86 protein-coding genes, 1 tRNA gene, 3 pseudogenes and 1 riboswitch are annotated in these 115,343 nt (G+C 62.3%); of the genes and pseudogenes, 51 read left to right on the forward strand and 39 right to left on the reverse strand.

Going from position 1 to position 115,343, the window contains the following annotated elements; all coding sequences use genetic code 11:
- Positions 1-599: 599 nt before the first annotated feature.
- Positions 600-1,745 carry an acyl-CoA dehydrogenase family protein gene (locus BUS42_RS35345; RefSeq protein WP_074315049.1) on the reverse strand — a complete coding sequence of 382 codons (1,146 nt, stop codon included), beginning with the start codon at positions 1,743-1,745 and terminating at the stop codon, positions 600-602.
- A gap of 182 nt (positions 1,746-1,927) precedes the next feature.
- Positions 1,928-2,113, forward strand: a riboswitch (cobalamin riboswitch).
- A 188-nt stretch (positions 2,114-2,301) separates the two neighbouring features.
- On the opposite strand from BUS42_RS35345, the gene cobN reads away from it, so the two are divergent.
- From cobN to BUS42_RS35380, 7 genes are all read left to right on the forward strand, one after another.
- Positions 2,302-6,093, forward strand: coding sequence for a cobaltochelatase subunit CobN (gene cobN / locus BUS42_RS35350; protein ID WP_083671027.1), 3,792 nt, complete (start codon positions 2,302-2,304; stop codon positions 6,091-6,093).
- Between the two features lie 37 nt (positions 6,094-6,130).
- Positions 6,131-6,343, forward strand: a complete 213-nt coding sequence (locus BUS42_RS35355) for a hypothetical protein (protein WP_074315051.1) — start codon at positions 6,131-6,133, stop codon at positions 6,341-6,343.
- A 172-nt stretch (positions 6,344-6,515) separates the two neighbouring features.
- Positions 6,516-6,911, forward strand: coding sequence for a hypothetical protein (locus BUS42_RS35360; protein ID WP_074315053.1), 396 nt, complete (start codon positions 6,516-6,518; stop codon positions 6,909-6,911).
- Between the two features lie 26 nt (positions 6,912-6,937).
- A complete protein-coding gene (locus BUS42_RS35365; RefSeq protein WP_074315744.1) occupies positions 6,938-7,633 on the forward strand; it encodes a VIT1/CCC1 transporter family protein in 696 nt (231 codons plus the stop codon).
- An 8-nt stretch (positions 7,634-7,641) separates the two neighbouring features.
- Entirely contained in the window at positions 7,642-9,648 is a 2,007-nt protein-coding gene (locus BUS42_RS35370; protein ID WP_074315055.1) for a VWA domain-containing protein, read from the forward strand.
- A 72-nt stretch (positions 9,649-9,720) separates the two neighbouring features.
- Positions 9,721-10,284 carry a cob(I)yrinic acid a,c-diamide adenosyltransferase gene (gene cobO, locus BUS42_RS35375; protein WP_074315057.1) on the forward strand — a complete coding sequence of 188 codons (564 nt, stop codon included), beginning with the start codon at positions 9,721-9,723 and terminating at the stop codon, positions 10,282-10,284.
- A complete protein-coding gene (locus BUS42_RS35380; RefSeq protein ID WP_074315059.1) occupies positions 10,281-10,664 on the forward strand; it encodes a (2Fe-2S) ferredoxin domain-containing protein in 384 nt (127 codons plus the stop codon). Before cobO ends, BUS42_RS35380 begins: the two co-directional genes overlap by 4 nt.
- A gap of 273 nt (positions 10,665-10,937) precedes the next feature.
- Here BUS42_RS35380 and BUS42_RS35385 read toward each other — a convergent pair whose 3' ends face one another.
- On the reverse strand, positions 10,938-11,672 hold the full coding sequence (locus BUS42_RS35385; protein WP_074315061.1) for a polysaccharide biosynthesis/export family protein: 735 nt from the start codon (positions 11,670-11,672) through the stop codon (positions 10,938-10,940).
- A gap of 284 nt (positions 11,673-11,956) precedes the next feature.
- On the opposite strand from BUS42_RS35385, the gene BUS42_RS35390 reads away from it, so the two are divergent.
- Together BUS42_RS35390 and BUS42_RS35395 are read left to right on the forward strand one after the other, a co-directional pair.
- Positions 11,957-13,543, forward strand: coding sequence for an alkaline phosphatase family protein (locus BUS42_RS35390; RefSeq protein ID WP_254053998.1), 1,587 nt, complete (start codon positions 11,957-11,959; stop codon positions 13,541-13,543).
- Between the two features lie 31 nt (positions 13,544-13,574).
- On the forward strand, positions 13,575-13,829 hold the full coding sequence (locus tag BUS42_RS35395) for an ornithine lipid biosynthesis acyl carrier protein (RefSeq protein ID WP_074315065.1): 255 nt from the start codon (positions 13,575-13,577) through the stop codon (positions 13,827-13,829).
- A gap of 141 nt (positions 13,830-13,970) precedes the next feature.
- Here the strand turns inward: BUS42_RS35395 and BUS42_RS35400 are convergent, their stop codons facing one another.
- The 4 genes from BUS42_RS35400 to BUS42_RS35415 form a co-directional block, all read right to left on the reverse strand.
- Positions 13,971-14,891: a M28 family peptidase gene (locus BUS42_RS35400; protein ID WP_083671148.1), complete on the reverse strand. Its 921-nt coding sequence runs from the start codon at positions 14,889-14,891 to the stop codon at positions 13,971-13,973.
- Positions 14,892-15,174: 283 nt separating this feature from the next.
- Entirely contained in the window at positions 15,175-16,761 is a 1,587-nt protein-coding gene (locus BUS42_RS35405) for a lyso-ornithine lipid synthetase OlsH (RefSeq protein WP_074315069.1), read from the reverse strand.
- Between the two features lies 1 nt (position 16,762).
- The gene (olsG, locus tag BUS42_RS35410) at positions 16,763-17,341 is read right to left on the reverse strand and encodes an ornithine lipid N-methyltransferase (RefSeq protein ID WP_074315072.1); all 579 of its coding nucleotides are present in this window, start codon (positions 17,339-17,341) and stop codon (positions 16,763-16,765) included.
- Positions 17,342-17,748: 407 nt separating this feature from the next.
- Positions 17,749-18,624 carry an ornithine lipid biosynthesis O-acyltransferase OlsI gene (locus BUS42_RS35415; RefSeq protein ID WP_074315076.1) on the reverse strand — a complete coding sequence of 292 codons (876 nt, stop codon included), beginning with the start codon at positions 18,622-18,624 and terminating at the stop codon, positions 17,749-17,751.
- 289 nt (positions 18,625-18,913) lie between these two features.
- Here BUS42_RS35415 and BUS42_RS35420 point away from each other — a divergent pair, with 289 nt between their 5' ends.
- The 6 genes from BUS42_RS35420 (at position 18,914) to cobI (ending at position 25,996) form a co-directional block, all read left to right on the forward strand.
- A complete protein-coding gene (locus tag BUS42_RS35420) occupies positions 18,914-19,924 on the forward strand; it encodes a TIGR01777 family oxidoreductase (RefSeq protein ID WP_074315078.1) in 1,011 nt (336 codons plus the stop codon).
- A gap of 493 nt (positions 19,925-20,417) precedes the next feature.
- Positions 20,418-21,608, forward strand: coding sequence for a pyridoxal phosphate-dependent aminotransferase (locus BUS42_RS35425; protein WP_074315080.1), 1,191 nt, complete (start codon positions 20,418-20,420; stop codon positions 21,606-21,608).
- Positions 21,605-23,161, forward strand: coding sequence for a cobyric acid synthase (locus BUS42_RS35430; protein WP_254053999.1), 1,557 nt, complete (start codon positions 21,605-21,607; stop codon positions 23,159-23,161). Before BUS42_RS35425 ends, BUS42_RS35430 begins: the two co-directional genes overlap by 4 nt.
- Before the next feature lies 1 nt (position 23,162).
- Positions 23,163-24,143 (forward strand): adenosylcobinamide-phosphate synthase CbiB, encoded by a 981-nt coding sequence (gene cbiB / locus BUS42_RS35435; RefSeq protein ID WP_074315084.1) that lies wholly within the window; start codon positions 23,163-23,165, stop codon positions 24,141-24,143.
- 103 nt (positions 24,144-24,246) lie between these two features.
- Positions 24,247-25,260: a sirohydrochlorin chelatase gene (locus BUS42_RS35440; RefSeq protein WP_074315087.1), complete on the forward strand. Its 1,014-nt coding sequence runs from the start codon at positions 24,247-24,249 to the stop codon at positions 25,258-25,260.
- A 4-nt stretch (positions 25,261-25,264) separates the two neighbouring features.
- The gene (gene cobI / locus BUS42_RS35445; RefSeq protein ID WP_254054000.1) at positions 25,265-25,996 is read left to right on the forward strand and encodes a precorrin-2 C(20)-methyltransferase; all 732 of its coding nucleotides are present in this window, start codon (positions 25,265-25,267) and stop codon (positions 25,994-25,996) included.
- A 306-nt stretch (positions 25,997-26,302) separates the two neighbouring features.
- Here cobI and BUS42_RS35450 read toward each other — a convergent pair whose 3' ends face one another.
- Positions 26,303-29,470 (reverse strand): choice-of-anchor tandem repeat GloVer-containing protein, encoded by a 3,168-nt coding sequence (locus BUS42_RS35450; RefSeq protein WP_315850752.1) that lies wholly within the window; start codon positions 29,468-29,470, stop codon positions 26,303-26,305.
- A gap of 711 nt (positions 29,471-30,181) precedes the next feature.
- Positions 30,182-33,604, reverse strand: coding sequence for a serine/threonine-protein kinase (locus BUS42_RS35455; protein WP_074315091.1), 3,423 nt, complete (start codon positions 33,602-33,604; stop codon positions 30,182-30,184).
- A gap of 124 nt (positions 33,605-33,728) precedes the next feature.
- Between BUS42_RS35455 and BUS42_RS35460 the strand changes: the two genes are divergently transcribed.
- From BUS42_RS35460 to BUS42_RS35470, 3 genes are all read left to right on the forward strand, one after another.
- On the forward strand, positions 33,729-34,334 hold the full coding sequence (locus BUS42_RS35460; RefSeq protein ID WP_074315093.1) for a sigma-70 family RNA polymerase sigma factor: 606 nt from the start codon (positions 33,729-33,731) through the stop codon (positions 34,332-34,334).
- A gap of 387 nt (positions 34,335-34,721) precedes the next feature.
- Entirely contained in the window at positions 34,722-35,771 is a 1,050-nt protein-coding gene (locus BUS42_RS35465) for a DUF1559 family PulG-like putative transporter (protein ID WP_074315096.1), read from the forward strand.
- A 123-nt stretch (positions 35,772-35,894) separates the two neighbouring features.
- Positions 35,895-36,122, forward strand: a complete 228-nt coding sequence (locus BUS42_RS35470) for a hypothetical protein (RefSeq protein WP_074315098.1) — start codon at positions 35,895-35,897, stop codon at positions 36,120-36,122.
- A gap of 160 nt (positions 36,123-36,282) precedes the next feature.
- On the opposite strand, the gene BUS42_RS45685 is transcribed toward BUS42_RS35470, so the two are convergent.
- A complete protein-coding gene (locus BUS42_RS45685; RefSeq protein WP_256386222.1) occupies positions 36,283-37,002 on the reverse strand; it encodes a M28 family peptidase in 720 nt (239 codons plus the stop codon).
- Between the two features lie 48 nt (positions 37,003-37,050).
- On the reverse strand, positions 37,051-37,863 hold the full coding sequence (locus BUS42_RS45690; RefSeq protein ID WP_254054003.1) for a hypothetical protein: 813 nt from the start codon (positions 37,861-37,863) through the stop codon (positions 37,051-37,053).
- 621 nt (positions 37,864-38,484) lie between these two features.
- Here BUS42_RS45690 and cobJ point away from each other — a divergent pair.
- From cobJ to BUS42_RS35495, 4 genes are read left to right on the forward strand one after another with little or no spacing between them, the layout of a single operon-like run.
- Positions 38,485-39,981, forward strand: a complete 1,497-nt coding sequence (cobJ, locus tag BUS42_RS35480; RefSeq protein WP_074315748.1) for a precorrin-3B C(17)-methyltransferase — start codon at positions 38,485-38,487, stop codon at positions 39,979-39,981.
- A 37-nt stretch (positions 39,982-40,018) separates the two neighbouring features.
- Positions 40,019-41,176, forward strand: coding sequence for a cobalt-precorrin-5B (C(1))-methyltransferase (locus tag BUS42_RS35485; RefSeq protein WP_074315750.1), 1,158 nt, complete (start codon positions 40,019-40,021; stop codon positions 41,174-41,176).
- Positions 41,173-42,417, forward strand: coding sequence for a bifunctional cobalt-precorrin-7 (C(5))-methyltransferase/cobalt-precorrin-6B (C(15))-methyltransferase (locus tag BUS42_RS35490; protein ID WP_074315100.1), 1,245 nt, complete (start codon positions 41,173-41,175; stop codon positions 42,415-42,417). Before BUS42_RS35485 ends, BUS42_RS35490 begins: the two co-directional genes overlap by 4 nt.
- Positions 42,418-42,434: 17 nt before the next feature.
- Complete coding sequence (locus BUS42_RS35495) at positions 42,435-43,109, forward strand: hypothetical protein (RefSeq protein ID WP_074315102.1); 675 nt, start codon at positions 42,435-42,437, stop codon at positions 43,107-43,109.
- 9 nt (positions 43,110-43,118) lie between these two features.
- Here BUS42_RS35495 and BUS42_RS35500 read toward each other — a convergent pair whose 3' ends face one another.
- On the reverse strand, positions 43,119-44,417 hold the full coding sequence (locus BUS42_RS35500) for a serine/threonine-protein kinase (protein ID WP_074315104.1): 1,299 nt from the start codon (positions 44,415-44,417) through the stop codon (positions 43,119-43,121).
- A 433-nt stretch (positions 44,418-44,850) separates the two neighbouring features.
- Between BUS42_RS35500 and BUS42_RS35505 the strand changes: the two genes are divergently transcribed.
- From BUS42_RS35505 to gnd, 3 genes are all read left to right on the forward strand, one after another.
- Positions 44,851-45,750 carry an HAD family hydrolase gene (locus tag BUS42_RS35505; RefSeq protein ID WP_074315106.1) on the forward strand — a complete coding sequence of 300 codons (900 nt, stop codon included), beginning with the start codon at positions 44,851-44,853 and terminating at the stop codon, positions 45,748-45,750.
- 95 nt (positions 45,751-45,845) lie between these two features.
- Positions 45,846-47,141 (forward strand): diphosphate--fructose-6-phosphate 1-phosphotransferase, encoded by a 1,296-nt coding sequence (locus tag BUS42_RS35510; protein WP_074315752.1) that lies wholly within the window; start codon positions 45,846-45,848, stop codon positions 47,139-47,141.
- A gap of 124 nt (positions 47,142-47,265) precedes the next feature.
- Complete coding sequence (gnd, locus tag BUS42_RS35515; RefSeq protein ID WP_074315108.1) at positions 47,266-48,726, forward strand: decarboxylating NADP(+)-dependent phosphogluconate dehydrogenase; 1,461 nt, start codon at positions 47,266-47,268, stop codon at positions 48,724-48,726.
- A gap of 79 nt (positions 48,727-48,805) precedes the next feature.
- Here gnd and BUS42_RS35520 read toward each other — a convergent pair whose 3' ends face one another.
- Positions 48,806-49,933: a M48 family metallopeptidase gene (locus tag BUS42_RS35520; RefSeq protein ID WP_074315110.1), complete on the reverse strand. Its 1,128-nt coding sequence runs from the start codon at positions 49,931-49,933 to the stop codon at positions 48,806-48,808.
- Between the two features lie 188 nt (positions 49,934-50,121).
- Between BUS42_RS35520 and BUS42_RS35525 the strand changes: the two genes are divergently transcribed.
- The 7 genes from BUS42_RS35525 (at position 50,122) to tnpC (ending at position 59,309) form a co-directional block, all read left to right on the forward strand.
- Complete coding sequence (locus BUS42_RS35525; RefSeq protein ID WP_074315113.1) at positions 50,122-51,585, forward strand: serine/threonine protein kinase; 1,464 nt, start codon at positions 50,122-50,124, stop codon at positions 51,583-51,585.
- A gap of 270 nt (positions 51,586-51,855) precedes the next feature.
- Positions 51,856-52,335, forward strand: coding sequence for a hypothetical protein (locus BUS42_RS35530; protein WP_074315115.1), 480 nt, complete (start codon positions 51,856-51,858; stop codon positions 52,333-52,335).
- A gap of 354 nt (positions 52,336-52,689) precedes the next feature.
- Positions 52,690-54,573: a SpoIVB peptidase S55 domain-containing protein gene (locus tag BUS42_RS35535; protein ID WP_074315117.1), complete on the forward strand. Its 1,884-nt coding sequence runs from the start codon at positions 52,690-52,692 to the stop codon at positions 54,571-54,573.
- 138 nt (positions 54,574-54,711) lie between these two features.
- Positions 54,712-56,874, forward strand: a complete 2,163-nt coding sequence (locus BUS42_RS35540; RefSeq protein ID WP_074315119.1) for an SMP-30/gluconolactonase/LRE family protein — start codon at positions 54,712-54,714, stop codon at positions 56,872-56,874.
- Between the two features lie 163 nt (positions 56,875-57,037).
- Positions 57,038-57,111, forward strand: a tRNA-Val gene (locus BUS42_RS35545).
- A gap of 530 nt (positions 57,112-57,641) precedes the next feature.
- Positions 57,642-57,794, forward strand: coding sequence for a hypothetical protein (locus tag BUS42_RS43950; RefSeq protein WP_159452335.1), 153 nt, complete (start codon positions 57,642-57,644; stop codon positions 57,792-57,794).
- 63 nt (positions 57,795-57,857) lie between these two features.
- Positions 57,858-59,309 (forward strand): IS66 family transposase, encoded by a 1,452-nt coding sequence (tnpC, locus tag BUS42_RS35555; RefSeq protein ID WP_074315123.1) that lies wholly within the window; start codon positions 57,858-57,860, stop codon positions 59,307-59,309.
- A gap of 101 nt (positions 59,310-59,410) precedes the next feature.
- Here tnpC and BUS42_RS35560 read toward each other — a convergent pair.
- Positions 59,411-59,737 (reverse strand): annotated as a pseudogene (locus BUS42_RS35560) (P-loop NTPase fold protein); the annotation flags it as partial.
- A 178-nt stretch (positions 59,738-59,915) separates the two neighbouring features.
- Positions 59,916-60,290, reverse strand: a complete 375-nt coding sequence (locus BUS42_RS35565) for a transposase (protein ID WP_074315754.1) — start codon at positions 60,288-60,290, stop codon at positions 59,916-59,918.
- A 269-nt stretch (positions 60,291-60,559) separates the two neighbouring features.
- Between BUS42_RS35565 and BUS42_RS35570 the strand changes: the two genes are divergently transcribed.
- Positions 60,560-62,002 (forward strand): C1 family peptidase, encoded by a 1,443-nt coding sequence (locus BUS42_RS35570; protein ID WP_074315125.1) that lies wholly within the window; start codon positions 60,560-60,562, stop codon positions 62,000-62,002.
- Positions 62,003-62,083: 81 nt separating this feature from the next.
- Positions 62,084-63,187: a C1 family peptidase gene (locus tag BUS42_RS35575; RefSeq protein ID WP_074315127.1), complete on the forward strand. Its 1,104-nt coding sequence runs from the start codon at positions 62,084-62,086 to the stop codon at positions 63,185-63,187.
- Positions 63,188-63,472: 285 nt separating this feature from the next.
- Here the strand turns inward: BUS42_RS35575 and BUS42_RS42255 are convergent.
- The 4 genes and pseudogenes from BUS42_RS42255 to BUS42_RS35600 form a co-directional block, all read right to left on the reverse strand.
- Positions 63,473-64,617: pseudogene (locus BUS42_RS42255) on the reverse strand (IS630 family transposase).
- A gap of 328 nt (positions 64,618-64,945) precedes the next feature.
- Positions 64,946-65,041, reverse strand: a pseudogene (locus BUS42_RS46785) (integrase catalytic subunit); the annotation flags it as partial.
- 15 nt (positions 65,042-65,056) lie between these two features.
- The gene (locus tag BUS42_RS43255) at positions 65,057-65,407 is read right to left on the reverse strand and encodes a hypothetical protein (RefSeq protein ID WP_143206619.1); all 351 of its coding nucleotides are present in this window, start codon (positions 65,405-65,407) and stop codon (positions 65,057-65,059) included.
- 320 nt (positions 65,408-65,727) lie between these two features.
- Complete coding sequence (locus BUS42_RS35600; protein WP_074315132.1) at positions 65,728-66,507, reverse strand: hypothetical protein; 780 nt, start codon at positions 66,505-66,507, stop codon at positions 65,728-65,730.
- 195 nt (positions 66,508-66,702) lie between these two features.
- On the opposite strand from BUS42_RS35600, the gene BUS42_RS45695 reads away from it, so the two are divergent.
- Positions 66,703-67,953, forward strand: coding sequence for a hypothetical protein (locus BUS42_RS45695; RefSeq protein WP_254054004.1), 1,251 nt, complete (start codon positions 66,703-66,705; stop codon positions 67,951-67,953).
- An 848-nt stretch (positions 67,954-68,801) separates the two neighbouring features.
- Here the strand turns inward: BUS42_RS45695 and BUS42_RS35620 are convergent.
- From BUS42_RS35620 to BUS42_RS35630, 3 genes are all read right to left on the reverse strand, one after another.
- Positions 68,802-69,548 (reverse strand): DNA N-6-adenine-methyltransferase, encoded by a 747-nt coding sequence (locus tag BUS42_RS35620; RefSeq protein ID WP_159452336.1) that lies wholly within the window; start codon positions 69,546-69,548, stop codon positions 68,802-68,804.
- 144 nt (positions 69,549-69,692) lie between these two features.
- A complete protein-coding gene (locus BUS42_RS35625) occupies positions 69,693-69,989 on the reverse strand; it encodes a hypothetical protein (protein WP_074315135.1) in 297 nt (98 codons plus the stop codon).
- Positions 69,990-70,283: 294 nt separating this feature from the next.
- Entirely contained in the window at positions 70,284-71,033 is a 750-nt protein-coding gene (locus BUS42_RS35630) for a metallophosphoesterase (protein ID WP_074315137.1), read from the reverse strand.
- A gap of 686 nt (positions 71,034-71,719) precedes the next feature.
- On the opposite strand from BUS42_RS35630, the gene BUS42_RS35640 reads away from it, so the two are divergent.
- The gene (locus BUS42_RS35640) at positions 71,720-73,309 is read left to right on the forward strand and encodes an ISNCY family transposase (RefSeq protein ID WP_074315142.1); all 1,590 of its coding nucleotides are present in this window, start codon (positions 71,720-71,722) and stop codon (positions 73,307-73,309) included.
- A 756-nt stretch (positions 73,310-74,065) separates the two neighbouring features.
- Here the strand turns inward: BUS42_RS35640 and BUS42_RS35645 are convergent.
- From BUS42_RS35645 to BUS42_RS35680, 8 genes are all read right to left on the reverse strand, one after another.
- A complete protein-coding gene (locus tag BUS42_RS35645; RefSeq protein ID WP_074315143.1) occupies positions 74,066-75,100 on the reverse strand; it encodes a helix-turn-helix transcriptional regulator in 1,035 nt (344 codons plus the stop codon).
- A 142-nt stretch (positions 75,101-75,242) separates the two neighbouring features.
- A complete protein-coding gene (locus BUS42_RS35650; RefSeq protein ID WP_143206621.1) occupies positions 75,243-75,698 on the reverse strand; it encodes a hypothetical protein in 456 nt (151 codons plus the stop codon).
- 174 nt (positions 75,699-75,872) lie between these two features.
- Positions 75,873-76,244, reverse strand: a complete 372-nt coding sequence (locus BUS42_RS35655) for a hypothetical protein (RefSeq protein ID WP_143206622.1) — start codon at positions 76,242-76,244, stop codon at positions 75,873-75,875.
- A gap of 152 nt (positions 76,245-76,396) precedes the next feature.
- Positions 76,397-77,257 (reverse strand): PGN_0703 family putative restriction endonuclease, encoded by an 861-nt coding sequence (locus BUS42_RS35660; RefSeq protein ID WP_074315152.1) that lies wholly within the window; start codon positions 77,255-77,257, stop codon positions 76,397-76,399.
- A 118-nt stretch (positions 77,258-77,375) separates the two neighbouring features.
- A complete protein-coding gene (locus BUS42_RS35665) occupies positions 77,376-77,810 on the reverse strand; it encodes a helix-turn-helix transcriptional regulator (RefSeq protein WP_074315154.1) in 435 nt (144 codons plus the stop codon).
- 85 nt (positions 77,811-77,895) lie between these two features.
- Complete coding sequence (locus BUS42_RS35670; RefSeq protein ID WP_074315156.1) at positions 77,896-78,780, reverse strand: hypothetical protein; 885 nt, start codon at positions 78,778-78,780, stop codon at positions 77,896-77,898.
- Complete coding sequence (locus tag BUS42_RS35675) at positions 78,774-79,616, reverse strand: RecB family exonuclease (RefSeq protein ID WP_074315159.1); 843 nt, start codon at positions 79,614-79,616, stop codon at positions 78,774-78,776. The genes BUS42_RS35670 and BUS42_RS35675 overlap by 7 nt, the downstream gene beginning before the upstream one ends.
- 78 nt (positions 79,617-79,694) lie before the next feature.
- On the reverse strand, positions 79,695-80,222 hold the full coding sequence (locus BUS42_RS35680; protein WP_074315162.1) for a hypothetical protein: 528 nt from the start codon (positions 80,220-80,222) through the stop codon (positions 79,695-79,697).
- Positions 80,223-80,477: 255 nt separating this feature from the next.
- Here BUS42_RS35680 and BUS42_RS46790 point away from each other — a divergent pair, with 255 nt between their 5' ends.
- Both BUS42_RS46790 and BUS42_RS35690 read left to right on the forward strand, forming a co-directional pair.
- Positions 80,478-80,831 carry a helix-turn-helix domain-containing protein gene (locus BUS42_RS46790; RefSeq protein ID WP_074315165.1) on the forward strand — a complete coding sequence of 118 codons (354 nt, stop codon included), beginning with the start codon at positions 80,478-80,480 and terminating at the stop codon, positions 80,829-80,831.
- Positions 80,832-80,921: 90 nt separating this feature from the next.
- Positions 80,922-83,381 carry a helicase-related protein gene (locus BUS42_RS35690; RefSeq protein ID WP_159452337.1) on the forward strand — a complete coding sequence of 820 codons (2,460 nt, stop codon included), beginning with the start codon at positions 80,922-80,924 and terminating at the stop codon, positions 83,379-83,381.
- Positions 83,382-83,394: 13 nt separating this feature from the next.
- On the opposite strand, the gene BUS42_RS35695 is transcribed toward BUS42_RS35690, so the two are convergent.
- The gene (locus BUS42_RS35695) at positions 83,395-84,378 is read right to left on the reverse strand and encodes a DUF932 domain-containing protein (protein ID WP_074315171.1); all 984 of its coding nucleotides are present in this window, start codon (positions 84,376-84,378) and stop codon (positions 83,395-83,397) included.
- A gap of 296 nt (positions 84,379-84,674) precedes the next feature.
- On the opposite strand from BUS42_RS35695, the gene BUS42_RS35700 reads away from it, so the two are divergent.
- The 10 genes from BUS42_RS35700 (at position 84,675) to BUS42_RS35750 (ending at position 98,742) form a co-directional block, all read left to right on the forward strand.
- The gene (locus BUS42_RS35700) at positions 84,675-85,538 is read left to right on the forward strand and encodes an agmatine deiminase family protein (protein ID WP_074315173.1); all 864 of its coding nucleotides are present in this window, start codon (positions 84,675-84,677) and stop codon (positions 85,536-85,538) included.
- Positions 85,539-85,850: 312 nt separating this feature from the next.
- Positions 85,851-86,564, forward strand: coding sequence for a 7-cyano-7-deazaguanine synthase QueC (gene queC / locus BUS42_RS35705; RefSeq protein WP_074315176.1), 714 nt, complete (start codon positions 85,851-85,853; stop codon positions 86,562-86,564).
- Positions 86,561-87,199, forward strand: coding sequence for a 7-carboxy-7-deazaguanine synthase (gene queE, locus BUS42_RS35710; protein ID WP_074315178.1), 639 nt, complete (start codon positions 86,561-86,563; stop codon positions 87,197-87,199). Before queC ends, queE begins: the two co-directional genes overlap by 4 nt.
- 47 nt (positions 87,200-87,246) lie before the next feature.
- On the forward strand, positions 87,247-88,041 hold the full coding sequence (gene folE2, locus BUS42_RS35715; protein ID WP_074315759.1) for a GTP cyclohydrolase FolE2: 795 nt from the start codon (positions 87,247-87,249) through the stop codon (positions 88,039-88,041).
- Between the two features lie 429 nt (positions 88,042-88,470).
- The gene (dpdA, locus tag BUS42_RS35725; RefSeq protein ID WP_074315184.1) at positions 88,471-90,534 is read left to right on the forward strand and encodes a tRNA-guanine transglycosylase DpdA; all 2,064 of its coding nucleotides are present in this window, start codon (positions 88,471-88,473) and stop codon (positions 90,532-90,534) included.
- Positions 90,531-91,751, forward strand: coding sequence for a hypothetical protein (locus BUS42_RS35730; RefSeq protein ID WP_074315187.1), 1,221 nt, complete (start codon positions 90,531-90,533; stop codon positions 91,749-91,751). Before dpdA ends, BUS42_RS35730 begins: the two co-directional genes overlap by 4 nt.
- 8 nt (positions 91,752-91,759) lie before the next feature.
- The gene (locus tag BUS42_RS35735; RefSeq protein WP_074315189.1) at positions 91,760-93,553 is read left to right on the forward strand and encodes an ATP-binding protein; all 1,794 of its coding nucleotides are present in this window, start codon (positions 91,760-91,762) and stop codon (positions 93,551-93,553) included.
- A gap of 67 nt (positions 93,554-93,620) precedes the next feature.
- Positions 93,621-95,453 (forward strand): hypothetical protein, encoded by a 1,833-nt coding sequence (locus tag BUS42_RS35740; RefSeq protein WP_074315190.1) that lies wholly within the window; start codon positions 93,621-93,623, stop codon positions 95,451-95,453.
- Between the two features lie 133 nt (positions 95,454-95,586).
- Positions 95,587-97,911: a UvrD-helicase domain-containing protein gene (locus BUS42_RS35745; RefSeq protein WP_083671047.1), complete on the forward strand. Its 2,325-nt coding sequence runs from the start codon at positions 95,587-95,589 to the stop codon at positions 97,909-97,911.
- A gap of 3 nt (positions 97,912-97,914) precedes the next feature.
- Positions 97,915-98,742 carry a PD-(D/E)XK nuclease family protein gene (locus BUS42_RS35750; RefSeq protein ID WP_074315193.1) on the forward strand — a complete coding sequence of 276 codons (828 nt, stop codon included), beginning with the start codon at positions 97,915-97,917 and terminating at the stop codon, positions 98,740-98,742.
- Here BUS42_RS35750 and BUS42_RS35755 read toward each other — a convergent pair.
- The 4 genes from BUS42_RS35755 to BUS42_RS35770 form a co-directional block, all read right to left on the reverse strand.
- Positions 98,739-99,272 (reverse strand): transposase, encoded by a 534-nt coding sequence (locus tag BUS42_RS35755; protein ID WP_074306750.1) that lies wholly within the window; start codon positions 99,270-99,272, stop codon positions 98,739-98,741. The genes BUS42_RS35750 and BUS42_RS35755 overlap by 4 nt on opposite strands.
- 50 nt (positions 99,273-99,322) lie before the next feature.
- Entirely contained in the window at positions 99,323-99,811 is a 489-nt protein-coding gene (locus tag BUS42_RS35760; protein WP_074306751.1) for a helix-turn-helix domain-containing protein, read from the reverse strand.
- A 520-nt stretch (positions 99,812-100,331) separates the two neighbouring features.
- Positions 100,332-101,252 carry a tRNA-guanine transglycosylase gene (locus BUS42_RS35765; RefSeq protein ID WP_074315195.1) on the reverse strand — a complete coding sequence of 307 codons (921 nt, stop codon included), beginning with the start codon at positions 101,250-101,252 and terminating at the stop codon, positions 100,332-100,334.
- Positions 101,228-103,639 carry a DEAD/DEAH box helicase gene (locus BUS42_RS35770; RefSeq protein ID WP_074315197.1) on the reverse strand — a complete coding sequence of 804 codons (2,412 nt, stop codon included), beginning with the start codon at positions 103,637-103,639 and terminating at the stop codon, positions 101,228-101,230. The genes BUS42_RS35765 and BUS42_RS35770 overlap by 25 nt, the downstream gene beginning before the upstream one ends.
- 169 nt (positions 103,640-103,808) lie before the next feature.
- Here BUS42_RS35770 and BUS42_RS35775 point away from each other — a divergent pair, with 169 nt between their 5' ends.
- Together BUS42_RS35775 and BUS42_RS35780 are read left to right on the forward strand one after the other, a co-directional pair.
- On the forward strand, positions 103,809-104,378 hold the full coding sequence (locus tag BUS42_RS35775; RefSeq protein WP_074315200.1) for a hypothetical protein: 570 nt from the start codon (positions 103,809-103,811) through the stop codon (positions 104,376-104,378).
- Complete coding sequence (locus BUS42_RS35780; protein ID WP_074315202.1) at positions 104,375-106,741, forward strand: DEAD/DEAH box helicase; 2,367 nt, start codon at positions 104,375-104,377, stop codon at positions 106,739-106,741. Before BUS42_RS35775 ends, BUS42_RS35780 begins: the two co-directional genes overlap by 4 nt.
- Before the next feature lie 83 nt (positions 106,742-106,824).
- On the opposite strand, the gene BUS42_RS35785 is transcribed toward BUS42_RS35780, so the two are convergent.
- The 5 genes from BUS42_RS35785 to BUS42_RS35810 all read right to left on the reverse strand — a co-directional run bounded on the left by BUS42_RS35785 (position 106,825) and on the right by BUS42_RS35810 (position 111,756).
- Entirely contained in the window at positions 106,825-107,925 is a 1,101-nt protein-coding gene (locus tag BUS42_RS35785) for an ATP-dependent DNA ligase (protein ID WP_083671052.1), read from the reverse strand.
- Positions 107,926-108,023: 98 nt separating this feature from the next.
- Entirely contained in the window at positions 108,024-108,683 is a 660-nt protein-coding gene (locus BUS42_RS43960) for a GP88 family protein (RefSeq protein ID WP_083671055.1), read from the reverse strand.
- Between the two features lie 389 nt (positions 108,684-109,072).
- Positions 109,073-109,642, reverse strand: a complete 570-nt coding sequence (locus tag BUS42_RS35795) for a hypothetical protein (protein ID WP_074315206.1) — start codon at positions 109,640-109,642, stop codon at positions 109,073-109,075.
- A gap of 27 nt (positions 109,643-109,669) precedes the next feature.
- On the reverse strand, positions 109,670-109,921 hold the full coding sequence (locus BUS42_RS35800; RefSeq protein ID WP_074315208.1) for a hypothetical protein: 252 nt from the start codon (positions 109,919-109,921) through the stop codon (positions 109,670-109,672).
- A gap of 563 nt (positions 109,922-110,484) precedes the next feature.
- Entirely contained in the window at positions 110,485-111,756 is a 1,272-nt protein-coding gene (locus tag BUS42_RS35810) for a hypothetical protein (protein ID WP_074315212.1), read from the reverse strand.
- Positions 111,757-112,955: 1,199 nt separating this feature from the next.
- Between BUS42_RS35810 and BUS42_RS43965 the strand changes: the two genes are divergently transcribed.
- A complete protein-coding gene (locus BUS42_RS43965) occupies positions 112,956-113,108 on the forward strand; it encodes a hypothetical protein (RefSeq protein WP_159452339.1) in 153 nt (50 codons plus the stop codon).
- The last annotated feature ends 2,235 nt before the right edge of the window (positions 113,109-115,343 follow it).

Consider the following 115,343-nt stretch of genomic DNA (forward strand, 5'->3'; position numbering starts at 1 on the left):
CTGCAGAGCCGTTGCCGTCGCGAATCCCCCCCCATCCGAACTATCGAAGCATGACGACAGGAATGGTCGGCCCGCAGACGCGTATTTGCCCTTCATCCGCTCGTGGTATGCTCGAAAGCTACGCCAAAAGCAGAATCTCCCGCCCTGCGACGTCGGGGGCGGTGGCTGTTGAAAGCCAGCAGGCGCCGGCGAAAAGGCCAGGGGAAAGAGTAAATCCTGTACCTTGTCGGCCTCTCGCTGATGAAACTGTGCGCATCGCTGGTAGCCAATTGCTCGGCAAGTTACTGCCAACATAACCGCCGTGAGCGCGACGAACGTCATCAACCGGCGGGTGCGAAAGTGATTTACCATCGGATGGCGCAGGTCCTGGAGTGCGAACTTTTCGCCCTTGCTCATTTCGTCGCGGTTGGCTACGACGGCAAGACCTGATTGGCCAGCGTTCCCGGGGCGGGTTGGCAACGCCATGAGGAGGTGACAGCGGGCGTAACTCCTTAGCCAATGATTCCAAATATTCATCCGTGTCTCATTTCGATAACCGAAATGAGACATGATGATTCTCGGAGCGAATACGCTTCTTCAGCCCCCCGTGAACGCTTGGTTTAGCGGATCAGGTACTGGGCGATCACGTTCCGCTGGATCTCATTGGTTCCCGAGTAAATCGTGCTGCCGATGCTATCTCGAAGATCCCGTTCGATCCCGGTTTCCGAGACATACCCGGCTGCACCGAACAACTGGACGGCATCAAGGCTGTTCTTGACATAACAATCGGAGACGTGGAGCTTCGCCATCGCCGACTGGAGCGTGGCGTCCTTCCCCTGCGCCTTGAGCCAGCCGATCCGGTAGACCAAGGGACGGCACGTTTCCAGCCGTAATGCCATGTCGACGATCTTGTTCGCCACCGACTGGTTCTTGCTGATCGGCTTGCCGAACTGCTTCCGGTTCCGGACATGAGCAATACAGCGTTCGAGTTGCCGCTTCATCGTACCCAAGGCGCTCGCGAGGATCGCGCCTCGCTCCCATTCCATCGAGCAGTTGAAGACCTCCGCGCCACGGCCCTCGCGACCGAGCAGGCTCTCCGACGGCAATTCGCAGTCGTCCAACGCGAGCTCGCCCATCGGGACGGTGCGAACGCCGAGTTTGCGGATCTCGCGGACCACGCGGAAGCCGGGCGTCTCGCGGGGGATGATGAAGGCACTGATGCCCATAACTCCCCGCTCCGGGGCGGAGGTGGCGTAGCAGACGAACAGGTCGGCCACCGGCCCACTCGTGACCCAGGTTTTCCGGCCGTTGAGGACCCAGCGATCACCGCGACGCTCGGCACGCGTCTGCATGCTGAAGATGTCGGAGCCCGCGTCAACCTCGCTGGCTCCGTTGGCGCCGACGAGGGTCCCGTCGCAGAGACCGGGCAAGTATTCCCGCTTTTGCGCCTCGGTCCCATAGCGAAGGATCGGGATCGAGTTGGTCCACATCGAGGCGTTGATGGCAAAGATCAGGCCGTTGTCCGCACAACCGTAGCCAAGCCCTTCCATGGCCGCGATGGTTGCCTGCAAATCTTGCCCTTTCCCCCCATACTCAAGAGGAATCGGCAGCCCTTGAATCCCGAAGGTCGCACAGCGTTTCCACCCCTCGCGCCAGAACTCACGGCGTTCATCTCGGTCCAGCAAGTCGTCGACCAGATTTTCCTTGGCGAACGCGATCGCCCGGTCCTGCCAATCCTGCTGCACCACGCTGAGTGAAAAATCCACCCTCTCGCCTCCCTGCGGTTCGCAAAACTCTCGAGTTCCTCTCCGCACTTTACCCCCAGGAATCGCCCAGGTAAACCCGCCCTATCCTTCGATCGGGACGGATGCTGCCCATTGACTTGGAGGGGGACGCCTCGCATGATGTGTCTGTTCTCTTCGCGGACGAGCGATCGTTAGCGAGGACAACCAAGTTCACTGTCCCGGTCTAAGGGAAGCCGGTAAGAATCCGGCGCGGCCCCGCCGCTGTAATTGGGAACGTTGCGTTCCGCTCCATGCGAAGCCACTGCCCGCGCAATCAAAGAGCGGGTGGGAAGGCAGAGCGCAACGATGGCCCATAAGCCAGAAGACCTGACCGGGATCTATCAGACCTCTGACGCCTTCGAGGGTGAGGCAGTCGAGGGATTTCGCGGACGTTCCCCGGTTTCACTGCGCCGTTATTGTTTTGACTTGCGCATTCGAACCCCAAGATCGTCTGTCCCGTCCTTCGGCATCACACCCTCGATGCGTCTTCTGCGGCGGTGGCTCGGCTTGACCCAGGCCCCCGACGCGCCGAAGGTGGGTGATCCCGTTGTTCGTCTTCCTCACGACCGCCGATACCGAGATCCAGGCCCTGGCCGCCGCGGTCCGTCGCCTACCCGATGACTTCTCGGCCGTCCGCGCCCGGAATCCCAACGAACTGCAAGCGGCCGAGGCGCTCGATCGGTTCATCGCCGACGACCTGCCCGCCGCTCGAGCGGTGATCGTCCGCGTGCTCGGAGGACGCCCTTACTTCGCCGAAGGCTTCGAACGGTTGTCCTGCGAGTGCAAAACCCGCGGCATTCCGTTCATCGCGCTGCCGGGCGAAGCGGGGCTCGACCCCGAACTCACGTCGCTCTGCCACGCCCCCCTGCCCTTGGTCACGCAGGTGCTCGAGTACTTCACGCAAGGGGGCTTGCAAAACCTCGTCAACCTGCTGAAGTGCCTCAGCGATAACGTCTTGCTGACCGGACTCGGGTACGAACCCCCTGCCCCGCTGCCGCGCGACGGTCTCTATCTTCCCGACGCACCCGACGGCCTGAGCCTCGAAGCCTGGCGGGAACGGATGCATCGCCCGGATCGGCCGACCGTCGGCATTCTCTTCTATCGCGCGCACTGGATGGCCCAGAACCTCGCGCCGATCGATGCCCTGGTCCACAAAGTCGAAGCTCTCGGCGGCAACCCCCTGCCGATTTTCTGCTACAGTCTGAAGGATGACCCCGACCAGGACGGTGGCGTCCCCAGCGTCTTCCGCGAGTATCTGATCGACGCCCAAGGGCAGACCCAGGTCGATGTCCTGATCAGCACGCTCAGCTTCACCGTGGCCAACCTCAGTGACGGAACCCACACCGAGGCCACGGGCGCGGTCGTCGACCTCCTCGAACGGCTCGACGTGCCGGTCCTGCAAGCGGTGCTCTGCTCGTCGAGCTCGGCCGAGTGGGCGGCGAACTCGGCCGGGATGACTCCCCGCGACATCGCGATGAACGTCGTTCTCCCCGAGTTCGATGGCCGGATCAATACCGTCGCCATCAGCTTCAAGGAAGAGGGACAGTTCGACGAACGGCTCGGAACCACGATCAAGGCGTACGTGCCGAAGGCCGATCGGGTCGACTATGTCGCGCGACTGGCCCTGAACTTCGCCCGGTTGCGCCGGACCGCCAACGCCGAGAAACGGGTCGCGATCCTGTTCGGCAACTACCCGACCAAGAATGCGCGGATCGGCAACGGCGTCGGCCTCGACACCCCCGCCTCGGTGATGAACCTGCTCCGGAACTTGAAAGACGCGGGTTACACCGTCGAAAACTTGCCGGCCGATGGCGACGCGTTGATGCATCAGTTGATCGACGGTTGCACGAATGATGAGGAATTCCTCACCGACGAGCAACTCCGCAACGCGGTCGGACACGTTAGCCTGGCGACCTATGACCGCTGGTTCCGCGAGATCCCGTCGACCTCCCGCCGCGCGATGATCGACCAGTGGGGCGAGCCGCTGGGTGAGGTGGGTCGAATCGACGAACGGCTCGCGATCCCGGGCCTGATCTTCGGCAACGTCTTCGTCGGGATCCAGCCCCCGCGCGGCTTCGGTGCGGACCCGATGGCGATCTACCACAGCCCCGACTTGCCGCCGACCCACCACTACCTCGCCTATTACCGCTGGCTGCGCGACGAGTTCGGCGCCCTCGCGGTGCTCCACATGGGCAAGCACGGCAACCTCGAATGGCTCCCCGGCAAGGCGACGGCCTTGTCCGAAGAATGCTATCCCGAGATCATGCTCAGCACCTTGCCTAACTTTTATCCCTACATCATCAATAATCCGGGCGAGGGAACCCAGGCCAAGCGACGAGCCCACGCGGTCATCATCGACCACCTGGTCCCGCCGATGACCCAGGCCGAAACCTACGACGACCTCGCCCGGCTCGAGCAGTTGCTCGACGAGTACTACCGGATGGCGTCACTCGACCCATCGAAATTGCCGTACATCACGCAGCAGATCTGGACGATCGTCACCAAGAACAATCTCGAGCGCGACCTCAAGGTCGACCGCTGCCCCGAGGCCGAGGAGTTCGACGCCTTCCTTCAAGAGATTGACGGCTACCTCTGCGAGTTGGGCGATGCCCAGATCCGCGACGGGCTGCATATCTTCGGGCAAGCTCCGCAAGGTGAGCAACGCGTCGGGTTGATCGCCGCGATGATGCGTCTCGATAACGGCGAGGTTCCCTCACTGCGAAAAGCCTGGGCGCGATCGTTCGACCTCGACCCCGCCTGGCTCTTTCAAGATCTCGGGACGCCCGTCGATCAAGCAATCGTTAATGCCCTTGATGAGGCGGTGTTTACCGAGAAAGCGCAACGCCCTGTCTGGACTCGCGGCGACATCGTCGATCAAATCGACCAGCAGATTCACCATGGAATCTCCCAAGCCGTCGGCCTGATCGACGCGCCATCGGCGCCCGCCACTCCACTCAACGAACTCGCCGTGTGCGACCGGTTCGTTCGCGACGAAATCCTCCCGCGTCTCGATCGGACGACGGATGAGGTCACGAATACCATCCGTGGTCTCGCGGGCCGCTTCGTCCCGGCCGGGCCAAGCGGCGCCCCCACGCGAGGCATGGCGCGAATCCTCCCGACCGGGCGGAATTTCTACAGCATCGACATCCACACGATCCCGACCGAGACCGCCTGGAAGGTGGGCACGCAGGCCGCCGATCGACTGATCGAGAAGTACAAAGCCGAGAATGACGGTGAGTTTCCCAAGAGCGTCGGCATCGTTGTCTGGGGCACCAGCACGATGCGGACGCACGGCGACGACATCGCCGAAATCCTCCACCTGATGGGCTGTCGCCCGGTCTGGATTCCGGAGAGTCGGCGGCTGAGTGGGATCGAACTCGTGTCGCTGGCCGAGCTCGGCCGCCCTCGGATCGACGTGACCGTGCGGATCTCCGGGTTCTTCCGCGACGCCTTCCCGAACGTCGTCGCCCTGATCGACCGCGCGGTGGAGTTGGTCGCGGCGGCCGACGAGCCCGACGATCGGAACTTCCTCAAACGCCACGTGCGCCGCGAGGAACAGGCGCTCACCGCCAAGGGGGTCACCACCGACCAGGCCGCTCGCCAGGCGAGATACCGGGTCTTCGGCTCAAAGCCGGGGAGCTACGGGGCGGGCCTCCTGAACCTGATCGACGAGCGAAACTGGAAGAACGACGCCGACCTGGCGGAGGTCTACATCAACTGGGGCTCCTACGCTTATACGGCCAAGGAGCACGGCGTCGCCGCCTCGGAGCCGTTCAAGCGGAGGTTGAGCCAGGTCACGGTCGCCGTGCAGAACCAGGACAACCGCGAGCACGACATCTTCGATAGCGACGACTATTTCCAGTTCCACGGCGGGATGATCGCCGCGATTCGCGCCCTGACCGGAGAGAACCCGGCCGCCTACTTCGGCGACACGTCGAACCCCGACAACGTCCGGGTCCGCGACCTGGCCGACGAAGCCCGCCGCGTCTTCCGCTCCCGGGTCGTGAACCCGAAGTGGATCGCGTCGGTGATGCGGCACGGCTATAAGGGGGCGTTCGAGATGGCCGCCACCGTCGACTACCTGTTCGGCTACGAAGCGACGGCCCAAGTCATCGACGACTGGATGTTTGAAGACGTCAGCAAAGCCTACCTGCTCGACCCCAAGGTCCAGGAGTTCCTCCAGGAGAAAAACCCCTGGGCGCTCCGGACGATGGCCGAGCGATTGATCGAGGCCGTCGATCGCGGGTTCTGGGAGACGCCGAACCCGGAAACGGTCGAAGCGCTCAAGGAACTCTATCTTCGCAACGAGAGTGTGCTCGAAAGCCGTTAATCCTGACCACCACCGGATTCCGACAAGGAACATCCCAATGTTTATGTTTGCTCACCACGTTGGCGTCGAACTCCTCGGCCGTGAGTTCTCCCCTCACGGGGTCGTTCAGCACGTCTGCGTCTTCGCCGCCCTCGGCCTGATCCTGGCGACCTCGGCCTACGGCACCGCCGTCCTGGCGACCCGACTGCCGGAGCTCCTGGCAGCACGACGGCGCGAGGCCAAGGCCGTGGTCAACGACCGATTCGCCTGACCGGTTCGAAACGGGCGAATCCGATGGCTTAGGGATGGACGGATGGAGGTGGGCATCGCAACATCATCGACTTCCTGCCACCACCTTGAGCGATGGCAGTCAGAAGCCTACCCTACAATCAGTCGAACACGGAGTCGCACGTTTCGATCGATCGAACTCACGGATAATCCCGATGATCCGAGCCAAGCGTGTTATCGCCTATGTCTGGGCGTCCCCCACCACGCTGGTTGGCCTGACGGCGGGTGCGCTGACGCTCGCGACCGGGGGTCGAGTGCAGCGCCGGCTTGGGACCCTGGAATTTCACGGTGGCTTTTCGCGGTGGTTCGCGGAAAGAAATCGGTTCGCGGCCATGACGCTTGGGCATGTCATCATTGGTCGCGACCCTTGTGCACTTGACTCGTGCCGCGCTCACGAACAGGCCCACGTCCGGCAGGTGGAGCGCTGGGGGATTGCGTTCATCCCGGCCTACTTCCTGGCGAGCGCCTGGGCATGGTCTCGCGGCAAGCACTATTATCTCGATAACTATTTTGAACGCGACGCCCGCCGTGCCTGCGGGGAGTGGTGGTGACGGCCTTTCCCGAGGAACGAGCGACGATGCCCCAGACGCCCCATATTGAACGCCACTTCACGTCCAGCGAGTTCGTTCGCGACGTCGTGATTGGCATGTCCGACGGCCTCACCGTTCCGTTCGCGCTGGCGGCGGGCCTCTCGGGGGCGGTCAACGTGACCTCGATCATCGTCACCGCGGGGCTGGCCGAGGTGGCGGCCGGTTCGATCGCGATGGGGCTCGGAGGCTACCTCGCCGCGCGGAGCGACGCCGAGCACTACGTCGCCGAGAAGAAACGCGAGTGGCACGAGGTCGAGACCGTACCCGAGGTCGAGCTGGCCGAAGTCTCCGAGCTCTTCCGCGAATATGGCCTCTCCCACGAGGCCATCGCCCCGATCCTCAAAGCGTTTGAAGCCAACCCAAAAGGATGGGTTGACTTCATGATGAGGTATGAACTTGGCCTGGAGGAACCCGACCCCAAGCGGGCCTTGAACAGCGCGGCGACGATCGCGGGGGCGTACATCGTCGGGGGCCTGATCCCCCTGGCGCCCTACATGCTATTGAAGAATCCGAGCCAGGCACTGGTTGGCTCGGTGGTCGTGACCCTGACCGCCCTGATGATCTTCGGCTACGTCAAGGGGCGTTTCACCGGGACCAAGCCGGTGCTAAGCGCCGCTCAGACCACCCTGATCGGGGGCTTGGCCGCCTCCGCGGCGTTCCTGATCGCGAAGATGTTCTCCTGAGAGACGGCATGACTGACGCTCTGAAACCCGCAACCGCCACGGTCGGCGACACCGTTTATCCGTTCTCCGCGATCGTCGGGCAAGAGCCGATGAAGCTCGCCCTGATCCTGGCGGCGATCCATCCCGGCCTCGGGGGAGTTCTGATCCGAGGGTCGAAAGGGGCCGCCAAGAGTACCGCGGTCCGCGCCCTGGCGGCCCTGCTCCCCAACATCGAGGTCGTCCCGGACGATCCGTTTCGTCGTGCGCCTGGAGAAGTGATCGCGGAATGGCCGCTTCCCGACGACGCGAAGTTTGTGCCCCGGCCGGTTTCGCTCATCAACCTGCCCGTCGGCGCCACCGACGACCGGGTTGTCGGCAGCCTGAACTTTGAACGCGCGCTGACGACCGGTCGACGCACGTTCGAGCCTGGCCTACTCGCCGCGGCGCATCGAGGCCTACTCTATATTGACGAGGTCAACTTACTCGGCGACCACCTGGTCGACGTGCTGCTCGACGCCGCCGCCATGGGCGTCAACCACGTCGAGCGCGAAGGCCTGGCCTTCCGCCACCCCGCCCGATTCGTCCTGGTCGGCACGATGAATCCCGAGGAAGGAGACCTTCGCCCCCAACTCCTCGATCGGTTTGGGCTGGCCGTCGACGTCGAGCCGATGACCGACCCCAGGCAACGCGCCGAGGTGGTTCGCCGCCGCCTCGCCTTTGAGGCCAACCCCGCCCGGTTTCGCGCGCACTGGGCCGAGGCCGACCAACGCGAGGGCGCCCGGATCGCCGAGGCGCAACGGCTCCTGCCTTCCGTGATCGTCCCCGACGCGATCCTCGAGGCGCTCTGCACCCGTTGCGCCCGCGACGGAGCCGACGGGCTCCGCGCCGACCTGACGATCTACAAGGCGGCCACGGCCCTGGCCGCTCACGACGGTCGGACGACCGTGACGACGGAAGACATCGAGGCCGTGGCCGAGCTCGCCCTCTCGCATCGGCGGACGACTCACGGATCACCCCCGACCGGTTCGCCTCCGCCACCGCCTCCCCCCCCTTCGGGTGAGGAGCCGCCGCGTCCCGAACGGCCCGCCGTTCCCCCACGCAACGAGTATTACGCCAGCCAGGATCGTCGCGACGAGCCGCGGGCCTCGGCCGAGTCGACCCAAGGGGAGGACAACGAGCCGGAGAGCCAGGTCATCCCCGCGGCGAGTCCACCGCTCACGCCCCGGCTATCTCCGCCGCGCGATCGGAGCCGCCGCGCAACCGCGGGGCGCCGGGGAATGCTTTCGGCCCCTGATCGCCAGGGCGTCTTCGTGCGTGCGGCCGTCCCGAAAGGCCGAGCGCACGACCCCGCGATCGCCGCAACGCTTGGCGCCGCGGCTCCTTGGCAGGTCGCTCGCGGACGCGATACCGATCAGCCGCTCATTCTTCACGCGGCCGACCTCCACGACAAGGTTCGGGCCCGCCGGACCCAGCATCTCGTCCTCTTCGTCGTCGACGCCAGCCGCTCGATGGGCGCCCGGCGACGGATGGCCCGCACCAAGGGGGCCGTGCTCTCCCTCCTGATCGACGCCTACCAGAAGCGAGAACGCGTCGGCCTGATCGCGTTCGGCGGTACGTCCGCTACGCTCACTCTGCCGCCGACAAGAAGCGTCCGGGTGGCGGCCCGCTGCCTGAACGAACTTCCTGTTGGCGGCCTTACGCCGTTGGCCCATGGGCTCGTCCTGGCCGAGCGCACGATCGCGGCCGTCCGTCGCCGCGAGCCGGGGATTGCGCCCCTGGTCGTCTTGCTCACCGACGGTCGGGGCAACGTCCCGCTCCAACTCGGGGGAAACCCCGAGGCGGACGCCACCGGGCTCGCACGGCGACTCGCGCAAGGCGGTGTGGCCGGACTGGTGATCGATACCGAGGAGGGCCCCATTCGGTTCGGGCTGGCCTCTCGACTGGCACGGGCCTGGGGCGCTGAGGTCCTTTCCCTCGACGCCCTGGGCGAACGGCGATTCCCCGACGTCGTCCGCAAGGCCCTGTTCGCGGGTTAATCGCCTCACATGATCTCGAATGCCAATCATCCCAAGGTTCGATTCCGAGCGATGGGGTAAGGACAACCAACGATGACCGACGAAACGAAGGAAGCGGAACGACCCGACCCGAAACGGCGCCGGGGCCTGATCATCGTCAACACGGGCGACGGCAAGGGGAAGACCACCGCCGCGCTCGGCCTCGCCTTCCGCGCCTTGGGCAGCGGCTTCAAGGTGTTCATGCTTCAATATATCAAGGGGAAGTGGAAGACCGGCGAGAAGAAGCTGGCTGACAAGCTCGCTCCCGAGATGCAGATCTTGCCGATGGGGGATGGATTCACCTGGGACACCAAGAACCCCGAGCAGGATATCGCCACCACGGCGAAGATCTGGGAGGTCAGCAAGCAGGCGATCAGCTCGGGAGATTACGACATGGTCATCCTTGATGAGATCAACGTCGTCATGAAACTCGGCTATCTCGACCCGGCGGTGGTCGTCGAATTCCTCAAGACGCGAGACCCGCGGCTCCACGTCGTCCTGACCGGGCGAGGCGCACCGCCGGCGATCGTCGAGCTCGCGGACCTCGTTTCCGAAATCGTTCCCATCAAGCACCCGTTCAAAGCAGGGATCAAAGCCCAACAGGGGATTGAATTTTGAATCAGGACCAGGACTCCGCCGCCGCCGCACCCTTGACAACCAAGGTCAAACCCCCGGCGCAAATTCTCTTTTGCAAAGGGTGCTGCTGCGGCAAAACCGAACGCGGCCTCCCGGAAGTTCCCGTCGACCGACTCAAGGCGACCTGGAAAGCCGAGAAGCTCAACAAAGGTGTTCAACTCACCATCTCAGGTTGCCTCGGCCCGTGCGACCTCCCCAACGTTGCCGTCGTCGTCACGCCTCAAGGCACCGAGTGGTATGGCAAACTCGACGGTGACGCCCACTACGACGCGATCATCGATTGGGCGCGAGCCTGCCTCGCCGAGGGTTCGGCCCTGCCGATGCCCAAATCGTTGGACCAGTATCGTTTCGAACGATTCTAAGTCCGCAATAGGAGCGGACGGCCGTCTCGAACTCCGCTCAGAGGCGGATCAGGTAGGTCCTTCCAGGTTCCCTTCCGCCGCGATCAGGTCGCCTACCTTCGCAGCGGTCGGGGCTCCGCCATCGGTGCACTCGTTCGGTGATTTCAGGCTGCTTCCCCTCATTGTTTCAGGCAGGGAAGCCTTTGCCAAGTGAGGGAACCAGTCAGCGCGTCGTCGGACCGATTGGCACTGCGAGCTCCTGGCCTCCAGATTCGAGAGGTCGTAACTCCCTGCTCAGCCGCCGCCGAGCAAGGTGCTGAGCAGCCCTGGGGGCTTGCCGCCCGGGACGACGATGCGATCGCCGGGGAAGACCTGGTAGTTGGTCAAGGTGTCGCCCCGGTCCTTGATCCCGAACCAGTCGATTTTGAGGATCTGGTCGGGCCCGCCCGCCGGGTGGGGCCGGACGAGGTAGGCCTTGTCGGGCATGCTGTTCGATCGGAGGCCCGCGGTCATGATGGCGTCGAGCACCGTGTCGTTCCCCGTGCTCGGGAACTTGCCCTGGGACGTCACCGTCCCCATCACGTAGTAGAACTTGCTGGAGCTGCCGTTGACCAGGCGGACCGAGACCTGGGGCGGTCGACCGGACTTAGTCTTGGTCTGCTGGGTCGCAATGTGAAGGGCGACCTTCTGCTCCACCTGGGGAAGCGTGAGGCCCGCGACATAGACGTCACCCAGGAAGCCGAGATCGATATTGCCGTCAGCCTGCACGGGAACGGTATTGAGCGTCAGGTCGGCAACGGCCGGACGGATGGCGATATCGAGCTCATCGGGGGGCTCGACGACGTAAGCCGGCAACGACACCATGTGCAATTCGCGCGGTTGGTTCGGATCGATACACCCGTATTGGGGAATCCGATTCGCAGCGTGCTTGCTACCGAACCCCTGGCAGCCTGCCAGGAGCAGTAGGAGCCCCCCGAGCAGGAGCATTCGCGATTGGCGTTCAGAGCCCGTTAGCGTCCATGCGGTCATCGGCCGGCACTCTCATTCGGGCGTTCCGTCTCAGTGTATGGCCCGCTCGTCCGGAAACGGCGCGGACCCGACCCCACCGTGAGTCGGCATCATCCCCTGCATCGGCAGCGATCGCCCGCCAACTTGACCCAAACTCGGGATTGACCAAATTGGCGGGAGGCAGTAGCTTTCGACCCACCTGGAGTTCGGCCCTCGCATGGCGGTAGTCCCTGTCCGCCGCGAACGGCTGGCGGCCCCCGATGGAGCGGGAGCGGCAAAACCCGGGGTCACCGAGGCAACCGTCCATGCCGGCTTCCGCGTCTCGGGTCCTGTTCCTCGGCCTTGACGGCGGGACCATGTCCGTCCTAGCCCCCGGATTCGAACGGGGCCTGATGCCCAACCTCGCCTCCCTCTGGCGACGGTCGGCCACGGGCGTACTCCGGTCATCCGAACCCATGGTCACCCCCGTGGCCTGGACTTCGTTTGCCACCGGGTGCACCCCGCCCACTCACGGAATCCACGAATTCTATTACGTGGATCCATCCGACCGCACCATTCGCTCGAATCACGCGGGGCGGGTTCGCGTGCCGACGCTCTGGCAAATCCTGGGCGCGGCCGGTCGCGAGATCGTGAGCCTGAACTTGCCGATGACCTACCCTCCTCCCCAGGTCCCCGGGGTGGTGGTTGCCGGATCGGATGCGCCCGGCCTGACCTGGGCATTCGCCCAGTGTCCCGACTTCGCCGCGGAGATCTTCGAGCAGGTCCCCGACTACACGCACAAGATCGTCTGGAAGAAGCGTCCCCGAACACTTGAGGACCTGCAATCGCAGGCCGAGAAGAATCGGGCGACCTTTCACGCCCAGGCCGAGGCCGCGGAACGGGCCGACGCCCGAACCGACTGGTCGGCGATGATGGTCCACTTCCATAACCTCGATAGCCTCCAGCACCGGCTCTGGCCCTACCTCGACGTGGACGAAACGGGCGTTCGGGAAAAAGGCTGGAACGTGGAGGTCGAGAGTTGCCTCAAGGCCCTCGACGACAGCGCGGGGCGGCTCATGGAGTTGGCCTCGAAACGCGACGCCGCCGTCGTCGCGGTCTCCGACCACGGCTTTGGTCCTTGCAAGGCGCTGGTGAATGTCAATGGGCTGATGCGCCAGGCCGGTCTTCAGCGCGGCCTGTTGTACGGCACTCGATTCAAGTACCGGGCGCAGCGGCTCGGCGACCGGTTTCATCGCTGGATGACCCGACGCGCCCCGGGCGGGGCGGGTCGTCGCTTGCCCCGCTCAATCGAAGGGCAAGTCGGCTGCGACTGGAAACGAACGGCGGTTTACGCCCCGTTCGGCCAGTTGAGCGGATGCCTGTTCGTGAACCGAGCGGTGGTCCCACACGAGGCGGCCGCCGAACGCGTGCGTGCTGAAGTGATCGAGATCTGTCGCGACGCCCGCGACCCCGAGACCGGGGCCGACTTGTTTCGTGACGTGTTCGACGTGGCCGAACGGTACGGGATCGACCCAGCCGCCGAGGGGCTTCCCGACGTGCTCGCGCTCTCAGCCGACGGCTACCAGGCCCAGGCCAAGTGGGGTGTGACGCTCCGCAACGAGCTCCTCAGGCCCGACCCGAACCTCCCCGCCACCCACTATATGGACGGGATCATCGCGATCGACGCCCCGGACATCAAGCCTGGCGTTCACCTCCATGCCAACCTCCACGACATCGCCCCCACGGCGCTGACGATGCTCGGCCTGCGGGTCCCCGAGAGCATGGAAGGGCGCGTCCTCCACGAGGCATTCGAGAACCCGCTGCATGTTCGCTACGGGGCCCGCCCCGTCATCGAGCCCGACCCGCGGTTCGAGGCCCTCCTCGCCGCCGGCTTCGGCGCCGAGTGCGATTGACTTCTCCCCCCGTTTTGCACACGAGGCCCCCATGAACGAAATTCAGGCGAGCATCCACCAGTTCATCCTCAGCGAATTCCTCCCCGGCGAAGACCCAGGCGAATTGACCGAAACGACGCCGCTGATCACCGGTGGAATCCTCGATTCGATCAGCACGTTGAAGCTCGTCAACTTCCTCGAAGAACAATTCAACGTGACCATCGAGGCCCATGAGGCCGGCGTCGAAAACCTCGACTCCGTGGGACAGATCGTCCGATTGATCGAGGAAAAGAAGAGCGCGGCCTGAGTTCGTTCGAACCGCCGCCCGCGAACGACGCCAATCGCCATTTTTCTACCGCGCATGCCCCTTCCCGGCCAACCCGCACCGAGCCCCCTGGCCGGTCCCGCGGCACGATCGGGGCGGGGCTTCGTTCGTTTCGACAACGGTTCAGTTCTTGGCCAGCCAGCCGGTGACAACACGGCCGACCTGCCTCAGGCTGGCGGGCGAACAGTTCTCGGGCCGATCCTGCGCCTTGTGCCAGTACGGATAGTCAAAGTCGATGACGTCGATCGCCGGAATACCGCCGTTGCTCAACGCCACGTGGTCGTCAAGCACAGCGCGGCCGACATTGTTACGAAATGCGGAAACCTTGAGCCGACGCGCAACCTTCCAGACATCCTGAACCAGAGTGGGGGCCTGCTGGAGACTGTACGGCTCCTTCTTGATTTGTAAGTTCTTCCCCCCCACCATGTCGAGCACAATCGCAGACTTGTAGCGATCGGTGTTTGTCCCCTGCTCGATGCCTTCGTGATAGTCACGCACGAACTCCTTCGAGCCGAGGAAATACTCCCCTTTCTCGTTGTAGACGAGCTCCTCGCCGTCAAACAGGACGAGGTCAACCCCCACGGTCGTCGGCAAGTTCTCGAGCTGGTTGGCAAGTTCCATTAACAGGGCCACTCCCGATGCGCCGTCATTAGCGCCAAGGTAGGGGACCTGGCGGAGATTCGGGTCGGTTTCCCGATCGGGAAAGGGGCGGGTGTCATAGTGCGCGGCGATGACCACCCGCTCGGTCCGCTCGGGATGCCATGATCCGACCAGGTTGGCCATCTCGACCTTGGCCCCGCTCAACGGGTCGACACCTGTAAACGGTTGTTCGCGAACGACCGCCCCGTTCCGGGCAAATTGCTGCGTGACGAGTTGTCGCTGAAGCGTGTTGGCCGCCGAACCCGCCGGCCGCGGGCCCAGCTCGGTGATCTGGTTCAGGTAGCCATACGCCCGAGCCCCGTTGATCGGCGCAGGCGTAGGAGCCAGGTTCGGCCGGAGTCTGGCCTGAGAGTCTGACGCCAGCCGTTCTTGCTTCAAATTCATCGAATAATTGCGATTTTTTAATCCACCAAAACCATGGCCTGGGTGTTGAACAGGAATCTTCGTTCGCTCGAGCGGCTTCCCGGAAGTCGAGTTGAGCTCGCCAGGAGTGACTTGGATCATCGCCGACAAGAGTAATCGTGGCTCCAGACACTGAGTTGAGTTCACCAGCGGAAAGGCGATCGGTTGGATTTGACGGCGCCGAGAGCTCATAAAGTCATTCCATTCTCACAAGGCATGAACGAATGAAGCCCTACGTGTCTTCTCTGCCATGAACCGAAATCCATCAGGCCCCACCCGGGGCCAACTCCCGCTCAACCTGTCCCTGCGCGACCAGAAACTCGGCGAGTTGGCTCGTCAGCTTCCCCGAGTTATCCATGCGAGGGACCTTGTGCTGGCCGCCAAGCTTGCCGCGCGACCGCATCCAGGCGTCGATTCCGCCCGGCCGGGTCACGATGAGGGCCGGTAAAGGAAGTCCGACATCCGCGACGCGATGAGCCTGGTAGTCGGCATTGCGCACGGCGAGATCGGAATCAAGGGCGCGGCGGAACGCCGGCAAGTCATGAGGAGAATTAAGGAACTCAAAGATGAAGAGATGATGGCCGATAGCGCCGTGAAAGACAGGCCCAACGTGCCACTCCCGAACCGACGCCCCGGTACTGGCCGAGGCGCTCGCGACCGCGGCCTCGAGCTCTTCGCTGATCAGATGCTCGCCAAAGGCGGAAAGAGTGTACTTGGTCCGGCCGGTGAACGTCAGGAGCGGGGGATCGACCGACTCGAACCGCACCGTGTCACCGATCAGGTGCGACCACATCCCTGCACAGGTCGACACGACGATCGCATAGTTCACGCCGACCTGAACGTTCCCCAGCCAGTGCCGCGTGGGATGCTCGGACTCGAGCTCGTCGACCGGCACGAACTCGTAAAAGATCCCGTGGTCGAACAACAGGCGCAAGTGGCCGGTCGCCGGGTCTCCAAAGGCGATGAACCCCTCGGAGCACGGGTACGTCTCCTGAAGGCGGATCCCGGGACTGCCAAGCACCTTGGCAAACGCCTCGCGGTAAGGGTCGAACTTGACGCCGCCGTGAACGACGACCTCGAGCCCGGGCCAGACCTCGGCGATCGTCGTTTTGCCCGAGAGCTCGAGCAGACGCTGAAACAAGGCGAGCAGCCAGCTCGGAACACCCCCGACGAGCGTGATCGGTTGCGTCACACTTCGCTCAGCCAGCAGGGCGAGCTTGCGGTCCCAGTCCGGCTCCAGCGCTAGCTCCAGCGGCGGGAACGTATAGGGGCGGAGCAACGCGTTGACTTCTTTGGAGGCGATCCCGCTCAGGTCTCCCTGGCGAACGCCCGGCGCGGGTTGCTCGAGGTCGCTCGAACCCCCCAGGAAAAAAAGACGGCCATGGAAGAGGCGTGAATCCGGGACGTGCGTGAGGTGGTACGACACCATCGTCCGGGCCGCCGTCAGGTTCGACGCAAGCATCGCCCGCGAAACGGGGATGTACTTGGTGGCGCCCTGCGTCGTGCCACTGGTCAGGGCGAGGTACGGAATCCGCCCGGGCCAGGTCAGGTTCTCAAAGATCGGATACTGATCCCGAAGATATTGACGCCAGAGGTCCTCGTAACTGCGAAGGGGGACCGCGTTTTGAAAGTTCGCGACCGAGCGGATCGAACCAAACTGATGATCGCGACCGAACCGCGTCGCCTTGGCCTTACGAACCAGACGCATTAGCATCTGTTCTTGCACGAGCGTGGCGTGGGCGCTCTCCAGTTGCTGGACGCGGCGGCGGGCATTCCAGTGGAACGTGCGATTCACCACCGACCGGATCGGAGTGGAGCCGGCGAGGGATACCAACGGGGATAACGGGCTCATCTCAGAAACTTTCCTTCACACCACGGCAAAAATAGGCACCGGCCGGGGGAAGGTTGCGTGGTTCGAACACGAACGTCACCTCGTCGAAGAACCGACGATAGAACCGCTGATAGACCCACGGCATCTCGGTGATCTGGTTGAACGTTCCCGACGGGGCGAGCACCTGCTTGACGACTCGAAAGAGGTCGCGTTGCAGCGGTTTCGGGAATGACGGAACAGGGAGGCCGGAGACCACGAAGTCGACCTGTTCGATCCCTCGTTGCTTGAGAATCTCGGTGAGGTCGCGAACGTCCCCTTCGACCACGTCGAAGTTGGCCCGGTGGGCGAAGCGCTCGCGGAGCAGGCGAGCGAAGTCGGGGTCGCGCTCCAGCACGACGACGCGGCAATCGGGATGGACACGATCGGCAATTACCCTGGTGATCGGACCGGTGCCGGCCCCCAACTCGACGACGACCCGGGCGCTCTCCCAAGGGATGTTACGCACGGTCGTTCGCGAGAGCCAAGGACTACTTGGCGCCAGGCTGGCGATCGCCGTTCCATGCTTGAAGAACTTGCCGAGGAACAGAAAGAAATCTTTCATCGGTGCTCAACGTAAGAGGAACGGGCGACTTACAGCGGTTTGCTGACGCGTTGCGCACGCTGCTGCCGTTTTCAGCCCCAACGGGGTGGCCCAAGGAAGCCCGGGGCAACGCCCCGGGAAATTGACATGTCCGCATTCACAAGCCCTGTAAGGGCGTCCTAATCCGAGCGATAACCAGGTGATCTCGGTCGTGCAGGCGTAACCCTATAAGTCGCCCTATCAGGGCTGATGATCCTCGTGGCCGAGCCCCCAGGGCGTTGCCCTGGGCTTCCTTTGGACGCCCCGTTGGGGCTGAATTTATACAACGGGTTTGCACAAACATTTATCAATTGCATTCGAGTTACCATGATCCGTGCGCCATCCGAGGGTAAACCGCTCCAAGGCATCAGCGGACGATGAAGAGCGAATCAACGGCTCTGGGGGCTGACGGTCGACGTCGGACGCTTCACTTGATAGGGCCAGAACCGGGCCGGGATCAGCGTGGGCGGGATCGTCCCGAGCTGACCGCGAAGGAATCGAAGGACGAGTTGGTTGACTAACCGCGACTTCTCGATCTGCGGAGCGTGGCCGCACTTCGGGATGACCACCTGGCGCACGTTGCGGATCTGGTCGGCCGCGCGGATCGATCCCGGGACGTCGGCGATGACCTGATCGTTTTCGCCCCAGATCAACAGAGTCGGTTGCGATACCATGCTCAAGAGTGGCGCGACCGAATGCCCGACGGTCCCGCGGAGCGTGCGCAGGACCCCCTTCTTCCACTTCCGGTCCTGAAACTTTCGCTCGATCACGGCCACGAGGTCTTCGCTGGCGAAGTGAGAGCGGTGGAAGACCGACTGAACGAGGGTGTCATACTGGCTCCGCCGGACCCCTTCCATCATCGGCAGGTTCTCGTCGCCGTGGAGTCCTGAGGGACAGAGTAAGGCCAATCGGTCGACCTTCTCGGGATAGCGCGTGGCGTAGGTGAGAATGATCTGGCCGCCAAGGCTGGACCCGACCAGGTTGTACGGCGGGCGCTGAACGTATTCATCGAGAAAGTTCGCGAGCCGATCGGTAAGATAGTCGACGGTGACCTCACCGCCCGCATCGATTCTGCGATGCAGCGAGTCGCCGTCGTAAACCAGCAATTCGGGGACCTTGACGTCGAAATGTCTCGACCAGTGGGTCCGGTTGGCGAACCAACTTTCCGACTGCTCGGCCAGTCCATTGACCAGGATGAGAGGGGCGGGCCTCTTGGAGGCGTTCAGTCGAGGGAGGTCGAAGAACTTCCGCACGGTTGGATTCATCGGTCTCCAGGACTCCCGGTTTCCGAAGTGGCTTTTGTTTTTTTTGAGGAGGGAATCGGGCGCCACTTCCTCTGGGGATCTCTGCCCTCGAGAATACCATCCGAATGACGGCGCAGCCAACCGGTTCCTGAGCGTAACCTCAAAATTGGCTGGCATGTAGAACAAGTGAAGAAGGCGTGGCGACCGCTTGACGAGCGCGGGGAAATCGCTACAAGATGTTCCAGCGGCTTGGACTTTTGCGTCAAAATCAACCGGCCTGATCGTTCCACTGAATTCGAGGTGCTTCACGATGCGTGTGTTCATCACGGGGGGAACCGGCCTGATTGGCCGGCACCTGGTTCGGCGGCTGGCCGAGCGTGGCGATCAGCCGGTGATCCTGTCCCGACATGCGGACCAGGTCCGCCGCGACCCGTCGATGCGCGTCCGTGAGATCGTCCAGGGCGACCCCACGACTTCAGGCATCTGGCAGAGCGCGGTCGACGGGTGCGACGCCGTCGTGAACCTCGCCGGTCATAACATCTTCGAGGAGCGCTGGAACGCGCAGGTCAAACGCAAGATCCGCGATAGCCGGGTCTACGGCACCGACAACCTCGTCGCCGCCATCGGGCAAGCGAAGCACGCTCCCAAGGTCCTGGTTCAGTCCTCGGCGATCGGCTACTACGGCACGCCCGCCGAGACCGAACTGACCGAGGAGAGCCCGTCAGGGTCGGACTTCATGGCGGTCGTCTGCCGGGAATGGGAGGAGGCCGCTCACCATGTCGAGGCCTTGGGCACGCGGCTCGCGCTGATCCGGACTGGCGTTGTCCTGGAGCAAGGGGCCGGAGCGCTCGGCGTCATGACGCCGATCTTCAAGTGGTTCCCGTTGGGCGCGGCACCGATCGGCAATGGTGGGAGTCTCGTCAAGCCGGCAACGGGCCGGCAATGGATGAGCTGGATCCACATTGATGACATCGTCGGGATCTTGCTCCTGGCGCTCGACAACCCGCAAGCGTCCGGCCCGATCAACGGCACGGCGCCGAACCCGGTTCGCAACGTCGAATTCTCCCGAGCCCTGGCCAAAACACTCTGGCGGCCTTGCGCTCCATTCGGACCTCCCGACCCGCTCCTGAGAGCGGTGCTCGGCGAGGTGGCCGACGTCATCACCAAGGGGCAAAAGGTGCTCCCGACCCGGGCGCTGGCACTGGGTTATTCCTTCAAGTATCCCACGCTCGAAACCGCGCTGAGGGCCCTGTTCGCCAAACCTCCCGCCGCCCCGAAGCCCGAACGAATCCCGGCCGCAAACACCGGCCACCATCATTGAGCTCCCCGTCGTCGCCTAGCCCGCGCCTCCTCAAAAATAACAACGACCCGATCCAGGGCGAGGAGGCCTCTCGCGACTCGTTCCCACGGTCCCCCGCTATGCCTTACCCACAAGTCGTAAGTCGTTAGCAATCCGGAGGTTACGGAAGGGGGCTGTGGCCCGAGCTGGATGCCACAACTGGAGGACTCTCAAGCACTTGCGCCGATGACCCTCGCTGGACACCGGGCCAGCCCCCCCCACTTGTGGGTAATGCATAGCGGTCCCCTGTGGGAATGCAGTCTGGGACGCTCTGCGTCCTCGGCTTGCGACGGCCAGACGACGCGGAGCGTCGGGGACGGCATTCCCACGGAGGACCGAGGGAACGAGGGTGATTCCTCGCTCTCTGGCGGGTCGTTGAAAAAAAGTGGTCGCGGGCCCCCGCACACTCCACTTAGGGATTGACAACGGCAGCGCCAATGATTCGACACACATTTTTACGAAGAAATCTTGACCTATGAGACCCATTCCTCACGGCGGTAACCCAGCCGAAGCGCGACGCCGTTACGGTCTCGGCGACCGTCCTCTTATCGATTTTTCCACATGCCTGAACCCGTTCGGCCCCTCAGCGGCGGTCCTTGACGCCGCGCAAGCCGGGCTCGAACGGGTCGGTGAATTCCCGGAGCCCGGTTGCCCTCGGCTGACCGAACGGATCGCGGAATTCCATGGTGTGCCCATCGATCACGTGGTTGTGGGGGCGGGCACGAGCGAGTTGATCAGTCTGATCGCTCAATCCCTCCGCGAAGTCCTGGCGCTCCACGCCTATGAGAATGGCGACCCCGCCATGGCCGTCTCCCACATGGTCGAACCGACCTATGGCGAATATCGCCGCGCATCGGCCTTGAACGAGTTGCGAGTCGAGGCTTGGGGGAACCACATCCTGACCTGGAGCCAGGACGTGTTCCCGAACCCGGCGGCCGGCGTCTTCTGGACGGGGCACCCGGACAATCCGACCGGCCGTGCCTGGGAACGGGCCACGCTCCTGCCCTTGATCGACGCCTCCCTCGGTCTCTTGACCGTGGTCGACGAGTCCTATCTGCCCTTCCTCGCCGACGAGCCGGAGCGGACCTTGGTGCAGGCGGTGACCAGCCGAGAGAACCTGCTCGTCCTCCGGTCACTCAGCCCGATCGCCGCCATTCCAGGGCTCCGGATCGGCTACGCCGTCGCCTCGCCCGACATGGTGGTCCGGCTCAAGCAGTATCAGGACCCCTGGACCATCACGCAAGTCGCCGAATCCGCGGCACTCGCGGCGGTCGATGATCTCGACGCACGCCAACGCGTCGTCGACCTCCTCTCCAAGGAGACGCCCCGCCTGACCGATCGACTCTGGAACATCGCGGGCCTACGCCCCGCCTGGCCCGACCGCGAACGCCCGGTCAACGCCCCGTCGATCGCGAACTTTCTCCTGGTCAGTCTCTCGGAGACGGCCTGGACCGCCCCGCAAGTCCATGAAGCCCTGGCGCATCAAGGATTCCTGGTCCGTGAGTGCTCCGACTTTCGCGGCCTTGAGGTGGGCGCCCTGCTCACCGGACCCGACAAGCTGATCGCCACCCAAGGCCACCTTCGAATCGCCGTGCGTACAGCCCCCGAGAACGACCGGCTGATCGCCGCCTTTGCCGACGTCTTGAGTTCGGAGCCTCCCCGTTGACTCGTCCTGACCACCCGCCCCGCGCTGTTAGCTTGATGGTCCTCGGCACCGCGAGCCACGTCGGCAAAAGCCTGCTCACCGCGGCCTTTTGCCGCTTGCTTGCAGAAGCAGGGCATCGCGTGGCCCCGTTCAAGGCCCAGAACATGGCGCTCAACAGCTTCGTCACGCTGGAAGGGGGCGAGATCGGTCGCGCCCAAGTTGCGCAGGCCGAGGCGAGCGGCATCGAGCCTCATGTTGATATGAACCCGATCTTGCTCAAGCCGATGGGGGGCGTCTCGCAAGTCATTGTCGAGGGCCACCCGATCGGCGTGATGTCGGCCCGCGAGTATTACGCCGAGAAAGCAACCCTCTGGCCCCGAGTGACCGCCGCCTACGACCGCCTCGCCGAGCGATATGATCGGGTGGTGCTCGAAGGAGCGGGGAGTCCGGTCGAGATCAACCTCACCGAGCATGACCTCACCAACCTCAAAATGGCGCACCATGCCGACGCCGCGGTCGTCCTCGTGGCCGATATCGAACGCGGGGGCGTCTTCGCGCAAATCATCGGGACCTGGGAATTGCTCGAGCCCCGCGATCGTGCGCGGGTGGTCGGTTTCATTATCAACAAATTCCGAGGCGATGTCACTTTGCTCGATTCCGGCCTGGCGTTCGTCCGGGAACGCACCGGGGTGCCGGTGCTCGGGGTCCTGCCCTATCGGCCCGACCTGCAAATCGACCAGGAAGACTCGCTCGGAATCGACGAGACGACAACCCTCGATGGCGGCGACCTCAGCCCCGGTGACCTCGACGTCGCGGTCGCGCGACTGCCCGGCCTGAGCAACTTCACCGACTTCTGGCCGCTCTCTCGCGTCCCCGGCGTTCGGGTTCGCTACGTCGAGCGAGCTGCCGAATTCGGCCGGCCCGACCTCTTCGTGCTGCCGGGGACGAAGACGACCGTGCGCGACCTCGACTGGCTGCGACGGGTCGGTCTCGCCGACCGGATCATCGCCTCCCGGGCCGAGGAGGACGGGCCGAGGATCCTCGGGATCTGCGGCGGGTTCCAAATGCTCGGCCGATCGATCGAGGATCCGCTCGGCGTCGAGTCCGATCGCGAGCGGGTGGACGGGCTCGGGCTACTCGACACAGCCACCCGGTTCGCGGCGACCAAGGCCCGGCATCTCGTGTCGGGCCAGGTCATAGGGTCGGAACTGCCCGTCCTCGGCTATGAAATTCACATGGGAGAAACCGAACGTAGGGGAACGACAGCACCCTGGCTCGCGCTGACGCGCCGCCACAACCAGGCCACGATCCTCGACGGCGCGATCGATCAGGCGGGACGGGTCTCAGGCACCTATGTTCATGGAGTCTTCGATAGCGGTCCATTCACGGAGCAGTTCGTTAACCAGCTCCGTGCTCGGCGTGGCTTCGCTCCTCTCGCCACGACCGAGTGGCAGTCGCATCGCGACTTCCTCGCCGCGCGGTACGCGAACCTGGCCGAATTCCTCCGCGCGCACCTCGACCTCGCGCCAATCTGGTCCGCCCTCGCGGGGCCTTCGGCCCGGAGCGCCGACTGAGATGCCAAGTCTCTCGCTCGCGGTCTGGTCGCTCCCGCTCGGCGCCTTGCTCGATCTCTTACTCGGCGATCCGAGGGGCTGGCCGCATCCCGTGCGGGCGATCGGCCACTTGATCGCTCAGCTCGAAACCGTGGCACGACGGCTGATCCAACGGACCGGCGGCGGCAGCACCTCCAAAGAGCGACTGGCCGGGATCTGGCTCGCCGTCCTCGTGGTCAGCTTTGTCGGCCTGGTCGCCTGGACGTTCGTCTCTGCCTGCGATTGGCTGGGCTCGGTCCCCTCACTCCTCGGTCGAAGTCTGCTGATCTACTGGGGCCTGGCCGCGCGCAGCCTCGGGGATGAGACCCTGCAAGCGTCTGAGGCACCGGACCTCAAAACGGCCCGACGCGAATTATCGATGATCGTCGGCCGCGACACGGCCGCACTCGACGAGGCCGAGATCGGCCGGGCCTGCGTGGAGACGGTGGCCGAGAACTACGCGGACGCCGTCGTCGCCCCCCTCTTCTGGTTCGTGATCGGCGGTCCGGTTGGCCTCTGGATGTTCAAAGCGATCAGCACTCTTGATAGCATGGTCGGCTACCGCAACGCCCGGTATCGCGACCTCGGCTGGGCCTCCGCACGGCTCGACGACCTGGCGGCCCTGATCCCGTCGCGCCTGGCCTGGCTCTTGATCGGCCTCGCCGCCTGGGTGGCCGGAGAGCGAGCCGGGAACGCGCTTCGCATCGGCTGGCGCGACGGTCGCAAGCACCCGAGTCCGAATGCCGGCTGGGGCGAAGCCGCAATGGCGGGTGCCCTGGGCATCCAGCTCGGGGGACCGGCCACGTACGGAGGCGTACCTGGCTTCAAGCCGCTGCTGGGGGATCCGGACCACCCGATCGACCGCGTTACGGTCCGCCGGTCGGTCCGGGTCATGCGCGTGGCCGCGACGCTGGCGGTCATCTTCGCCTGGGGAGTCCGGAGCGGCCTCTTCGGCACGCCTTGACCCACCGCGCCGGGGCGTGCTAGCTTCGTTGGAAAATTCAGTCGACCAAAACAGGTTGTGACGCATTTGCGAGGTGGTTGCAACCGAGGGACGGATCACGCTCATGTCAGAGGCCTTGCTGATCGCCGCACACGGCAGCCGCGACGAGGCGGGGGTCGAAGAATTCTGGGACTTCGCCGACGCCTGGCGTCAGCTCCGGCCCGACCGGATCCAGGCGGCCGGGTTCCTCGAGTTCGCCCAGCCCACGATCGGCGACGCGATCGACGAACTGATCGACCGCGGAGCAACCCGGATCGTCGTCGCGCCCGCGATGCTCATGGCGGCCGGCCACGTCAAAAACGACGTACCGAGCGAGGTCCAGGAGTCGCGCGTCCGGCACCCGAACGTGACGTTCCAGATGGCCCGCGCCCTCGATATCCACCCCGCGTTGCTGGAACTTTGCCACGTCCGCTATCGCGAGACGATCGCAGGCCTGAGCGCGGTCCCCGCCGAACGGACTCTGCTCCTCCTGGTGGGCCGGGGGACATCCGACCCGGACGCCAATGCCAACATCGCCCGCGTCTCGCGGTTCCTCTGGGAATCGTACGGAGTTGGCTGGGCGAGCGTGGCCTTCTCGGGCGTCACCACCCCCGACGTCGATCAAGCACTGACGGTCTGCCGCCGACTCGGATACGACCGCATTGTGGTTCAACCGTACTTCCTGTTCGACGGTATCCTCCTGAAGCGGATCCGCGACACGGCCGCTCATCACGCCGCCCTCGATTCAGGCGTTGAGATCGTAACCGTCCCCCACCTTCGGCTCCACCCGCTCCTGCTCCAGGCGTTCGAGGACCGTGCCCACGAGGCGATCCACGGCGCGCCTCACATGAACTGCGACCTCTGTAAATATCGCGTTCGGCTGATCGGTCGCGAGACGGAGCTCGGCCTGCCGCAAGTGGGCCATCATCACCACGTCCGGGCCACGCCCGACCTGGCCGACGACTTCGATCACGGCCACGACCATCGCCTCCGTCGGCGGCGGCGGTCCGCCCTGGTGCCGGCGGCGGCCGACACGACCTTCCACCCGTGGGATGAGCGCTTGCTCCAACGGTTGCACCTGATCGCTGAGTCGAGGTGATCGCGTGTCCTTGTCCGTCGTCCCAGCAGCGACTGTTTATATAGTCGGAGTCGGTCCCGGAGATCCCGATCTCCTCACGCTCAGGGCCGTCAAGGTCCTCGAACGCTGCGCGGTGATCTTCCACCCGGGGCCTCGGAACGACTCCGGGTTCGCCCTGGGAGTCGTCGTCCCCCTGCTCCGCTCCGACCAGGTCATCCGAGGCGCCGAGCTCGCGATGCGCCGCGGCCCCGACGACGGCACAGTCGGCTACGAGCGCGTCGCCCAGCGTCTCGCCCACGAGGCCCGACAAGGCCGGCCCGTGGCCTTCCTGACCGAAGGCGACCCGATGCTCTTCGGCTCCGGCTCTTACGTCGCCGCGCAACTTCGATCGATTGCCCCGGACGTACCGGTCGAGATCATCCCAGGGGTGAGCGCCTCGTCAGCCGCCGCCGCGCGGCTGGGCTGGCCCCTGGCTCAAAAGGACGAAATCCTCACAATCTGTCCGGGCACTTACCATTCCGACGAGATCGGTGCGATTCTCGATCGCGGCGGCCCGGTCTGCTGGTTCAAGGCGGCCGCCGTGCTCCCTCGGTTGGTTGAAGAGCTGCGCCGACGCGATGGTCTCAATCGTGCGGCACTCATCGAACGAATCGGCCACCCCGACGAACGCGTCTTCCTTGATATTTCCCAAGCGCTCTTGGTCGATCTGTCCTACTTCTCGCTCGTCCTGGTACGATCACATACTCAAGTTCTTTGACAGTTGCGAAGTCCAGACCTTTCCAACTCTTCACACGACAGCCCAACGACCGACTGGCTTCCTCCGTCGAGCTCCCGCGCCGATCGCACCGGGCTCCTGAAGTCGATTGCAGATCACACTGATTAATCTCAACGACCCGATCCAGGGCTTGTGTGCCGTCAAACTTCGATTGACGGGTCGTTTCTCGCTCCGTTCTCTTGAGGACATCGCTCGTGAAGGATTGCCCCAAGGGAAGGAGCACCGCGATGGACAAGTACCGAGTCACGCGCGAACCGGAGGAGCGAGTCGGCTCGATCGATGCGGTCGTCACCGCAGGCCGGGGTCCTTGTTACCGGCCGCCTGCCACCAGCGGAGCCACAGTTCCTTCTCACCGCCAAACGATTGACCCGTGATCTGCTGCAAATTGCGCGAGATATGAGCCCGGTACAATGCTGGCGTCAGCCGTTCCCCTTTACCCACGTGTTGTTCCTTGAACGGAACGTCAAAGCAATCGATGAGCGCTTTGACTGCGGCGCGGCACTTCGTCGCGCCCAGGGCTCCGATCGCCAAATCGATCACAAACGGATCCGAGTCGGTCTTGACCACCTTTGCGAGAAAGGGAACCGCCCGAGGGTCTGGCCGCTGTCCCAGTCTCAGGATGACATCATAGCGCTGGTCGCGATCGAGATTCGGATCGTCGAGCATTTCCGCGAGGCGGACAACCCCGTCGTTGCCCTCGAGGTACGTTAACGCGATTCGAGCTGCGTAAAGCCGGGCTGCGTCGCGTTCGGGAGTGACTCGCTTTCCCTCTCGGATAACGCCTCCTTTGCCGTCCAAGATCGCGCGAAGTGCCGGCAGCGCCCGGGAATCGCCGATTTCTCCCAGGGCCTCAATACATTCGGGATAATCAATATCTTCCAGCAAGACCGGAACGGCATCCCGCGCCTTCAATTGGCCCAGAGCGTGAACGGCCTGACCATAGAGTTGCGCGTCGAAGTATGCCTGCTTAACACCCTCAATTAAGGCAGGCACTGCGCGTGCATCGCCGATCTGGCCAAGGGCCCTGAGCGTGTACCAGTCGGCTTGCCTCATTCTCACGCGTTCAATGAGTAACGGGACTGCCTCGCGACATTTCGTCCTCCCTAGAGCCCAGACCAGTTCCTCGGTCTCGAACGATGAGATCGTGAGCGACCTTCCTCGGGGAACATCGTTCTTGTCACCGCTCGTGACCCTCCGATTGTCGGAGAGAATCGCCACGCAAAGCTTCATCAACCATTCCGGCGTCTTCCTTTCCGCCCCGCCGGGCCAAGCAAGAGCTTCATCGCCAAAGGCCATTGGAAGGACGTCGTGTAGGCTGACAACAGTCGCATAATCGGTCTTTTGCGCAGCGTCGAGGAGAAACAAGGCAGCCTCTTCGCTCTCCGCGCAGGAGGCAACTCCGGCGAACAAGAGTTTCATTGGCATCGAGCGCTCGGCGCGCATGCGACGCTCGAACTCCGCACGAACACCCGCCGGTTGGTAGAGCGCCAATACGTCGAGCATTGGCCGGTTCGGACCATGCAAGCGTTTGACATCCGATGCGGTTGGCGAGACGTTCATCGGCCACCAAAGGTCGTGGGTGAACGGTGGGAGTTGGTCGGGAAATGGCACTGTGGCTTGAAGTGAGCCGAGTTGGTCGGGCGACAAGTATTCGGCACGCGGCCGCGATTCCACGGTGCCGCGCCAGCGCCCAGCCACACTTCCGTCGGGCTGCCGCAACACCATCTTGATGGACCTGTCTTCTCCGGTGTCCGGTTCATCAACGACGGCCGCGTAGGCGATGCAGTCTTCGCCCGGACGAAGCGTAATCCACGGCCAGTCGACCGGCTGCTGATTGGCAGGTTGTCGTCTTCGAGGCTCGGCTGGCGAGTTCGTCTCGTCATCACGCGGGCCGGGAAAGTAACGCAACTTTTGACGATCCTCCACGGCCCGCCGCCATTCCCGCGCCCCCTCCTGTACGAAGATTTCATAGAGCGCAGCCGTGTTATCGTCGCTGGGATTCGCCGTAGGCACGTCCAGCGGCCGGTCGGACTCGTTCTTGAGGCGCACGAAGATGACGTGATCTCTCGAAACGAATTCAATGCGCGCTGCCAGGCCATTGACTGGCTGGGACCAGTCGAGGAGCTTCTTCGCATCGACTGGCATACGGCCGCGCACGCCCGGCTTGGGCTTCACGGTGTCCCGGATCGAAATCTTCACCTCATCGAGCATGGCTTGCCGGTTCATGCGGGGAGACGGCTTGAAGTATTCACTGATGTCGGTTTTCTCTGAGATTTCGCCATCGCCCCGTATCGAAAATAGGCGGCCCGGTACGCTGGCACCCCCGTTCGTGACCATCCCGAGTAGGGTTGATCCATCGGGACTCAGCGATAATGTCGAGCGGGGAGAAGCCCGTTGACGATCGTTGAATGACGCGAGAACTGTCAACGGGCCGCCTTCAAGCGGGATCCGAAACACCGTACCCTGATCGTCGGCGCCGCCATGTTCGGCCACGCCGCAAATGCCTGAGCGGCATATTGTCGGACTACCGGTCCCGTGTGCGCCATTTTTGCCGTCAAACGATGCGAGGACCGTGATGCGACCACCACTCAGCGGCAGGCGAAAAACCGTCCCTTTGCCGTGAGCGCCGCCGAGCCAGGTCATGCCGTAAAGTTGCGTTCCGTGGAGTGCCAGGCTCCCCATCGGTCCCGTGCCGTCGCTCTCTCTCAACGAGGCGAGAACGGTGATTGGACCACCGGTCACCGAGACCTGGAATACGGTGCCCTGCTTTGCGGAGCCGCCGACGACGGTGGTCCCATACAATGTTGAGCCAATGAGCAGCAGCTCGCCCATTGGCTCCGCGCCGTCATCGCCGTGAAACGATGCGAGGGACGTGATCGCGCCCCCCTGCGCGGGAATGCTGAAAACCGTTCCCAGGTTTTTCAGGCCGCCTCGCCTGGTCGTTCCGTAGAGTGTTGAGCCATCCGGGCTCAGAGTCAACCCGCCCCATGGATTGGCGCCGTTGCCGCCGTCGAAAGAGGCGAGTGTCGTCACGTTCGCGCCACCAACCAGGAAGCGGAAAACCGTCCCTTTGTTGTGCGCACCGCCGACGGACGTCAGCCCGTACAGGTTCGCCCCACCGATTGTCAAATTTCCCCAGGGCTGCGCACCGTTGCTGTCGTCGAAAGAGACAACGATCTTCAGGGCGCCCTCATCCACAGGCATCGCGAAAAGGGCGCCGCGGTTCTTCACGCCCCCGTAGCCGCTTAGCCCGTATAATGTAGAACCGCTGAGCGTGAAGACCCCTTGAGGATTACGGACCCGCTCTTCCTGATCCTTCGCTGGAGCCGGAATCGCAACGTTCTGGCCGCGAATCTCTGGCGCGATGAGCGCGAGCACCCAGACGCCGCAGGCGATGAGTCCGGCCAACCGCGAGGTGCGAATCATGTTGAGAGCTCCCGTAGCCGCCCACACCATGCGCCATGCGAATCGACCTTCGTCGGTGAAACGCAAGAAAGGACCAAGGCGCCAAGACAGCCAGGCAATCGCCTGGACCGAATCGCAGTCTATCACACCGTCGCGCACCTCGTCAGCTTCGACGAGCAGACCTGGGCCTTTATCCGGGTTGGGCTTCTTGCCGCGTCCGAGCAGACCTACAATCCGCGTCTCCAGCGCGCCTGTGAGTCCCGCCCGAAGACGCCAAAGCGGGCTCGCCCGAGCCTTTTGAACCCGCTGACGTCAAGCCCCGCGACTGATTTTTCCGAGCGCCCATCGCGGCGCAGACGGCGATCCCATCGACACAGCCGATGTCCTCAAGAGAACGGAGCGCGGAGTTACCCGTCAATCGAAGTTTGACGGCCCACTTGGAAGCCTCTGGCGACTCGTTCCCACGGTCCCCCGCTATGCCTTACCCACAAGTTGAATCCGTCTAAAGGCTAAGCCAGAAGTAACATCGGGCAGAATTTGCTGATTTTTCCGAATTAAACGATTAATGATTTGACCGATCTGCGGCTGAATTCCTCGGCGTTTTTTGCCGTTCGCTACTGACGACTCCTCCCGGGCGACTCCGAAAGTCTTCGGTTTTAGAGACGCAATGCCTTGTCGGTTAGAAGATTGCGACTTGTGGGTAAGGCATAGCGGTCCCCCGTGGGAACGAGGGGGATTCCTCGCTCTCTGGCGGGTCGTTGATTAATATTGCTTTGCCGATGTCGTATGAATGGCACCTTGGTCATCCATCTCCATTCCGGTCTGCCCCTCCACGGCCAAGCGGACCTGATCGGCGGTTCCTTTCACGGGGGGGAGCGGCACCAGCCAACGCTGGACCATTCCGTCTTTGGTGCCGGTCACCACGCTTCGGCCGTCGGGGTGGAAGATCGCGGAGAGAACGGCATCGGTGTGATGGAGCGGAGGGCCGAGTTGCTGGCCGGATTCGACGTCCCAGAACCGGGCGGTTCCGTCGTGGCTCGCGGTCAGGAGTGACCGGCCGTCGGGGCTGAAGCTGAGGCTGGTCACTTCGTCGGCGTTGCCTCGGATGTCGCGCAGGAGCGTGCCCTTCGCGAGGTCCCAGAGGCCCAGACTGCCGGCCTGGCAGCCGGTCACGATTCTCGGGCCGGCGGGGTCGAAGGCGACGGCGGTCACCGGATAACCATGGTCGGGGCGTCTTTCGGGGACAATCTCCCGGTCCCGAGCGACGTCCCAGAGTCGCGCGGTGCCATCCTGGCACGCCAGCAAGAGGGTCGTTCCATCGGGGCTGAAGACCGCGCGACGGATCGGCGAATCGAGGGACCGGATGAGCGGGCGCGCGGATTGCAGATCGGCCACATCCCAGAGGAGTGTGCTTCGGGGCTGAGCGTCCCAGGTGAGGAGTTGGGTCGAGTCGGGACGATACACCACTCCAGCCAACGGCAAGGGCTGCTCGGCGGTCTGGTGGAGGCGTGCCCCTGTGGCCAGATCCCAGGTCTCGGCGCAACCGCGGACGTGGCGTTCGTTCCCGGTCCACCGCGCCACGGCCAAGGTCTTGCAATCGGGACTGACGGCCGTCGCTTCAACGAAGTCGACGATATCGTAAGTCCGACGCCCATCCACACTGAGGACCTTGCCACCAGGCTCGTAGCGTCGGCTACTCATCAAGGGACCGAGGGGGTTGCCGTTCAGGTCCCACCGCTGTGACCCCGTGGAACTGCTGGTCACGAGTGACTGGCCGTCGGGGCTGAACGCCAATCCGTGCACGGCGCTATCGAGCTGGAGCGGGGCGCCGAGGGATCGGAGGCGGGGGACTTCCCAGAGTCGGATGGTTCCGTCGTCCTGCCCGATCGCCAGGGAGTGGCCATCGGGGTGGAAGGCCAGCCCCGTCAGAGCGCTCGAGAGCTTGTAGGTCGGACCGGTCGGACCGAGCGTGGTGGTGTCCCAGATCCGGAGGAATCCGCCCGCGGTGCCCGTCACCAAGGTGCGGCCATCGGGGGAGTTGACAAGGCTGGTCACACTGCTCCCCTGAGGGGGGAGGTCGGTGAAGTGCTCCGTGACGGTGTCCCAGATCCGGAGGCCGCCGTCTCTCGTCCCGGTCACGACCCTGCGGCCATCGCGGAGAAACGCGATCATATGCACGGGAGACCTGTGCATCAAAGGCTTGCCGATCGGTCGTCCGGTCGCGACATCCCACCGGACGGCGCGGAGGTCTTTGCCCCCGGTCACCAAGGTGCGGCCGTCGGGGCTCAAGGCCAGGGTGTAATAGCCCGCCTCGTCGCCGTGCCAGAGCGGCTCTCCGATGGGCCTGCCCGTCGTCGTGTCCCACCATCTTGCCGCGCCGTCGTCACAGCAGGTGACCAGCTTCCGGCCTTCCGGGTTGAATGCAAGACCCCAGATCGTGTGTCCAGGGGGATGGGAAAAGGTGGGCCCGGTCCGCGTCCGCCGCTCCAGGTCCCAGAAGGATGCGTCTCCATCCTCAGGGGTCACCACCATCCGACCGTCGCGTGGATTCAGGGCGACACGGCTCACCCACTGCGTTTCGCGCAGGCCGGCGGGATCCAGGGGTGGCCCCGATTCTTGGCCGGAGTTCGTGTCCCAGGTTCGTACATGGCGGTCTTTGCCGACCGAAACGAGGGTGCGACCATCGCGACTAAAGGCCAGGTCGAGGATCGGGGCCGAGTTCCGGGCGGTCCAGCGCGGCCGACTGAGCTGGCCGGCCCAGTCGGCCAGGTTGACGCGAGTCGCCCGGTCGAGACCGCGCACCGCGGCCCCCTCGGCCAGTTCCAGACTCCGGGCCATCCACAATAGGCCATGGCCGACCTCACCTCGCTTGCAGAGGTCCAAGCCATGGTTGAGCGCCAGTTCCGTCTGGCCCTCAATCGCCTTGCGACCGAGCCGTACCGCCTCCACTTTGGCGGCCGCCTGCGCGGTGGCTTCATACTCGGCTCGTCGCCACTGCCAGGCAATCAAGACGAAGCTGAGGACGGTGACGGCCAGCGTCGCGGCGGAGAGAAGCGCCACGGCCGGTCGTCGCCGGGCCCACTTCCAGCCTCGATCGACCAGGCCGGTCGGCCGGGCGAGGATCGCCCGGCCGTCCAGGAAGCGCTCGAGGTCCTCGGCCAGTTGAGCGGCACTCGCGTAGCGTCGCCGCGGTTCTTTCTGGAGACACTTCAGGCAGATCGTCTCCAGGTCGCGCGGCACGGCGGGTTGCAGTCTTCGGGGCGAGATCGGTTCACTGGTCAGGACTTGTTCGAGAGTGCCCAGGACTGAAGGCGACTGGAACGGCGGCCGGCCCGTGAGCATCGTGTAGAGGATTCCGCCCAGGCCGTAGACGTCCGAAACCGGGCCGGCGAGTCGACCTTGGCCATCGGCCTGCTCCGGGGCCATGTATTCGGGCGTCCCCACCAACTGGCCACCCAGGGTGGCGAGTCCTGAGCCGGTCACCAGTTTGGCGACCCCGAAGTCGCAAAGCTTGAGCCGGCCGTCGGCGGTCAAGAGCACGTTGGAAGGTTTCAAGTCCCGGTGCACGATTCCCTGGCCGTGTGCGTAATGAACGGCGTGGGCCAGAATCACGAGCCAGCGTGCGGCGAGTTCGGGCGATTGGGGATTGCCGGCGACCCGGTTACCCAGGTTTCCCCCGTCAACGTATTCAAGCGTGAGATAAGGGCAAGGCGTTCCCAGATCGTTCGCCCGCCACTCGCCAAGTTCGAAGATCTGTATAATATTAGGATGTTGGAGTCGAGCGACGGCCTCGGCCTCGGCACGGAAGCGGGCCCGATTCTCCTCACGGGCGAATTCGCCACCGAGGAGCATCTTGAGGGCAACCACACGGCGGAGTTCCAAATGGCGTGCCTGATAGACGATCCCCATCGCTCCTCGACCCAATTCCGAAAGCACCTCGTACGACCCGAGGCGGGTCGGGAGCGTCATCGGCGCTGAGGTTGGGGCGGGCCTGGCATTCAGCTCCGACAGGCCCCGCAACGAGGAAACCACGGCATCGGGCTCGCCGTCGAGTTCCTTCAGGGCGGCCTCACAGCGGCCGCAATGTTCCACATGGTCGGCGATAAACTCGAGGTGCTCCTCCGGGAGTCGACCGAGATTGAACTCTGAAAGACTGGTTCTGGACGGACAAGCCATGGGTGACATCGGTCGGTCGTCTCCCCCTCGGTTGTGCGAAAAGCCGACACCCTATAATCAATAAGTCGTCGAGCGTGAATCGATTTTACCCGACAGCCAGAGTTCGAGCCCCATCCGAATGGGGGAGCTATTCATGCAGGAAACCCGTCCCAACCTCCACGCCACCTCGCTCACTCTCCTTGCGAGTGTCCGCGCGAACGAGGAAGGGGCCTGGGCACGCCTGATCGACCTGTATACTCCCATGATCCGGCACTGGTGCGGCCGCGCTGGTTTGCAAGAGGTCGACGTCGATGACGTGGTGCAAGAGGTCTGTCAAGCCGCGCTGGCGGGGTTCGCCGACTTCCGCCGTGACCGCCCCGGCGACACGTTTCGCGGCTGGCTCCGGGTCATTTCCCGCAACGCACTCGCCCTCCACTACCGGCGTAACGGCCGCCTCCCCAAGGCCAGCGGAGGGAGCGAAGCGTTTACGAGGCTTCAAGGGATTGCCGACCCGCAGGTCGAACTCGACGACAATGACGACCCGCCCGCGGTGACCCGGGAACTGTATCGCCGCGCTCTTGAATTGGTCCGCGGCGAGTTCGAGGAACGAACCTGGCAGATGTTCTGGATGACGGTTGTCGAAGACCGCACCCCGGCTGACGTCGCAGCCCAGTATGGTGTCACGCCGGTCGCCGTCCGCAAAGCCAAGTCGCGCGTTCTCCATCGGCTCCGGACCGAACTCGGCGACCTATCCTGGTAAGAACCCCCAGTTTGGCCCGGTCAAAAAAGTGCTGTCACGCCCGGCGCATTTTCTCAATCAGTCAAAAGAATCAGGCGATACGGGCCATTCCTCCGCTGCTTCCGGCGATTCGCCGGAAGTCCCGCCCAGCAACGCCTCATTCACGGATCGGCCAGGACAGGTCCGCGGTGCTCCCATCGGGGAACCCGCGGGCGATCGATCACTCGGAGTTTGCACTCACCCCGTCACACAGCAAGAAGTGGAACCGGCACGGTGGAAAGCCAACGTGCCCGTGGGAGACCCAGATTCTCAGGGCGCAGTCGCGCCATCGACGACCCGCGCGGAGGCCGTCCTTCCAGACTGGATCATATCATCTTCTAATCCCATTTCCCTCGAGGAGGTCCCAGTATGAGTCGACGCCAAGGCTTCACCCTCATCGAATTGCTGGTCGTCATCGCCATCATCGCCGTGCTCATCGCCTTGTTGCTTCCGGCCGTTCAGGCGGCCCGCGAGGCGGCTCGACGCGCCCAGTGCACCAACAACCTCAAGCAACTGGGGCTGGCAGCGCATAATTATCTCTCGATCAACGAAGCCTTGCCGGCGCAGAACATGCCCGGCCCCGGCGGAAGCGGCGATTGGGGCTTCAACTGGTACTCCGCACTTCTGCCGCAGATTGAACAGCAGGCCATGTTCAATTCGATCAATTTCAGTCGAGGCGCCTGGGACCTGGACAACACCACCGCGGCCTACTCGCAGCTCGCGACCTGGGTCTGCCCTTCGGAGAGCCAGACCCAGAGAATCTACCTCGGCTACTCGATTGCCAACTACGTGGGAAATTACGGCGGTCCGGGGGCACTTGCACCCTACTCGGGCACGATCATTCCGACCATCGATCTCGAGGTCAACAACAACTCGCCATTAGGGCCGGTCAAGATCGCCGGAATCACCGACGGGACATCGAATACGTCGTTGTTCAGCGAACGGCTGGTTGGCCTCCCTGGCTCCCAAACCGTGGGTCTTACCCCCAATTCGGTGAACGGCAAACGGGGAATCTTCACCACGACGGGGCCGGGAGCCGGGGCAAACTCGGGACAAGCGGCGGCGATGGCATTCGTCAACGGATGCAAGTCCATGACAACGACCTCAACCGATCCCAACGGCAACATCATCGGTGAGTACGCCTTCGTCGGCTACCCCATGCACCTCTGCTTCTCGAGTTTCACCCATTACCTCGGGCCCAACTCCGTGACTTGCGAACAGCCCTCCGGCACGGAGCCATCGTGGCTGGGCATCGGTCCGCTCAGCTCGGCCGCCGCGACAAGTAACCACGCCGGTGGAGTCAACGTTGCCATGGCCGACGGCTCGGTTCGGTTCATCAAGGACTCGGTCAACCTCCAAGCTTGGTGGGCGCTCGGAAGCCGCAACCTCGGTGAGGTGATTAGCGCCGACGCGCTCTGAGCCAGAGCCGGCCCGAACAACCTCGACTCACCCCGTTGCACGGCCGGTGCCGCGACGGGGTGTGATCGCAACGCTCTTCCGAGTTCGTAAACGAAAAGAAATTTGCAATTCAGAGGTTGTCCCATGCGACGCGCAACGCTGATGTCCGTCCCTGCCCTGATCGCTCTGGCTCTGGGCGGCTGCTCCAATGGTCTTGAGGAAGGGATGCCGACGAATATCTCGGAAGCTCCCCACCCTCCGGAAACCGTCACGAATCAGATGCGCGACCATGCGAAGAAGATCGGGGCGATCCGGCGAACCCATGGCCCCGTCTCGAACCGTCCCACCTCGAACCGTCCGCCGGGGAGATGAGCAAGGCCCCCGGCTTGCTCCCCCCACTCTCGTCTGGCCATCGCGGCCGATGCCATGGCCAGTCACGGACAGTGATGCTTGAGTCAGCCTGACGACCCGGGTGGTCCGTTCTTCGGGTTCAAGGCGGCCGCCCCCGATCGGTCGAAGGAGCCAGTCCTCCTCATTGTCCCTCGTGTTTTCGCCGCGCGTTTCGATACGTGGCCGTCTTGGGATTCGCCTCGTTCCATTGCGGTTCCGCGGGGTCGTTGGCAAGCATCAGCAAGGCACGGACGGTCAACCGATTGACCTTGGCCATGTTCACGTAGTCGACCTTGTCCCAGTGATCGCCGAGCCCGTGATAGTCGGGATAATCAAAGGCGACGGAGAGGGTATGGGCAGGGACGCCCAGATCGGCCAGGGCTTGGTTGTCGCTCCTGGCGAAGTAGGCGTCGCTGTTTCGCGGATGTTTGTAGACGCGGATTCCCTCGGCCTGGCCCGCCGCCTGGAACACGTCACCGACCGTGGAAAAATCGATGCCGGTCATCGACGCGGTCGCCACCTGCGGCCCTTCGCTACTATCCGTGCGTCCCACCTGCTCCAGATTGACGTCAGCCACCGTCTTCGCGACCGGAACAAGGGGATGGCGCGCATAATAACGCGACCCAAGCAGGCCCTTCTCCTCGCCAAAGAAGGCAACGAAGACCAGGCTCCGGCGCGGCCTCTGCTTGAGTTTCGCCAGGGCTGAGGCGACCTCAATGACCGCGACGGTGCCACTGCCATCGTCGTTCGCGCCATTGTAGATCCGATCGTCGGCGGCCGAAGGTCGAATGCCGATGTGGTCGTAATGGGCCGTCAAAAGGACATAAGAGTCCTTCAATGTGGGGTCCGAGCCCCGTAACAAGCCGGCGACATTGCGGATTTTGACCGGCCTGAGCGTGGACTCGCCCAGTTAGACGGAGAACTCCCACGGAGATGCCCCAACCGGGAGCGAGTCAAAGAGTTCAACAACCTTCGACTCGTGGACTTTGATGATCGGAAAGCCGAGTCGAGCCGCGAGCGCGGCGCGAAGTCCGTTCGTGTGTTCCGGATCGATCAACCGCTGGCCGTCGAGACCGCTGGCACCCTTCAAATCGCGACTGACATTGACCACGAGAGCGGGCTTCAATTCTCGCATTCGCGTGAGAAACTGATTGAACGCAAGCAAGGTCGTCGGTTGCCGATCGGTCACGACACGTTCGGGATCCGGGCATTCCGTGATGACCACTTTTCCTTGAACCTGATCGAGTTTGAGGGCTTCGGTGTCTCGAAAATCGACTTTGAACGAGGATTTGCTGTTCAGGTCGATCGCCTTTAATCCGGACAGACTGACCTGGTCCTTGCCGAGCCTGATTCGGTCATCACCACTCCGGATTTCGAACGCGAAACTTTGGGCATTCGGCTCGGCGAGCCGCCAGTTCGCGGTCTGAAAATAACCGTCATCGCCGACCGGTTCGAGGCCGGCACGTCGGAACTGAGCCGCGATATATTCGGCGGCGAGGTCCAGCCCGCGTGAGGGGGTGTCGCGACCCTCGAGCAAGTCCGAGGCGAGGAATGAGAGATGTCCTTGCAGTGAGTCCGCCGAGATCTGATCGAGCGCCGCGGATTGGTCGGCCGTGGGTTCAAACCGGGCTGGTCCCTGATCCTCGGCTCCATGAACCCAAATTGCAAAAGTGAGGGCAATGCCCATAATCAGATGTTCGATTCGGAGAATCTTGTCGAGCATGTGAGGACAATCTCTGATAGGTAAGGTCGGCTTCCACGACGATGGCAGAGCAACCCTCCAACCAAGCCTATCGCCATCTCGGAGGGCTTCCGCGACGTTCAAGCTACCAATCCGCTCCCCAAGTCGGCAACACCACGGCCGTGTCCTCCGACCCACCTGGCGCCACACGCCCAACAACATATTTAAGCAACCACCCGATCCAGGGCTAGGAAGCCTCTCGCGACTCGTTCCCACGGGGGACCGTGGGAACGAGGGTAATTCCTCGCTCTATGGCGGGTCGTTGGATGTAAATAGTTTTTGCATCTACAATCCCATAGGATATCCCACTGGATTTTCGCGACGATCAAGACTGCGGGCTCTTGGGTGCCATGCGAGCGAAAACCGCGGTCACTCGACTTTACAAAGAACAAGGAGCGATCAGCGGCCCGTTCGCCTTACTGGCGAGCGAAAAAACCTGGTCCCGGCTCGGGCGAACGTCGACATGCTCCAAGCTCTCTTGCAGTGACTGGCCGTAAAGGTGACGATCTTCGTGCGGGGTCTTTGATTATGGCCCTTGCCAACGCACTCGGGAGAGCCGACTCCCATGACTTTCACCGATCGTCGCCCTGGTACGCTGAACCCATGAGCCTTGAAGATCAAACCACTGGTATTCTGTACGTTGTTGGACTCGGGCCGGGTTCCGCCGGACTGCTCACCCCCGATGCCTCGGCCGCGCTGGCGGCCTCAGACGCGATTGTCGGCTATCGTGGCTACCTTGACCTGATCGAGGATCGGCTCGCGGGAAAGACGATCGTGGGACGCGAGCTCGGCGAGGAGGTCGAGAGGGCCCGACTGGCGCTCGAGCTCGCCGAGCAGGGTCGGACCGTCGCCTTGATCTCAACGGGGGACGCGGGAATCTACGGGATGGGGGGCGTGGTCTGCGAGCTGGCCGCTCGAGTCGGCACGACGGCCGAGCTCGTGGTTGTGCCGGGCGTGACCGCCGCCTGCTCGGCCGCGGCCCGGCTGGGCGCTCCGATCGCGCACGACTGGGCGAGCATCAGCCTGAGTGACTTGCTTACCCCCTGGGACGTGATCGTTCGCCGCGTGAATGCCGCCGCGGAGGCCGACTTCGTGGTCGCGCTTTACAATCCGGCCAGCCGGAAACGAACCCACCAGCTCGCCGCCGTGGCGGACCGGCTGCTCGTCCACCGCTCCCCGGAGACCCCCGTCGGCCTGGTCGAGAACGCGTATCGGCCCGGCGAACGGGTCGAGATCGTCACGCTGATGGACCTCGCCCTGGGAAAAGCGAGCGTCAACATGTTCACAACCGTCATCGTCGGCAGCTCGCGCACGTTCGTCTCGAACGGCAAGATGGTCACACCGCGGATCTATGCCGCGAAGGCGCCGATTCAGGGCGAGGTTGCTTCACGCGACGAGGCCATGACGAGTCGAGCGGCGGGCGACCAGATCATGGCCGAGTCGCTGGCGATCATCGATTGCGAGCTCGGTCCCGAGCCGACTGACCCAGCCGAACGCGCCGTCGTCCGACGGATGATCCACGCATCGGCCGACTTCGAGTTCGCGGGCGCCCTGAAATTCAGCCCAGGGGCGATCGACGCGGCTGTCAAGGCGTTTCGGGGCGAAGGGCCCAGCGCAGGCGATCGAGCAGTACCCGCAAGTGTAATCACGGATGTGGAAATGCTCAAATCCGGGGTCCGTCGCGATTTAGCCGAGCCGCTGGGCGTTTCCACGTTCTGCCTCCTGAACCACTCTCAGGCACCGCGAATCGCCGCGGACGATGCCATCACCCGCTCGGCCGCGGGGCTCCGATTGGCCGCCTCCGAAGTCGGCGATCACGTGGTCGTCGCCATCGGGAACGCGCCCACGGCCCTTGAGGAAACGCTCAGGTTGATCCGCGAGACGCCCTGGCGGCCGGCCTGTGTGATCGGGATCCCGGTCGGGTTCGTGGGTGTCGAGGCGTCCAAGCAGCGTCTCATTGAGGAATTCTCGGTCAGCGGCGTGCCGTTTATCACGAGCGGGGGACGCAAGGGGGGGACGGCGGTCACCGCGGCCGTGATCAACGCCTTGCTCGAACTGGCGGGAAGCACGCCTCGCACTCGACCGGTTGCGGGGGGCTGATCGCGACTCCGCTCACTCGGGCCGCAAGCAGATTCACATGATCAAGATCGACCGCCCTCCATTCCAGATTGTTCGCGGCTTCTCGGTCGCCCCCCGGAATCCCCAAGGGACTCGTGAGGGGTATACGACGGGAGCCTCGGCCGCCGCGGCCACGCAAGCCGCTTGCCGATTGCTCGAGCGCGACGAACGCCCGGAGTCCGTCGCTGTTCCGTCCCCGCTCGGATTTGACCTGATCATCCCGATCAACCGGCTCGCGTTCGCCGACGGGACGGCGACCGCCGGGGTGATCAAGGATGGCGGAGACGACCCCGACGTCACTCACGGCGCTGAGGTCATCGTCGCGGTCCGGCGGGTCGAATCGCCCGGGATCCATCTCCGAGGCGGCCCCGGGGTCGGTACGATCACCCAGCCCGGTCTTGAGCTCCCGCCAGGGTCCCCCGCGATCAACCCGGTCCCGCGCCTGATGATCGCCCAAGGGGTAACGATTGCCCTCGGGACCGAGCGGCCGGACCCCGGCGTCGAAGTCACGGTCTCGATCCCAGGCGGTGAGGAACTCGCCAAGAAGACGCTCAATTCCCGGATCGGGATCGTCGGCGGGCTCTCGATCCTCGGCACGACGGGGGTGGTCCGGCCGATGAGCACGGCCAGTTGGCGGGCGTCCGTCCTCCAGTCGATCGACGTGGCCGCCGCCAACAGCCTGAAACACATCGTGCTCACGACGGGCGGGCGGTCCGAGCGGTTCGCCGCAGCCATCTACCCCGCGCTCCCCGAGATGGCCTTCGTCCAGATGGGAATCTTCACCGGCGACGGCCTGCGGAGGGCCGTCGAGCGGGGAGTCCCCAAGGTGACCGTCTGCGGGATGATCGGTAAGCTGGCCAAGCTGGCCACGGGGCAAATGCAGACTCATGTGGCGGGCGGCGGCGTCGACGTCACGTTCCTGGCCGACCTCGCCCGCGACGCCGGGGCTGACGACGCGTTGGTGGCCCAGATCGGTACGGCCAACACCGCGCGCCACGTGGAGGATCTGATCGACGCGGCGGGCTTTACCGAGTTGTACAACCAGATTGCCGCCCGAACGGCCCACACCTGCCAGGCTCACGTCAAAGGTGCCCTTGCGATTGAAGCCGTCATGTTCGACTTCGATGGCGGCATCCTCGGTCGAGCTTCGGTCGACGCGAAGGTAGAACAGGCATGAGTCGCCCCATCCACGTGATCGGCCTCGGCGCAAACGGAATCGAGAGCCTGTCCCCACGCGCCAAGCAGGCGCTCAGCGCGGCGACGTTCCTCGCGGGAGGGAACCGGCATCTCGCCCTGGTCGAGCCCCGAGCGATCATCGAGCGCTTCGCCGTCACGAACAACCTCAATGCGCTGGTCGACCGGCTCCGCGACCGAGGTCCGGACGAACGATGCGTGGTCCTCGCGTCGGGTGACCCGCTCTGCTACGGCATCGGCGTCACCCTCCAGCGAGCGCTCGGGTCCGATCAGCTTGAAGTCGAGCCGGCCCTCTGCAGCCTTCAACTCGCGTTCGCCCGCACGACCCAGTCGTGGCACGACGCGGCGATCGCGAGCATCCACGGCCGACCGACTGCCTCGGTTTTGATCCCACTGCTCGGCGCACCGAAGATCGGCCTGTTCACCCAGGATGGTTCGAGCCCCGCGGCAGTCGCCGAATTCTTCCTGGAACGCGGCCTCGACGACTACCAAGCCTGGGTCTGCGAGGATCTCGGAAGCAGTTCGGAGCGCGTCACCCCCCTGGAGATTCAGGACCTTCCGCACCGTCGGTTCCGCGAATTGAACTTCCTGGTCCTGATCCGCCGCGCGGACAGCGAATCGTCCCCGGGTTCTCCGCCCCTCCGGTCCAGCGTCCCGGCCGACGATCGGTTCGCCCGGCCCGCGAGCGGCCCTGTGCTCTTGACGCATCAGGACGTCCGCTCCGTGGTCCTGAATCGGTTCGAGGATATTCGCCCCGGGCCGATCTGGGACCTGGGTGCCGGGCTTGGAGGCGTTGCGATCGGCCTGGCCAATCAGTTCCCCGCGCGGGACGTGGTCGCAGTGGAGCGATCGCCCACGCAGCTCGCGTATCTCCAGGAGAACCGAAGACGGTTCGCGGCCTGGAACTTGCGGATCATCCACGGGACCGCTCCCGCCGCCCTTGCCGACGAACCGGCGCCCGCCGCCGTCTTCGTCGGGGGTTCGGGGAGTCAGCTCGATCCGATCCTCGACCTCGTCCTCGCACGGCTCGTCCCGGAGGGCCTGTTCGTGGCGAACTTCGTCGGCCTGGAAAACCTGGCGCGAACGTTGGAGCGGCTCCGGCTCGAAGGCTGGTCCCCGACCGTGACCCAACTGCAAGTCAGTCCCGGCCAGGACCTGGCCGGGCTGACGACGTTCGTGCCGCAACGGCCCGTCTGGATTGTCCGAGGCCGACGACCCGCCTGATCAAGGACGGACTTGCAATGGCGGAGCGTTCGGGGCTGAACATCGCAGCGGTTCTCTGGGGAATCGCCTTCGCTGCACTGGCGATGGCGGCACTCACCACCAAGGCCAGCGCCAACGGAGTCATCGGCCTGACCGGTGTGGGACACGCACTCACTGGGCTTGCGCTCGGCATGGCCATGGCCGACAAGGACTCCGTGCGTTCCCTGGCCGGACGGTCCACGACCCTGCTCTATCTCGCGGTCTTCCTGGTGCTCGAGCTGGCTGGGCTCCTTCTGATGCGGGCGATGGGGGAGCGAAACCTGTCGCTCTGGTTCGCGCTCGGCGCGAGCTTCGCGACGTCTGGGATCGCGGTCACCTGGCTGCGTGTCCCCAGCGACAGCGTCCTGGCTTGCCAACTCTTCTTCCACTCCGCGATCATCGCCCCGCTGGTCGCGGCCTTGCCCGCCTTCTTGATCGACCTGACCCGGAATGAAGGACTCGGCGGCGTCCTCTTGGGACTGACGACGATGAGTCTGACAGTCTCGGTCGGCTGCGTCGTCGCGGTCCCGCTCTTGATCGTGGCGCTGATCACGGCCTTGGCGTACAACCTCTCAAGGCCGAGGGCCGACCAGGACCTCCCGTGGGCGGTTCTGACCGCTCACCAGTTGATGTTCGCCATCCTCGTCTTTCGATGGGCCGGCGACGGTCTCTGACCGTTGGGCTCAACGGACGAGAAGCGCAATCCCGAATCCGCAGGCGAATGTTACCGCCAAGGTACCGAGAGCCGCACACAAGGCGGCTCTTGGTTTCTGCTCGGCGAAGCTGGCGAGCGGCTGGAACCAGGTCGGATAGTTCGGCCGGACCGTGATCACGGCGGGCGGCGCGGCCACGGGGGGCGGAGTCACCACCACGGCGGGTGATGCCGGGGCCGGCGCAGGGGCCGGTTCTCGTTCCGGCGGGGGCGCGACTCGCTTGGTCCGGGGGCGAATCAGGGCCAGGAGTGCTTCGGAGGCTTCGGTCGCGGTCTGAAACCGTTCGCTCGGCTTGTACGCCAGCAGCTTATCGACGACTTTCACCAGGCCAGCGGGAAGGTTGGGCTGAACTTCGGTGAGCGGCACCGGCCGGCCGCTGATCCGTTTGCCCAGTCGCTCGATCGGATTTTCGCCGGGATAAGGCAGGCGACCGGTCATCATGTGATACATCGAGCAACCGAGGCTGAAGAGATCGCTCCGCCCATCGACGTCACGACCGCAGGCCTGTTCGGGGGACATGTAGTCGACCGTGCCGACCGCGATCCCGTCGGCCGTCGCGAACGACGACTGATCGTCGGCCTCCATCAAGACGCCGAGCCCGAGGTCGAGGACCTTGATCTTGAGGTCGTCGGTCAGGAGTAGGTTTGACGGCTTGACGTCGCGATGCACGATCCCCTGCTCGTGCGCGTGAGCCAGGCCAAGCGCAGCCTGGGCGGCATAGTTGACCATGTCGGGAGGTGCAATGGGCGCCTTGCGGAACAACTGGGCCAAACTCTGCCCGCGCACATACTCCATCACGATGTAGAGAATCTTGTTCAGTTGGTCGGCGTCGTAGGCGCGCACGACATTCGGGTGGTCGAGCCGCCCCACCAGCTTCATCTCGCGATAGAACCGAGCCACGACGCGCTCGTTCGTAGCGATCTCAGGCGCGATGATCTTGAGCGCCACGACCCGGTCCATCATCAAGTGGTGGGCCTTATACACCCGCCCCATCGATCCCGAACCCAGTCGGTCGAGGATGGCGTAGCGGCCGACGACCATCCCGTGCGACTTGTTGCTCAGGAATCGCTTCGTCTGATACGCGGTGAGTACATTGTCGTGGACGAGCCGTGCCGCGAGCGCTCGAGATTCGTTGGGGTACTCGCCGCTAAGAACCTTGGCCTTGACGTCCTGGAATTGGCGATCGGTCAGCACGCCCGCGGACTGGATCACCGGCAGGAGATTGAGCGGAATGCTCTCCGACGGCTTCGGCTTCTCGAAGGTCGCCATGGCGATTCCACCCGGTTTGCTTGGCCGGCATCCACTGCTTCGTTTCAGCGAGGCGAGGCCCGCAGCTTCGCCAGACATCCGACGATACCACAGGTTTGACGTAACCTCAAAGAAACTATTCGTTGGGACGATTGGCATTCCCGGAACAGCCGCATTCTTGCCACAAGCCACAAATTCCCTAAAATCAACCCAATCCTCCCATTTTTTACGAAAACCAACCCGGTCGAAGGCCGTCCAGACCCGCGATGGTCACGATCGCGCGGGGGAAAAGGTCCGACGAAATCCTTGATCCTTCACAGGTCCTTAGCTTTGGTGGAGCGGCGCCTGGACATCGTCGCTGGCGGCGACTACGATTTCGATCGATGCGCCGAGCCAGGCTCAAGGCCTCCAGGGGACCGGTGCGTCCCCTTCGAACCCACAAAGGAATATCGCAATGACGGCGTCAGCCGACCCGCAGTCGCCCCTTCGAGACTTTCGAAAGACGCAGGAATTCTTCATTGGCATCGACAGCGACGGCTGCGCATTCGACACGATGGAGGTGAAACACAAGGAGTGCTTCATCCCCAACATCATCGAGTTCTTCGGCTTGGCGGCCGTCTCGAAGTACGCGCGTGAGGCTGCGGAGTTCGTCAACCTCTACTCACTCTGGCGGGGAATCAACCGCTTTCCCGCCCTGACCATGGCGCTCGACCTCTTGACCGAGCGTCCCGAAGTGACCCGCCGAGGCTTCCAGGTGCCGAGGCTGGCGGGTGTCCGAAGCTGGATCGAGCGCGAGACCAAGCTGGCCAACCCGACCCTGAAGGCCGAGGTCGCCAAGACCAACGACCCGGACCTCGCCCTTGCCTACGAGTGGAGTGAGGCGGTCAACCGGAAGGTCGGCGACATCGTCCGCGACGTCCCCCCGTTCCCGTTCGTACGGAAGTCGATCGAGGCAATGAGTGGCAAGGCCGATGTGATGGTGGTTTCGGCCACACCGGGCGAGGCGCTGAACCGCGAGTGGGAAGAGCACGGGCTCAAGTCTCACCTCGCGCTGATCGCCGGGCAAGAGATGGGAAGCAAGAAGGAACATCTCGGCATTGCCGCGTCCGACAAGTATGAAAAAACCAAGATCCTTATGATCGGCGATGCACCCGGCGATCGCAAGGCGGCCGAGGCCAACCACGTGCTCTTCTACCCGATCGACCCCGGTCAGGAAGACGAGTCCTGGCAGCGGTTCTACGAGGAGGCCCTGCCTCGGTTCTACGCGGGCACATACGCAGGCGCCTACATGAACGAGCAGATCGCTCGGTTCGAGAAGCTGCTACCCGGAACGCCCCCTTGGAAAAAAGCGTAAGTGGCATCGCCGTTGCGATGATCGCGCTCGCTCGTCAACCCCAAACGTCACTCGGTCTCGATCCAACCCACCGGCCCGTCGAAGGAAATCGTCTCATGGCTGCTCGTAACGTCGTCGTTGCCCAATCCGGGGGACCGACCTGCGTCATCAACAACTCGTTGCGCGGGATCGTCGAGACTTGCCGCCGCGATCCGAAGACCTTCGGCACCGTCTATGCCGGAAATTTCGGCATCGAAGGCGTCCTCAAGGAGGAGTTGATCGACCTGTCCGCCACCTCGGACGAGGAGATCGCCCTCCTGCGGACCTCCCCCGCGGCCGGGGGAATCGGCACCTGCCGGTACAAGCTCAAGAAGGGGCAGGACGAAGATTTCTCCCGCGTGGTCGACGTGCTCAAGGCGCACAACGTCGGCTATTTCTTCTACATCGGCGGTAACGACTCGCAAGACACCGCGCACAAGGTAAGCGAACTGGCGCGCGACCGCGGGCTCGAGCTGGTCGCCACCGGCGTCCCCAAGACGATCGATAACGACCTGGGCGACGCGGAGTTCACCTTACTCGACCACTCCCCCGGCTACGGCTCGGTCGCCCGCTACTACGCCCAGTACGTCCGGCAGGTGAACGAGGAAAACTCCGGCTCGTGCCCGGCCGACCCCGTGATCGTGATCCAGGCGATGGGCCGCAAGATCGGCTACATCCCGGCCGCCGCCCGGCTCGCCGACCCGCATCGCAAGATGCCGCTCCAGATCTACCTGACCGAGTCCGGAGTCTCGCTCGAACAGCTCGGTGAGAACGTCGTCAACCAGCTCAAGTCCGACGGCCGCTGCATCGTGGTCGTGAGCGAAGGCTTCGACGTCGGTGAGTACGGCGTGGCGCGCGACAACTTCGGCCACGTCCAGTACAGCTCGAGCCAGACGACCGTCGCGCAGACCGTGGTCAATTACCTGAACACGCTGAAGTTGCCGGTCCCCGGCAAGGCGCGTGGCCAGGTCCCCGGCACCGACCAGCGGAACGCGATTGCCTACGCGAGCGTGGTCGACCTCGACGAGGCGTACGGGGTCGGCTGCCACGCCGTCGAGATCGCCCGCAAAGAGGGGAACGGCTGGATGGCGACCATCCTCCGCGATCACACGCAAGCCTCTTACAACGTCCGGTTCGACAAGGCGCCGCTGGAGAAGGTCGCCAACTCCGAGCGCTACTTCCCCAAGCACTGGATCGCCTCCAACCGGATCGACGTCACCGATGACTTCCTCGCCTACGCCCGCCCGCTGATCGGCGACGACTGGGTGAGCGTCCCCATGGTCGATGGTCTCGCCCGGTTCGCGCGGATCGAGAAAAAGCTGGCCCCCAAGCAGTTGAGCGAGTACGTGCCGCAGACCTATCGGAAGGCCTGAGCCACGAGCGGCCGGGCCGTTCGGGGTTTCACCCGGCGGCTCGGCCCGGCTACGGTGTCAACACGTCGGTCAATCTAAACAAGTTGATTGTTTTCCAATTTTTTAAGAAGGCCCGAGTTCCCCAATGACGACACCTACCGCCGACATCGGTCTGATTGGCCTTGCCGTGATGGGCGAGAACCTCGTCCTGAACATGGAGAGTCACGGCTTCACGGTCGCCGTCTTCAACCGGACCACCTCGAAGGTGGATGACTTCGTCAACGGCCGAGGCAAGGGCAAGAAGCTCGTCGGCTGTCATTCGGTTGAGGATCTGGTCAAGTCGCTCAAAAGCCCGCGCAAGATTATGATCATGGTCAAGGCCGGGGCGCCTGTGGACCAGGTGATCGATGAGCTCGTGCCGCTGCTCGATCCCGGCGACATCCTGATCGACGGCGGCAACACCCACTACCCCGACTCGACCCGCCGCACCCGTGACCTCAAGGCGAAGGGCTTGCTGTTCATCGGCACCGGCGTTTCGGGCGGCGAAGAAGGCGCGCTCAAAGGGCCGTCGATCATGCCCGGCGGCAACCCCGACGCCTGGCCCCACCTCAAGCCGATCTTCCAGGCGATCGCCGCCAAGGTCGACGACGGCACCCCCTGCTGCGACTGGGTGGGTCCCGAAGGGGCCGGCCACTACGTCAAGATGGTCCACAACGGCATCGAATACGGCGACATGCAGTTGATCTGCGAAGCCTACCAGATGCAGCGGACCCTGCTCGGCATGGGGGCGCCCGCCATGCACGACGTCTTCGCGCGCTGGAACAAGGGGCCGCTCGACAGCTACCTGATCGAGATCACCCGCGACATCCTCGCCTACAACGACCCGGACAGCGGCCAGCCGATGGTCGACCTGATCCTCGACACCGCCGGCCAGAAGGGGACGGGCAAGTGGACCGTCACCTCGGCCCTCGACCTCGGGGTGCCGCTCACCCTGATCGCCGAGGCCGTCTTCGCGCGCTGCCTGTCGGCCCAGAAGGACGAACGCAAGGCCGCCTCGAAGGTCCTGAGCGGTCCCTCGGCCAAGTTCACCGGCGACCCCAAGGCCCTGATCGATGACATCGAGATGGCCCTCTACGGCAGCAAGATCGTCTCGTACGCGCAGGGCTACGCCCTGATGAACGCGATGGCCAAGGAAGAGGGCTGGGAAATCAACAACGGCGGCGTCGCCCTGATGTGGCGCGGTGGCTGCATCATCCGAAGCGCCTTCCTCGGCAAGATCAAAGAGGCATTCGACCGCGACCCGAAGCTCACCAACCTGATGCTCGACCCCTACTTCACGGGCGAGCTTGCGAAGGCTCAGGACGGCTGGCGCCGCGTCTGCGCGGCGGCCATCACCCACGGCGTGCCGATTCCGGCCATGACCTCGGCCCTGTCCTACTTCGACGGCTATCGGACCGAGAACCTGCCCGCCAACTTGCTGCAAGCCCAGCGCGACTTCTTCGGGGCGCACACCTACGAGCGGACCGACAAGCCGCGCGGCCAGTTCTTCCATACCAACTGGACCGGCCGTGGTGGCACGACCTCGTCGTCGACCTACAACGTCTGACGTCAGTTGGAGCCAAACGGACGGCGGGAGGAGAAGCCCCTTTCCGCCGTCCTTGACTGTCGCCCTGAGGCCGCCTCGATCAATGCGGGGCGGCTTCCTGCTTCTCTGGGATTCGGAAATGGCGGAGCGATTCGGCCGCAAGCCGAAGGTCGTCCCGCGGCCGCCAGCTCTGAAGCTGGGCGAGTCGAGCCCGCACGTGATCGCGGCGGTCGAGCGAGAACGGATGGGTGCGGCCGAACGAAAAGAACGGATTGTCCGGCTGGTCGTTCTTCCGGGCGTGCAGCCTTTCAAAGAAGCCGACCAAGCCCTGGGGGTCATATCCCTCTTGGTACAACCAGGTGACCGCCGCGCAGTCCGCCTCGGTCTCATGCTCGGGCCGAAACGGATTGACGAGCAGTCCCAACAGCGCGGCCTGCTGGGTGAAGAAGCGGTCGAACGAGTCGCCCATCGTGGGTGGACGAGCGTAGGTCGTCTCCGCGAGCTTGCTTCGACGCACATAGCCATAGAGGTGGCCGAGGTCGAGGTGGGCCAGCTCATGGGCAACCACCCCGGCCACCGTCGCTTCGTCGGGCTCGTCAAGCAAGGCCGTGGTGAAGACGAGAAATCCTCCGGGGAAGGACTGGCCGTCGGAAATCGGCGCATTCACCAGGGAGACGTCCACCTTGGGATAGCGGTCGCGGTGCTTCATCCGCCTGGCGAGCCGATCCACGAGGGCTCGGAGGTAATCGAGCCGGATCCCGTCCTCGACAACTTGGAAGCCACGCGCTTTCGCCTTGGCGAGATATTCGTCACGAGTCCGGAGGCCTGCCCTCCGCTCCTCGACCACGCTCACCGACACGCCTTCCAGGGCAGGCTCTTCCATCCGGGCGAGCTCTCCGAGAAAATCGTTGAATCCGGTCGCCGGATTTCTCGCGAGGCTCTCGCCCATCCGTTGGAACATCTCGGGCATCGAACGTGCGGGAGGAGGTAACCGCCGGCGCGGACTGGGACAGTCCGGCGGCTCATCCCCACCCCGCCGCCGCACGCGTCGGCCGCCTGACTTCGCCTTGGACGTGCTCCGCCTCGGTGTCGCCTCCGTCTGGTTCCCGCCGACGGTTAGAGTGGGTTCGATGGGAAGATCCGCGGCGGCCTGGAGCCTGCTCCCTGGGAACAACAGAATCAGGAAAAGCAAACCCGCAAAAGTTCGAAGCGCCCTCGGTGGTTCCATGACCGAATTCCTGAGGTCTTCCCGCGAAATTCAAGAATGAGCAGGCCACATTTCCCTCTCAGTAGGGACGCCCGGACGCTTGACTTATTCGACCCGGATCGAACACTCTGAAGGATAATAGGAACGCGAGTCCGACAAGACGACAGGGCGATCCTTACCCAACGGGACGCGTCGGAAACGAGAGAGCTATGAAGACCGGCACGGGCCGCTGCCCAAGTTGCGACGAACCGATCAGTGAGGGAACGCCCGTTCATCGCTGTTCCGTGCGCGAAGACATGACGATCCTCGACGATCAATTTGGAGCCATAAAACCCCAGTCAGACCTGCTCGGCGAGACCGTGGCGTATCAAGGGAGCATGATCCTTCAGATCGAGGACTCGGGGTCCTCACTGCCGGATGACTTTGACGACGGCTTCCCCATGGTGGACGACCTGATCGACCAGACCCTCGGCCAGTACAAGCTGGAGTCGGTGGTCGGACGCGGCTCGATGGGTCGGGTCTACCGCGCCCAGCACCTCGGCCTGGCGCGCTCCTGCGCGATCAAGGTGATGAATCCGGGCTTGGTCGCCAAGCAACCGCAGATCCGCGAGCGATTCTGGGCCGAAGCCCGAGCGGTCGCCAACCTCCTCCACCCTCATGTGGTGACGATCCATAACCTGGGGAGCGACCGGGGCTATCACTTCATCGAGATGGAATATGTGGCCGGCGGACTGAGCCTGAGTGAGTCGCTGGTCCGCGAGGGGCCGTTCGACTCGGTGCGGGCGTCAACCCTGGTCCGCCAGGTCGTCCTCGCCCTCGGCGCCGCACATCAGTCGGGGATGGTCCATCGCGACGTCAAGCCGTCCAACGTCCTGCTGACGGCCGCCGGCGACGCCAAGCTCGCCGACTTCGGCCTGGTGCGGCGGATCAGCGAACTGGAACGCGCGGGCGTCCCGGTGGCCGGGACGCCTACCTACATGGCGCCCGAGCTGTTCGCGGGCATCCCGGCCAGCCACCGCTCCGACATCTACGCGGTGGGGGTGATGTACTATTATCTGATCTCCGCCCGGCTCCCGTTTGCCTCGGACCAGATGGGCGAGTTGATCTCGCTCCATCGCTTCGGGCGGATTCCCGACGTCCGATCGATCATCCCGACGATTTCCGACCACGTGCTGACGATCCTGAACCGCTGTCTCGCCAAACATCCCGACGATCGCTACCAGTCGGCCGAACACCTGGCCGAGGATCTCCAGGCCGCGATCTACAACCTCCGCGAAACCGAGGCGCTCGTTCGGGAGAGCGTCGAAGGGCTCCACTGCTTCATCCAAGGCGGGCGGGACAATTATCGGATCCTGTTTGAACTGCCTAACGACCGGCTCCAGGAAGTCTACCTCGAGGTCACCCAGGACGACCACGGTCAGCGCATCCTTTCGGTCTTCTCCGTCTGCGGACCGGGCGATCCGAAACACTATGAGTTCGCCCTCAAGCTCAACGACAAGTTGACGTACGGTAGCCTCTCCATCCGCAACGTCAACGGCCAGCCGATGTTCGTGATGACCCGTACCTTTGCGCGCGACCTCGTCTGCGCGACCGACGTCCGCGCCGCCCTGCTGGAGATCGCGCGCCGGGCCGACCACGTCGAGATGCAACTGACCAATGCCGACCTTTATTAAGCATCGGCCGTCGGTTCAGTGCTCCGATTTACCAAGCGAACGAGAAGACCCGATCTCAACAACCCTGGCCACAGCCATGGGGACTTCCAAGTTTCCTCATTTTTGAATCACGGGAATCCGTCCGCTGGTCGCCCCGGGTTGGACTCGAACCCGTTTAGGAACGCTTCGCCACAGCCGTTTCCCCCTGCTTCGGCACGATCGGCCGTGGCGTCTTTCAAGGTCGCGGTCTTGGGTGCCTTTGATTGCAAAACACTTCGCGAGACCTCACGTATGCCGCTCGCTCAACGGACCGCGGCCGTTAGCCTGGCCCTTTCAATCGGAATCGTGGCGGTCGCCATTCTCCTCTTGATCTGGCTCTGGTACGAACGCCGAGACCGAGATCCCGACCTCCCGGAGGTCGACGCCAAACACTTCAAACGGCAGGATTTTCGGAGGGCCCTGGTCGCTCTGATTCTCCTGGTCCTGGCCGTTGAGATTTACGTCGGGTCGCCGATGGAACCCAAAGTCGGTGGACGGGCGAACTATGCGTTCCTCCTGATCTGGCTCACCGCCTTCGCACTCATCCTCGGCTTGCTGGTGCTCGCCAGCTTCGACTGGATCGCGACGCGGCTCTACGCGCGAAGACATCTCGAAGAACTCGTCCGAGAACGACTTGAAATCCTCCGCGCCGAGCAACAACAACTCCTCGCCCTCCGGGACGGGAACCGAAACGGCTCGGAGGCTCACCAGGATGACTTGTCCACCCCATAATCGCCCCGGCCTCCCGGCCGGGTTTCGGAGCGTGGTCGAGTTCCCCTGGGTTGACTGTGCGCATCGTGAGGTTTTGGGAAACCTCGGTGAAGGTTGAGTGAAGTCCTGGTTGACGCAAGGTCCGACGAGGGATACGATTCAACACGATGATCCAGGATGGAATCTGCTTCGCCACGGTGTCGTGTCGAAGCCTCTGAAACGCTGCTTGAGGATCGATCGGCGAGATCCGTTCGGACCCTTCACCCTCGACCGACGACCCTGAACTCTGCACACTGGGTTCACCTCTCGCCGACGCGTGTTTCCTGGCTTGGACCATCGCACCGAAAGCTCCATCCCCTCTGGGAGATCCGCTCGATGCGATCTTTGTTTTCAGCGCGTTGGTCGACGGGGCATGGCTTACTCGCTCTGCTGGCGATCCTGGGTGGCGCTCTGGTTTGCCAGGCCGGCGAACCCGACCGCAAAATGTACTGGAACGTCGAAGACATCCGTCCCGGGATGAAGGGGACGGGGCAAACGGTCATGGTCGGCACCAAACTCGAAGAGTTCGGCGCCGAGGTCCTGGGCGTGATGCGCGGGGTGAGCCCCGGCCGCGACATGATTCTCTGCCGTCTGACCGGCCTCAACCTCGAGCACGCCGGCATCATCCAAGGGATGAGCGGCAGCCCCATTTATATCAATGGCAAACTCCTGGGCGCGGTCGCGTTCGCCTGGGAGTTCGGCAAGGACCCAATCGCGGGGGTCACTCCCTTCGAGCAGATGGTCCAATATGTCCGATCCAACGACCGTCGCATCGCGGCCGAGGCGAAAGACGGCGAAATCCACGCCGCACGGTCGATCCCGACGACCCTGATCGACGGCCTGGCCACCGACGCCACCTTCGACGCCTCCCCGACGCCGGTCTCGGGAGGAGCCCTCGGGGGAATGAGGCCGATCGCGACGCCGATCGCCGCGACCGGGTTCAGCCCACGTGCCTTGGCGTTCCTCGGCGATCGATTCCGGCCCCTCGGAATGGCCCCGATGGCCGGCGGTGCCGCCCCCGAACGCGTGATCCGCGAGGAGGGGGATAAACCGCTCGTCCCCGGAGCGCCGCTGAGTATCGCCATGGTGACCGGCGACTTCGACCTCTCCGGGATCGGCACCGTCACCCACGTGGAAGGGAACCGGGTCTACGGCTTCGGCCACCCGATGTTCAGCCTGGGCGCCTGCGAGTTCCCGATGATGACCGGGTACATCCACACGGTCTATCCGCGGGCGAGTGTAAGCATGAAGATGGGATCTCCTCTCAAGGTTGTCGGCGTGCTCGATACCGACGTGAGCACCGGTGTCGCCGGCCACCTCGGTGGTGTTCCCGACATGCTCCCCCTCAGCGTTCGGGTCAAGACCGGGCGCTACTCCGAGCCCCAGGTCTACCACGTCCAGATCGTCCGCGAGCCCAACCTCCTGGCGACCTTGGTGATGACCGTCCTGACCAACGCGATCGACACCGAGGGCAATCTCCCGGAGGAGCTGACCGCGAAGATCAAGGCGACGATCAAGCTCAAAGGGCACGACCCCATCGAGCTCAGCGACACGCTCAGCGGCCCGCGGTTCACCGGGCAAATGGGCGCGGCCAACCTGTTCAGCCCGATCGCCTCGATCGTGAATATCCTGGTGCGAAACCCGATGGCGCCGATCCGCCTGGAGGCGATCGATTGCGACGTCGACATCACCCCAGGCCGAAAGGTGGCGACGATCGAGTCGATCCGGCTCAACTCGGACCGCCTGGAGCCGGGCCAGACCTTGAAGGGGTCGGTGACGATCAAGCCGTTCAAGGGCGATCGGCAAACGGTCGACCTCGAGCTGCCGTTGCCCGCCGACATCCAGGAGGGGAGCTACGAGGCCACGGTCTGCGACATGGGCAACAGCCTGCGACGCCGGCTCCGCAATGAGCCCTCCCTGATGGATCCGCGCGACCTCAGCGCCATCCTCCGGGCGATCCATTTCCAGATCGAACCCCAACGGACCGCCCTCTACCTGCACGTCCCGCTCCAGGACCGCGGCCTCTCCGTCGAAGGACAGTCGCTCCCGAATCTTCCGGGAAGTGCCCGGGCCGTCTTCAACACCAGCCGGCAGAGCCAGGACCCGGCGGTCCGAACCGAGTTAATCCAGGCGGTCAACACCTCGTATGTTGTCGAAGGCATGCAAACGCTCAAATTCACGGTGGTCAAGGACAAGGGTGTCTCGCTCAAATCCGAATAAGCAACCACGAACCGATCGATCTCGCGCCGTCACCGGGACCCCTGCTCCTTTCAACGAAGCTGAAACGCCTCGGGGTGGCCGGACCTCAGCCCGTGCTGGGGTCGCTCCCGCGGTCTGAATGCCCCAAAAGGAATTCCGATGATCTTGAACGCGAAGTTCGAGCGGGCGGCCCTCGTTGCCGCTTGCCTCCTGTTGCTGGCAGCCCTCGGCGGACTCCCACCCGCCCTCGGCAAGCTCGAGACCTGGCGGCAGGAAACGTCCTCGGCCTTCGTCAAGGGTCATCGCGAACGGGTCGTCGTCTCCGAAAACGGCCGGGTCCGGCTTGGCCAATCGCTGACCGACGTGGAAAAAATCGACGCGGCACGCGTCTGGGACCTGGCCCGCAAGCCGGACGGCACCACCTACGCAGCCACCGGCGACGAGGGCAAGGTCTTCCGCCGTGAGCCCAAGGAAAGCGCAGCCTGGACCGTCGCCTACGACGCCGCCGACTCCCAGGCCCTCGCGGTTGACGTCTTGCCCGACGGCCACGTGTTCGTCGGTACCGGCCCGACCGGCCTGATCGTCGACGTGACCGACGCGGACAAACCAGTCACGACGCCTCGGCTCGACCCCGACGTCAAATACATCTGGGACCTGGCCCACGACGCCAAGGGCAACCTCTACGCCGCCACCGGCCCGACCGGCCAGCTCTGGAAGCTCGCGCCCGACGGCAAGCGCACCTTGCTCCTCGACAGCAAGCACCCCCACCTGCTCTGCGTCGCGGTCAGCCCCGACGGCTCGATCTACGCTGGGAGCGACGGCGAGGGCCTGATCTATCGCGTCTCGGCCGAGGGTAAGACCTCGGTCGTCTACGACGCCCCCCAATCCGAAATCCGCTCGCTTCTGATCGCTCCCGATGGAGCGCTCTACGCCGGAACCGCCGCCGAGTCGGGCGGTGGTGGCGGTTCAGGGCGTGGCAACTCGCTCTTCTCCTCGGGCGGAACCGCGGAGGCGACCCGCCCCCCCGGCGCGATCAACACGTCGGTCCCCCCCGAAACACCGAAGGCGGCCCCCGCGCCCTCGCCCGCGACGACCAAGGCGGCTCCCTCATCGACCGGCGGCTCCGCCTCGCCGCGTTCCTCCGCAGGCGACAACGCCGTCTATCGGATCGGGCCCGACGGCGTCCCGCGTGAAGTCTTCCGGGCTCGCGCCCTGGTCTATGCCTTGGCCTGGCATGCGAACCGGTTGCTGGTGGGAACAGGGCCGGAGGGCCAGCTCTACGAGGTCCGCGACCTGGATGAGACCACCCCGATCGCCCACCTCGATCACGGTCAGATCCTCTCGATGCTCTCCGAGCCAGACGGTGGGCTCTTGATTGGCACGGGGGACCCAGGTGCCGTCGTCCGGCTCAATACCGGCTACGTCGCGAGTGGCTCACTCGTCTCCGACGTCCTCGACACCAAGCTCATCAGCCGCTTCGGCGCCTTGACCTGGCGGGCCGATCAGCCCAAGGGAACGGCGATCGCCCTGCAAGTCCGCACCGGCAACGTCGGCGAGCCGGACTCGACCTGGTCGGCCTGGTCGCCCGAGCAGACCGACCCCGACGGGTCGCAAGCCCACTCCCCGTCGGCCCGTTTCGCCCAGTACCGCGCCACGCTCTCCACACGCGACGATTCGGTCACCCCCGAGCTCCGGTCCGTCTTCCTCCGCTATCAGACCGCGAACCTCCCGCCCGAGATCACCAAGGTCGAGGTACCCGACGTGGCCGTCGCCGACGGCACGACCAAGCAGGGCCGCCTGAACCTGAAGTGGAGCGTCACCGACCCGAACAGCGACGACCTCGAATACACGCTCCACATCCGCAAGGACGGCTGGCCCGACTGGATCCGCCTGGGCGACGAGCGCCAGACGACCTCAAGCTACGACTGGGACACCACCGCCGTCCCCGCCGGCCTCTACCGCGTTCGCGTCACCGCCAGCGACCGCCCGTCCAACAACCCGGATGACACCCTGATCCGCGACCGCGTGAGCGACCCGTTCATCGTCGATCACGACAGCCCCACCATCGCCATCGCCACCCAACCGCGAGGCGCCACGATCACCCTGACGGATCAACTGACCCGACTCGTGAAAGCAGCCTACGCCCTCGACGGCGGTGATTGGGTCCCCATCTTCCCCGACGACGGCCTCTTCGACTCCTCCAAAGAAACGATCACCGTCGCCTTCCCCGACCTCAAGCCCGGCAGCCACATCCTCGTCGTCCGCACCACCGACGCCGCAAGCAACGTCGGAACCGGAGATGCCCTGATCGAGGTCCGTTAAACGCAAAGTCATAATAGCCCTGGTTTTCCATGCTTCGTGATAGATGGAATGGCGGCTACCGATTCGCTCCTTGAACGTAGCAGGCTTGAGACTTTCCAAGTCGTCGATTAGGATCTGTGCTCGGTCGTCGCTCAGACGACCGAGCCAGTCATCCTCTCAAGTCGGGCGATTAGCTCAGTTGGTTAGAGCGCCTGCTTTACACGCAGGATGTCGGGGGTTCGAGTCCCTCATCGCCCACTCCTAAGTGTCTGCCAGGACTAGACTTAGGGTAAGCCGGATTTGTGATGATTTTCCTGTGACGATTGCTGTGACGATTCGGTCGGCCGAATGGTCGTTCTTTGAGCTGAATCTGACGCGAGTCACAGGAGTTTTACGGCGTAGTTGACACCCTCAGTGAGTCAATTCTCGCTCAGTCGAAAGTGGGTCCCACCTTCCCCGACAGCAGCCGACTGGGCTCCCTCGGTGTCGGTCGGGGGCATGGCGGTCTCCCTCGGAACATGTGACCTTATTCCTTGCCCTGGTCGTTTTTCTTCTTGAATCCGACCTCGGTTCCGGTCCAGGAAGACCTTCGGGTTTGGCTCCGCTGGTTGGCCTGAATGATCTCGCCAGAGTTGAGTTCCAGGGACGTGAGCCAGCCCCGAAGAACCTGCACGACAAGAGGATGCGGTTCACCATCCTCGTGCAAGGTAAGCCTTCGCCTAACCCGTTTTCTCGTGCCAGGTAGCCTGTAGATCGATGAGGAGGTTTCGAGTACAAGGGTGCTTATCATGGATGGCACGCTTGTCGACCCACCTCCAGTTCTCGAACTGGCTGATTTGTCCGAACTGGTGTGGGAACTTCGTCGCGAAGTCCTCGAACTCCGCCAGGAAGTCGGCGATTTACGACGAGAGAACACCGAACTCCGGCAACAGGCCGGGTAATGGAAAGCGATCCACGCCCGGGCGGCTCAACGGGCCGCGACGTTCAAAGCTGAAGCCGAACAATTGCGTGGCGAGAACCGCACGCTCCAAGACCGACTCTTCGGCCGAAGGAGCGAAAAAGCGTCGAGCCAAGACCGGTCCAATCATCTCGACGGCGAAGACGATCCACCGCGTTCCACGCCGCCCAAGCGAGGGCAGCGGATCGATCGGCCCGGCCCAATTCGGCGGGACTACAGCCACTTGCCCGTCGTCGAGGACGTTCGCGAATTGCCCCTGGAGCAGCGAGTTTGCCCCCGCTGCGGCGCGGCCCTGTCTCCCAGCGACACCGAGGATTCCGAACAGATCGAGATCGAGGTTCGAGCCTATCGCCGACGCATCCGACGACGACGTTATCAGCGGACCTGTAACTGCGCCGATTGCGCGCGAACCGTCACCGCCCCACCCGCCCCTAAGCTGATTCCCAAGGGCTTGTTGGGCGTGTCCGTTTGGGTCGAGATCCTGCTCGACAAATTCGTTGGCCATCGGCCCACGGAGCGGTTGCTTCACCAGTGGCGGTTACTCGGCCTGGACGTGGCGGCGGGAACCGTGGCCGGCGGCCTGGAACGGCTGGAACCGTTGTTTCAGCCGCTCTATCAGGCGCTGCTGACCCGCAACGCCAAGTCCGTCGTCGCTCAGGCCGACGAAACCCGCTGGATGGTCTTTATCGTCCTCGAAGGCAAGACGGGGTATCGCTGGTGGCTGTGGGTGTTCTTGGGCACCGACACCGTGGTCTTCCGTCTCGACCCGAGCCGGAGTCACGAAGTGCCCGAGGGCCACTTCCCGGCCGACTCCCAGGTCGTGTTGATGGTCGACCGCTACTCGGCGTACAAGGCGATGGCCCAGGTGAAGCTGGGCCAGGTAACACTGGCGTTCTGCTGGGCGCACGTCCGCCGCGATTTCGTCGCTGTTGGCAAAGGCTGGCCGGAGCACAAAGAGTGGGCGTTGGGCTGGCTCCACCGGATCCGAGAGTTGTATCGTCACGACCGCTCCCGTCGCAATTCCCCAGCGGACGACCCCGCGTTCACGGTGGCCGATCGGGAACTGCGGCGGACCGTGGCGGCGATGCAGACCCAGACCGATGCGGAGTTGAGTGACCCGAAGCTGCCGACCCCCTGCCGCAAGGTGCTGACCAGCCTTCAGGAACACTGGGAAGGCCTGACCCGTTTTCTGGACGATCCGCGGATCCCGCTGGACAACAACGCCTCGGAACGTCAGGTTCGCGGCGCCGCCTTGGGTCGGAAGAATTATTACGGCTCAGGCGCGATGTGGAGCGGACGACTGGCGGCGATGCTCTTTTCCCTGTCCGCCACCTTGAAGATGGCGGAAATCAACATCCGCACTTGGTTGACTTGGTATTTGGAAAGTTGTGCGGAGAACGGCGGCCAAGTCCCGGCGGATATTGATCCGTTCTTGCCCTGGAAGATGTCCGAGGAAAAACGTCGCGAACTGGCGATTGACCCCAACGACAGTTCCTGAGCCTCGTCAAGGGTGATTATCCCCGAGTATCGAACACACTCGCTACGAGTAAAGGCTCTACTACGCCCATAAGTTTGCATAACGGGTTAGGCGAAGGTTTACTTCTCGACACCCTTCTCCCGTTTCTTCGCCTCCACTTCGAGGGTCGAAGCGATCACCTCCATGAGGGCTGCACGTGCATCGTCGTAGCCCTGATAAAGCCACGCGTTGAATTCCACGAAGATGAACTCGCGGTCCCCATCCTCGCTAGGCCGCTTCTCGAGGGACTCTCGCGTCAGCTTGATCATCGAAGATTTGCCGACGCCCCAGGCCCCAGAGACGCCGATGGAAATCGGCCGGCCATGGGCCTGAACGATGATTTCAGCAACCGTGTCCGCGACGCCGGAGAAGTTCAGGAAGTCACGAGTGGTTTCATTATCAGACCACATGCGTGCGTGACTCCTTGCGGCATCGATAGGGTTGTCGCTAGTTTGGATGTATTTCCTGCACCCAATATACATCCACACTCAGATTTTCCCATCCACTTTCCGAACTTTGGGGAACGGCCTGTCTGACTGTCTCGTAATTCTGAGCTTCTAAATAGCTCCTCACAACAGGGAAAGTATTTCAAGTAGTCTGTTGATAAACCGAGCGGCCCTCGACCTTGAATGGGTTCCGGCTGCTGAGCCAGGCGAAGGTGAGCTCCAACAACTCCTTCATGGACTTGCACTCATGATTGCGGGTGATCTGATCATGCAAGTTCCACCACACACGCTCGATCGGGTTGCAGTCCGGGCTGTACGCCGGCAGGAAGTGGAGGTCGATCCGGTCACGGTGCTCGTACAGGTACACCGCCACCTCGTTGCTGGTGTGGCACTTCGCGTTGTCGCAGATGATGTGAATCTTGCGGTAATGCCTCAGCCGGCCCCGCAGGTCGTCCAGGTGCCTCAGGAACAACGCCGAGTCCCGGCCCTGCTTCGGGGCCCCCTCGGTCAGAAACACTTGCCCGGTCCGCCAGTGGCCCTGCCCCGAAGTTTGCGCCAGACAAAGGGCGTTGTCTAGCGCTATAAATCGGCCAGGGCTAAAGTCTTTCTGAAGGCTCCACACACCATACTGCTGCCCACTTGACGGCTTCACCCGGGACGAGTTAGATGTAGCGATTCCCCGAGTCGGGCGGCATGCTACCTATAGCAAGACCGGGTTCAAACAAAACGCGTAGCAGTGATGTGGATACGAATTATCTTGACGCGCATTCGCGAGTGGAGGCGAAGATGGTCAAGAAGGCGTGGCTCGTCGGCTCAGCGGCGGCCTTGGCGACCCTATCGCTAGCCTGGGCAGCCCCGCAGGGTAACCCGGGCGGAAACCGGACTGCACAACAGTCCGCCTCCGAAAAGGACGACCTGACGTATTACCAGAACCGGGAGGAGTCGGCACCGGCGAAGGTCAAGGCGTCGCTCAAGGACCTCCGGGGGCAGACCGAGAAGGCGCAACTGACCTTCACCGTCGGGTACACCCGGGCGATGGACCGGCCGCTCGACCGGCTGGCCGGCACCCGCGAGGAGGACCCGCAGGCCGAGCAGAAGGCCGCCCAGGACCGCAAGGCGCGGTACAAGGAGTTCTCGGCCGAGACGTTCCGGGCGTGGCGGCCACGCGCGAAGGGGACGGAGCCGAAAGACAAGTCGCGCGAAGAGCTGACATCTCTCCCCCGGCGGTGGGACTGGCGGCAGCAGGGCAAAGTGACCCCGGTCCGGGACCAACGGGGTTGCGGATCAGATTGGGCCTTCAGTACGGTAGGGGCGCTGGAATCCGCCTACCTGATACGCAACGGGCAGACGATCGACGCCTCGGAGCAGCACGTCGTGAACTGCAGCGGCGCCGGGGGTTGCGAAGGCGGCTACACTAGCAAGGCGCTGGAGTACCTCACGGCGACGGGCACGGCCACCGAGGCCGACGTCCCGTACACCGCCGAGGCCAGCCCGTGCAATAAGAGCGCCCCGACCCCGTACAAGCTCCAGGCCTGGAACTGGGTCAGCCCAGCGGATCCTGCCCGGCCCACTGTTGACCAGTTGAAAGACGCCCTGTTCCGATACGGTCCCCTCAACGTCGCTGTAATCTACTCTCCTCTGATGCAAGCCTATACGACCGGCGTTTTCAACGAGCAGCAGACCGGGAGCACCAACCACACGGTGGTGCTGGTCGGCTGGGACGACGACAAGGGCGCATGGATCATGCGGAACTCGTGGGGCCCGGACTGGGGGTCGAAGTGCGACTACGGCCCCGAGCGGGGCTACATGTACATCAAGTACGGAAGCAACCGGATCGGTGCCTGGGCCCAGTGGGTGGTCGCTAAGGCATCAGATAATCTAGGCGGGCATCTCGCCGCACCGGAGGATAACGTGGTCACTCTGACCTCTGAGCAAAATGGCAAATCTGTAAATTTGGAAATCGGCCAGACGCTCACCGTCAGGCTCAAGTCCCAGCTTGGGACCGGATTTAGTTGGCAAGTTGTGAAGAACGATAAAGAGTCGCTCCAGCAGCTCGGGGAGCCGAGGACAATCCAGGGTGATGGCGCCGACGGCGGTTTGGAGCAACAGGAGTTCCGGTTCCGCGGAGTTAAGAAACAGTCTGTAGTTTTGCGACTCGATTATCGGAGGCCATTCGGACCACCGCCAGCCAATCCGAAGTCGGCCGAGTTCACAGTCAAAATCAAGTAGCTCTCGGGTGCAACCGCCCGGTGTGGCGATTATGAATGCGCACCTCACTGACTTTCCCCGAATCCGCACGAGGAGGCAAAGATGGTTAAGAAGGTGTGGCTCGTCGGCTTAGCGGTCGCCTTGGCGACCCTGTCGCTCGCGTGGGCAGCCTCGCCCGACAAGGACGATCCGGGTAAGGACCGGACGGCCGTGCAGACCGCATCCGATCAGGGGGATTTGACCTTCTACCAGGGCCGGGAGGAGTCGGCACCGGCGAAGGTCAAGGCGTCGCTCAAGGACCTCCGGGGGCAGATCGAGAAGGCGCAACTGACCTTCACCGTCGGGTACACCCGGGCGATGGACCGGCCGCTCGACCGGCTGGCCGGCACCCGCGAGGAGGACCCGCAGGCCGAGCAGAAGGCCGCCCAGGACCGCAAGGCGCGGTACAAGGAGTTCTCGGCCGAGACGTTCCGGGCGTGGCGGCCCAGCCAGCGGACCCCGGGGGCGACTGGCGACTTGACGGGCGAGGACCCGACGGCCAACGTTAAGAGAATGGACTGGCGTCAGCGGGGCAAGGTGACCGGCATCCGGGACCAGTCAACTTGCGGGAGCTGTTGGGCGTTCGGGTCCGTGGGGGTGCTGGAGTCGGGCTACCTGATCCGCCACAACCTGGCCGTCGACGCCTCTGAGCAACACGTCGTGAACTGCGTGGGGGGAGGCAACTCCTGCGCCACGGGGGGGGTCGCCAGCAAAGCCCTTGACTTCCTGCGGACGGAAGGAACGGCCACTGAAAACGATGTCAGGTACGCCGCCGAGGATGGCCCGTGTAATACGTCCGTCGCGAAACCGTACAAGCTCGAAGCCTGGGGCTATGTCAACCCGTCCGACATAGCAAACCCGAACACGGCCCAAATGAAGGACGCGCTAGCCCGGTACGGGCCCCTTCGGGTGAGCGTAATTGCCACGCCTCTGATGCAAGCCTATACGACCGGCGTTTTCAACGAGCAGCAGACCGGGAGCACCAACCACACGGTGGTGCTGGTCGGCTGGGACGACGACAAGGGCGCATGGATCATGCGGAACTCGTGGGGCCCGGACTGGGGGTCGAAGTGCGACTACGGCCCCGAGCGGGGCTACATGTACATCAAGTACGGAAGCAACCGGATCGGTGCCTGGGCCCAGTGGGTGGTCGCTAAAGCACAATAACGGAACTTGGATATGCTCGCCGATCCGCTCGACTATCTAGACGAGGGCTGCTTCGATTCGTTCAAGCTCGATCAATAGGCCCTTCGGACGACGGGGACCTCGCCACGGGGAGGGCTCCGTCGTCCGTCGTTTTAAGGGAATCCTTGCCGATCCACTTCGAGCAAATAGAAACTAGTGCCCCGTCCCGTGAAAAACGATGAGTTGCTCTTGCAACCTACTTGTCACGGATTCAAACGTGCACGACGGCTGTCACGCGATTTTTGATAAGTTCGTCGCGGGCGGAAGTCAATGAGGATCGGGGTACTCGAGCACCGGATACAGTTTCTCCAACTTGATCCGGGCATCCTCCGTCGTGAACCGCCAGCGCACTTTCGCCTCCGTCCGGTTGCGATGATCCTCCCACGATCCAACTTCCGAGCGCAAGAACTCCACTTCGTCGATACGCCGGTCGAGGCATTGACCGGCAAGGACACTCAGTTCCGACTCCGCCATGTTCAACCAACTGCCATGCTTGGGAGTGTAGTGAACCTCCAGGCGCTCCCACAATCGTCTCGCTTCCGTGGCAAGAAACGCCTCGTACAGCGCCCCACCCGTGTGGGTATTCAGGTTGTCACAGACCAAGACCAGACGCTCCGCCTGAGGATAGTGCACATCCAAGAGTTGCTTGACGCACCACGCCCATTCGACCTTGCGACGCTGCGGCGTGATCCACACGTGCCGCCAACCACGCAGCGGCTCGAAGAACATGAAGAGGTCCGCCACCCCTTTGCGCTCGTACTCGTAGTCCACGCGGCGAGGCTGGCCCGACGCCGCATCCACTGGGGGCCGTGTCTCTGCGATGAGTTGCTTGCTGGTTTCGTCCATGCAGACGACGGGTCGAAGCGGATCGTACGGACGTTTGTAGACTTGAAGAATATCCTCCATCTTCCAAACGAACTCGGCGTTGGCCTTGGGCGGAATGCACCACATCTTGACCAGCCACGGCTTCAACTCGTATTTTTGAGCGTCCGACGGATGGTCTCATGGGAGACTTTGTTGACATGGCCGAGTTCGACGAGTTGATCCGCCAGGAGACGGAGTGTCCAGCGGCACCGACCCGCCGGCGGGCTTCCACAGGCCAAGGCGATGAGGTGGGCCTCCTGGTCACCGTCAAGCATTCGTGGACGGCGCGGCACGGGTCAACGAACGAGGGCACCCTCAAGACCACCTTCGACGAACGAGCGGCGGACCCGATGGACAGTGATCGCTCCGAGGTCCAGAGCGTCGCTGATTTGCTCGTCGGACCACGCCGGACCAAGGGGACTGCAATCCGCCTTCAAGAGGATGCGTGCCCGGGTCAACTTGCGTGCCGCCCCCCTGCCTTTGGTGGCGAGCGATTCCAACGTGTTGCGTTCCTCAAGAGACAAACGCACGATGAATTTCTTGTTCATGATCGGACTCCGTCCCAGCATCCTGGTGTAACTGCCAGAATTGGACAAAAGTCCGAGGAACTTATCAATACCAGGTTGACAGGGCACTAGTCCTGCTCAGCGCCATAGCCGGGTAAGGGCGAGCCCGTGCCCAAGTGGGCATATGCCTCGCTTTTCTCGCCCGTGACCCCTTCGCCTCGCCATCATCCGAAGCATTCAGCCGAGCGAGCAACTCGCGCGCGGGTTTGTACTTCGAATCTCCCGCCGGGCGAGTTCGCTTGACCTGCCCCGCCTTCGCGACCGGTCGCGATGTTAGTGCCCCAGCCGTCTCGGCCATAGACGCCGGGCTGAGGAGCGGAGCTCCGAAGTCCGGCGTCCACGGCCGGATCGCCTCCGGCGCCGGCGGCCGGTAGCCCAAGCTGCTGTGCGGCCGCACTGTGCTGTACCGCACCCCGTACAATCAGTTACCAAGAATGCTCATTTCGCTTTCTGTCTGAAATGATGTCGTTAAATCGCCTGAAATCGCGATGTTGAGCGACCATTGCTTTATGCCCAAGGTTCTATAATTTGCATCCGCCCTTAACATGTCATCAAGTTTTACATTCCCATGAGTCGACACGGTTACGTTTTGAGGGAAACGACGCTCATGCCCTTCGTTGTCCCGCAAGATCGCGACCACGCTCACGGCAGCTTCACTAGGTCCATCATTGAAGATGTGCAGTTTAAAGTTCCCAGTGATTGCAGTGTCTTCTCCGACACGCACACCATTTGGACAATGTATTGCCGATGTGAAACTAAGTACCTGTACCATCTGCTCCTCCCAGATCTCTCAGAAGTATATGGCCTCACGTAACAGGCCTTGACAATGCCTCTGGCGAAGCCAGGCAAAATGGGTAGCCACCCTGGTTTTGTCAGGGCCTATTAGGTGTTCGAATTCGTCTCGAGGAAGGGCCAGGACTAAATGGTTCATCCGACAAGTGACCGGTCGCCGGGCACGACGGCGATCCCGAGCCGTCGACGCGGTTGATGGCGTCGGAGTCGGCCTCGCGACGCGACCCTCGTTTGCTTCAAGGGGTAACAGCATCGCGCACCGAAGCGCGATGCTGTTGACTCACCAGTATATTTTGTGGATCAGCTGAGTGGAATGATATCTCCGCCGGCAGGTGCCGAGGCGTCACCTGAACCTGCGATGCCCTTGTTTGCTAGCACCCGATACTGAGCTTGACCATTGGACGTGGAGATCGTTCCAGAGAGGGTGTAAATGAGAAGGCTTCCCGAAACAGCATAATCGTTTGCGCTGTTATTGACGTTGAAGTCAATTTCCACCTTGGACATCGTTTTGGCGATCTCGAGCATCTTGTTGACGATTGTGGTAACTTGTTCCTCTGACAAGCCCGACGACCTCATGTTCTCATGTGTTTTTTCATAGGATGCTGAACCTCCCCCAGACCAGAAAGCCCAATAACTGACGTTGGCACTTGCATGCGTCCTTTCGTAGTCTCGAACGTAGGTCTTCACTGAAGCGCTAACCATGCCCTCAATGAGCGTGTTCAAATCCTTGATATTCTGAGACGTCAATGCCGGTGTTTGAATTTTTGCCTTAATATTTCCTGATGTATGCGCAGGAACGGTGTACGCAAGTCCAGTAAACGAACCGTACCCCTGTGCAGCGACGTTGAAGGAGTCCTTGGCGGCCGGAGCCTCCCCCGTGATGTCTTCCATCCCCTGGAATGGTCGCGGAAACTGAATGACGATCCCTTGATTTGAGGTGCGGTCCGGCCGATTCTTCTGGCCAGCGTCACCCTCTTTTTGGGCGTAAGCGGGAGAACCGCCGTACGCGATGGCTCCGGCGGTGGCGAAGGCTGTTGACGCCGTAACCTTCAAGGCCCGCCTGCGGCTCAGATCATCCATCGGTTGCTCCTTAAGAACAAGGTGAATGGGGAATTGTTCGTTTGGCCCAGCCAGACGAGAGATCAGTAGAACGCTGCTGATATAGCTCGTCAATCAAATTTCCTGACCGTCACGGATTTTGGGGGGTGCGGCATCATGCTGACATGACAAGGCAAAACGGCCATGATCCACGGTACACCCGAAAGGAGGTGGATCATGACCGAATTGCTCGCGACACAGGCGTCGCGAGGGCATCGTACCCTCTGCCTGCCCATCACGGAAGAAGCCTATCGACAGATCGTTCGCGTCCCCGCCGCGTTCCGATGCACCCTGGATGACTGCTTCCGGCAATATCCCGAGTTGTTCCCGGCGAACTTCGCTCAAGGCTATCAACTGAAGGATGAGCGTGTGTCGAGCAAGCAGCGGCTTCCGATCCGCCGCATCCTCACCAGGGACGGCATTGCCTACAGTGTTCGGCCCTCGTTCCTGATGCCCTACCTCACGGCACGCACCGACGAGGTCCAAGGGCCGCTGTTCTTGCGTAAGTTCGGCGTCCCCTTCTGGGCGTTGGCCCGCGTCTTTGGCGGCAATCCCATGGCTTGGTATCGGCGGGAGTGCGCCCTCGGTCGCTTGAGCCTCGTGGGAACGACGGTCCGCCAGGCCGAGATCCCGGCCCATCTCCTGGCGGATGAGCATCACCAGACGATTGATGGGGCGAAGACGTACATCGCGACCACCGTCGCCGGCGGATGCTGCCTGGGTGCGGAACCGGCCGAGTCGGCGGGGACCGATGACCTCAAGGCCGCCTACGGCGTCTTCAAGGACGAGGCCCGTGTCCTCGCCCCCAAGTATGCCCCCAAGACTGTCAATACCGATGGCTGGTCGGGGACACAAGCGGACTGGAAGGCGCTGTTCCCGCGGGTGGTCATCCTCCTGTGCTTCTTGCATGCCTGGCTCAAGATCCGTGACCGGGCCAAGCACTTGAAGGAAACCTTCACCGAGGTCTCCCGGCGGGTCTGGGAGGCGTATCACGCGCCCGACCGCCGCTGTTTCGCACAACGACTGCGTTCGCTCCGGCGGTGGGCGATGGGGCATCTGGGGGGCATTGTGCGGGAGGCTGTCCTGAACTTGTGTAGCAAGCGTCCGAGGTACTCGCTGGCGTACCGTCACCCCGGCGGCCACCGCACCAGCAACATGCTCGATCGGCAGATGCGCGGAATGAACCGGTACTTCGATCACGGCCTACACCTGCATGGCTCGCACGAGTCGTGCCGATGGCATTGCCGGGCTTGGGCTCTGTTGTGGAACTTCACGCCCTGGCACCCAGCGACGACGCGGAAGAACCAGGGCTGGCGTTGCCCCGCCGAACGCCTCAACCAACACCGATATTCGGACTGTTGGCTGCAAAATCTGTTGATCTCCGGCTCCATGGGCGGTTACCGCTCACCACACCCCCAAAATCCGTGACGGTCAGCAAATTTCTGCTCAAAATAGACGCTCAGCCGATTAGCCGACGGGCCAATGGGGTTCCCTGCCCTCCCCGAACCGCTTCACCGCGTCTGCCATGCCCGCGACAAGGCGACGTCGAGGGCCGCGCTTCCTGGGTCATCTTCGAATGTTTCTTGCCGGACATCGCAAAGTCTCCTTCGACGATCGAGAGGGGTGGATCAGTCCAGGTGCATCGTCGGAGGCAGGTCCTCAGAAGTTAAAAGCAAAATCGAGAAGTTTTTCGCCTCCCTGTTTTTCGCCTCCCGCATGTTCCGCTGAAAATTGAACATTTGTGGAGCAGGCCGACCCTTCGCATGCGACCGTGGGAATTCTCAGTAAATTTGCAACAAGGACAATTGACAAAAATCTCTTGTGTGGAATCCGAGAATATGAATTTGGAGCCGGTTCGCTCTCCTAGTCCGGCAAACTGCATTCTCGCGGACAGGTAATTGCCCCTGAAACGGACGTACCACGTCACCGACACCCTGCCGCTGACGCCAGGAGTAAATACAGCAACAAACGGAATGAAATTTTGCCCATTTATGCTGAGTGTAGCGATATATTTAATGTTCTCATAAGTGTAATCATGCACATCGATGGTTGTTTTGAATGTTATCGTACAGTTTATACATGACATGTCGTTCATCTGTGCAGCGAATTCGAGCAGCCGTGCGTCTGGTCTCGATGGGGCCTGACCTAGTGTGTCGCCTCCGCTCGCAACACGGCCGAGCATTGCAATGCTCACAAACGTGAGCACAATATGCATTTGTATACGCGTCATTGTATGCGCCTTGCAATGCGACGAGTTGAGGTTGGTTCCCCGTAAACTATAGCCGAATGGCACTGACAGAGCCATAACCTCTTACCGGTCCGGGGCCTGTACAAGATAGGCCCTCCTCGACTTCCCGGCGGGCCTTTGCCACCCAAGCGGCCAGGGCCCGACCATAGGGCGGGTTGACGAAGACGATGCCGTGCCAGGTGACCGACAGCCCGTAGCCCTCGGCCGTCAGGTGGACCCGGGCTTTCACCCGGGTCCGCGACCGCCGCGACGCGCACGGGTCGAGGTCGAACCGGCCGAAAATCGAGTGTAGGGCCTCCAGCAAGGGCGCCGGCGTCTCCCAGGTGTCGTCCGTCGACGAATTCCCGGCGTGGGTGAAGAACGCCCGCGCCTGGCCACGCCGGGCGAGATAGGTCCCGGCCCCGAGAACCGTGAGGACTCGCTCCAGGGTCGAGAGCCGCCCCTCCCCCCGCCGCTCCAGGGCGACGACCGTCGGATGGGACACCTCGACCAGGGCCGCCAGCCCCCGCTGCGAGAGGCCGCGGCGACGGCGGAGCGTCGCCACACGCACGCCGAGCGAATCCCCGGCCGGGAGGTTCCGCCCGGCCAGCTCGAGCCCCAGGGGCTCCAACGCGGTGCGCCACGAGTCGAGGTTGCCCCGTCCGGCCTCCAGGGGCCGGATGGTGGGCAGGGAGAGGCCGGTCAGGCGGGCGAGCTCGGCTTGGGTAGTCCGGGACGCTTTTCGATGGTCGCGGAGGTCGGGCCCGAGCCCGGAATGCCAAGGAAGTTTGAGCAAATCGGCGCCTCCCTCGGGCCGGAATGCCAAGGAAGTTTAATCGCCGCGTCGCGCGATTGGGAGGGTCATGCCCTTGGTTGTCCACGGTCTGGTCCCCTGCCCCACTCTCGTCAGTCACCGGGAAATCCCGAGGAGTTGCCAGCGCTACAGGGAATTATCCCCGGCTATCCGAGGCTGGGCCGCCCTCCACGAGTGGGGGTCGATCTCGCGGTTTATGATCGCATCAAGCCTGCCGATGGCCTCATGAAGATCCTCCTTCTCCAAGCCAGTGTAGACGCCAAGGGTCAGGTTGATGTCGCTGTATCGAGCCAGGGCCACCTTGGACATGACTCCCGAGCGGGCCAGATCGGTGACGAAGGTCTTCCTCAGGGCGTGAAAGTCTGCGAACCGGCCGTTGACCTCATCGGGAATTCCCGCCGCCTTCATGTCATGTTGGACCATGACACCTCCCTCTTTGTAGAGTGACCAATTGCCTGGCCAGAGCAGGGCTGTCCTGGGTTTGCCTTCCAGCCAAGTCCTTAAGGTTAACCTCCTCCTTCCGGGACTTCGACCGGGGATCGAACCAGTCTTGGCAGCTTCGAGAGAACCTTCGGGAGGGAGCTCCGGACCCGGCGACTCGGTTTCGAGTTCATGGGGAGAACGGTGGTTTCGGGGATTGTAGGCTTCGGGCCGCATAGCTGTGCCGTCCCCTATTGTTCCCGACCACGCCGTTACTGGAACTGCTTCCTAGCAACGTTAGATAGGTGCCTCAGCCTCACGACTGGAACCGGTAGCGTTATTCCTCGTGCCGGCCATCGTTCTGCTTGAAGTGACCTCGGTTCCGGTCCGGACAGACTTCCGAATCTCACCTCTCTGGTTGGCCTGGAAGATTTCGCCGGAGTTGACCTCCAGGGCAGTGAGCCAGCCCACACGGGTAGGGTCCGTATCGATCATGACCAGGAAGCCGAGGTCCCGTACTTTGCCGTGGGGTAAGCGAGTATGACCGGCGACGACGGGCTTGCCCGAAACATGGGGGGCCGTCCGATCAGGTTGGATGGCATCCCAACGTAGGCTCTGGTCCGACTGTTTAGACATCGGCTGGTCGGGGATGTAGTTGGCGTGAACGAAGATGAACCCGTCCGTCTCGTGAAATACCCGGCAGTGTTGCTTCAAGAACCGAAAATGCTCAGGATCGATCAGTTTTTGGTCGGGGTATGATCTCCGGGTGGTGACACCTCCGCAGTCCAGCCAGTAGCGAAGGTCGTCATGGCTACGCGCGGCCTTGAAAAGCATCTCCTCGTGATTCCCCATCAAGAGGATGAGTTGGCAGCGGGCGGATAGATCGATCAGTTGCTGGACGGCCCCCCTGGTGTCGGGGCCATAGTCGATAACGTCGCCGAGGACCACGATGGTGTCGTCGGACTGGGGATTGATGGTTCCGATCAAGGTGCTCAGGGCCGTCGAACAGCCGTGGATATCCCCGATTGCGAAGAGACGATTGGGCATGGCGTCTCTGATTCTCCAGGGGGTTGGGCCATCTGATCTTGGACTGGTCGGAGTCTGATTCGTCCCCTGACCAGGGGCGGCAACGGGATCAAGCCTGCGTGACGTCCGTCACGGTGTAGCCCGGATGGGAACCTTGAGCGTTCATCCTGGCCTGAAGACTCGAAGTGGCGGAGATGAAGACGGTGAGAGGAGAGGGGCTGTGATCACCCTTGGGAGCGGAGCCGAACCGAGAGAGCCGGACACGATAATTGCGGGGCCCGTTGAGGCTGCGGTTGTCGTTTTGGCCTGCGGAGTTGTTAAACATCGTCGGTTTCCTCTGGGTTCAGGGGAGAAGCAATGAGAAGTCTAAAACTCCTCACGTTATGACTACCCGCCGCAACACGATCGCACTCGCAGTCGGAAGGGGCGGTGCTTACCGGCAAGTGCGTTCCCGTGTTGAATTCAGCGAGTCGAGAGGATTGTCCCTGAATCAGAAGACACCAGTGGGTCAGCCTGATTGATGCCGTCGAAAGAGGAAATTGCCGCGGTGATGGATCCGAGAAGCTACGGGGTCGGGCTCCAAGAGTTGAGGCTAGACGGGATTGATCAGCGACAATTAAAATTCCCGCCCGCATTGACTCACAGTTTCTGTCACCGAAAATAGCCTGTTGCCTCACCAGAATGTTACCAGCCTCTGGAGGTGCAGGATGGGCACCAAACTTAGCAAGCAGACCAGGCTCGAACTCCTCGAAGCGCTACGGGAACGCTATCGAAATGCATCAAAGATCGAGAAAACCCGGATTCTCGATGAATTCATCGACATCGCCGCCTTTCACCGCAAGCATGCGATCCGCCTCCTCAAGGGAATCGGTCCCCTCATGCCCGATCCACCCCGACTCGGCCGGACGATCTATTCCGAGGCAGTCCGCGAAGCCCTCGTCGTCCTCTGGGAGGCTGCGGATCGGATCTGTGGCAAACGCCTCAAAGCGATCCTCCCCAGTCTGATCTCAGCCATGGAGCGGCACGGCCATCTGACGCTCGACGCGAAGGTCCGTCAACTCCTTCTCGCAGCCAGTCCCGCGACCATCGATCGGTTGCTGGCGCCGATCCGGGGCACGGCAGGCCACCGCAGGAAGCGGAAGCCGACGACGAAATCCGGCCGGGAGATCCCCGTGCGGACGTTCGCGGATTGGAAGGAGCCGGCCCCTGGATTCCTGGAGATCGACTTCGTTGCCCACGGCGGCGACTCGATGCAGGGGACGTTTCTGTGGAGCCTGGTGGCAACCGATGTGTGTTCGGGCTGGACCGAAGCCGTCGCACTGGTGGCTCGGGAGCAGTCTTTGGTCGTCGAGGGACTCGAAGTCATCCGCCGCCACTTGCCGGTATCGGTCCTCGGGATCGACTCGGACAACGACAGCGCTTTTATCAACGAGACACTCCAGGGCTACTGTAAGGAGCAGAAGATCGAGTTCACGCGGTCGCGACCTTACCAGAAGAATGACCAGGCCTGGATCGAGCAGAAGAACGGCACGGTGATCCGACGATTCGTGGGCTACCGCCGGTTCTCCGGCCTGATCGCCGGTCAGTGCCTGGCACGTCTCTACGGAATGGTCCGCTTGTATGTGAATTATTTCCAGCCGTCGTTCAAGCTCCTCTCCAAGACGCGGGACGGGGCCAAGATCAAGAAGCGGTATCACAAGCCGGCGACACCTTGCGAACGCCTCCTGGCTCATGCCTCGGTCTCCGACGCGGCCAGGGAAGCGCTCCGAGCGGAACTCGCCCCGCTCGATCCAGCGGCCCTCCTGCATCAGATCCGGGAGGGGCAAGCCGCTCTTGCCGCGCTCGGTTCGGGTGACCTTAGTCGCGGCCCGGAACGGCAGAGCCTGGAGGAGTTCCTCGCCCAGCTCCCGGAGTTGTGGCGTGAGGGGGAAGTCCGTCCGACTCATCGCAATGAATCCTCATCATCGCACACTTGGCGGACCCGGAAGGACCCGTTCGAGGAGGTCTGGCCGGAGATCCTCTTGTGGCTCCAACACGATCCCGATTCGACGGCTAAGTCCTTGATGGATCGGTTGCAGCGAGTTTACCCCGGCCGGTTCCCAGACGGGCTGCTGCGGACCTTACAACGCCGCGTCCGGGAGTGGCGTCATGTGATGGCAAGATCGCTTGTTCATGGCATCCGGCATGGGAATGGAGCCGATGAGGAGCCGCTCGTCGTCGGTGAGAGTGCGTCGGATTCGACGCGGGAGAATGGCACCAAACCCGTCAAACTGAGAAGGAGCGAACCCGAATCGTGACAAGCCTGATCGGAGTCCAGGAGGGCTATAGTCCACGGGCGAGTCAAATCCATGTTCATTAGAATTTTTGATGAAACCGGGGTTGGGAGAGAAGGTGGTGAACGTTTGGTCCAAGGAACTGGTTTTGCCGCTTTCGTGCCAATCCCGAAGGAAAGACAGGGCGGCATCGTGCCGCCCCTCCTTCGGTCTTGGCCCCTGGGTCGGCGCTCGGGCCGTGTCGCCACGGAGCCCTATCCTCCGCCCAGGCCATCCTCCATCGTAGCGCCGTCTACCCCCTCGAGCAACGACCTCTCGGCGATCAGACGGCAGCCTGAACTCACGCGCGGGTGGCTCTCCTCCTTTCTCACGCCGCATCCAACTTGCGGTCCCGCTCCTCGAAGATCGTTCTGGCAAGTGTCGGACGAAGTCGATGATGGAGTCACGGGTGTCATGGGGAACCCAGGTACTGGCCAGAGCCCACCCCTCCCACCACCAAACAAAAATTGGCATTTATGCATGTTTTGTATTAATTCGGTGATAACTTCGTTCTTGCGTTGGAGCTTGTCGCGGAGTGCGGCGATGCTGGGTCTCAAAGTCTGTCCCGGAAGGTGAATCCAGAGATCAGAGATGGGGACGCGGTCGATCAGATGACGCCTGAGAATGGCGACCTTCTCGACACGTGTATAATCGCTCGAAGTTCTGTCAACGCTGAGTTGAGAATGAAACGGCTCTGGACCACTGGTAGCATACTTGACTGAGGCAACACGGCAGGGAATTTTAATTGTCGCCAATCACGGGATCATTTCCGTTCAGGTCAAGGGCTGTTCGGAGATGCTCGAGTAGCATTCCTCGGAGTTCTGGTGGACGGACGACCCGAGCCCTCCCTGACCATCCCAGAACCCAGTGCACGACCTCGTTCAGGCCGTCGACCTGAAAACCGAGCGTGACGCTGCCGTCCTTGTGTCGGTCTATCTTCTGGGTGTGATGCCAGGTTGTCTCGGTGACCAGGTCGGCGGCCTCTTTGGAGAACCTGACCTCGACCACGTAGCTTTGGTCTCCCCGATAGACACCCCAGGCATCGCCGAAATAGACCTTCAGATTGAAGTTGTCGGGGACCACCGAAGGGGCGTCGAGGGGTCGCAAGGTCTTGAATCGAGGGACCCGGTAGGTTTGTGGCTGGTCGGAACCTTCGGGGCGGGCGATGAGATACCAGGATTGCTTGACCAGGCAGAGTCGGTAGGGGTGGAGCTCAAGTCGCTTCGGTTTGGGCTCATACGGGGTGGCGTAGGAGCCGGTGAGCCGTTGCCTCTTGATGAGGGCCCACTGGATGGTCTTGATCGTCTCGTGGTGGCGGCTGTGGTCGGCAAGCTTGAGGTCGAAAACGGAGGTCACCCTCTCGACCTCGGCGAGCAAGGTGGCCGCTTTCTCTCGTGACGAAACCTGGAGTTTACGGGTGGTTGGTCCGGCCCCACTGGTCACGTCCAGACCCGGTGCGGAAGTGAGCGTGGCAGCCGTGGCCTGGCCGACCAGTTCGTCATCGCTGAGATTCACACTGGGGAAGTGGAAGCCCGGTCGTACCCGAAGACATTGGTCCTCCCGGTCGTGATAATAGGGAACCCCAGCCATCTCCAAGACGGCGAGATCACGGAAGATGGTACGTTCCGAGCACTCCAACTCGAGGGCTATCTCCTTGATCGTGGATCGGCCCCGCCCCTGGATGAGTTCCAGGACTCGTAGGACCCGGGCGAAGCGAGCCGCTTGACGCAGGCGACGGTCAGAATCTGACCGTCGGGGACGGTCGTCTTTAGGCATGAGAGAGTTCCTGAGGCTGAATCTTGTAAAGTTCTCTTCATGTTCAAGCATCGTCGCCAGTGGTCCACAGGATCCTGGCGACGGTCTGGGGCATCGCTTGGGCTTAGTTTTCCTACGATCGCGTCGACGGAAGGGAAGGTTGTTACTGACCCTTCTGCAGCTTGACGACCTCCTCCGTCTTGGTCCTGGCCTTGGACCAGATGAGTTCGACGGAATCGTTTGGGATCGTCTTCCATCCGTCCGATTCTGTGACAGGAAGCTGGTAATGGGTGGCGTAGTCGTCGATCCCGGTGCTTCCTTCGGGGTAGAGGTTCAGGAGAATCCCATGGATTGTTGCGATTTTGAAGTCCGTGAACTGGCCGATTGATCCCACGGAACCAGCGGCCACTTTCATCTTGGATTGCTCCTGGGCCAGGTCGACCATGGCGGGGATTTGGAGCTTCACGTCCCAGATGGCTGCCGCGTCCTTGTAAATCTGCAAAGCCTCGGAGTAGCCCTGGATCACTCGTTGTTCCCGATCAGAATCCACCTTGTCCTTGGCCAAGGAGACCTCCGTGGCGAACTTTCCCAGAAGCTCTCCGAATCGTTGACGGTTCATCCCGACATCCTGAGCAGACTGGAGCTCCGTCGCGGTCCTGTTGACCGGCTCGAAGACCTCGGGCCGGAAGGTGGGTTTAGGGGGCTCCGACGCGGGTTTGTCGGAACAACCGGCCGAGATGACCGCTACGAGCATCAGGGGTATTATTCTAGTTGAGTTCATGGGTATGCCTCTTTAGACAAAGTTGGAGTCAGGACTTGCGGGGGGCGTCGAGGGGGCTGTGGAAGGGGACGTCGTATCCAGATTGAGGGAGATGCCGAGGGCTAGCTGCACGGCCTGGGGATCGTCCCCCATCATCCGTTCGTGCTCGGTGTAACACAGTGTCGGGCTGATGAGCCGAAATCGTTCCTTGACCTGTTCGAGCCAGTCGGAGACCGGTGCATCATCGCCGTGAATGATGAGATAACCCGACTTCGGGTGAGTGATCCGGCCCCGGGAGAGTCCCGTGTGGTGATCTCGGAGTCGAGACCTGAGCACCTTGGGCTCATTGCCCCACGTCGTCGCCAGGAAGTCGAGGACGGTCGGCCAGAACTGTCGATGAGACACCCCGTCCCAGACACCAAGGTCGTGACAAGTCACGAGATCCCAAGTGATGCCGTCGGGTCGGGGTTTGGGAAGCCAGTAGTAAGCCCCGGTGAGTGAGAGGTCCGGGAGGGGCCTTCGCGGACGGGGCTGGGCTGAATCCGAAGGGCGTGAATTCAAAAGTATCGCTCCATAAGATAATCTACGTAGGCTCCGTGGGTGTCCCCGTGCGTGAGGGCCAGGGAATGGATCAGGTCGGGGTAGGCGATGGCACGAAACTTGACCCTGGGGCGGCAAGCATTGGTGGAGAGCTGGAATCGCCTGATCTCGTCCTCGTGGATGGCGGCATCGGGCCCGGGGGCCGGATACCAGAGGTACACCAGCTCGAAGTTCGGAGTTCCATGGAACCCGGCGTTGACACCAAGTATGTGCTTGATGAGCTGGGCGACCTTCAATCGCTGGAAGAGGATTTCGCCCTGGTGGATCTGATTGGCCAATTCCTGGAGAGGCTCGAGACCCTCCCACATCGCCGCGTTCTCGGGAGCCAGGTAGCGGTCTGCGAATGGACCTTGATCCTGGGTGTAGAGTTCCGCAAACTTCGATTCGATCGCAATCGCCTTGGTGACCCCGGGTTCAGCTTGATCTCGGTATCTGATCACCACGTCGAGATGGGGTGGGACAGTCTGAGCTTTGGGTGAGACCGGCCAGTTGATGGGGTAACGTGCTTCAAAGCGGACGTCCTGGACCGTGAAGTTGACGAGGGCCGGACAAATCGCCGAGATGATCGGTGCGTAGTCCTGGTAGAGCCGCCAGTAGTTGAAGACGTTGGCGACCAGGGCCGAGCTGGAATGGACGGCTTTCATGTTCCGGTTGAGTTCGTCTCCGGCCCCGGCCTGATATTCCAGGATGGCCTCTGCCGTGAGAGGCAGAAAGAGATTGTCGTTCAAGGAGGCCGCATAACCGGCTTCATCGATCGTGATGCCGTGGCGACGGGCCCAAGAATATTGACGTTCCGCGATGTACTTGGACGGGTGCATGAGTCTCGTCTTCCTCGTAATTTGAGGGGATTTGACGAGATCATAGGTCTGTCTGATGACACCAGTAGGTCAGCCCTGAACCGGGATGTCCGGAGTTTTTTGGGAATCTTCCTCTCGCTCACCCCGAGCATGGTCCTGACATTCCATCAATGGCCTTGGAGAGACGATCCAGGGCGAGGACCACCCCCTCGGCTTCGGTCAGTAACCGTTGGGCCGCCTCTTTGGCGAGTTCCGCAATGGACCGAGCGTCGTCGCCGGTTGAAGGGGCTTGGACTTCGTCCTTCCGTTTGGGCTGGAGGTGCGGGAAGAGTCCCTTGTAGCCTTCTCGAATCCGGTAGCTCTGGTTGAGGTCGTCGAAGTACCAGGGAACCCCAGCCGCCGACAAGGTTTGCAAGTCCCGGTAAACAGTCCGCTGGGAACATTCGAGTTCCGCGGCAATGCTCTCCGCGGTCCAGGGACCCGGACTCTGGATGAGTTGAAGGACACGAAGGACCCGTGCCAACCGATCGGTTTGGCGAACCCTCCGTTCGGCGTCTGTCCGTTTCTTGGCCATCTGATTGAGTGGTCCCCAAGGTGGCGGAAATCGGAGTTCCGCCAACTTGCAGGGGATGCTAGCCGATGGCTCTGCCAGCCCAGGGTCAGTTGACTGACAGGGTTTTTCGGGAGGGGTCGGGATTCCGGGCTCCGTCGAGCTCAATCGGGACCGATGGCTGGAACCCCGGAAGAGTCACGGTCGTCGCTGATGCAATCGGGTCCGGTCTCGATCTGCTGGGGAGATTGACCTGTTTGAATTCGAGGTAGTCGGTGAGATCCTCGACCACATGACGTTCAGCACGGGTCATCCATCGCGACTGTCGGCGGAGGAGGCTGATGATCTCTCTGTACCCGAGTTGGCCCACGAATGGGTTTCGGGGTAACCCGACCAGCCGGTCAAAGTGGGGGATCGCCGTTTGGAGGTGTCGAGGATCGCGGTAGCGATCCACAAGGGGATGGCCCGTTTGAGGAGAGAGAACCAGGACCACGAAGTCACGGGGGGATTGGGCGAAGAGTTGATCGTCTGAGTCGAGGTAGCCTGCTTGATGCAGACCGACGCGGATATTACGGATCAACTGGTCACTGGGATAGCCGTTCTGACCGTCGTCACCCGAGACGTGGGTGGAGAGAGCCGCACCGTATTTCGCTTCGATGAAGACCGTGGTCGGCGGATTCTCCCAGGTCAGGACGGCATCAACCTGCGTGGAACCCTCGTCCCAGGGGAGAAGCTCCTTCGGATAGCAGGGCTGATTCTGCCAGAGCTGAATCTTGAACCGTCGAAAGACCTGGCGTCGAAACCGAGCTGTCCCGAGGGCCTCATTCAAGAAGTCGGGGAGCCACCAGCGGGCGTTCAAGTAGCTCAGGGCTTGGAAGATGTGCCCAGTGATCACGTCCTCGGACGTAGTTCGAACGATGAGGGGGCATCGGATCTCACCGGCCTTGGCGTGCGAACAGAGATTCCCTGCTTTGCCCTGAAGTTCCGTCAACATCCGACCACCTCCTTGACTCCAGGGTGGATGTTCACTTCTTGGCGTCTGTTTCCCGTCCATTCGCGGCAAGGGCGGTAAAAAGCACAGCCAGAGCAATTGAGAGGTGACTCCACCGGGTAGAAAACTCCGGCTTCGACTCCCGTTTCCACGGCTCCAATCAGATCCCCGAGTCGTTGATAGTCCGTCGAAGTTCGGATGGCCTGGATCTTCTGAACTTTCGGCGACCTGGTCTTCACCAGGACCGTGAATTCGACGGCTGGTTCTTCTCCGGTCATTTCGTAGAGGGCGTTGGCGTAGAACGTGGGCTGAAGGGACGTGGCAACCTCGGATTCCGAGTAGGACCGACCCGAGGTCTTGAGTTCGCCAACCTGAAGCGAGTTGTCGTCCTGACGGGTGATCAGGTCCGCCACGACCAGGATGGGTTTTTCGAGGTAGTCTCCCCGAGAATTTGCGATCGGGGCCAGCATTGGTTTCTCAATGGCCACGATGTTCGTCGGGGGCGGTTCTTTGAGGTAAACCTCCACCAAGGCCACTCCGAGACTGCGAGTGTCCTCCCGGGACTTGTCACCCGAGTGAACGACCTGCCCTCGAGCCTCCTGTTCGTCCCAGGCGGCGAGATAGGCCGCCTGGATTTGCTGAGCTTGAACGGGATCGCCGGATTGGATCGTTCGGTGATAATGGGCCAGGGCTGAGTGGAGGGCCGACCCAAGGACCTGGGCGTCGGACAACGTCTTCCGAGGGAGTTTCTGGACCCGCTCGAAGTGATATTGGAGTGGACATTTGAGATACTGACTAACCGAGGAATAGGACCAGTGAGGCCTCGTCGTCTTGATCATGATTGCCTCCGGAAATGAGAACGGGGCGACGGGTTGGTCGTCCCCGTGCCCCTTGAGATGGAAGGGTCCGACTTCCGATCAATGACGGTTGCGGTCGTTGACGGCCCCATTTCCACTGAGTTGGTCGATGATCCGTCCTGCCTCGGCCTTGGTCAGGTCGTAGGACGAGCAGCGTCGACCGATGGCATCCTCGATGAAGAGTTCGAGCTTGGTGCCGAATAGTTTTTCCCGCTTGGCCAGGGTGGTGAGGTACTGGACCTGCTTGTTACTCGCCGGTTCCCCACGCTGGGGACTTCCGTTGCGGTGGCCGTTGGATGACGGGTTCTCGTCGGAGTCGTTCTGGTGGCGACCGTTGGACTTGCCGTTGTTCCCGTGGTCAGGCTGGGCGTCGGCATCCCGACGGGCGAAGGCGTCGATCTCCCGGGACTCGGAGATCTGGCGATCCAGGGCCTCTTCCGCCAGGTTGTAGAGCTCCTTGATCCGCTCGATCACGGACTCAGGGTCGTCGATAGTGGCATGAATCTCCCCCTCCAGGTTCAGCGTAAATCCTCGGGAGTTGTAGTCTTTGGACATCTTGCGACTGATCCCGACGTTGGCACGGAGCATGGTAGGTCCTCTCTGGGTATCCATCTGAGCCAATCTCGGCGTCCTCCGTACCCACGAGGCGTGCAGCTTACTCCGAGCCGACAGACCGGCGAAGTGGTCAACGCGAACCGGCTTCCCGTGATGGATCTTCAGGGATGCCTCGTTGTATGCCCTACCCGACGAGTGCAAGCTATAAGGCCAAATTCTATATGGACCTTCCAAAAACGTTCTAAGCTACTAAAAGCAAAGTCTGGGCTGATACACCGGGGGACCGTCATGTTCAGGTCGAAGCTGAAGGCGTTGAAGGTCAGCAAGGGTGTCTCGTGGGCTGAAATCTCTCAGAAGACGGGGATATCCCCGGGGACGTTGAGCCGTCTCTCCGCCGACAAGAGCTGGACGACCAACACGAGACACCTCGAGGCCCTCTGCCGGTATTTCCGCTGCAAGCTTGACGACCTACTGGAGTTTCACCCTAGGATCGGGAACGAGCCATCCGTCCATATCGACGATCTCTATCCCTCCGGTCGCAGGAGGACCACCCGCCCCGTTGCCGCCCAAGTTGGGGGGACAAACGAGCGGACCCCACGGTCTACGGCCCCTACTCGCCGACGTCGACGGCCGTCGTCCTGAACGGCACATCCGGTCCCTCCAGTTGGGGTGTGAAGACAGGGAACGTAGGGCCAGATTATGTGGCGACCGTTTTGCGAGGCTCGGGAGTATGTGCGGTCACTGAAGCTCCAGACCTCCGCCGAATATGGCGACTGGAGTGCGGCTGGTCATCGCCCTTCTGATGTCCCGGCCTCTCCAAACAAGATTTACGAGGAGTGGGTCGGCTGGGCCGACTGGCTGGGTACGGGGGGGCCGCGTCCCAAGCGGTTGTCGAAGGCGACGGAACTGCTCCCGTTCGAGGAGGCCCGTGCTTTCGTCCAGGGCCTGAGCCTGTCGAGCCAGCGGGACTATTTCGAGTGGAGCAAGTCGGAGGAGCGGCCACCGAACATCCCATCCAATCCGCGGCAGGCGTACGGGGCCCAATGGACGAATTGGAAGGACTGGCTCGGGCTGCGGTTGGCTACCATCAGGCCATTCGCGGAAGCCCGGGAATTCGCTCGCTCCTTGGAACTCAGGACGCGACGCGACTGGGTCGAGTATTCCCAGCGTCCCGACTTCCCGAGGGACATCCCCGTCTATCCCGAGAGCTATTACACGCAGAAACTCTGGCAGGGATGGAGCGACTGGTTGGGCGTCTATCAGGAGTGGAACCATCTCTCGATCGCGTCGTTCCTCGATTCCTTGAAGCTCGTCGTCGAGGAATTGCAGGAGGTTGATCTGTATCTCATCCTCAGCCGCAACGGGATGTTGAAGCGGCGTTGGGACCTCAGCAACTCCCACCTCCTCCGGGGCCTCATCGGGGTACGCACGGCCGAAGAGGTCGAGAGGCTCAAGGGGAGCGTCGTCACTTCGGAGCGAAGGGGGGATGGGTCGGCCGAACAAGCCGGGGTTGGCCAAGTATCCGACGTCGTGGACGAATCAGACCTCGAGCTGGGGCGGAGAGCCCGGCTGGGCACTTTGAAGAACTTGGAGCAGCTCAGGTCTTTGGACCGGATCGCCGAGTTGCGGATCACGGACGACGCCGAGATCATCGAGTTCCTGATCGAGAATCGGGTGGCGGCTTTGTGGCAGGCCTTCTTCGACGAGACTCCCGGCTTCACGGTCGAAGGGCTCCTCGGGGCGAAGTACGGCGATTATGCCGGTCGGGCCCGGGACCGCTTCCTGGAGGAGTATCGTTCCGTCATCAGCTTACCCCTGCCCCCCGAGTACGCCTTCACAGTTCGGGGAGAGTGGACCGAACCCAACCTGATGCAGCGGTTAACAGCGTTGAGGCTCCTCCGTCTGCGACGGCTCGGCAATTGGTCCGGGGTGGGTGCCGGTAAGACCAATGCCGCCATCTTCGCCTCCGGCGTGATGAACGCCGGGCTGACCGTCGTGCTGGCAGCGAACGCCACGTTGGAGGGGTGGAAGACCGCCATCCTCGGGATGTTCCCAGACGCCCGAGTCCACGTGAAGGACCCCCTCTCATTTAGTCCGATGCCCGAGGGTCGCAACTTCCTGGTCCTGAACTACGAGTCGTTTCAGCAGGATTGGACCGAGAAGTTCGTCCCCAAATTGACTGATGGGCATCGGATCGATTTCCTCATTCTCGACGAGGTTCAGCTCGCCCGGCAGAGGATGGAGAGCCGGGAATCGTATCGGCGAGAAATGGTCGAGGAACTGGTCGTGAGGGCCACTACCCGGAACCCGGAAATCCGCGTCCTCGGGATGTCCGCCACTCCAGTCGTGAACAACCTGTACGAGGCGAAGAGGATGCTAGAATTGGTCCTCGGCCAGGATTTGAAGGACCTGCCGGTGTCGTCGAGTCTCGCGAATGCCATCAACGTCCACATGCTTCTGAAGCGGGTCGGGCTCCGCCACCGGCCCAATTATGAAATTCAGACGGAGATCCAGACACCGTTCCTCGATGGTATGCACCTCCTCGACGAACTCCAACGGGTGGCAGCTGGGAACATCCTGGCCTTGGAGCAAGCGATCCTCGGCCCGAAACTTGCCTTCCTCTCGGATGTCGTGCGTCCCGGTACGATGATCTACACCCACTACGTGTCGAAGATCATTGACCGAATCGCCGAGGTCGTGGAGGGGAAGGGCCTGACCGTCGGCCGCTACACCGGCGACGACAAGACGGGATTGAGCGACTTCAAAGAACGCAAGGTCGACGTGCTGATCGGGTCGGCACCGATTGGTACAGGAGTCGATGGTCTCCAACATGTTTGCGACCGTCTTGTCTTTATGTCACTCCCCTGGACTCATGCCGAATACGAGCAGATCATCGGCCGTATCAAGCGGAAGGGGTCGGTCTTCGACAAGATCGAGGTCCTGATCCCGATGGTCGCCCTGCGGGAGGACCACGCCGGGATCTGGTCGTGGGACGACTTGAGGAAACGCTGCATCGAATACAAGCGTACCTTGGCGGATGCCGCCCTCGATGGGACGATCCCGCTCGACAAGATCATGTCAAAGGAGGAGATGCATCGCCGTTCTATTGCGGCTCTCCACGAATGGATTGATCGAGTGAAGGGCCGCCCTCCATCCCCGGCGGAGCCCGCGAATCCGGTAGCCTCCGCCTGAGGAGGTGACAGGCTTAGTTGGTGGAGGCCATCTCGACGGCCAGCCCGAAGGCCCTCTCCTTGAGCCGGGCTCCGGTGCCGAACCAGGAGCTATCGAGGCGATTGGCGGCCCGGTCGAACTCCGACTTGGCACGGGTGGGGCGGTGATGGTCGACGTACTCGGTCAGTGCGTTGAACATGGCCCACGAGGTCAGCTTGATCTCGGGGATGTCCTGGCCCTTGCCGTTCTCGAACAGCCGGAACAACTCGTCCCGGACGTTCTGGGACCGGGCGGGATTGCCGTCCTCGGGGTCGGGGTAGAGGGCCTTGAAGTATCCCGAGACCTGGGCGTAGGAAGGGTAGTGACGGGACATGAGGTCAAACTGGTTTTCCAGGTCGTCGAAGTAGCGGGCGGCGATGCCCAGGACTTCCCTTGCCTGCCTGATCTTGGAGGTCAGGTTGCCCTGATGGCGTATGGCAACCCCCTCCCCCCGCCCTTCGCGGTCCGCCATCGCCAATGTGTTGGAGCAGACGCAGCGAATGGAGGTGAAGAAGACCCGGAGGGCGGAGGAGCCGTCGTGGCTGTTGCTGAGGAGGAGGTACTTCTCGGAGACGTCGTCGGAAAACCGGATCCGCATCTGTCCGGGGAGTTTGGCCAATAGCCAGACCTTCTCACCCTTCCGGAGGGCTCCGGCGGTGTGATACCTCAAGGAACCGTCGGCCACGATGGTGTCGAGGAACGCAAAGGCTTCGCGGTTCTGGACTGGGACGTAGGTGTTTCCCACGACCCCGAGGATGTCGTCGGTGTCGGTACGCACGACCGCCCTGCGGCTGGTGACGTGGATGCCGTCGGTGGTGGTCAGGTTGGCGAGCGTGACGTCGTAGTCAAGACTGGCGGCCTGGATTGCTTCCCGTGCGGTGGCGGGGGCGTCGAGACGACAACCCAACCCATGCCACGGGACCTCGCCGACGTAGAACATCGCGGTGCGGCCGTTGACGGTGCAGAGCTCATGACCCATAGCTGTCACTTCCTCTTGAGAGAATCGTGCCCCGAGGCGTGGGCCGGATCGTTCGTGCCTCAAGAGGACTACCCGAGCGACGAGAAGAGCACGCGGGTAACGCCAATGGGACTTCTCATGGGGAGCGAGATGGATCCGAACGTCGAGAGCTCGGATTCATTTCCGGACCCGGTCAAAGTTGTCTCGATGTTGAGCTTTTGAGATGAGGTGAATCCCGATGCGCTGATCCCACTCTGGACTCCGTTCAGGTTGTCGGGGTGGTTGGCATGGTGGGTCCGGAAGGTTTGGAGGGGCTGATGATCGCGGATAACGAAGCCAATGTCGTCTATGTCGCCGACACTCTGGAGTGGAGATTCCCCTCTGTCTTTGAAGGGTTGAGAACCATTCTAGAAAAGCACGGCATCCCATTCCGGACCATCCGGGGGACTCGTGACGTCTGGTGCCGTGATTACTTGCCGATTCAAGTAACCGAGGACCGCTTCGTCCAGTTCCGGTACTCCCCCGACTATCTGACTGGGAAATACAAACACCTTAGGGCCGACGGCGAGATCGGTCCGACGTTGCCGTTCATCAGAAACTGCGTCCGATCCGAGATCGTGCTGGATGGGGGGAATGTCGTCGGGCGGGGAGATCGGGCCATCGTGACGGACAAGGTTCTCTGCGAGAATCCTGGGCGACCGCGAAGCCAGCTCTTCCATGAATTAAAGGACGCCTTGAATCTGAGGGAGTTGATCGTCATCCCTCAGGAACCTCTTGACCCGATCGGCCACTCGGACGGGATGGTCCGATGGCTGGACGACCGAAGGGTCGTTGTGAACGACTACAGGGACATCGGCGAGCGGTTTCGGTCCAGGATGCTTCGATCCCTCGAACGCTTTCGACTCGAACCCATCGAGATTCCTTACTGCCCCCAAAACGGCGGACGGGGGGGAATCTCGTCGGCCGTAGGCAACTGGGCGAACTTCCTCCACGTAGGTGGGCTGATCATCCTGCCCATCTTCGGATTGGAGGATGACCAGACCGTCTTACAGAAGCTCCGGGAGCGATGCCCTCAAAATGCGATTGAGGGGGTAGTTTGTCGGGATTTGGCGGAGGAGGGAGGAGTCGTCAATTGCGTGACCTGGCAGGTGAACCGGGCTCCGGCGGGGCACGTGGGATAGGGTTCGCCCCGTCCATGACAGAACAGGAACCCCTGTCCTCGGACTTTTTTTTGATCGGCCGTCGCTGAAGGGCGGGCGATTGTTCAGCCTCACCCGCCTCTGTACAATTGAGGCCTATGGACAAAAGAACCGTAAATGTTCTGGACCTCGTCAACTCGGTGCTGAAAGGATCGTGATGCGTGTCCCGAAAACGCTTACCCAAGGCCCAAGCGATTGTCGATGAGATTCTTATTACCTGATTGCCGGCCGTCGACTTGTGAGACTTGAAGGCCGTCGGATCGCCGCGGAGACCCGGATAAGAGAGGAACATCCATGGGCCACAAAAGACCGGCCGTTGTCCTCCTCAGCGGCGGACTGGACTCGACGACGACATTGGCTCTCGCCCATCGGGACGGTTTCGACCTCTTCGCCCTGAGCTTCCGTTACGGGCAGCGTCATCTTGCCGAGCTCGAGGCTGCCCGTCGGGTGGCTGAGAGGCTCGGCGTCGTGAAACACATCATCGCGGACATCGACCTGCGTCAGTTCGGAGGCTCCGCCCTGACCTCGGATCTCGACGTTCCCAAGGGACGGACACCAAACGAGATGGGTGCTGGGATACCCGTCACGTATGTCCCGGCCAGGAACACGGTCTTCCTTTCCTTCGCCTTGGCCTGGGCCGAGGTCCTGGGATCGACCGACATCTTCATCGGGGTTAACGCTCTTGATTACAGCGGTTATCCCGACTGCCGTCCGGAATTCATCGCGGCTTTCGAGTCAATGGCGAACCTAGCCACGAAAATGGGCGTCGAGGGATCGCGGCCTCTCACCATCCACACCCCCCTGATCGCCCTGACCAAGGCCGAGATCATCAGGACGGGGATCGAGTTGGGTGTGGACTATGCGATGACGGTGACTTGTTACGATCCCTCTCCCGGCGGCGAAGCCTGTGGAGCCTGTGACGCGTGCCTCTTGCGTCGAAAGGGATTCGAGGAGAACGGTCTGAGCGACCCGGCTCGTTACGTTTCGGAAACCGCGGTGGTCCCATGAGCTACGCAGTCAAGTCCATCTTCTACACGCTCCAAGGTGAGGGGGCGAACACCGGCCGACCGGCTGTCTTCTGCCGGTTTGCGGGGTGCAACCTCTGGTCAGGACGTGAGGAAGACCGGCTCACCGCGAAGTGCTCGTTCTGCGACACCGATTTCGTGGGGACGGACGGACCTGGGGGTGGGCGGTTCCACTCGGCCGGGGAGCTGGCACAGGCGGTCCTGGGTTACTGGCCTAGCCCGCCGGCCGTTGGGCGGCCATTCGTCGTCTGCACGGGCGGTGAACCGCTCTTGCAACTAGACGAAGCCCTCGTCGTGGCCCTGCACGACCACGGTTTCGAGATCGCCGTCGAGACCAACGGCACCGTCCGACCGCCCCGCGGACTGGACTGGATCACGGTCAGCCCGAAAGCCGGGTCGGACTTGGTCATTCAGGCCGGTCAAGAGTTGAAGCTGGTTTTCCCTCAGGCAGGGCTACGGCCGGAGCCCTTCGAGGGGCTGGATTTCCGCCACTTCTTCCTCCAGCCCATGGATGGGACGGAGGCCGAGGTTAACACCCGGCTCGCCGTGCGGTACTGCCTTGAGCACCCGTGTTGGAGGTTGAGCCTCCAGACCCACAAGATGCTGGGGATCCCCTGATGCTTGACCTGACGGGTGGTGTGAATGACACGCGGGGAACGGAGCCGCTGGTCGACGTCCAGAACCACGCCGACGATCGATGCGTCCCCATCGACCAGGTCGGGGTGAGCAATCTGCGTTACCCGATCGTGGTGCTTGACCGTGCCAACCAGAAGCAACCGACCGTGGCGAGCCTGTCGATGTCGGTCAACCTGCCCCACCACTTCAAGGGGACGCACATGAGCCGCTTCGTCGAGGTGCTGAACGAGCACCGCGGTGAGGTGACCATGTTCACGCTTCCCGCGATCCTTGACGGGCTGAGGTCGCGGCTTCAAGCCGAGAGTGCCCGCATCGAGGTCCGGTTCCCTTACTTCCTGGAACGCGTGGCCCCGGTTAGTGGGGCTCGAGCCCTGATGGGTTACGATTGCTCATTCATCGGCGAAGCGAGCGAGGCTGGGGAGGACTTTGTGCTGGGCGTACGGATACCCGTGACCAGCCTCTGCCCGTGCAGCAAGGCGATCAGCGATTACGGGGCCCACAACCAGCGGGGGCACGTGACGATCGAGGTGCGTGGGGGACAAAACGGTGGGACGGGTCCCGAACTCATCTGGATCGAGGAACTGGTCGAGGTAGCGGAGCGGTCCGCGTCAGCCCCGGTGTTCGCCCTGCTGAAGCGGGAGGACGAGCGGTTCGTGACGATGCAGGCCTACGACAACCCGGCGTTCGTCGAGGACATCGTGCGGAATGCGGCCCTCATCCTCCGCGTGGATGAACGAATCACCTGGTTCCGGGTCCACGCGGAGAATCAGGAAAGCATCCATAACCACGATGCGTTCGCCCAGGTCGAGTGGGCCCGAATCTGACCGGAATACCCGGGTCTATCGACGGGCAGCGGGAATTGTTCGAAGGAATTCGTCCATCACGCGGCTTCGCATGGGTAGCAACTCGGAGTTTTTCCAGCATTAATGATGCGAGAACTAGATGCTCCTTGCGACTTCCCGGCCCGATATCGCCTGGATTGAGCTATCGAGATGACTACGATCAGAGAATCCATGGAGGCCATCGGTTTCGGGATGCCTGCGGTTGTTGCACTCTCCCCTGACCTGAGGCGTGCTTATCAGCACTTCGCCGAATGGAAGCTGGATACTCATTGCGGGTCCGAGTGCCAGAAGCTGTTAGACCTGGCAACCCCTCTGCTGGAAGCCGCTGACCCGGCGGCCCGTCCTGAACTTTGGCGAGGAATCGTTTCCGCCATGGCGATCATTTGCGTAGGCTAGGTTTCGAGGAACTGCATGACGCGGATTCTAGTGGTCACTTCCTGCACGGGCGAGAAGCTCGTCGAGACCAATGGTGCTCTGACCCTCGATGACTTCCAACAAGGCGGGGACCATCTTGCTCAACGTGAACGGAGCCTTTGCGAGTTCATGACCCCGGCTGAGACCCTGTACACCGGCCAGCAGCATGTCCGGCTCATGCGAGGAGTTCGGGCCTTTCGAGACAACTCCCGAGAAGTAAGTCGGAAGGATAACCTAGAACTTTGGGTCATCTCGGCCGGTTACGGCTTGATCCCTGGCGATCGCAAAATTGCCCCGTATGAATGCACGTTCCAGGGGATGAGAACCAAGGCCCTTCGGTCGTGGGCAGATCAGCTCGGGGTGCCGGCGGCTATCCGAAAGCTCCTCGCACGGCCCTTCGACCTGGCCTTGATCAACCTGGGAGATGCCTATCTCGAGGCATGCCACTTGGGCCCGGACGTGACGCTCGGAGGGCCAACCATCTTGTTCTGCGGGACGACGGCGGCCAAACGCTTGCCCCGCCTGGATCAACTTCGCGTCGTGACGCTCTCCAACCCGCAAGCCAAGCGGTTCTCGTGCGGCTTGGTGGGGCTGAAGGGGGAGGTCTCGGGACGGATCCTTGAGCGGATGGCCCAGGAACCCGAGGCCATGCTGCGGCAATCCGTCGACCCAATGATCGACGTCCTCGACATTCTGGATGGTTCGGCGTCCCCTGTGAAGGCCACAAGGGCGAAGGCTAGGGTCAATCCGGTCGTCGATCGGGTGATCACAATCCCCGTTCCGTGGCGGCAGAAGCCACACCGTGATCGGCTCCGCTACTTCATCCCCGAGTGGGACGACCTGGTTGATCCCGAGTACGATTTCGAAACCGATACCCATTCGGGAGGCTCTGGCGACTGGTCGAATCAGGTCTACGCACACCAGATGTATCCCGAGCCCAACTATGACGGGATCCTCGTCTCCAAGGTCGTCGCGGAGAAGAGTAAGAAGAAGAAAGAGCGGATCAACGCCCTCGGCGTCCATCGGTTTCTCAGAGTCCCGCCCGATTTCCCGGTCATGGGGGACTGCGGGGCTTTCGGGTACATCCAGCAGGAACATCCGCCTTACTCGACCGAGGAGATTCTCGATTACTATACCCGCCTTGGCTTCGATTATGGGGTCTCCGTCGACCACCTCATCGTGACTGCGACGACAGCTCAGAAGCAGCATCGTTACGAGTTGACGATCCATAACGCTGAGGAGTTTCTCAAGGAGCACCGGAAACGACGATTGCCGTGGGAGCCGATCGGTGCCGTTCAGGGCTGGGACGCCAAGAGCTATACCGAAGCAGCCCGCAAGGTCGTCAAGATGGGGTATAATTACATCGCACTAGGCGGTTTGGTCAGGACATCCACATCCGACATCCTGACGATCCTCGAAGACGTCCATCACGTCGTGCCGGATGGCGTACAGGTCCACCTCTTCGGGCTCGCCCGGCTAAACGCAATATCCAATTTTGCCAGGCTGGGCGTGAATTCGGTCGATAGTGCCTCCTACCTCCGCCAGGCATGGATGCGGATCGGCCAGAGCTATCTTTCAGAGCACGGTGCATATGCCGCTCTGAGGATACCCGAGGCTGGCAAAAGCTTCCGTGCAAAGCAAATGACGGGTCACGCCGAGCTCAGTGAAACCCGCATCCAGAGCCTCGAGCAATCCGCGATTGGGAGCGTCCGAGCCCTTGCCCGGGAGAAATGCTCGGTCGAGACCTGCCTGGATCATCTGCTCGAATACGATCGCTTCGTCACGAGCGACCGGGTCAATATGACAGATTTGTATCGCCGAACGCTCACGGACCGCCCCTGGGAACGGTGCCCCTGCAACATCTGTCGCCGATGGGGCGTCGAGGTTATCATCTTCCGGGGCAACAACCGCAACCGACGGCGGGGCTTCCACAACACCTACGTGTTTTACGATCTGCTTCAGAAAGCCCTGCGAGGGGACTCGGTTGATCTCCAAGACACGACGGCGGAAGAGGCGGAGGAACTTCCTCTCTTTGCGTCGATCCCGGGGCAAGCAATTTGAGATTCGACCTTCACCTTCGAGCCGGCATCAAGCAACAGATCGACGACCTCGCGGAAGAGATGTGTCGGTGGGAGGAAACACCCCGCATCGCCGAGGCCGAGGGCCGGAAGATCCGGAATGCCGTAAGTTCGTTTTCGCACTGTACGCAGGTAGGCGACCTCAGGATCGGCGGCGTCGACGGCTCGGGCGACTATCCGTCGGTCGTCTACGCCGACTCGTTCATCTACGTCACGGTTGCACACGGTACGATTTACGAGTCCGAATTAACTTGTGGATTGCGAGAGTGCTCTCCTGGCTTCGACCCTGTCATTGACTTCACCTGGCTCCCGGGAGCGGAACTTGCTTGGAGATCAGCCCTGGACACTGCGTTCGAACGGCTCGCAGGTCGTTCGATTGACGATGTCCTTCAGGACTCGGATTATAGAAAGCTCAAGTCGGATGCGACCGGGCGGGCCCAGCCGGTCAAGGTTCTGAAGGAGGCTTTGGTCCGGCCTCATGCGTCCGACGCCGGCAACATCGGCATCCAGCTCCGATCGCTGGGCGAGCTGGGGGCGGCCTTGCGGTTGATCAAGTGCCCGCACCGGCTCGACTACGTCTTGATGGATGGGACGCTCTCGCTACCCTTCGTGACGCGGACCGATCTTAGCCTCTTCCAGGAGCATCTCAAGCGGCTATGCTGCGTCGAGGCCCGCAGCCGTGGTGTGGGCTTCTTCGCCCTGAGCAAGTCGCACGGGCTCCCCTCGATGGAGCTGATCGAAGAATTGGCCAGGGAGCACCAGGGGCTAGATCGCGGGAAACCCGCCGAGCACTGGTTCCTCCGGATTCCCACAATTGAACTCGACGGTTGGGAATCGCAACTCGTTGAAGGTCGCAGGATTCCGCCTCAGGGGGCGATTTCTTATCTGGTCCGGTTCCATCGAACGACGCCAGTACTCCGCCTCGACATGGATCGCGATTACTGGATTCGATGCGTGCGTGGAGAAGTGGGTGAGCAGACCCTTGCAAACGAGCAAAGGATCTTCGAGAATCTCGACTATTCCGGCCACGATCAGCGGTGTTTCGGGTATCCCTACCCTATCAAGGCCGGACATGATCGGGCCTCTTTGACTAAAGCAGAGCGTGTCGCTCTCCGCAAGCAGATCATCGACGCGGCGGTCCGGGCTGGGATGAAGCGGTCCCTGTTCCGCGACGCTTCTCAGGCGACGGGACACGAATAGGCGGTCCGATGGCAACCCTGGATGAGCTCATCGGATGTCTGGGCGTGCCGTTCGGCGTCTTGGCCGAGAGTAACACGAATCAATTGACTGTCATCGCCCGCGACACGGACGTTGCCGTGGGCGACCTGTTCCTCCTTCCGTGCCGCCGCGGCCCTGACCGAATTTACATCTTCCGGACCAACCAGTATGCGAACGTGCTCAATCGCACGATCGAGCTGGACGACGTGGCCCGGAACAAGTTGACGATGCCGGACTCGTACCTATCGGAGGATCTCGCCGACGAGAAGCTGATCGAGCTCGTCGGAATGGTGATGGGCTACGCGGAGTGGAACCCGGGGGAGGACGACTGGGATTTTCACCGTCCCCGCCGGCTTCCCCAGCACCTCTCGGACGTCTACCTGGTCGATCACGCGAACCCGCAGATCGGTCAGGTCATCCGAACGCTACTCCGCAGCCAGCTCGGCGAGTCCGGGATCTACGTAGGCGACCTCCTCGCGGGCGAGCGACCCCTGGCTGGCGTGCCGGTCTACTTGCCCCCGTTCGCCTTTTCCCACCACCTCGGCATCTTCGGTCGGACCGGCAGCGGCAAGAGCAACCTCATGATGGTCCTGCTCCGCTCGGTGCTGGAGCATAACCGAGGGGTGGCCTTCGGCACCACCCCCGGCCCTCGCGTCTCGATACTCGCCATCGACCCGCACGACGAGTTCCGCACCTGGCATGCGGCGATCGGCGGTGCCGATGGGATCCGAGGGATCGTCGAAGGGTATGGTCAGGGCGAGAGGTCCGAGCTAATCGAGCCGTTCTATTACCTGACAGCGAGGGATGCTGGCGGGGCCCTCGAACGGCGAGTGCGGCTCTCGCGGGCCGACCTGGTCCCCGACGACCTGGCCAGCGTGATGGAGTTCAGCGAGCAGCAGGTTGCCTTTGCGAACCAGCACTACGCGACCTTCGGCGAACAGTGGGTGGGCCGGCTGCTGCTAGGCGACCACGGAGAGGCCGCCGGGGGGCATGGTGGGGAGGTGGGGGCGGCCTTCCTGCCGGGCACGGTGTCCGCCGTCCAGCGGAGGCTCGCTTTCCTCCGTCATGGGCACACGCGGGTCTTCACCCGGTTCGACCCGGAAGCCGGCCTGCCCTACCTCTCCGACTTGCCAGACATTGTCTGTGCCCTGGAGCGGGGCCGCGTGATCGTCGTCGACACGACTCTGATGTCGGAGATGGAACAGTTCCTGATGACGACGGTCGTCGCCAGGGTCGTGTTTGGGCTCCGGAGAGCAATCCGATCGGCTGAGACGGTCGAAGACCTGCGGCGAGAGATTCGGCACGCCTTCGACAACGATCCGGAAGAAGGCCATCTGGGCCAGCAGAGCTTGGCCGACCGGCTGGTCGAGCAACTGGACGGAGGCGATCTGCCGTACTTGGATGGGGCGACCGTCAGGTCTTCGGAGCACCTCCCGTTCATTAACGTGGTGATCGAGGAGGCCCCCAGCGTCCTGAACCCAGATCGGCTCAGATTTGGAAGCATCTTCCGTGACATCAGCCGGCAGGGCCGGAAGTTCGGTATCGGGCTGACGGTCGTGAGCCAGCAGGTCAGCGTGATCGACCATGGGGTTCTGACGCAGCTCAACACGGAGCTTACCATGTCTCTCGGCAACGACCTCGAACGCCGGGAGGCCACACGCAATGCTTCTTCCGACCTGTCCGGGTTCGAGCGAGAGTTGCAGGTGATAGGCAAAGGCCAGGTCGTAGTTACCGGATCGTACCGGGACATGCCGCTTCCGATCCAGATTCCCAGATTCGAGTGAACGGGGTCATGACGGCAACAGAAATGAACGTGTTTCGGGATTTCTGAAACCACGAAATGGTGCATCAATGGCTGGCGAAGCTCAAGGCAAGTTCTACGAGGCACTTACGTACGTTCTGATTGCTGATTCGAAGATTCTCGGCGGGTCTCAATTGTATTGGGACAAGCCAGTTGCCGGACTGTCAAAGCGGCCTGATTTGGTCATCGGGGCCTCTCTGGATCATATCGATGCAGTTATCATGGTGACGCATAGCGGCTCAGCCAAAGAGTCAGAGAAGAAATATTGGAGGAATGCATGTGAATATGTTGAATCAAAGTTGTTTCTTGGAGGCAATCCATTTGTTCTTAACCTGGTTTACAATGCGGCAATGAAGCCCAACATTAAGGTGGTTTCGAAGTACTCGTTCGACGCGTCTATTATCGTCGAGGACGAAGCATTTGGCCCAACGCTTCTGACTTGGGCGGGGACTGCAATGGATAGCATTCCTCATGATGGCGACACCATTCAGTACGTTAGGGATCGCTTGCAATGCGATCTTGGTGCAAATCCCAAGCTGGCTACTGCGGTATCCGATCTTCGGCAGATGCTTATCGATGCGTTGCGAAACGCGAAGTCACTGAAGGCTCCGCTGATTAGTACAAGAACGCGAAAGGCCTTATCCGCAGATAAGGAGGCCCGCAAGACCGCATTGCGACGAGGCATCGCGAAAGCGATTTTGGTCGGAGATATCGACGCGATTTGGCAGCCTGCCAATACACAGAGCACATTTGCTGCACCGGATTACTGCAAAACGTTAAATTTTCACAAACCCTCGATCCTTGGAGACGTCGTTTGCGATCAGGACCTCATGTGGCTTCGGGAGAATCTGAGCCGAGAGTCCGTAAAGGAGATTATAAGCAATTGCCCAATCAAACAGATGCAGGTCTGGGTCGAACCTCTCAAAAACTTGGCGATCCTCGACCAATCGCAAGCATATGCTGCACAGCACTGGGATGAGTTGACAACTCCCGAGGGTCTCTATCATCATTTGGTAAAAACAAGTTCACGTGAATACATCAAATCTCATTTCGAGAACCGTTTCATTCCCCCAGGGTGGCTCTTCGACTATCTGCGAGAATTGTACAAGTCACATAAGAAGAGAAAGACGGCTTGGGGGTGGGCCGCCTTGGTGAAGGATTTGAAATTGGTCGATAAAGACTCCGCCTACCGCAGCTTTGTCTCTGAAGTTACTGGCATTCCAATTGAGGAGCTGAGCAATGATTGGAGTGGATTTCGCACCGTCACTTACGCATTGCCAGAGTGGATCATGGGGGATTCCAGGGCCAATTTTAAACTGAGGCCGACAGATCTGCCTCGGCTAGCTTACACATTCGCACCCAGGCTGGCCTCGGTACCCAAAGCGGCCCTGGAGGAACTTAAGCAGAGGATTCTGGGCTTCTACATCGCAAACTACCTGGAGGCAAAGCTGATTCAATACAGGAACTTCGATCCATTACGCATTCTGATCGAGCTCGAGTTGTCTAAAGCCGGCCTGCCGTACGAGTTCGTTGAGCGGTTCCCTTCAGCATTTGTTGAGAAGGCCACGGCAGCAGGTGAACGGTTTAACGTTCGAACCGGAGCAACTTCTGTATTGCGTTGCAACGACATGCTGATTTGTTGGAGGAGCGTGACCGGTCTCGGCAGAGACCACAAACAGAAAGAGTTGATCGCGAGAGCATTCGCTATCGGGCACACGTGGGGTGACGGTGGGTTCCGAGCGAGATCGAAGGTCAAGCGGTTGATTCTTGTCTTGGATGGTGATGTCGATGAACCAGACATTAAGGCTCTCTCTCGAGGGGGATGGGATGAAATCTTCTACCCCAACGAGCTGGACTCCCTCCCAATATCGATCAACATGTGATGCAATCAAATGAGCCGCAATTTAATTATTATAACGTTTTAAACGTATAATTACATTTGGTGTGGTCGGCTAAGTCTGGGGTTGAACTAAAGAAGCGGCGGAGTTTGTAGGAACTACCGTCCGGGGGCGACTCATGATCTCGTCGGCGTTGTTTCTGCAAGCCCTCAAGAACGGTACGGGTCGTACCCCGAACGCCGGCCAGAAGCAGGCCGTCGAGGCCCCCGGCGGAGCCGCCCTCTTCGTAGTCGCCGGGCCCGGAACCGGCAAGACCGCCACACTGACAATGCGGATGCTCAAGTTGATCTTCGTGGACGGGGTCGCCCCGCGAGGGATCCTTGCGACCACGTTCACCCGGAAGGCCGCCCAGGAGATCCGATCGAGATTGCTGACCTGGGGGTATGCGGTCCAGGAGGAACTCGTCTCGAACGGCAAACTCAGCAAGATGGACCGGCTTTGGCTCGAGCGGGTCGACATCAACCAGGTGCGGACGGGCACGATCGACGGCGTCTGCGAGGAGCTTCTTCGCGATTTCCGCGATCCCGGCACCGACCCGCCGATCCTCGCTGACAAATTCGTCTCGGACACACTGCTCCTACGCCAAGGCCTCTTCCAGTCGGACCGCTACAAGGACGACGACCTCGACACCTTCCTCTGCAATGTCCGAGGGACGGGCCGCTTCGGCTGGAACATCGGGGCCAAGAACAGCCTCGTCCGCACGATCTGGGACCGACGCCACCACGATCAGATGGACTGGGTGAAGTTCGCGGGTTCCGGAACCAGCCAGGAAGAGAAGCAAGCGATCACGCTGCTGGACTCCGCCCTGACCGATTACGCCAAGGAACTCGGCGATCGACTCATGGTCGACTTCGCCCAGCTGGAGCAGACCGTGCTCGCTCGCCTGGCGGCGGGCGGCCTCACGGAGTTCGCCGAGGAGTTGAAGGTCGTCCTCGTGGACGAATACCAGGACACCAACCTGCTCCAGGAGCGACTGTATTTCCAACTGGCCCAGCGTTGCGGCGGTGCCCTGACCGTGGTGGGGGATGACGATCAGAGCCTCTACCGGTTCCGCGGTGCGACGGTGGACCTCTTCAGCAACTTCGAGAAGCGGTTCACCTCGACGCTCGGTACGAAGCCGACGAAAATCTTCCTCAACGAGAATTACCGTTCCTCATCGGTCATCATCGATTTTGTGAACGATTACGCGAGCCTCGATGCCGGCTACCAGGGCGTTCGAGTGGCCGGGAAGCCCCGACTCGTGAACCCGAAACCGCGTGACGCCGAGATGCCCGTGCTCGGGATGTTCCGGAATTCTATTGAGGACCTCGCGGGCGATCTCGCACGTTTCATCCACGCTGTTACTCGCGGAGACGGCTTCGAGGTGAGAGGGCAATGGATCAGGGTTGATCGGGAGGCCTCGGGCGACGTCGGGGACTGTGCCCTCCTCTGCAGTTCCCCCCAGGAATACGGCAGCGGGACCCCCCTCAAGGAGAGGCTGCCGCTCCTCCTGAGGCGGGAGCTGGGGCAGCTGAACCCGCCCATCCCCGTGTTCAACCCGCGGGGGCAAGACCTCGCCGTGATTCCTTCAGTCGAGCGGCTCGGGGGGTTGTTGCTCGAGTGCCTCGATCCGGGAGGCCCAATCCAGTCTGTGATGCGAGGCCTCTCGAACGAGATCCAGGCGACTTTCAACACGTGGCGAGCCAGGACGCTCGCCTGGCTTGACGGGGACAGTAAGCTAGAGCCGCTCCGTGATTACGCGGTGAACTGGGCCAGCCGAGACGCGGATCGCCCTGGATATGCTTGGCCCAAGAGCACGCCCTGCATCGAGCTGCTCTACGCCCTCATCCACTGGATGCCCGAGCTTCACGACGACCCCGAAGGGCAGGTCTACTTGGAGGTCTTCACGAGGCAGCTCGGGGCGGCGGAACAGGTCAGCGGATTCAAGGCTCGAGTCGTCACCGATCCCGATAAGCCGGATCTAACGCGGACTTCCGTCGGTCATCTACTCCTGTACTTCCTCGCCCCGATCGCCTCCGGTGCGGCCGGGGTCGACGAGGAGTTGATCGAGAGCTTCCCTCGTGACCGGCTGAACATGCTGTCGATCCACCAGAGCAAGGGACTCGAGTTCCCGTTAGTCATCGTGGACGTCGGTTCCGACTTCAAGGGTAGATACCCCGCCCAGGCTTTCAAGCGGTTCCCCCGGAATCCCGGCCCGCCGCACAATCTCGAGGACTTGCTGCGGCCTCACAGCCCCCTGGCGACCCTGAGGCGGAGCGGTCTCGATCGTGCCTTCGACGACCTCTATCGCCAGTATTTTGTGGCATTCAGCCGACCACAGGACGTGTTGCTCCTGGTCGGCCTGAACGCCACGCGACCCGGTGGTAACGTCGAGAATGTTGCCACCGGACGGGATAGGACCGGCGTGAATCGCTGGTCGCCCCCGCCGTTTCTGGAGATCTGATCGATGCCGCTCTCCGTCCGCCCGCCGATCAACACGCTCCCCTCGTACAGCCTGACCGGCGACCTACTCGGCTTCCTCCGATGCGGCCTCCAGTACCGCTACTCCCGGGTGGGCAATCTCCCCCCCTCACACCCCGTGCAGCTCTGGTTCGGCCAGTTCATCCACGCCGTGCTCGAAGAGTCATATCGCCAGGTCAAGGAGGCCAAGTGCGAGATGCCGCCCTGGCCGCAAGACAAGCTCGACGGGATCATGGACCGGATCGACCGGCGGTTGGCTGCACGGAACATCCGCTGCTGGGATGACGCGTCGGAACACCTGGGGCGGCGGCGGGCTACGGCCGCCGTGAACGAGCTGGGTCCGCTCCTCTTCCCGCTGATCAACCAGGCGGAGGTCCGCGTCCGGGGGGCGAGGAAGCTGCCGGCCGGGCTGGAGGGAGTTGTCGCCAGGGACATCGAGCGTTACGAGATGCTCGGCGTCATCGACGTCGTGACCCAGGTCGAACTCTTCAACCCCAAGTTCCGGGGCAACAAGCTCCTGGAGCTGGTCGTCGAGGAGCTCCCCAGCACGCCGCCTCAGGAATTCGAGGTGATCGTCGACTATAAGGGTATGAAGCGGCCCGATCAGTCGGAGGCAGGGGCCGGACTCTGGGAGATCTACGAGTGGCAGATCCACACCTATGCCCACTTGCGGTCGCTGCTCACGACGAAGCCGATCATCGCCGGAGTGCTGGTGTATCTGAATGAATTGGTGCCAACGAAGACCGACTTCTTCGCCCTACGAAGAGCTCTTAAGCGTACTGTCACACAAACCCTGTTGGAATCCGTCACCTAATTCTTGTGGGTATGGCTTCGGGGCCCTTCGAGATAGGAGATTCGAATGAACCGGTCAGAACGACGGTTTCGTGCTTGCAAATGGCTGCTGATCCGCCTTTTGGTCGCCTGTTGATCTGGGTCGTTGGTCGTGTCCAGGACATTCTGTTGGATGTCGCTGAAGATCGTTTCACACGGATTGTCGTCCGGGCTTCGCTTTGGCAGGCTGGTCCATTGCAGCCCCAATCGTCGCATCATCGCACGGGTCGCTCGGGCCTTGATCGGGTGGGCCGGATCCCGATCCAGGGCCAACCGCAGGAGGCGTCCGGGATACCATCGCCGGATTCGCCGCAGGAATTGGCAGACGTACTTCGCCCCCTTGCCCGGGTAGAAGGCCCAATGGACACGGCCGTGGTTCACGTCATAGAGCAAAAACAGGTAGAACCGACCGCGGATCTTTTGGTTGCGCTGCAAGACCAGGCGCTTGGCCGTGGTGTAACATCGTCCGCCGTACGCCTTGACGGTGATCGGCTGGACGTCGAAGAACGCCAAGACGGCCCGACGGGGTCGGTGTTGCCACCACACTCTCAACCGATGCAAAATCACACGCCGATTCGGGTCGGTGCTGAAGAGTTTGCGGCGGATGCGGCGAAATGTATACCCCCCTTTTTGAGCACCCGACGAAGGTGCTCACGGCTGATCGACTTGACGATTTTCTCTCGGATCAGGACGTCACGCAACTTGGCCAGGGTCCAGCGGCCGAACGGCAACCCGAGGGTCGTGGGCGATTGGCCGGCCAGGCGCCAAACGGCCGCGATTTGCTCTTGGGACAGGTGTGGAGGAGCGCCGACGGTGCGCGGTCGGCTCAGAGAGGACAGGCCGTGCTGCGCGAAGTCGCGGAGATCGGCATATACGGTGTTGACATGGACATGGAGCAACCGGGCGATCGCGGTGGCGGAAAGATCGGCGGAGCGAAGCAAGAGCACCTCCGCGCGACGACGCTGCCAAGGTCGTAGAGGCTTCTCAAGCCATTGATGGACCCGGCGGAGTTCGGCCGGGGTCGGTTTCCGTGCTGTCAGAGGACGTGACATGGTGGAACCTCCGCTCTGGGTGGACCACCAACCATTCTAACAAAACAGGCGACAAGAATTCCGACAGGGATTCTGTGACGCTACGCTTAAGGCCCGGAACGAGAATGTCATCCTCCCCGACCCGGGCAGCGAGGACGAGAAGATCCTCCGGGAATGGGCCGGGAAAGGAAGGGACGAACAACCCCCTCTGCTGTCACTCGGGTTTCGTCTCAAGCGAGCCATCCGGGTGATCCCCATCTCCGAGGAATCCGAGGCGGAGTCGCTCAGGGCGTTCGACGACACGGTCGCAAGGATCGAGAAATGCGTCGCGGAAGAGGCCAGGACGGGCCGTGTCATCGCCTCGTGGGAGAAAAATCCCCATAACGAGCCAACCTGCGTGGCGTGTGACTCGAAGACTTACTGCCCAGATCACAAGAAGGATACTTCCCCTCGACTTCCTGGTGTCAAGGTAACGCCTTGAGGGGCTGAGTCAATCAGCCCCGGCCGCTTCACTTGACCCCAGAGTGACAACCTATGACCCTCAGCCATCCAGGGACTTTTCGATTGACTGAGTGGTGTACATCAGCCTGTGAGTTGAGAAGGGTAGTGCCGTCTGGCACGCCGCGGCCAGGTTGCAGAGTGCCAGATGGAGACGATCCGCCGGCGAAGGATCGGCGATTGCGATGTCCGGGCGTCCCCAGAGCCTGCCATCGACGGCGAGCTTGACGTAGGAGCTCGAATCGACCGAGTCGACCCCGTGCCGGAAGAGCTCGGCGACGATATCCGGCTTGCCCAAGCCGAACACGTGCAAGGGCCGGTCACCGATCTCGCCGCGGACCGCATCGACGATCTCCAGGACCGCCTTCAAGTCTCGGGCCCGTGGGACCAGGCCTCCGATTGCCACTCCGTCGAATGGGCTCCCGGCGTACTCCCTGGCACAGGTCCGGGCCTTCTTCGCGTCCCAGGCCTGCACGCAGGCGTACAACCTCAGATCTGACCGCCGTCGGTTCGCGAGGGCCCAATGGGCGTTCGCGATCGTCAGGGATTGGCGGACTTTCGCGTCGGCCGGCTTCGTCCCCGGCGGGATCGGGAAGTCGAGCGTGAAGGCGACGTCCGCGATCTGCTCCTGCAACTCCAGGGCATCCAGCGGGGTCAAGAGTTGGCTCGTCCCATCGACCATTCGTTCAATGCACCCGAGCCCATTCCTCTTCCGAACCTGGGAATCCTTGAACAGGGCGGAGAAGCCGCCCGAATCGACGAGGAGTGGCAAGTTCGGCCGATCGTTCAGGTCCCGGTTCTTGGCGTAGTGATAGCTGACCATCATCGCCGGGGCCAGGCGAGGGAGATACGGCCTGACGAGATCGTCCAGGGGGTACTCCTCCCCGAACGTGGTGACGGGGACGTAGGCGGGGAAGCGGATGATGCCGCTTCGGGTCTTCAAATTTCGTGCGGTCGGTTCCACGGTTCTTGCGATCTCCCGCCCGGGGACGGGGCTTCGAACCAGAGGTCCCGCAGGTTGATCGGGCCTGACGACCGGTCGTTCTCGGTCGTGTTCACTGCCGCGTAGAGTGATCGATCACCCCGGGCGAGGCGGACGGCCAGGACATGCTTGCACGTCTGGCCTTTCCTAGCGTCCGGGCAATCGCAAACCCAGTCCGATCCCTGCTGCCTCACCACGTGCGGTTCGAGCCCTCCCCAGACGTGATACGTACCCTCGCCGGCGGGTCGGAGCTTGAGGTCCAGGGAACGGCGGAGTCGATAGGGATCGATCCCGTGACTCTTCCATTCCGGGGCTTCCGGAAATGTCGGTGCCGACGCACGGGATTCACGGTACCAGTAGGCGGATCGCGTCCGGACGAGATCGACGGCGGCTTCCGTCCATTTCCGGGCACGACGCAAGGACATCCCCGGCATCGCGGCCAGGGTTTCCGGTTCCGCCTGGGCGAGAGATTCCAGATCGGTGATCTCCGCCAACTTGAGCCGGCGGGCCCAGGCGGGTCCCAGGCCCGGGATCAGGGTCAGCGTGATGACCTCCTCGTCGAGACCGGCCTGCACCATCCGTTGAAGAGCGTGAATCTTCTCCGCCAAGCTCACCTCCTGTTCGATCGACGGGGAGTTCTGGTCGTCCTCCGTCTTCTCAATCCGCTGGATGTCGGCCATCGCGGTGAGTAGGCGTTCGAGAGACTCCTTCAGACGGAGTATCTCGAACGGGTAACAACCGGAGAGTTCCGCCACCTGTTCCGCGTCCCCGGTGCGTGTCCAGGCTCGGCCCACGCTCGCCATCTTCAAAGCCGCCAGGAGCCGTTTCCCCCTAACCCCGAGGCGTTGTTCCAGATCGGATCGGGCCTTGCCCAAGAATTGCGAGTTCTCACGAGCGAGGGCGTCCGCCAAGTCGTCGAGCTCCTCGAAATCGACCGGCAGCACCGGCTCGCAGTCGGAACTCGATGCGGCGATGAGCAAGAGGTCCAGGAAGGATGCCGCGGGTTCGTCCTCCAGGGCGGCCTGGAAGAGCTGGACGGTCGCCGGTTCCAGGAGGTGGCGTGCCGCGATCCGTCCCAGTCGCGTGGGAAGGAGCCGGATCTCCCCGGAACCCGGCTCGCGATCCGTGTCGTCGCGAACCAGATCCGCCTCTTGCATCTGCCAGAGGAGTTTGTTGAGGTCGGGCAATCGGTCCTGGTGGGCCGCGAGCGATTGCCCGAAGGTGCGGCTCAATTGTCCGGCGGTCCGGGAGAGCCCGCTACTGAGCTCCGCCAAGATCTGCTCCGCGAGGTACCGTGGTTGGCACAGGCCCGAACGGACCGGCTCGAAGATTCCCCGAGAGTAGCCGTCCGCCGCCCGGTCCCACGTGGGCGTCAAGAGGACCGCCTCGCCAGACGGGTCAAGGCCGGGCCTGCCCGCACGGCCGACCCTCTGCCAGACCTGGTTGGTGGGGAGCGGCCGGAACTCGCCGCCATCGAAGAACTGCACGTCGTAGAGCACGACCTGTCGGACCGGCAGATTCAACCCCATCTCGAGGGTGGATGTCGCCACGAGCACGTCTAACGTCCCACGTCGGAATCCGTCCTCGATCTCCTTCCGAGAGGCATGGTTCAGGCCGGCGTGATGGTGTCGGGCTCGAAGACCCTTTTCTGCCAAGAACCGACTCAACCCTTCGGCCCGCCGCCGGCTCTGGACGAAGACCAGGCTCTTGCCACCCTGTTCCACGCACCGGCATACCTCGGCCCAGAGTAGCTCCGGCTTCTCGTCGGCCTTGCGGAAGCGGACGATCCGCCAGTCGATCGGGATTGGCCGCCAGTCGGAGGTAAACTCCACGCCCTGGAGCCACGATGCCAGCTCCACCCGGTTACCCAGGGTCGCGGAAAGTCCCAAGACCTGGACGAACGGGTTGAGACGCTGGAATCGCGAGATGGCCCCCTCCAGGCGGGCACCACGTTGCCGATCGCCCAGGAGGTGAATCTCGTCCACGACCAGCAGGTCCACCTCCGGAATCCAGCCCCAGTGGGACCGCCAGGATCGCGTGCAGGCATCCAGTCGCTCCGGGGTCATGACCAGCAACCGAGCGTCGTAGTAGCTGACTGGGTAGGGCCGTTTGGAAGTCCCGTACTCACCCGTGAAGACGCCCACCGGTGAAGGGTCGAATCGATCCCGCCAGCGATCCATCAATTCGGTGGCCAGGGCCCGCAAAGGCGTGAGGTAAATCGCCCTCCTGCCCCGCCCCAGCACCTGGGCGATGGATTGTTCGGCCAGCCAGGTCTTCCCGCTTCCGGTCGGCATCTGGAGGACGCAGCTGAACCCCGAATCGATCAGCCCGCGTTCCAAGATGGCGGCTTGGGGTGGAGTCAGTGACAAGAATAATCCTCCAGGCCTTGAGGTAGCCGAATGAGTTCCGAAGGCGTCTTGATGCGGGGCCGAACGTTGGGGGCCGATGAAAGCATAACCGCCGAAATCGGTCAATCAGAGTAGGCGTTTGGTATTCCGAACGCCGACAGATTATAATGATCGATGTGCGGAGGTATCCGTGGACGCGAACGATCGGGCTGCCGAGAATCTCCGGTACTTGCTCTTTACTCGCGGGGAGCCTCGCGCGCTCTGGGCGGATCGAGTGACGGAGTGGGCTGGCTGCGACCGTCGCCGTGCCATGCGACTCCTCCGTTCTGGCCGGTTCACACCGAGCGAGCAAGACCGGATCACCAGGGTTTGCGAAGTCTCGACCGAGGAGTTGCGGTTCGGACGACTCGTCCCCGACCGGCCGGATTTGATTCTCCAAGAGAACCTTCGCTATTTGCTGGACATCCTGGAACACGGCGAGCAGAAGCGTCTGGCGGGACTGCTTGAGATGGAGACGGGTACGGTCTCTCGGTGGCGGGGGGGCAAGCAACTCCCCGAGCGGAAGACACAGGCAGCATTGGCCCGCTACTTCGGTCTCCCCCCAGGGACGGACCTCCAGGCCGACCCGGTCTTCCTGTCCTACCCGCCGGCCGACGAACGTCAGAGACGACATTGGCTCCGGGAGCGGATCGAGTCCATCTCGCCGGACCTACTTGGGGAACTCTTCCCCGCCCTGGAACGACTCCTCGAGGACGAATGAGAAGGCTTGACTGCGGCACAACAGGGACCACTGGACGGCAAACCCCTCCAGACTGGTCGGCATTCGGGCTGCTCCCTCCCTGGGATCAGGTCGTAGAACTCCTTGCCCCAGCGACCCGCCCCCGATCAATCCAGGTCAAGGCTCTCGGCGAATTACGGGTGTTGGACGGGCGACGGAACTTGATCGTGGCGGCCCCAACCAACGGAGGGAAGAGCCTCGTCGGCCTGCTGATGCTCCTGGAGGCAGTGCGGCGAGGCCGACGTGCCATCCTGCTCGAGCCCCTGCGGGCAATCGCCCGGGAGAAGTATGACGAATTATCACCGCTCGTCCCCGGGCTCGGGCGTTTGCTGGGCCGTCCGGTCGAGGTCCGCCTGACCACCGGCGACTATCGCCTGGACGACGAGTTCTTCTCGCAGGCCCCTCCAAGGTCGGGTGAGCTGATCATCGCGACTCCCGAGCGGCTGGACGCGATCCTCCGTAACGCGGCCCACGAGGATTGGGTCGCCACGATCGGGGCAGTCTGCCTGGACGAGGCTCACCTGATCGGTTCGACGCACCGTGGGCCGGTCCAGGAATTCCTTCTCACCTCGCTCCTCTGCCGCCCCGAACCCCCGCGGCTGATCTTGCTGTCGGCCACAATCGGGCAGCCGGACCGGATTCAAGCCTGGCTCGCTCCCTGCGACGTGGTGCACGAGGGCGATCGGAACCCGCCCCTGCACAAGGAAGTGCTGGCCCTGGATCCGGGCGAGGATCCCTCCCAAGCATCGGTCGATTGGGCCCGGAGAGTACTGGACGATCCCGGTGCCTCCGCCCTCATCTTCGTCTACCAGACGAGGTCGGCCGAGAAGTTGGCCCGACAGATCCACGAATCGATCGACGGGGCGGCGGGGCCGGTGGGTCCGCTGGCTTACCACGCCCAACTCAGCATGCAACGCCGCCGTGAGGTCCGAGAGGCTTACGCCTTGGGTGATTGCCGCTGCGTGGTGACGACCACGGCGTTGGCCTTGGGGGTCAACCTGCCGGCAACCCACGTCCTGGTCCGCGACAGTACGTTTCCGGGTGTCGGTCCCCTACCGACGGCGGAGTTGCTCCAGATCCTGGGTAGGGCCGGTCGGCAGGATCGGGCCGGTCGGGGGTCGGTCCTGCTCCGCCCCGAAGACGCCTGGCAGCCGTCCGAACTGTCCTCCGCCCTGAGAGACGAGACGGTCCTTCCGCTGACGTCTTCCTTTGATAGATCCATGGCTCGGTTCTCGCGAACTCGGCCTCCCAATATCGCTGAACTCGAGCCGCTTGCCACCGCCATCGCAGGCCTCCTGGCCCGGTCGCCCGAGGAAGGATGTCGCCTCGAAGACCTGGAAGTCTTCATGCGACGGAGCCTCGGAGGAAGTGGTCTCGTGGGGCTACTCGGCCCAGGGCTCTCGTGGCTGTGCGATCCGTCCCGTCGGCTCGCCTTTCGGGATGAGCTGGGCCGATATCGCCTGACGGTGCTCGGCCGGAATGCGACCAAAGCCGTCCTGCCACTGCCGGTCGCGGCTGGCGTGGGGCAGTTGTTTCGGGACCTGCTGAGCCTCGATCCCGAAGACGACATCCTAGCCGGCTGGGGCCCCTTGGACCATCTCATCGCCCTGGACCTGCTGTCGGGCCGGTCCCCCCGGCTCCGGAGTTTCAGTCAGCGATTGGGTGAGCAACTGGAGGGCTGGATGGAGGCCCACCCGGATTCCCCCTCAGTGCTATATCGCCGCTGGATTGTTGGCCAGTCCGGCTTCTCGCGGGCCGAAGAGGTTTTCGGTTCCCTCGGACTGGTCCCCGAGGCAAACGGTAAGGTGGACGGGGTCGAGGCGGCACGCCGCATGGCCTATCTGTCCGTTTTCCGGTCGGTGGTGCTCTTAGAAAGGGGCCGGGGACAGGTCATAGCCGATCTGGAGCGACGGTGGTCCGTGACGGGTCTCGAGGGGGTCGAGGAACGCTGGCGGGACGACGTAATCTGGCTCGCGACGTCATTGGCCCGCACCCTAGAACTGAGGTGTTTCTATCATCATCTAGTCGAGTCTTGCGGGGCTAACGAAGGGCGAATCCGGAGGGTGCGAGGCATCCTGAGGCAATTACGTCAGCAACTCTACGAATTGCAGGACCATCTGAAATATTGCTCACCGTTGGGTCCGGTGCTCCGTGGGCTCCGCCGGGTCATCAATCCCGGCCAGGGGAACCTTGCGGGGGTGCAGACGATCCGGCGGCTGGAGGAGTCCGGGATCCGGACCCTGGCCGATCTGGCGAAGTCGACGGAGGAGGATCTGGTCCGCCTGGGGATCCAGCGGCGATTCGCGGCCCAGATCCTGACGTACGTGCGACGTCGGCTCCAATAACCCCGCGGGATGAACCCGGGCGAAGGTGGTGGGTTCGCCCGGAGAGAACGCGAAACAGCTCACGCCCATCTCGTCGGATGAATTCAGTCATCCAGCCAGGTCCGGAGTCGGGCGTGGCGGAGTCGACCCGATTTGGCCGCTTCGTCCTGGCCTGTGATCAGAGCACGACGACCCAGGTAGCCCGGGTTCAGGTGTGGGGTGTCCGGCCGATAGGTTTGGGTCATAGCCCGTCTCTCCGTGTCGCTCCATGAGGAGACCCAGGCGACGGTCCGAACAGACCCATCCGATTGACGGGTGCCGAATTCTAGGGCTCCGACCAACTTCTCGTGACCGTGGCCCGGGGTACCCGGCTTGGATCCGGTGACGAAGGCTTCGACCGTGGTCTCCCGTTTGCGTTTGAGCCAGTGACCGACCCGACGGCCCGGCTCGTAGGGTTCGTCCAGTTGTTTCCAGACCGTCCCCTCCCCGCCGGCATCGAGGATACGGTCGTGGATGCTGGGTCGGCCGATGGTGAAGGTCGGGACGGGCTCCAGGTGGGGATTATCTGCCTCGGCGAGAGCTTGGGTCAGGATGTCGAGTCGGTCCCGGAGTGGCTCCCGGGTGACGTCGGTGCCCCTGAAATTCAGGATGTCGAACGCGTGGAACCGGAGGCGGTTTTCGGGTTGAGTCTGCATCTGACGGGCCTGCTCGGGGCTGGTGGACAGGATCGCCGTTGCGGCCTGGAGTGGGTGTTGGGCGATGGTCCGGCCGGTGTCGAGAGATGAGGCCGGAAAGACCAACTCACCGTCCAGGATGCTGCCGTCGAGCCGGGAGAGCCCGGTCGTGAGGTGAAGCAGGTTGGCTTGAAACTCGCCCAGGCGGTAGGTGACCTCGCTGACGCAACGGCTGGTGATGCGGACCTGGGGACCCTCTACGTGCAGCAGAGCTCTTACCCCGTCGAGCTTGGGGGAGACGACCCAGCCAGGTCCGTGTTCGATCCGACGGGCGTCTTCTGGGATGAGATCGGACCAGTTGCCCAGGAGCATGGGCTGGACCTGAGGCGGGAGCGGCCTGCCTGGGTGGTTCTTGAGCCAATGGTAATTCCGCAAGGCGGCGATGTAGGGTTCTTTGCTCGGTCGACCGTGAGAGGCCACCTCTATCCTGAGGGTGGCACATTCCCGTTGCAGTTCGGATAGCGACTTCATGTGTCCTCCGTTCGGTTCTCGTCCCTCCCGCGTACCCCGCCTGAACGCCGCATACTTTGCTGAGGATGCTTATCCTTCGGGACTGGGGGAGGCGATCTTCAGCGGTGGCAGAGACGGCAGCTGGTGCAGGTCATGTCGGGTCGACGCGGGGCGGCGATCTCGGTCGGGCAAACGACCGAGTGGAGAAGGCGGGAGGTTGGATGGCCCCGAAGGGGGCGAATCCGGAAGACCAGGTCTCCGGTCGGCTGCTCGTCGCGTTCGGTCTGCAGGTAGGCGACACGCACCCCTGATGGAATGTCGGTGGGAAGCCCGGTCTCGGCGTCGTACGAATACCACAACCGAACGTTCGGCAGGCGGACCAACTCGTCTAGAGTCTGGGCAATGCGAGGAATCCGCCAGGATCGGGTGTAGGCGTAGAACGTCGTCCGGGGACAGCGGCGTGCGATGGCGGCCCACGAGTCGACGTAATCGGCATCGTAGAAGTCGCCGCTGACGTGGATTCGGAGGGTATGCACGCCCCGTCTATGAACCTCGGCGGCTATGCGGACAACGAAGTCCTCGGACTGGGCGGCAGACAAGTTCCCGGAGAGGCGGGCCTGCATGGCTCGAGTCCTGAACCGCCCCGAGCGGGCGTAGCAGACGCGAGTACAGAGGTCGGATCGGCCGGGACAGGTTTCGATGGCCGGCAGGGACCAGGCGTGGATGCCCTCGCCGAGCTTGCCGTTGCCGCGGGTCAACAGGTTGCGGGTGTGAGACAAACGGATACCTCCTCGTGGCTGGGTCGGCCCAGGACTCCGCCCAGAGAGGGGCGGAGGGGGCGACCATGACGAGGGATACCCGAGGGGACGGAGGTGGGCTCGGGATGCGTCCCGGTCGGTCGGGACGGTGGAGGCTTTAGCGGAGAAGGTTATCAGAATGGTGAAGTGGCGATGGGTGGCCGTAAGCCGCTCAGCCTGACAGGTCCGGTCATGAATCGTCCGGGATGGCTTCCCTGGTCGACTCCTCGACGAATGGCTTCGTCAGGGGCCGTCATTCGGGGTGGCGGAAGGAGCCGTCCGGGGCCCGGTCGAAAATAATCGTGCCGAAGCATTCCTTGGGCCGGGGACTGCGGCCGAAGATGACCCGATTGCCCCTCGGTGGCTGGGCATCAGTGGGTTCGCGTATCAAAGACGAAGACAGGCTCCCCGGTGCGGGACCAGCGGGGGTTGAGTCTGAACAGAGGACGAATGTGGAAGTCGAGGTAGCCGGCGATTGCCCTCAGCATCTCCTCCCGATATCTGTCCGCGTCGACGACGTACCCCCTCAGCGGGAAAAAAACTCCTGATCGAGGGTCGGTAACGGACGAGTATTCGCTCATTCCTTCCAGGGCGGCTTTGAGGGAATCGCAGCCCTCTTGGACAGCCACGAAGTGCTCGAAGTCGTAGTCATCGCCATCGTCGAGGTCCCGGAAGATGAGCCGGAATCGCTCGAAATTGGCCTCGTCGTAGATCAGCGGGCCGAGGAGGAGGTGGGGGACTATCTCACTGGTCATGAATCGCTCGTGAATCCGGGTGCTGTACAAGATGTCCCGGACCTTGGCCAAGAGGCGATTGTAGTAGGCCAACAGGGCATCTCTGTGTCGTTGGACACGGGCTTCGAGCTCTTGCCGGGTTGGTGGCGGGAAACGTCTCTGGAGCAGTTCGATGTTGTCGAACGGTAGCCGCCCTCCGATCATCATGTTCACAGATCGTACGACCATGATCGGTTAGCTTGCTGAAAGAGAGTAGTCTTCGTCCTCTGCATCCAGGAACTCGGCCAAGGATCGACGGGTCGAAACCACCTCGGTCCAGTGGGATTTGAGTTCTTGATCGTCGAGGAGGATACACCAGATGGGGAGCGGGCACGTCTCCTCATCAAGGTCCGCCTGAGCGGAAGCAAGGTCATGGTAAAGCTGGGCGTAGTTCTCGAAATTGATCGGGTCGGCAATGGTGCCGGTTGGCAGGGTCTGTGTCGTCATCGAATCCTCCGAGATGATGGTCTGATAGTCCGAGTCAAAGGTCGAGGCAGCTATCTACCTTCGTTAGACCGTTCCTCTCCTTTGTGATCGTGGAATCGAGGTAGTTTGATGGTTGGGTCGAGATCGGGGTCAACGCGGGGCGGTTCCTCGAACCCGATGCACTTAACGTAGGCTACTAGGGAGGCGTCCAGTAGGAGGGCGGCGGGGAGCCGGGTCTGTTCGCGAAGTCGATGGAACCAGGTCTGGAATTCGGGGCCACCCTTCAGGACGGCAATGGTCACCTTGTCGGGGGTACGGGGTGTGGGGGTGTCAGCCACAGGTCTCCTCGCTCCACCAAGGATTTCTCGCAGTCTCCATCTGATACCCCTGTCGAACCGGGGTTACTCGCGGAGGATCTCTTAGACCTGACGTCAACCGGGCTCATAGTCCAGGTATCCGGATCGAACCGGGCGTACTCGGTGACACTACCATCAGCCTCACGGTATCCCCTGGAAACTGTTGGTTTGTCTGGAGGAAGCCCAGGCCGGGCAGGTGCCCGACCCATCTCCGGAGGTGACACAGCGTCACGGTTGATACGGCTGGCCGGAGCCAGGATGCGGCACTCGCCAAGAATCATCGACGGGTGAGGTAAGGGGTCGGCCGAAGTAGGTCTTAAATTGGTTCGCAATGCCGCCGCAAATCTTGAACGGGTGCTCCGAGTGGGCCAGTGCTAGCAGTCCCTCGAAGCCGCACTCCCGGAAGATTTCGGCGATTACGTCATCCTTCAAAAGGTCAGTAAACGCCAACTTCGCGAAGTTGTCCAACTCCAGGTACTCCAAGTCCGCCCGGCTCATCCGTAGCCTTCGGTGGAGCTTCTCACCCTCGGGTGTCCCTCGCATGGTAATCAAGAGGAATGTCTTCACCAGTACCTTATCGGCAATCCGCTCAGCGACGAGGTAACCGACAAGATATTCCCCGAGCCTGACGTCCACCAGAAGATGGCCGTCCCGCCCGGGGGTGACTTGGGGATGACGGAGAGCTTTCACCAAGAGGTAGTGCAGGGAGCGATCGCTCGCAACCACCCCGAGCCGCCTGTAAGCCTGTGTGATGGCGTGACTCTGGATATAGACCGGGAACTGGCTGCTCGTGTCCAACCCGAGGACCTGGCCGTCCCAGCTGATCCAGGTGATCTCCCCCGTGTCATAGTTCTCCATGGATCCGCATCGGAATGCTCTACGCCGGATCCCGCCGCTTTCGATCGAAAGAGCCTCTGGCTTGGTCCGACCCACAGTCGTCGTGCAGGTGAATCTGCCGCCTTCGGGGTCGGCCTGATGCCTGACTGTGTAAATGGGGCCGTCCAGGCGGCTATTGAAGGCCAGGAACCTTTGGATGGTCTCGTGAAGCTCCGTGATTAACTCGGGCTCGTGCCTTTGAACGAACAGCATCAGGAGGCCACGAGTCCGCCCCCATTCCCGCCTCTCGTCGAGGGTGGGTGATGACCATTCCCAGCACCGGATGAGGTGGTAGAGACCGACGCAGACCGTGAAGAAATCGGCGTGGCTCAGGCTGTCGCGACCAATGCGAATGCTGACCTTCTCGAGGTCGCGGCCGAGCTCCTTAGCCTTGGAACTCACGTCTTCGTCCGACGCCAGGGTGGGATCGGGGACGACGATCGGCTTGGGGAAGAGGCGGGAGAGGATCGAGGTGAACTTTTCACCGAACTTGCTCCTCATTTCGTGCAGGCCCATCAGGCCCAGAACGCGGTCGAAGTTATGTCGTCGCTGACATTGAGTCCGATGGTCGTCCTTCACCCTCCTCCTTCGTTTTTCGATGACCCGGATGCGACGGCGGCTCATGCTTTTACTCCTACTGAGTCAGGGGTTGGGGATCGTCGGGGCCTGAGGGGCAGTAATTGGTTCCTGTGGCAATGCTCCGCGAAAGTCTCTTTGAGAAGTCGACGGCTTTGGATCGTCCAGGTCCCTGTATTGCGTCCAGAACCCTGCGGTCGTAAGGATGTGGGATAGCTGTTCGTTGGATTGATCCACGAGTCCATCTAGGTTTCCGCAGGACAATTCCAGCTGATCGTCGAGGTCCTTCCCCGCAACCTCGGGGTCTCGCTTTACCGCAGCGGCGAACTGGCTGGTAAAGCTGAGCGGGAAACTTCGGACATAAGGGCGTTAAACTCACCGAATCTGCTGATCGCCGATCGGAGAGAGCTCGAGCAAGGCGGCCGCCTCCTCGTAGGGGGATGGAACAAAGACCCCGGGTGCGTTGGTTCTGCGGCTTCGAGGATGGCTTGCGGGATCTGGAGATCGGCATGGAATTTGGCTCATGGATGGAACCTTCTTGGTCGAGTGGTTGAGCTCGGTTGTCGTAGGAAATACCCGGTCTATTGATCCTTCACTCCCGGACGAGGATGAGCGACCGCAGCGTGCCGTGTTGCCGCGGCGAACGGACCGAGCCATCCCGGCAAGTGAGTGGCTGTGACACTCTGATGCCCTGGCATCGAGACCTTCGACACACTGCTGGGAAAGAGCCGGCGAGATCCCAGGTACGATGGCCCTCGTGGATTCGATCATGGAGTTTCAGCTGGCCTTTCCGCTCTCGCGATCAGCTCGGCCAGCCGGGATTCCCGCTGGATCCTCAAACGCTCGGCATGCACTCTTGCCCGTCCAATGCTCTCATCGGCGGAGAGAGTCATGCGAGTTGCTTGCCTCGGCTTGCAGATGAACTCCTGCTCGCTCCTGACGTCGTGGTAAGCGAGCACCGCCCCCTCTGAGACTTCAGCGGTGAGCACCGCGGGTGACGGCAGGTCGAGGCGGGTAGCGAACCAGCACGCGACTTCGAGCGATCGCGTCCAACTGTACCCTCGGAGTCGTCTGGCCCTCCCGGTGCCCGCAATGCCGCGGTAGAGATGGAAAGGGCCTGGGCCGGGAAGAGGTTCGCCGGCCTGCCTGAGCCGAATGGGATCGGCCTCGCCAAACAGCCAGTCCATCCATCCATCCGACCACTCGTGATGATTGACCCTGCAGCTCGTGAAAGCGGCGAGTAGCGATTGCTCGTAGATGCCCCGTTCTTTCAAGGGACGGAAGTTGTCGACGACGAGTTGGAGCCTCTCGCAGCTTGCTTTGAATACAAACGCGTGGGCATCACCGTCCTGGAACGCCAGTCGTGCGTGGTCTTGAAGGCGTTCTTCAACGCAACGTAAATTTAGTGACACGAGCATAAGCTCACTCGCTTGTGAGTAGAACAGGACCGGGACGACGCTGGGCAGGACCGACCGCAGGAGCGTCAACAAGGTCGATCGATTTGGCTGACCCACCGTTGTCAGCGTTAAGACCCCCGGGAACCAACTGCGTCTGTGCAGTAGTTCCCGTGGTGGCCCGATACCTCGTGCTGAAAAACTGGAAAGCAGACGTTTACCGCATGTCTTGGAGAGGACCGCTGCTACCGGTTATGCTTTTGACCATGGCGGGTCAGTGCGGCCTGTTGTGCGAGGTCCGGGCGATCTCCGCCTTGCCAAGAAGCCAAACCAACCCGAATCCGTTTTCGGAACTCAGTCCAAATAATGCGGATGGTTTCTAATAGTCAGTCTAGATAACAGCATACGCCATGATGAGACTTCTTTCGCCTAGAAAAACTCCGGCCATGAGTTTGCACCGGGCCTCGGGGCAGGCCTTACTGAGGTTCGTTGAGTACAGGGAAGGGAAATGTCGGGGGCCGGTCCGTGATGTCTACCTGGGCTTAGATGGATCGGCGAGAGCCATCGGGAGATATGAAGAAGAGATCCGTGAATGGGTGAGTCGGTCGCTACACGTGGGATGGGGTCCGGCGGGGTGGCAACCGGCCACGACGGGTCACGAGGGGGTATTGACTGTCGAGGGCCTGGTCGCGGGCTACCGGCGGCACTTGGACGAGGTTTGGGGCGTGGAGTGGCAGCGAGGCGAGATGAGTTCGGAAGAAGTCCTGGAGTATAGGACGGCACTCGAAAGAGGTCGGGAACTAACTCGTGAGGGGCGGCCCCGGAAGTTGGGTCAGGAAGTACGTTGGATGGGAGACAGGCAGTTGGTTCGCAAGGGCAAGCTGTTTGTACTCGAGGCTCGTCGTCGTTACGGGCACCTGGATGCCTGCATAAAAAGGCTTTGGGCTGCACAAGTGCTGCAAGACCTGATTGATAAGTTCGGGCCGATGTCCGTGGCGGTCATCGGTGATCGTGAACTTCGACGACTCAGGAAAGCCTGGGACGCCCGGGGGCACTCGCTGAGTGATCGCAAGTCGGGAATGGAGGTCGTACGAGATGCGTACTGTCATGTGATTGGGAGGGAAGCCCGGGCCCCTTGGGATCTGGATCGAAGCCAACTCGAACGGAACGCCGACAGGTTTGGACTCGATCGCGGGGTCGTAGGACCAGACGGACGTTGGGTGCGGACTCATTAGCGGTCTGCGATGTGGTCGAGGACACGGCCGTGGATCCGGAGCCAGCCCTGGATCACGATCCTTGGTGGTCGGATCTGTCGAAGCGAGTGCGAGGATGCAATTGGTCAGCTGCATTAGCAAGATTCTCACACCAGAGTTTCTGTCTGGGGAGGCAATGTTATAGTTTTGAAACGATGCTCACAGAAAGAGCCGAGAAGTCAGTGGATCGAGTGCTTAGCTGCGGGCGATTGGCGTCCGTCGAAGCCCGCACCGGGCAAAGGAACTGCCTATTACCGAGAGGTCGCAATGTGTCATGTCTTTTACATGAAAGATCATAATTGTCCGGATGTTTGGGTTTATCACATCGACTCCCGCGGAAAATGCCCAGAAGTGGATGGTTGGGGTGATCGTAAATTCGATACGGTGGTTGAGGTGAAGTTCGCCCTGCTGAATCGTCTCGCCGATGGCCTGGGTAAGTGAGGGCAATGGCTCCCGGAGTTTCGGGGTTCGGGTTGCAAACTTGCAGGACTCGTTCGAGATGTGCTCTCATCGAGTCCATGCGGCATAATGGGTATTTCCTGGGAAATGTAAAGTGTTCAAGTGGATGAATTGGTTTGCCGTTCCGGGATTGGGGAGCTGGACTTGAGACCAGTAAGTTCCCACCATTCCGTACACGGAGTGAAGTTGGTCAACTCCAGTGGATTCCGTTATTCTTATTGAACTAAGTTCAATAGCTTGAGCAGTATAAATCAATGGCATATAGATGAATAATTGACTCTAATCAGCCAAAGCGATGAAATAGCCAACAGTCGGGACCGTTTGCCTGATCTCAAAACTTCGCAGACTTGAAAGTCGAGTGATTGAGCGGTGAAGCCCATAGGTGGGAGTCGTTCGCGTGAAGTGCAAATGACTGGATGAGATGCAAGAGAGCTTGGGCCAGTAGCCGTTCGGACTTGGACCAGGATTTAGGCGGGGAAGTTTGGACCAGCTCGATGTTTGGGGTACTGGCTTTTCAGGTTGAGCCGGT

The sequence above is a fragment of the Singulisphaera sp. GP187 genome (assembly GCF_900129635.1).
Taxonomy (GTDB): Bacteria; Planctomycetota; Planctomycetia; order Isosphaerales; family Isosphaeraceae; genus Singulisphaera.

Coding starts and splice junctions, on each gene's coding strand:
- BUS42_RS35355 (WP_074315051.1), top strand. CDS start 6,131: ATGTTTATGTTTGCTCACCACGTTGGCGTCGAACTCCTCGGCCGTGAG.
- BUS42_RS35360 (WP_074315053.1), top strand. CDS start 6,516: ATGATCCGAGCCAAGCGTGTTATCGCCTATGTCTGGGCGTCCCCCACC.
- BUS42_RS35365 (WP_074315744.1), top strand. CDS start 6,938: ATGCCCCAGACGCCCCATATTGAACGCCACTTCACGTCCAGCGAGTTC.
- BUS42_RS35370 (WP_074315055.1), top strand. CDS start 7,642: ATGACTGACGCTCTGAAACCCGCAACCGCCACGGTCGGCGACACCGTT.
- cobO (WP_074315057.1), top strand. CDS start 9,721: ATGACCGACGAAACGAAGGAAGCGGAACGACCCGACCCGAAACGGCGC.
- BUS42_RS35385 (WP_074315061.1), bottom strand. CDS start 11,672: ATGACCGCATGGACGCTAACGGGCTCTGAACGCCAATCGCGAATGCTC.
- BUS42_RS35390 (WP_254053998.1), top strand. CDS start 11,957: ATGCCGGCTTCCGCGTCTCGGGTCCTGTTCCTCGGCCTTGACGGCGGG.
- BUS42_RS35395 (WP_074315065.1), top strand. CDS start 13,575: ATGAACGAAATTCAGGCGAGCATCCACCAGTTCATCCTCAGCGAATTC.
- BUS42_RS35400 (WP_083671148.1), bottom strand. CDS start 14,891: ATGAATTTGAAGCAAGAACGGCTGGCGTCAGACTCTCAGGCCAGACTC.
- BUS42_RS35405 (WP_074315069.1), bottom strand. CDS start 16,761: ATGAGCCCGTTATCCCCGTTGGTATCCCTCGCCGGCTCCACTCCGATC.
- olsG (WP_074315072.1), bottom strand. CDS start 17,341: ATGAAAGATTTCTTTCTGTTCCTCGGCAAGTTCTTCAAGCATGGAACG.
- BUS42_RS35415 (WP_074315076.1), bottom strand. CDS start 18,624: ATGAATCCAACCGTGCGGAAGTTCTTCGACCTCCCTCGACTGAACGCC.
- BUS42_RS35420 (WP_074315078.1), top strand. CDS start 18,914: ATGCGTGTGTTCATCACGGGGGGAACCGGCCTGATTGGCCGGCACCTG.
- BUS42_RS35425 (WP_074315080.1), top strand. CDS start 20,418: ATGAGACCCATTCCTCACGGCGGTAACCCAGCCGAAGCGCGACGCCGT.
- cbiB (WP_074315084.1), top strand. CDS start 23,163: ATGCCAAGTCTCTCGCTCGCGGTCTGGTCGCTCCCGCTCGGCGCCTTG.
- BUS42_RS35440 (WP_074315087.1), top strand. CDS start 24,247: ATGTCAGAGGCCTTGCTGATCGCCGCACACGGCAGCCGCGACGAGGCG.
- BUS42_RS35450 (WP_315850752.1), bottom strand. CDS start 29,470: ATGGTGTGGGCGGCTACGGGAGCTCTCAACATGATTCGCACCTCGCGG.
- BUS42_RS35455 (WP_074315091.1), bottom strand. CDS start 33,604: ATGTCACCCATGGCTTGTCCGTCCAGAACCAGTCTTTCAGAGTTCAAT.
- BUS42_RS35460 (WP_074315093.1), top strand. CDS start 33,729: ATGCAGGAAACCCGTCCCAACCTCCACGCCACCTCGCTCACTCTCCTT.
- BUS42_RS35465 (WP_074315096.1), top strand. CDS start 34,722: ATGAGTCGACGCCAAGGCTTCACCCTCATCGAATTGCTGGTCGTCATC.
- BUS42_RS35470 (WP_074315098.1), top strand. CDS start 35,895: ATGCGACGCGCAACGCTGATGTCCGTCCCTGCCCTGATCGCTCTGGCT.
- BUS42_RS45690 (WP_254054003.1), bottom strand. CDS start 37,863: ATGCTCGACAAGATTCTCCGAATCGAACATCTGATTATGGGCATTGCC.
- cobJ (WP_074315748.1), top strand. CDS start 38,485: ATGAGCCTTGAAGATCAAACCACTGGTATTCTGTACGTTGTTGGACTC.
- BUS42_RS35485 (WP_074315750.1), top strand. CDS start 40,019: ATGATCAAGATCGACCGCCCTCCATTCCAGATTGTTCGCGGCTTCTCG.
- BUS42_RS35490 (WP_074315100.1), top strand. CDS start 41,173: ATGAGTCGCCCCATCCACGTGATCGGCCTCGGCGCAAACGGAATCGAG.
- BUS42_RS35495 (WP_074315102.1), top strand. CDS start 42,435: ATGGCGGAGCGTTCGGGGCTGAACATCGCAGCGGTTCTCTGGGGAATC.
- BUS42_RS35500 (WP_074315104.1), bottom strand. CDS start 44,417: ATGGCGACCTTCGAGAAGCCGAAGCCGTCGGAGAGCATTCCGCTCAAT.
- BUS42_RS35505 (WP_074315106.1), top strand. CDS start 44,851: ATGACGGCGTCAGCCGACCCGCAGTCGCCCCTTCGAGACTTTCGAAAG.
- BUS42_RS35510 (WP_074315752.1), top strand. CDS start 45,846: ATGGCTGCTCGTAACGTCGTCGTTGCCCAATCCGGGGGACCGACCTGC.
- gnd (WP_074315108.1), top strand. CDS start 47,266: ATGACGACACCTACCGCCGACATCGGTCTGATTGGCCTTGCCGTGATG.
- BUS42_RS35520 (WP_074315110.1), bottom strand. CDS start 49,933: ATGGAACCACCGAGGGCGCTTCGAACTTTTGCGGGTTTGCTTTTCCTG.
- BUS42_RS35525 (WP_074315113.1), top strand. CDS start 50,122: ATGAAGACCGGCACGGGCCGCTGCCCAAGTTGCGACGAACCGATCAGT.
- BUS42_RS35530 (WP_074315115.1), top strand. CDS start 51,856: ATGCCGCTCGCTCAACGGACCGCGGCCGTTAGCCTGGCCCTTTCAATC.
- BUS42_RS35535 (WP_074315117.1), top strand. CDS start 52,690: ATGCGATCTTTGTTTTCAGCGCGTTGGTCGACGGGGCATGGCTTACTC.
- BUS42_RS35540 (WP_074315119.1), top strand. CDS start 54,712: ATGATCTTGAACGCGAAGTTCGAGCGGGCGGCCCTCGTTGCCGCTTGC.
- BUS42_RS43950 (WP_159452335.1), top strand. CDS start 57,642: ATGGATGGCACGCTTGTCGACCCACCTCCAGTTCTCGAACTGGCTGAT.
- BUS42_RS35570 (WP_074315125.1), top strand. CDS start 60,560: ATGGTCAAGAAGGCGTGGCTCGTCGGCTCAGCGGCGGCCTTGGCGACC.
- BUS42_RS35575 (WP_074315127.1), top strand. CDS start 62,084: ATGGTTAAGAAGGTGTGGCTCGTCGGCTTAGCGGTCGCCTTGGCGACC.
- BUS42_RS43255 (WP_143206619.1), bottom strand. CDS start 65,407: ATGGTACAGGTACTTAGTTTCACATCGGCAATACATTGTCCAAATGGT.
- BUS42_RS35600 (WP_074315132.1), bottom strand. CDS start 66,507: ATGGATGATCTGAGCCGCAGGCGGGCCTTGAAGGTTACGGCGTCAACA.
- BUS42_RS45695 (WP_254054004.1), top strand. CDS start 66,703: ATGACCGAATTGCTCGCGACACAGGCGTCGCGAGGGCATCGTACCCTC.
- BUS42_RS35625 (WP_074315135.1), bottom strand. CDS start 69,989: ATGGTCCAACATGACATGAAGGCGGCGGGAATTCCCGATGAGGTCAAC.
- BUS42_RS35630 (WP_074315137.1), bottom strand. CDS start 71,033: ATGCCCAATCGTCTCTTCGCAATCGGGGATATCCACGGCTGTTCGACG.
- BUS42_RS35640 (WP_074315142.1), top strand. CDS start 71,720: ATGGGCACCAAACTTAGCAAGCAGACCAGGCTCGAACTCCTCGAAGCG.
- BUS42_RS35645 (WP_074315143.1), bottom strand. CDS start 75,100: ATGCCTAAAGACGACCGTCCCCGACGGTCAGATTCTGACCGTCGCCTG.
- BUS42_RS35650 (WP_143206621.1), bottom strand. CDS start 75,698: ATGAACCGTCAACGATTCGGAGAGCTTCTGGGAAAGTTCGCCACGGAG.
- BUS42_RS35660 (WP_074315152.1), bottom strand. CDS start 77,257: ATGCACCCGTCCAAGTACATCGCGGAACGTCAATATTCTTGGGCCCGT.
- BUS42_RS35665 (WP_074315154.1), bottom strand. CDS start 77,810: ATGGCCAAGAAACGGACAGACGCCGAACGGAGGGTTCGCCAAACCGAT.
- BUS42_RS35670 (WP_074315156.1), bottom strand. CDS start 78,780: ATGTTGACGGAACTTCAGGGCAAAGCAGGGAATCTCTGTTCGCACGCC.
- BUS42_RS35675 (WP_074315159.1), bottom strand. CDS start 79,616: ATGATCAAGACGACGAGGCCTCACTGGTCCTATTCCTCGGTTAGTCAG.
- BUS42_RS35680 (WP_074315162.1), bottom strand. CDS start 80,222: ATGCTCCGTGCCAACGTCGGGATCAGTCGCAAGATGTCCAAAGACTAC.
- BUS42_RS46790 (WP_074315165.1), top strand. CDS start 80,478: ATGTTCAGGTCGAAGCTGAAGGCGTTGAAGGTCAGCAAGGGTGTCTCG.
- BUS42_RS35695 (WP_074315171.1), bottom strand. CDS start 84,378: ATGGGTCATGAGCTCTGCACCGTCAACGGCCGCACCGCGATGTTCTAC.
- BUS42_RS35700 (WP_074315173.1), top strand. CDS start 84,675: ATGATCGCGGATAACGAAGCCAATGTCGTCTATGTCGCCGACACTCTG.
- queC (WP_074315176.1), top strand. CDS start 85,851: ATGGGCCACAAAAGACCGGCCGTTGTCCTCCTCAGCGGCGGACTGGAC.
- queE (WP_074315178.1), top strand. CDS start 86,561: ATGAGCTACGCAGTCAAGTCCATCTTCTACACGCTCCAAGGTGAGGGG.
- dpdA (WP_074315184.1), top strand. CDS start 88,471: ATGACGCGGATTCTAGTGGTCACTTCCTGCACGGGCGAGAAGCTCGTC.
- BUS42_RS35735 (WP_074315189.1), top strand. CDS start 91,760: ATGGCAACCCTGGATGAGCTCATCGGATGTCTGGGCGTGCCGTTCGGC.
- BUS42_RS35740 (WP_074315190.1), top strand. CDS start 93,621: ATGGCTGGCGAAGCTCAAGGCAAGTTCTACGAGGCACTTACGTACGTT.
- BUS42_RS35745 (WP_083671047.1), top strand. CDS start 95,587: ATGATCTCGTCGGCGTTGTTTCTGCAAGCCCTCAAGAACGGTACGGGT.
- BUS42_RS35750 (WP_074315193.1), top strand. CDS start 97,915: ATGCCGCTCTCCGTCCGCCCGCCGATCAACACGCTCCCCTCGTACAGC.
- BUS42_RS35760 (WP_074306751.1), bottom strand. CDS start 99,811: ATGTCACGTCCTCTGACAGCACGGAAACCGACCCCGGCCGAACTCCGC.
- BUS42_RS35780 (WP_074315202.1), top strand. CDS start 104,375: ATGAGAAGGCTTGACTGCGGCACAACAGGGACCACTGGACGGCAAACC.
- BUS42_RS35785 (WP_083671052.1), bottom strand. CDS start 107,925: ATGAAGTCGCTATCCGAACTGCAACGGGAATGTGCCACCCTCAGGATA.
- BUS42_RS35795 (WP_074315206.1), bottom strand. CDS start 109,642: ATGATGATCGGAGGGCGGCTACCGTTCGACAACATCGAACTGCTCCAG.
- BUS42_RS35800 (WP_074315208.1), bottom strand. CDS start 109,921: ATGACGACACAGACCCTGCCAACCGGCACCATTGCCGACCCGATCAAT.
- BUS42_RS35810 (WP_074315212.1), bottom strand. CDS start 111,756: ATGAGCCGCCGTCGCATCCGGGTCATCGAAAAACGAAGGAGGAGGGTG.